Genomic DNA, 113,469 nt, shown 5'->3' with positions numbered 1-113,469 from the left:
CGCAGAGCGTTAAAATCGACCTTCCGCCGTTTACGCTGGTGGGCGCGACCACGCGAGCCGGCCTGTTGACTTCGCCGTTGCGTGACCGTTTCGGTCTGGTGCAGCGGTTGGAATTCTACTCCGACGAGGAGTTGATGCAGATTGTGGCGCGTTCGTCCAATATTTTGGGGATGCACGCCGAGGTAAGCGGTGCGATGGAGATTGCCCGCCGTTCGCGCGGCACGCCGCGCATTGCCAACCGCCTGCTGCGTCGTGTGCGCGATTACGCCCAGGTGCGCGGCGACGGCATCATCACCGCCGAGATTGCCGATTTGGCGTTGAATCTGCTGGAGGTTGATCCGCTGGGCCTGGACAAAATGGATAGCCGCTATCTGCAAACCCTGATCGACAAGTTCGACGGCGGCCCGGTCGGCATCGACAGTCTGGCCACTGCGTTGGGCGAAGAGCGCGGCACGATTGAAGACGTCATCGAGCCATTTCTGGTGCAACAGGGTTTTTTGATTCGCAGTCCGCGCGGACGCATGGCGAGCCGCCGAGCCTATGAGCACCTCGGCCGCCTTTATCCGCAGGACGATTAGCGCGGGCATCACCGCCTGCAGCATGCTTTAAAACGACAGTGACATTAACGTGGGGGAAACATGAATACGGAATTGATGGATTTGATTTTGATGGCCAGTCCGGTGGTGCAGGCGGTGATGGTGATTTTGGCGTTAATGTCGATTGCAGCCTGGGCGGTGGCGCTAGCCAAATCCTATCAAGTGACCCAGGCGACCAAACAGGCGCAGCAATTCGAGCAGGTCTTCTGGCAGACGCCCGAATTGACGGGGCTGTTTAATCAGATGACCCAGCAAGCGGCGCAGGGCGGTCTGCCTCAGTCGGGCATGGCGGCGATTTTCGAGGCCGGTTTCCGCGAGTTTGTGCGTCTTAAAAAACAGGGAGTTTCCAACTCGTCCGACCTGATTGCCGGTGCGCAGCGCGCCATGAAAATTACCTTTTCCAAAAATGCCGATCACCTCGAAAACCGTTTGTCGTTGTTGGCAACGGTCGGTTCCTCCGCGCCCTATATCGGTCTGTTCGGCACGGTCTGGGGGGTCATGCACGCCTTTCAATCGCTCGGCAATGTGCAAAACGCCACCTTGGCGGCCGTGGCGCCGGGTATCTCCGAAGCGCTGATTGCAACCGCCATCGGCCTGTTTGCGGCGATTCCGGCGGTCATTGCCTATAACCGTCTGAGCACCCGTGTCGAACGCCTTTTGAGTGAATATGAAAATTTTGCCGAAGGTTTTCTGACGATTCTGCAGCGTCAGGCGCATGCGCTTGAACAAAATAATCCTATTAACGGTCAGTCAAACCAAGGTTGATGCAGATGATGAACAGCGGATTCAGAAGCCAGCGACATAAAAAACGTCTGATGGCGGAGATCAATGTCGTGCCCTATATCGACGTGACCCTGGTATTGTTGATTATTTTCATGGTGACCGCGCCGATTGTGCAGCAGGCAGTTACGGTGCAGTTGCCGCAGACGCCGGAGGTCAAGCAGCAGTCCAAAGCCAAATCGGTTGCCGACGAGTCAGTGCCGTTTGTGATTACCGTGACCGAAGAGGGGGCTTATACCACCTCGGCACAACCGGAGCGGGTGTTGAGCAGCAAGGAGCTGGCCGACTTGGTGGCCGAAGTGGTGGCGCGCGCCCAGTTGAACGCAGCTCAGCCCATCTATATTCAGGGGGACCGAGCTGCACCTTATGGCAAGGTGGTGCATCTGTTTACCGTGCTGAAGGTCAACGGAGTGGAGAACGTCTCTTTGATGACCGAACCGGAAGCGGAGGGGCAGTAGGATGATAGCGTTTATTGTCAGACATCCGCTGGCGGTGCTGTTGGCGGTGGTATTGCATCTGGTGGTCGTGGTGGCCGTGGCTTGGCAGTGGCAGACCCCATCGCAGGTGATTCATTTGAGTGGCGGCCATTCAGACCCCGTTAAAGAGGTTAAAACCATCGAGCCGATGCAGACCTTTACGGTGGACGCGTCTGCGGTGCAGCAGAAATTGGCGATGATCAAGGCCGAAGAGGAAGCCAAAAAGGCCGAGCAGAAGCAACTTCAGGCACAATCCGAGAAAGAAAGAGTCAGATTGGCCGAGCTTAAGCGTCAGCAGGAACTCGAGCGTAAAAAAGCCGAAGAGGCCAAGCAACAGGCGCAACAGCAGCAGCGCAAAGCCGAGGCCGAAAAACGCAAGGCGGAAGAAGCCAAGCGTTTGGCAGATATTGAGAAGCAGCGTGTAGAGGCCGAGAAAAAACGTGCCGAAGCGGAAAAAGCCAAAGCCGAAAAAGCGCGCAAGGAAGCGCAGTTGGCCGAGCAGAAGCAACAGCAGGCCAAAGAACTGATTGCCAAGGCGGAAGCGCAGCGCAAGCAGGAAGAAGAGAAGAAAAAAGCGCTGGAAGCCGAGATAGCGCGTAAAGCGGTCGAGAAGCAGCAGTTGCAGGAAGCGACCTTGCAGGCCATGCTCGAAAAGGAGCAGGCGCAGCAGAAAGCCGATCTGCAACGCCAACTGGCTGCCGAAGAGTCACAGCGCCGCGAAGCGCAAAAACGTCAGCAGCTGCAGTCGCTGAAAGAAACTTATGTGTCGGCGATTGCCGCCAAGGTCAAGGATAACTGGCGTACCCCGGCGCGCATTTCCGAGCAGGCGCAGTGTGAACTGGACATCACCCAGTCGCCGGGCGGACGTGTCACCAGCGTCAAGGTGCTCAACTGCAACCAGTTTGCCAACGACCAGTTCAAGGAGGCGGCCCAGAAAGCGGTTTACCGCTCCGAGCCGCTGCCTGAACCGCCGGTACCGGAACTGTTTGAGCGAAATATCAAGTTTGTCTTCAAACCCTGACGGGAGGCTTGAGATGGCTTTCGGTTATGCGAGAGCCGCTTGAGCCTATGGCAAAGTTTGAGTAGAGTGACATTTACAAAATCAACCAAAGGTTTTATCACCATGCAATTGTTGAAGGCTAAACCCGGCCTGTTCAAAAGTATCATGCTCACCGCCGGTCTGGCGGGAATGTTCGGCATTATGCTGCCGACCCAGGCGCAGGCGCGCCTGACCATCGAAATTAACGAAAGCTACGAAAACGCCCTGCCGATTGCGATTGTGCCGTTTGCGTCCAATAGTGCCGCTATGCCGGAAAATATCGCGCAGATCGTGCGCGACGACCTGCGCCGCAGCGGCAAGTTCAAACCGCTGCCTGTGGGCAGTTTGCCGGCGCAGCCGAGTCTGGCCGAAGAGGTCGATTTTGCGCAGTGGCGTCCGTTGGATATCGACAATATGCTGATCGGCAAGGTGGTTGATATGGGCAACGACCGCTACCAGATCGAGGTGCGTTTTATGGACGTGCTGCGCAAACAGCAGGTGTTCGGCAAGCGCTGGAGCAACATTCCCGGTAGACAACTGCGCCAGATCGGCCACTTGATCAGTGATCTGATATATGAAGAGCTGACCGGCGTACGTGGCGCCTTCAATACGCAGATCGCCTATGTGACCTTGAAGAACGAAAACGGCAAACGCCGCTATACGTTGGAAGTGGCGGATGCCGACGGTTACAACCCGCAGCCGATTCTGCGCTCGCCCAAGCCGATCATGTCGCCTTCCTGGTCGCCGGACGGCAAAAAGCTCGCCTATGTCTCCTTTGAAAAGGGGCGCTCGTACATTATTGTGCAGAGTCTGGACGGCAAGTACCGTGAAACCCTGGCGAGCTTCACCGGCATCAACGGGGCGCCTGCCTGGTCACCGGACGGTCAGAAAATGGCGATGACGCTTTCCAAAGACGGCAGCGCCGACATTTATGTGATGGACTTGCAGACGCGCGCCCTGAAACGCGTGACCCGCGACTGGTCGATCGAAACCGAAGCGGCCTGGGCGCCGGACGGGCGCTCCATCTATTTCAACTCCGACCGCCGCGGCCAGCCGCAAGTCTTCCAGGTGTTACTGGAAACCGGCGAGATCAAACGCATCACCTATGAGGGGCGTTACAACGCCAATCCGGAAGTCTCGCCAGATGGCCGTTATATTGCCGTGGTGCACGGGCAAGGCGGTTTCAACATTGGGTTGCAGGATCTGCAGACCTCGCAGTTCAATGTGCTGACGCATACGTTCCTCGACGAGTCGCCGACCTTTTCGCCCAACGGCGAGATGATCCTGTATGCCATGAACCAGAATGACAAAGGCAAACTGGCGATTGTATCGCCGGACGGCAAAACCTCGCAGGTTCTGAGCGTGCAGGACGGTCAGGTGCGCGAGCCGGCGTGGGGGCCTTTCCTGAACCGTTAAGTGTTACCGTGTGAAAACAAATTATCAGAGCAGTTGCTGCAAATTTATTAAAGAATTAGGGAATAACGCATGACAACATCGTTGAAAAAAACATTTCTGCTGGCGGCGATGATGGCCGCTTTGACAACTTTAAGCGCCTGTAGCACGCCGGGTGGCGGCGCTGAAGGCGGCAGTGATACCGATTTGCAACCGCTGGAACAGCAGATGGATGGCCAGGGAACAGGTGCAAGACCGGGTGAAGATGTCGATTTGGGCGTGGAAATCCACGGCATCGAAATCGGCAATGGTGTGGCGGACGGCAGTGCTTTGGGGCAGGATGCACAAGGCGTGATGACTTATCAGCCGGTTGTCTATTTCGGTTTTGACCAATCGATTTTGAGCGAAGAGAACACGGCGTTGGTCAAGCATTATGCCCAGGTGTTGATGGACAATCCGGACAAAACGGTGAAATTGGAAGGGCATACCGACGAACGCGGTAGTCCGGAATACAACCTGGCACTGGCCGAGAAGCGCGCCAAGGCGGTGGCGCAGGTGATGATGCTGTTTGGCGTCAATGAGAAGCGCATTGAAGTGATCAGTTTTGGTGAAGAGCAACCGGCCGCACTGGAACACACTGAAGAGGCCTGGACCTTGAACCGTCGCGTGGAAATTAAAATCCACTAATGTCCAACGCTACCATCAGGAATGCGAACATGAAAAACACACCACTTAAATGGGCGATGCTTGCGGCTTTGGCGGCAAATCTGACGCTTCAGGCGGCGCAGGCGGCACCGCAGGGTTCGATTGAAGAGCGCTTGCAGCGTTTGGAACGCATGGCGGACAATCCGGTATTGTTGCAGCTCACGCAGCGTCTTGAACAGCAGCAGCGCCAGATTCAGGAGCTGCAGGACAAGATGGATCGGCTACAGCGTGACCAGCAGCGTTTTATCCAGCAGGCCGGCGAGCGTTATACCGAAACCGATCAGCGTATCAGTGTATTGGAGCAACAAACCAAAACTCAGCAGGCCGCACCGGCACCGCAAGCAGGGCTACCGGCTGTGGCCAGTCCGCTAGTCGCCACGCCGGCGGCATCGGCTGCAACGCAACCGACTGCACAAGCTGCGCCGCCGGTTTCCAAAGTCATCAAAACCCGTGCGGCGACCGCCGAGGAAAATACCCTTTACCAGAACGCTTTCGCACTGATGCGTGCGGCGAAATATGAAGAGTCGATTGCCGCCTTTGAAGGCTTTGTTGAAAAATACCCGGACAGCTCTTTGGCGAGTAATGCCAGTTACTGGGCGGGCGAGGGGTATCTGATCCGCAAAGACAATCAAAAGGCCTTGCAGGCGTTTGAGCGTGTGCTGGAGCAGTATCCTGATTCTGCCAAAGCGCCGGACGCCATGTTGCGTGCCGCCGACAGTCTGCAAAATATGCAGAAAACGGCAGAAGCGCAAGCACGCTACCGTAAGGTGGTGGAAGCCTATCCGGAAACGCGTGCCGCACAAAGCGCGCAAAAGCGTCTTGGTAATCAATAACGAATAAGTGAAACAAGTAATGCACGTAAACGCATCTAAAAAAGCGGTTATCTTACTTTCCGGCGGTTTGGATTCCGCCACCGTATTGGCCATTGCCAAAAGCGAAGGCTACGAGTGCCACACCATCAGCTTCGATTACGGTCAGCGCCACCGTGCCGAGCTGGATTTTGCGGCCGCCTTGGCGAAGCAGCAAGGCGCGGCCAGCCATCGTGTGGTGCAGGTGGACATGAGCCAGATCGGCGGCTCGGCGTTGACCGACAGTTCGATTGCCGTGCCGGTGGACGGCGTGGATAAGAACCAGATTCCGGTGACCTATGTGCCGGCGCGCAATACCGTGTTTTTGTCGTATGCCTTGGCGTTGGCAGAGGTGCTGGGCGCCAACGATATCTTTATCGGTGTTAATGCCGTGGATTACTCAGGCTATCCCGACTGCCGTCCGGAATTTATCGAAGCCTTTGAGAAAATGGCCAATCTGGCCACCAAAGTAGGGGTGGAAGGGCAGCATCTGCATATCCGTACGCCATTGATTGCGATGACCAAGGCTGAGATTATCCAGACCGGTTCGCGCCTCGGGGTGGATTACAGTTTGACGGTTTCCTGTTATCAGGCCGACTCTGAAGGACGCGCCTGCGGCGTGTGCGACTCCTGCCGTTTGCGCAAGCAGGGCTTTGCGGATGCCGGCTTGAGTGACCCCACGCGTTATCAAGTGTGAATCTGTTTGAATCGCGTTGATTGGCACGCGGTTGCCCGTCTTTGCGCTAAACAGTAATAAAAACAATCGCTTGTTTTGCGGCGGTTTGGGTGGCCGATGACAACGTGCAATAAGTGGCGCAAAAAAACGCTAAAAAACACAAAAAACGCTTGCACTGCTAGGTCAGCGATGTATAATACGCCCCATTCCAAGAGGGGTCGTTAGCTCAGCCGGTAGAGCAGTTGACTTTTAATCAATTGGTCGGGCGTTCGAATCGCCCACGACCCACCATCCTTACTCAGGACGCTTGGAAACGTAATAGAGTTACCTTAAACATCACGCTTAAGTTAACGCTTTTACAACGTGCAAAACTTACAATATGGGTCGTTAGCTCAGCCGGTAGAGCAGTTGACTTTTAATCAATTGGTCGGGCGTTCGAATCGCCCACGACCCACCATATTTAGAAACCCCGCATGGTTCGCCCTGTGGGGTTTTTTATTATCCGGATTAAATAAGTAGTGCTCATAAAAAAACCGCCATTTGGCGGTTTTAGTTTAGGTCGGCGATCACGTTACAAGTGGGCGTCGGCAATGGCGCGCAATTTGGAAACCGACAGGCCGGCCTCGTTGGCAAAACCTAGCGCACGCTTCAGGCGCGCCGGCGCGGAGCGCCCCATGCAGCCGTGCTGCAGGTCGCCGTTAATGGCCTCATGCAAGCCGTTCATCAAGCGCTCGCGGTCGTTCTCCATACCGGTTAGCCAGTCCTGGATATTGAGTACGTCTTTTGCCACCGCGTTCATGACCGCACTATGCCGGTTCATCAAGGCTTCCACGTTGCCGCCCACTTCCAGGCCGGCGATATTGGTGGTGAGGATATAGAGGTTCTTGCGGACCAGTTCGTAATTCAATTCGTCGGCACTGTCGAGGATGAAACAGGGAATATCGAGACTTGCCAGTGCATCGAACACCAGGCGTGCATGTTGGCCGTAAATAGGGGATGGCAGCACCACCTTGCTGTCCATGCCTTTTTTCTTTTCGAACCAGACCGAGATGACCGTCGGGTCTGCAAAACCAGCGGCTTGCCAATCGCGCGGCAGCAGTTCGTTTTGCAGCAAAATGACCTTGTCTTTCCAGGCTTGCGGGCAGGCAGCAAGTACCGCGTGAATATCCGCTTCGGCCACGGCAATCAACACCGCTTTAGGGGAGGGATAAGTCTGGGCGACCGATTGCATATCCATGTCACGCGTCACCGGCACGACCGGATGACCGCTGCGCAGAAAGCCGCGGGCAAAAACGCTGCCCAGTTCACCGAGGCCGACGACAATAATTGGCTCTTTCATTACGTTGTCCTTTTGTCCTTGTTTTTTGCACCAAAATGGAAACTTTTGGTTTGTATTTACTGCTAAAATATTTTTCATTTGAATCGCACAGGATATTAGCAGTGAATCAACAAAAAGCAAAGTTTACCTGGCACTATTACGGCATGGCTTTGGGCGCGCTTTTGGCGATGCTGGCGGGAACCGTCGGCTCGATCGGCGGCGTGGTCTCGGGCCTGGCATTCGGCATTCTGTGTCACCCTAAATTGCAATTTCGCGGGGTTGGCCGTTTTGTCTTTTTGGTGCTGTTTGCGATTTTATATATATTCGCGTTTCCGGACCCAGAGGTCATCCGCGAAATGATGGCACAGCCGGGTTAAGTATGGTGTCGAAAGCACTCGAAGATTACCTCAAAATCATTTACAAACTCGAAGGTCGGACCCAGCACGACAAGGGCGTGCAAACCTCCGTGATCGCCGAGCGTTTGGGCATCTCCCAGGCATCGGTCTCCAATATGCTCAAAAAGCTCGCCGAACAGGGGTATATCGTTTACGAACGTTATTACGGTGTTAGCCTGACTGACAGCGGGCGCAAAATCGCTTTGAATATGGTGCGCAAGCACCGCATTCTGGAGTTGTATCTGGTGGAGCGTCTCGGCTATTCGTGGGACGAGGTGGATGAAGAGGCCGAGGTGCTGGAACACTCCATTTCCGACAAGCTCGTCAACCGTATGTGGGACGATCTGGGGCAGCCGACGCAGGATCCGCACGGTTCGCCGATTCCTTCGCCTGAGGGTGAATTGGAAACCAATGATTGGCAGCCGTTGACGGAGATGCCGCTGCAGCAGCCGTTGACGGTCAAACGCATCAAAAACCGCAGTCCTGAAGAGCTGCGTTATCTGGCATCGATCGGTTTGACGACGGGGTCGCAAGTGGTGGTCAGAAAAGTCGCACCGCTAAACGGCCCCTTGTTGGTTGAAATTGACGGCAACGAGTTGAATGCCATTGATTACCGTTTGGCAACGGCGCTGATGGTGAGTGTTTAAGACGGGAAACGGACATGAATCAGCGATCATTTGAAGAGTTACTGGAAGGTTTGACGACCGCGGTGGTGTGGATTCGCGGTGACGAAACCATCGGTTACATGAATATTGCCGCCGGCGAGTTGTTTCAGACCAGTACCAGCCGTATTGTCGGCACCCCTTGGCGCGCTATTTTGCCGGGGTTGGTGCCGGATCTGCACAAGGCGGACGAGCAGAAACTGACCATTCACGAATATGCTGTGCAGCTACCGGATTGCAGCAAGGTGCGCGTCAGCTGCACCTTGTCGCCGTATGAGGTGAATCACAAAAGCGGTTGGCTGATGGAGATTTTCAATACCGAGCGTCATCACCGTATTGTCGAAGAGGACGAACGCTGGCATCAGTATGAAGCGGGTAATCTGCTGGTGCGTACGCTGGCGCATGAGGTCAAGAATCCGCTGGCCGGGATTCTGGGGGCGACGCAGCTGTTGCAGAAACGCCATGCACCGGATGACAAGGATCAGGCGTTTCTCGATATTATCGCCAAAGAGGTAGGACGCCTCAAAAACCTGGTGGATCGTATGCTCGGCCCCAAGCAGACCGCCGAGAAAGAGCCGCACAATATCCACGAGCTGATTCGCTACGTCTTGCAGATTATCGAGGGCGAGAAACCCGCGAATGTCTATATCAAACTGGATTACGACCCGAGTATTCCGGAAGTCAGCATCGATTTTGAGGCGATGGTGCAGGCGATTCTGAATCTGCTCAAAAACGCCATTCAGGCGATGGAAAAACACGGCGGCCTGATTACCATCAAAACCCGTGTGGAGCGCAAATTTACGCTGGGGACGCGCACCTTCCCGCTGGTGGCGGTCATCAGTATCACCGATGAGGGCGAGGGCATTCCCGACGAGGTGTTCGACTCGATTTTCTATCCGATGGTGAGCAGCAAAAAAGAGGGCTCGGGGCTCGGTCTGCCGGTGGCGCAGAATGTGTTGCGCCAGCACGGCGGCCTGATTGTGGCGGAAAGCGAGCCGGGCAGGACTGTTTTTAATGTGTATTTACCTTTGAACACTTAACTATTATTTATTGAGGATTGAAACCGTGCAGAACGAAGAAGAGATGCTACCGGTCGTATGGATTGTCGACGATGACGCCTCAATCCGCTGGGTATTGGAAACCGCGTTGGAAGACAAACCCTATGCGCTCAAGGTCTTCGATTCACCTCTGTTGGCGCTGAAATCGTTCGAGCAGGCGCCGCCTACCGTCATTATCAGTGACGTGCGCATGCCGGATATGGATGGCTTGACGTTTATGGAAGCCATCCATGAAAAGGACAAGGCGATTCCGGTCATTATTATGACCGCGCATGCCGACCTGGATACCGCGGTGAAGTCCTACCAGAGCAAGGCGTTTGAGTATCTGCCCAAACCGTTTGATCTGGACGAGGCGATCGGCCTGATCGACCGCGCCATCAAACGTAAGTTGTCGGGCGGTATCAAATCGTCACGCCGCAAAAAACCGCAGGACAAGCAGCCGCTGAATATCATCGGGGTGGCGCCGGCGATGCAAGAAGTGTTCCGCATCCTCGGGCGCGTGTCGCAGCTGGATGTGACGGTGCTGATCAACGGTGAAACCGGTACCGGTAAGGAGTTGGTGGCGCAGGCGCTGCACGAGCTGAGTCCGCGCGCCGAAGGGCCCTTTGTGGCGCTGAACACCGCGGCCATTCCGCGCGAACTGCTTGAGTCGGAACTGTTCGGTCACGAAAAAGGCGCCTTTACCGGAGCGCATTCGCAGCGCATCGGCCGCTTCGAGCAGGCCAACGGCGGCACGCTGTTTCTGGACGAAATCGGTGATATGCCGGTGGATTTGCAGACCCGTCTGCTGCGTGTTTTGAACGACGGCAGTTTCTATCGCGTCGGCGGCAAGAACCCGATCAAAACCGATGTGCGCATTGTCGCTGCGACCCACCAGAATATGGAGCAGTTGGTGCGCGAAGGGCGTTTCCGTGAAGACTTGCTCTACCGCCTGAACATTATCCGCATCAAGGTGCCGGCATTGCGCGAGCGCCGCGAAGATATTCCGCTGCTGTTGCGTTTCTATCTGGAAAAGGAGTCCAAGGCACTGGATTTGGAAGAGAAACAGCTGAGCAAAGAGGTGGAGCGTTTCTTGAGCAGTCTGCCGTGGCCGGGGAACGTGCGCCAGTTGCGCAGCCTGTGTACCTGGCTGACGATTATGGCGCCCGATAAGGTCGTGCAGATGGAGGATTTGCCGCTGGAATTGCGAAATCCGGTGGAAACCCGCGGCGCCGATGAACAGGATGACGACTGGCAGGCGCCGTTGCGTCGTTGGGCCGAGGCTTTTCTGCTTTCCGGCAAGGAAGGTCTGCACACGGCCGCCGAACCGCTGTTTGAAACGGTGCTGATCGAAGAGGCGTTGAAAATGAGTCATAACCATCGCCAGAAAGCGGCGGCTTTGTTGGGCTGGGGACGCAACACCCTGACGCGTAAATCCCAAGCGCTGGGGCTGGATGATTGATTCGGTTTATCCGGGTTTTAAAAACTCAACAGGCCGGGTCAAAAACAAGGCGCGCTAAACCATGATTTGGGAACTGGTACAGTACGCCATCACGCCGGTGCATTTGCCCTATGTGCGGCCGATGGGGTTTCTGAAAGAGGCGATTGCCACCGCGGCACGCAGCAAGCGTTGTCGTACAGCCTGGGCGCCGCATTATGCAAAATGTCGCGACCTTCTGCTGGCGGAGGCGCATGCCTGCGCAAACAAGCGCAAGGCGTTGATTTTCGGTGCCGGTACCCTCAACGATATTCCGTTGGCGGAACTGGCCACCCTGTTTGACGAGGTCTGGCTGGTTGACCTGGTGTTTCTGCCAGCCGCCCGTAAAAGGGCGCGCGGTTTTGCCAATGTGCGCCTGATCGAACACGATGTGACCGAGTCGATGTCCGCTTTTTATCAGGGCGAGCTGCTTGTGGCGATGCCGCAACGTTGGCTGAATGATAAAGACATTGACTGGGTGGTGTCGCTGAATCTGCTTACACAGTTGCCTACTATGCCGCTTGCCTGGTTGCGCAAACGTCGGACACAGGATGAGAACGTGCTTGAAAACATTGCGAAGGGGTTATTGCAGGCGCATATCGCTTATTTACAGGCGTTCCAGGCGCCGGTGGTATTGATTGCCGACCGCGAGGCGCAGCGTTTTGACCGCGAAGGGACGTGCCTGGAAACCTTTGAACTCTGGTGGGGGCTGCCGGTTTTGGCGGCCGAGGAAAGTTGGCACTGGAGCCTGGCCCCTTTGGGGGAAATGGCTCGCGATTTTGCACAAACCCACCGGGTCGGCGTCAATCGCTGGCAGCGTTCAATCTCCTCATGACCCGGCCTGTTCGGTTTTAGATTTTCATTTTCACACGTCTTTTTGTCTTTTAGGTTGAATGCATGCCTCACACATCCCCGAATTCCCACGCTGCCAGATTGCAAACCGATTTTGATGTGGTGATTGTGGGCGCCGGTCCGGGCGGGTTGATGGCTGCCGAGGTGCTCGCCGAAAAAGGCTATCGCATCGCCGTGTTTGATGCCATGCCTTCGGCCGGGCGCAAGCTGCTGCAGGCCGGACGCGGCGGTTTGAATTTGACCCACAGCGAACCCAAGACGGACTTTATGCAGCGCTATGGTGAAGCCTCGGGGTTGATTGCCAGCTGGCTTGCGGAGTTTGACGCCGATGCGCTGCGCCAATGGGCAGCCGGTTTGGGGGTGGAAACCTTTGTCGGTTCTTCCGGACGGGTCTATCCGGTGACGATGCAGGCCGCGCCCTTGTTGCGCCATTGGCTGCAACGCCTTAAAGCCGGCGGGGTGCGTTTTCATATGCGTCACCGCTGGTTGGGTTGGGATGCTAATAACCGTCTGATATTTGAGCAGGCGGGCGGGCGGGTCGTCGTCAGTGCCGCTGCGACGCTGCTGGCGCTGGGCGGTGCCAGTTGGCCGCGTTTGGGTTCCGACGGGCAGTGGCGGACTTTGCTGGAAAATCGCGGGATTCAGGTCAGCCCCTTTCAACCGAGCAATTGCGGGTTTAATGTGCCGTGGAGCCCGGTCTTTCAAGAGCGTTTTGCCGGCGAGCCGCTGAAGAACGCGGTGTTTTCGTTCACTGACCATCACGGCCAGTGCTGGCACAAACAGGGCGAGGCGATGCTGACGCAAAACGGCGTGGAGGGCAGCGCCATTTACGCTTTATCCGCCCCTTTGCGCGAATCGATATCGGCGCAGGGGACGGTGACGCTCGCTGTCGATCTGCTGCCGCACAAAGCGCCGGAAGCGTTGCTGACGAAACTCGCCAAGCCGCGCGGCAAGCAGTCGCTGGCATCGCATTTCAAACGCTGCGGACTGTCCGCACTGCAGGTCGGCTTGTTGCGCGAAGTGCTGACGCCGGAAGCGTTGCAGGACGCGCAGCAGGTCGTCAAAACACTCAAACATTATCCGTTGCCTCTTTCTGCGCCGCGCCCGATCGAGGAGGCCATCAGCACTGCCGGCGGCGTCGCGCTGTCCGAATTGGATGACGCCCTGATGCTGAAAAAATTGCCCGGCGTGTTTGCCGTGGGGGAGATGCTCGATTGGGAGGCGCCGACCGGCGGTTATCTGCTTACGGCGGTGATGGCGAGCGCCAAGGTGGCGGCGGACGGGGTGGACGCCTTGCTAAAATCTGCGCAGGGTCAATAAAGTCCGCAAAAAACCACACTTGTTTGCTACTTGGGTTTGTCTTCGCTGGCAGTTTGGTTAAACTGAACAGGCCGGGTCAAACAGTGGAGTTGCCATGCGTTCAAGTTCTTCCTCTTCCGAATCGTCATCTCAATCGACATCCCAGACGTCATCCCAGACGTCATCCCAGACGTCATCCCAGACGTCGTCTTTACCTGCCTCATTCTATGAAGGCTTGCGCGTGCCGCTTGCCTCGCTCTATCAACGCTGCGACTTGAGCGCGTTGGCGTTCCAAACGACGCAGGAGCTCTCGCCGCTGACGGAGCGGCTCGGGCAGCAACGCGCCATGGAAGCACTGCAGTTCGGCATCGGCATGGCGCATGAAGGCTACAATCTCTATGTGCTCGGTTCGAGCGGTCTGGGCAAGCACACCGCCGTGACGCGTCTGCTGCAGCAACAGGCCAAGCAGGAAAATGAACCGTTTGACTGGTGTTATATCAATAATTTCGAACAGCCGCACAAGCCGATCGTGCTGCGTTTGTCGAAGGGCGCCGGCCATCAGTTGCAGCAGGCAATGCAGCGTTTTGTCAGCGACATTCTGGTGGCGATTCCGGCGGCTTTCGAGAGTGACGAATACCGCAATGCCTTTCAGGCGATCCACGACGAGTACATCAAACGCGAAGACCGCGCGCTGGAGGAGATCGCCGCCAAGGCCGAGAGCAACAATATCTTGATGCTGCGAACCTCAAACGGCTGGAATCTGGGGCCGAAGAAAGAGGATCATGCGATGACGCCGGAGGAGTTTCAGGCGTTGCCGGATGAGGAGAAACAGGTCATCAGCCGGGTGGTGGAAGAGATTCAGGACGAGTTGAAGAACCTGCTGCTGAAAATTCCGGTGTGGCAGAAGGAGTCGCGCGAGCAGGTCAAGCAGCTTAATCGCGAGGTCACGCAGACTACGGTGTCGCACTATGTACTCGATCTACAGGCGGACTACCGACAGCAGGCCGAGGTCATGGCGTTTATCGAGCGCGTTAAACAGGACATGATCGAAAAGGTCGAGGTGCTGCGCAAATATGCCGCCGAGAAAAAACCGACCGCGCAGAGCGCCAGCCAGATTATGGCCGATTTTGTCGAATATCAGGTGAATGTGCTGGTGGATAACGGTGCAACCGAAGGCGCACCGGTGGTGTTCGAGGATAACCCGACCTATCAGAATCTGATTGGGCGGATTGAGCATATAGCCCAGTTTGGGGCTTTGCTGACGGATTTCTCGCTGATCAAGCCGGGCGCGCTGCATCTGGCGAATGGCGGTTATCTGATTCTGGATGCCCAGAAAGTGCTGACCTCCTATTACGCCTGGGAGGGGCTGAAGCGCGCCTTGCGTTCGCGCGAGATCAAAATCGAATCGCTGGAGCAGGTGCTGAGTTTGGCGAGCACCACATCGCTGCAGCCGGAACCGATTCCGATCGATGTCAAAGTGGTGCTCACCGGCGGACGCCTGCTGTATTTTTTGTTGAAGCAGTACGATCCGGAATTTGACCGTCTCTTCAAAGTGGCGGCGGATTTTTCCGAGGATATGGCGCGCGATGCCGATTCCATGCCGTTGTATGCCCGCATGATTGCCGGATTGCAGCAGGAGAATGGCTTGTTGCCGTTGCAGCGCGACGCGGTCGGGCGGGTGATTGAGCAGAGTTCGCGTATGGCCGATGACGGCGAAAAGGTGTCGTTGCATATGGGCGGTCTGGTCGATCTGCTGAAAGAGGCAGACTATTGGGCGCGGCAATCTCAGCAGGCCGTCATCGACAGGGTTGCGGTACAAAAAGCGATAGATATGCGGCTGGAACGTATGGGGCAGATTCGCGAGCGCTATCAGGAAGCGGTTTTGAAGGGCATTTATCTGGTCAAGACCGAGGGCGTTGAGGTGGCGCAGGTTAACGGCTTGAGTGTGATTCAGCTGGATGATTATGCCTTTGGGCGTCCTTCGCGCATTACCGCCACGGCGCGCCTGGGCAGCGGCAAGGTGATTGATATCGAGCGCGAGGTCGAATTGGGCGGTGCCATCCATTCCAAAGGGGTGATGATTTTGTCTTCCTACTTGGCGTATCGTTATGCCAAACAGCGGCCTTTGGCTCTGGCGGCCACGTTGGTGTTTGAACAGTCTTACGGACAGGTGGAAGGCGATAGCGCCTCGGCCGCGGAACTGTGCGCGCTGCTGTCGGCCCTGGCGGACATTCCGTTAAAGCAGAGTCTGGCGGTGACCGGTTCGGTGAACCAGCATGGTGAAATCCAGGCGATTGGCGGCGTCAATGAAAAGATTGAAGGCTTTTTCGATATCTGCCAGGCACGCGGCCTGAATGGTGTTCAGGGGGTGATTATTCCGGCGGCGAACCGGCCGCACCTGATGCTCAAGCAGGCGGTGGTGGAGGCCGTTGAGCGCGGCGAATTTGCCGTCTATGCGGTGACGCATATTGATGAGGTGATGGCGTTATTGACTGGTTTGCCGGCGGCTAAAGACGGACACTATTCGCCGGGCAGTTTTAACGCATTGATTGCGGCGCGCATAACCGAATTGGATCAATTGCGGGTGCAATATGCCCAAGAGGAAAAGCCGTTGGCAGACCCGTCGGGCGCCAAGAAAAAGTCTAAAAAGACGGTTCCAAAAAAATAGCTGAAAAACTCAACAGGCCGGGTGTTGCGGTTATTGGTTGATGCTAGGGGCAAAAAAATACCGCGCAGAAACAGCGTTTCTTGCGCGGTATTTTTATGTTTAAACGAGGTAGTGCGTGTAATTACAGCGCTTCTTCACCTGTTTCGCCGGTACGGATACGGACGGTCTGTTCGATATTGGTCACGAAAATCTTGCCGTCACCGATTTTACCGGTTTGCGCCGCGTTGATAATGGCTTCGACCGCCGCCTCGACGATGCTTGAGGCAACGGCGATTTCCAGTTTCAATTTGGGCAGAAAATCGACTACATATTCAGCTCCGCGGTACATTTCGGTGTGGCCTTTTTGACGGCCATAGCCTTTGACCTCGGTGACCGTCATGCCGTGAATGCCGATGTCATGCAGGGCATCGCGTACATCATCGAGTTTAAAAGGTTTAATAACGGCGGTAATCAGTTTCATTATTGCTCCTCGTTTGAAAAGTTGACCTCGGCAGCCGTCTGGGCATCCGGGTAGCGTGCGATTTTTTGGCCTAGTTTGATCGGGGTGTCATGGTGAATCTGCCCCAACTCGGGTAGTTGACCGCTTGGCGTTAATAATACCACGGTTGAGCCCATATTAAAGCGCCCGATTTCATCGCCTTTTTGATATTCGAGGTTTTGTGCGCTGTAATCCCAATGGGTCAGGGTCGGCTCGTATTCCGGGGTGATTTTGCCTTCCCAGACGGTTTCCATGCTGCCGACGAAAACTGCGCCGACCATCACCAGACAGAAAGGCCCGTGGGCATTTTCAAAACGGATGACAATACGTTCGTTGCGGGCAAACAGCCCTTCAATATTGCGCACTGTGGCCGGGTTGACCGCAAACAGGTCGCCCGGTACGTAGGTCATCGAAATCAGCTTGCCGTTGGTGGGCATATGAATGCGATGGTAGTCTTTAGGAGACAGGTAAATCACCGCCGCATCGCCGTTATGGAACTGTTTGGCGTAGCTGATGTCGCCGCCCACCAGCGCTTCCACCGTGTAATCGTGGTATTTGGCCTGGATGATTTTGTTGTGTTCGATATGGCAGGATTGGCTGATCAGACCGTCTACCGGACTGACCCAGACCTGCGGATCCCAATCGATCGGACGCAGGTGCGGCTTGAGTTCACGCGTGAAGAAAGCATTGAAGTGCGGATAGGACTCGATGTCTTCTTCCAAGGCTTCGCTGACGTCGATTTTATAGAGTTTGGTCAGTAACTTGATGGTGTTGTTTTTGATCCAAGGGGTCTCCACATGCATGAACCAATGCATCCATTCCGAGAGCAGATGTTTGGGGATCAGGTACTGCGGTGTAACCTTGAAAAAGTCCATAAACTTCATGGTAGGCGTTCTTTTTTCTTAATCTAAAGTGGCGATTTTAATGTATAATCCCGCGAATTGATAGAACGTATTGTATTGAATCAATTTGATTTAAGTTTCATTAAGGAAAACCAAAGATGTCAGAAGTTAAAAAGGTCGTTTTGGCTTATTCAGGTGGTTTGGATACCTCGATTATCGCCAAGTGGCTGCAGGAAGAATACAAATGCGAAGTGGTCACGTTTACTGCCGATATCGGGCAGGGCGGTGAAGTCGAACCGGCGCGTGCCAAAGCACAGGCCATGGGCATTAAAGATATTTTTATCGAAGACTTGCGTGAAGAATTTGCGCGCGATTTCGTCTTCCCGATGTTGCGTGCCAATGCAATGTATGAAGGTGAATACCGTTTGGGTACGTCGATTGCACGTCCGTTGATCTCGAAACGTTTGGTGGAAATCGCCAAAGAAGTCGGTGCGGATGCGATTTCTCACGGCGCGACCGGTAAAGGCAACGACCAGGTGCGTTTTGAATTGAACGCCTATGCGTTGATGCCGGATGTGAAGGTCATTGCACCTTGGCGTGAGTGGGATCTGTTGTCGCGTGAGAAGTTGATGGCGTATGCGGAAGAACACAATATTCCGGTTGAGAAAAAACAAGGCAAGAAGTCGCCTTATTCGATGGACGCCAACCTGCTGCATATCTCCTACGAGGGCGGTATTCTGGAACATCCTGAAATGGAACCGGAAGAGGATATGTGGTTGTGGACCGTGTCGCCTGAGAAGGCGCCTGACCAGCCGACTTATCTGGAACTGACGTTCGAAAAAGGCGATATCGTCGCCATCAACGGCGAGAAGATGTCGCCTGCGACGGTCATGGAATATCTGAACAAGGTGGGCGGTGAGAACGGTATCGGCCGTGACGACATCGTAGAAAACCGTTTTGTGGGCATGAAATCGCGCGGCTGTTATGAAACACCGGCGGGCACGATTATGCTGAAAGCGCACCGTGCGATGGAATCTTTGACTCTGGACCGCAATGCGGCGCACCTGAAAGACGAGTTGATGCCGAAATATGCCGAGATGATCTATAACGGTTTCTGGTTCACGCCGGAGCGTGAAATGCTGCAGGCGTTGATCGACAAGTCGCAAGAGAACGTCAGCGGGAACGTACGCGTTAAGTTGTATAAAGGCAATGTGGTCATCGTAGGTCGCTCTTCCGAGAACAGTTTGTTCGACGAAATGATTGCCACTTTCGAGGAAGACGGCGGCGCTTATAACCACAAAGACGCGGAAGGCTTCATTAAGTTGAACGCGCTGCGCCTGCGTACTGCGGCCAAAAGACGCCTAAAAAAATAATACGGGTTACATGAACCGTACAGTCTTTAACCGTCCTAGCTTTAAACAGCTATTGCAAAGCCCAGCCCTGATGCTGGGCTTTGGTTTTGGTTCAGGGCTTGCAAAGAAGGGGCCCGGTACGGCAGGCACATTGTTGGGTCTGCTGTTGTTTGTGCCACTGTTGCAATGGAGCGAAGCGGCGGCCTGGACGGTGTTTATCCTCGGGACTTTGGGCGGCATTTGGATTTGTGGACGCGCATCAGAACTGCTGGGCGTGCATGATCATGGCGGGATTGTCTGGGACGAATTTGCCGGCATCTGGCTGGTGCTGTTGTGTTTGCCGCAGCAGACCTGGCATTACTGGCTACTGGCATTTGTATTGTTCCGCCTGTTTGATATCCTCAAGCCGTGGCCGATCCGTTGGGTGGATGCCCGTGTCGGCGGCGGTTTCGGCATTATGGTCGACGACCTGTTGGCGGCCGCGGCGACGATAGGATTTATTTGGGCAATCACAACCACTTTCAATTTGTCGTTTTAAAAGTCTTGGGTTATATTACGCATCACAAAAAAATAGTTTGGGAGTGGAGATAAAAGATGTTTATTCCATGCGAAGACGCTAAGCGTCTGATTAAAGAGAAAAGTGCACAATTAGTGGACGTTCGCACGCCTGAAGAATTTGCCATGAGCAAGTTGCCAGGTGCAATCAATATTCCACTGCAAGACATTGATCGAGTGGGTGAAAGTATTCTGGATAAGGATCTGCCTGTCATCGTGTTTTGCCGTTCAGGCCAGCGTTCGCATATGGCGATGCAGATTCTGATGTCTCAGGATTTTGACCAGGTGTATAACCTGGGGTCGTTTATGGCTTGGCATCAGTGCCCGGACATTTAAGAAACGGTCAGTTTCTTGCTGAAAAAGAGCGCCTAGGGCGCTTTTTTTTTAAGTGCGACTTTTAGTCGTCCCAAACTTCCGAAAAGGAGCGAAATCGATGAAATTGGCCCTGCATTGGCAAATCTTAATAGCGCTGCTATTGGCGGCGGTGATGGGAAGCTGGAGCGGTACCGAAGCAACCGTTTTCGGTATTCACTGGTTGGCGGTTTATACCTTTATCGGCACCTTGTTTCTGAATGCGCTGAAGATGGTGGTGGTGCCGCTGGTGATGGCGGCGATCATCACCGGCATCGGCAATATCGGCACGCAGGGCGGTTTTGGGCGTTTGGGCTTGAAAACGCTGAGTTATTATGTGGCCACAAGTTTTATCGCGATTATGGTGGGGTTGCTGCTGGTCAACTGGATTCAGCCGGGGGTTTCCGATCAGGCACCGCCGGTGATCGAAAGCAATGCAGCGGTGGCCCAGGCCGTTGCCGGCAAAGGTGTTGGCGATGTGGTGGAGGTGTTCCTTCGCATGATTCCTGCCAATGTGGTGGCCGCTGCGGCCAACGGGCAAATTCTCGGTTTGATTTTCTTTAGTCTGCTGTTTGGCTATTTCATGGCGCAAATCACCGGGCCGGGGCGCGATGCTTTGATGAATTTCTGGCAGGGCGTGTTTGATGTGATGATGCTGATTACCGCCTGGATTATGAAGTTCGCGCCCTTGGGGGTGTTTGGTCTGGTGGCGGCTTCGGTGGCGAAAACGGGCTTTGACCAGTTTGGCAATCTGGCCTTGTTCTTTATGACGGTGGTACTGGCCTTAGCCTTCCATTTTATAGTGGTGATGGCATTAATCCTGCGGTTTGTCGGCGGAGTGAAAAACCCCTGGCGCCATTATCAGGCAATGGCGCCGGCGTTGCTGACCGCCTTTTCAACCAGTTCGTCCTCGGCAACGCTGCCGGTCTCGCTGCGTGCGTTGGAGCACCGGGCGGGCGTTTCCAATCGCGTGACCAGTTTTGTACTGCCATTGGGGGCGACGGTCAATATGGACGGTACGGCACTCTATGAGTGCGTGGCGGCGGTATTTATAGCCCAGCTGTTCGGCGTGCCGCTGGATTGGGGTACGCAGCTGTTGATTGTGGTGATCGCTTTGACCACCTCGATCGGGGTGGCGGGGATTCCGTCGGCCAGCCTGGTGGCCATCAGCATCATCCTGGTGGCGGTCGGCTTGCCGGCTGAGGCGATTGGTTTGCTGTTGGTGGTGGACAGGTTGTTGGATATGTTGCGCACCGCCGTCAATATTTTCAGCGATTCGGTCGGTGCCGTGGTGATTGCCCGTTCCGAAGGCGAAAAAGACGTGCTGACCAACCGGATATTTTAATGTTGTCACTAGTGGGCCGGTATCGACCCGGCCTGTTGAGTTTTTGGGGACGAATTTACAACGATGAAAAAACAGTTTGCTGACATGCCCGTTTTACCGTCAGGCGAGAGCGCCTGCACGCTTCTGAAAAGCCTGATCGATGCGCATATTCAAACCATGCAGGACGATTTTGTGCAGGATTTAAGCCATATCAGCAGCGCTGCGGTGTATGCGGGTAATCTGGCGGTGGATGAGGTAGTGCATCTGCGTGATAACCTGTACCGTTGCGATTACAGTTATGACTGGCATATCGCCTGGACCTGTTCGGGCACGCAGGAGGCCGGACGGGTCAAGGAGAAGGTGCGTTTCAGTGTGGCGGGCGATGAAATCGATTTCAAATTCCTGAAGCTGGATCTTTGAACAAGCTGGAACTTCGAAGTTAGGTCGCGCTCGCTGAAAAAGGCAGCAGGGCGATACCCTCCGCGCTGACTTTCAGAATCCGGCTGTGCGGCGCATCCGCCTGCCAGTCGCCCAAAACCCAGCGATGTCTGGGTTGCTCGTCCACCTTTAAACGGTGATGCGCGGGGCGGTGAGTATGGCCGTGAATCAGGTGTTGGGCGTGCGGATAGCGCGCAAACAGCGCTTCAACAGCCGCCGCATTCACATCCATAATATTTTCCGCTTTATTGGCGCTATAGCGTTTGGATTTTTCGCGCATGTTCTGGCCGATCTGCAGACGCTTGTGCTGCGGCAGTCGCAAAAACAGCCACATCACCAGCGGATGACGCAGAATGCGGCGCATCTTCTGGTATTGTTTGTCATCAGTGCAGAGCGCATCGCCGTGCATCAATAGCAGTTCGTGACCATACAGCGTCAGCGCGTGAGGTTCTTGTAGCGGTTGGATGCCGCTCGCCTGCCAGAAACGTTGGCGCATCAGAAAATCGCGGTTGCCGAATTGCAGATAGAGTTTAACGCCTTGCTCACTCAGGTGCTTGAACGCGGCAATGATTTCGGCGTACTGTGTCAGTCCGACATCGTCACCTACCCACATTTCAAACAGGTCACCCAGAATATAGAGGGCCTCGGCTTTGGGCGCCTCGGTTTTCAGAAAAGCCAAAAACGCCTGATTAAGCGGATGAGAGGCTTCCGGCTGGAGGTGGACATCGGCAATGAACAGGGTGAATTTTTCCATGCCGCCATTTTAGCAGAGCCGCGTGCCGGAAGCGCAGTCCGAAAAACAAAAAACGGGCAATAAAGCCCGTTTTCAGTCGTGAAAATTGTCGGTTGCCGATCAATCTTCAATCAGGGTTGTGCCGGTAATCAGAATGTCTTCTACCGGAACGTCCTGATGGCCGCGGCGGCTGGTGGTTTGCACCTTGGCCATCGCATCGACCACGTCCATGCCGTCGGTGACTTTACCGAACACCGCATAACCCCAGCCTTGCATGTTCTTGCCGCTGTGGTTCAGGAAACTGTTGTCTTTGAGGTTGATAAAGAACTGCGTGGTCGCCGAGTGCGGGTCCATGGTACGTGCGTAAGCGATGGTGCCGCGATCGTTTTTCAGGCCGTTGTCGGCTTCGTTTTCAATCGGCTCGTCGGAAGGTTTGTCTTCCATGCCGGGCAACAGTCCGCCGCCTTGCACCATGAAGTTAGGGATGATGCGGTGGAAAAGCGTGCCTTTATACCAGCCGTCCATAACGTAATGAACAAAGTTTTCAGTGCCGATCGGCGCTTTTTCAGCATCTAGCTCAACAGTGATGTCACCCATAGTGGTATGGATAATGACCTTAGGCATGTTGGTTCCTTTTTGTTAGAGAGTAAAATAACGATTTAATTATTTGATTTGACGTACTTTTTCGATAATGACCGGCTCAAGCGGAACATCGCCGTAACCGTTTTTAAAACCGGTACGCACGTTGCGGATTTGGTTAACGGTTTTCATGCCCTGGATAACCTTACCGAAAACGGCGTAACCATAAGCGCGCGGGGTTTTTTCGCGGAAGTCCAAAAAGCTGTTCTGGGCGACGTTAATAAAGAACTGTGCGGTAGCAGAGTGCGGGTCGTTGGTGCGGGCCATCGCCACCGTGCCGATCTGGTTGCGCAAGCCGTTATCGGCTTCGTTCTGGATCGGCGCGCGGGTGATTTTTTTGCCCATGTCCGGGGTGAAGCCGCCGCCCTGAACCATAAAGTCGGCGATTACGCGGTGGAAAATGGTGCCGTCGTAAAAACCTTCATGCACATAGGCCAAAAAGTTTTCCACGGTCTTGGGGGCTTTTTCGGGATAGAGTTCGATCAGAATCGTGCCGTAATTGGTTTCCATCAACACCTGCGGATGGCCCTCTTTACCAGCGGTATCGCTATCGGATTGCGCGTGGGTTAGCGGGCTGGCAGTCAGGGTTAGCAGGGCAAGCGGCAAACTCAAAAATAGACGTCTCAACATGGTGATTCACTCCGAATACAGTCACAATTAGGTTACAATAGGCGCCATTCTAACACTTGGTTTTGCTGACCCCAATACTGTTTGCCAGAGTTTGAACGCTTTTAGGTCTATTTCAAGCATTTTGACAGGATTTGTTGAGCGTTTTGCGCTGCGGTTTTGAGCGACGAAAAAACTCAGCAGGCCGGGTGTTCGGCACATATTCCACGCACCGCATAAGGCGCGTTTTACTGACACAGATAGGCGAATAAGCATGACAGCACTGCATATTTACAATACCGAAACCCGTCAAAAAGAACTTTTTACCCCGATTCATCCCGGCAAAGTGGGCATGTATGTGTGCGGGGTGACGGTGTACGACCTGTGTCATATCGGCCATGCGCGTGTCATGGTGGTGTTTGATACGGTGGTGCGCCATCTGCGCGCATTGGGTTATGACGTGACCTATGTGCGCAACATCACCGACATCGACGACAAAATCATCAAACGCGCCCTGGAAAACGGCGAGTCGATCCAGTCGCTGACGACGCGCATGATCGACGAAATGCATACCGATGAAAAGGCGATGAACGTGTTGCGTCCGGATATGGAGCCGAAAGCCACCGAGCATATCCATGAAATCCAGCACATGATCCAAACGCTGATCGACAAAGGCTTTGCTTATGCGGCGAACAACGGCGACGTTTACTTCAAGGTCAAGGCCTTTAACGAGTACGGTCGTTTGTCCGGCAAGCATCTCGACGAACTGGAATCGGGCGCGCGTGTCGAAGTGAACGAAATCAAACAGGATCCGCTGGATTTCGTGTTGTGGAAGGCGTCCAAAGAAAACGAACCCTCCTGGGATTCCAACTGGGGCGGCGGGCGTCCGGGGTGGCATATTGAATGTTCGGCGATGTCCACCAAGTGTCTGGGCAATCATTTCGACATCCACGGCGGCGGTATGGATTTGTCGTTCCCGCACCACGAAAACGAAATCGCCCAATCCGAGTGTGCGACCGGCGAGCATTATGTGAACACCTGGATGCACTGCGGTTTCGTGCGGGTCGACAACGAAAAGATGTCCAAGTCGTTGAACAACTTCTTTACGATCCGCGAAGTGTTGAAACTTTACCATCCGGAAGTCATCCGTTATTTCCTGTTGGCGAGCCACTACCGTTCGCCGGTGAACTACTCCGAAGAGAACCTGAACAATGCCAAGACCAGTGTCGGGCGTCTGTATTCGGCGTTGGAAGGCGTGGAAATCGGGGAAGCCGCACAGAACACCGATTTTGAAAAAGAGTTTATGGACGTGATGAACGACGACTTCAATACCCCCAAAGCGATGGCGGTGCTGTTTGAGTTGGCTAAAGAGGTCAATAAGCAGAAAGATGCGGCGTTGGCGGGATTGTTGTTGAAGTTGGCAAACCAGATCGGTTTGTTGATGGAGCCGGCGGAGCAGTTCTTTAAATCGCAGCCTTCATCCTCGGATATGGATGACGCGCAGATCGAAGCCCTGATTGAAGAACGCAAGCAGGCGCGCGCCGCGAAAAACTTTGCCCGTTCCGACGAGATTCGCGACGCTTTGGCAGCGCAAGGCATTGAGTTGTTGGATTCGCCACAGGGCACTACCTGGCGCAGAAGTTAAGCTGAAAAGGCGCTGTGAAAGCGGTGGGACGGTTTGATTTCCGAGCGAAAACACAATCCCTTACTTATTGTAAGTATTTGATTGTTATATTGAATTATGGGGTAATAAAATTTACTCATGAGGTATAAAAAAATTAAAAAATAATGATATTAGCCGTTGACTAAATTAGGAAACGCTAATACAATTTGCCTTAATCATGTTTCTTCATGAGTATCCTCCTCTGATTATTTCTATATGAGATAATATTTAAACCCCCGGTTGTCCACTGGGGTTTTTTTTATTCTTTTTTTATGTTTTCTGTTTCGCCGAGGTTAGCGCTTGCATAGCTCTGTCGCGGCTGCGTGATGCTGTCTTTGTTTGCGGCTGTTTATTGGGAAGGCTCTTGTACTGAGCCGATGGCGGGCATGATGTCGCTCAGGCGGTCATAGTGCTTATTGAGAAGGGATTTGAAGATCGTCGAGTATTCCAACACGGCTTTGACGTAGGCACGGGTTTCGCTGAATGGGATCGAATCAATCCATTGGTCAGCCGGCAGGGCGCCGTCTTTGGGAATCCAGCTGTCGACGCGTTGCGGGCCGGCATTATAGGCGGCGGTTGCCAGTACGCGGTTGCCGTCGTATTTTTTATAAAGATAACTCAAATAGGCGCTGCCCAGTTCGATATTGGAATTGGGTTCGGTCAGTTCCGTATAGCGGTTTTTCTTGAAGCCTAGTTTTTGACCGATGTATCTGGCGGTTTGCGGCATCAGCTGCATCAGGCCGATGGCGCCGGCAGAGGAGCGTACATCGGCTGCAAAGGCGCTTTCACGGCGGATAACGCCATACACCCAGGCAGGGTCAACCCCGTGTTTTTCCGCGCTCTGCATGACCGGTTCTTTATGCGGTGTGGGAAAGCGAATCGCCAGGTCGTCCCATTTCTGCGCTTTGGCGGCGGTGGTAATGGCCATGGAGTGTTGTTGCCATTGGCTGGTCAAAATGGAAACGGCATGCAGTTCTTCGGCCCCCAGGCGATCCAGCAGGCTGTACCATTCGCGTTTGGCGCTGGTCAGCCAATCAATCGCCAGCAGTTCCTGCATACGCCGCAGTTGCGGGTATTTTTTGATGAGCGCTGCGCTGTCGATCTGCATGACCGGATCGGGATTGAACTGGTAATCGGTTTTGAGAATGTCGGCGGCCATAAAGGCATAGAAGTGGCGCTGCTTGGCCAGTTCACGGTAGATGGTTTGGGCGGGTTTTTCCTGGCTGGTGGCCGCCAGCGCGCGCGCTTTCCAATACTGCCACTGGCTTTCCTGCTGCTGTTCGTGATCCATCAGCTCGATGGTTTCAAGCAACAGCCGCCAGTTGGATTGTTTGAGTGCCAGCTGTGCCTGCCAGCGCAGACTTTCCTCGGTGGCGCTGCCGTTCTCGTTCACTTCCTGCAGGAATTCGTCGGCGTTCGGGTTGTCCTTATAGGCGCTGCGAAGCGCAATGGCGCGCTGTAATTGCTGGAACTGCGCCTTGCTCAAGCCATATTGTTCGTAGAATTTTTCCAAAGCCTGAAGCGCTTTTTCGGGCTCTTTGGAAGACAGTCTTTTTACCGCCTGCATAAAAATCGGTTTGCGGATCACCGGATCAATGGAGGCGGGCAGCGGAGTGAGAATCTTGTCGGGCGATTGATAGACTTTGAGCCAGTGTTGAAACATGGCGCGTTCCCCGGAGGAGAGGTTTTTTGCGAGCGTTTGCGCCAAGCTGACGCGGCGTTTGCTCATGGCCAGTTCAATGCGCTGCCAGATCATGGAGCCGGTTAAACGGTTGTGTTGGCGCAGCAAGCCGTCCAGCGGTTGGCAGGCCTCGCTCAACGGGCGTTCACTGATCCATAGTTCGGCGGCTTGCTGCAGGGCCGGTTCCATTTGGTTTTGGTTGGCCAGGGCTTGGACGTGGTAGCACTGCAGGTCACGCGAGGCCTGCGGTTGATAATGCGTCAGGAAGGTTTTCCACTGTTTCTGCTCGCCCAGATACTCCAGCCACTTGCTTTGGAGGCGCTCGCCAAGATAGTTGTTGCTGTTGTCGTCAATGAATTGGGTAATCAGCGCATTGGGCGTGCTTTTGAGGTGCAGGCGGTAATCGTGGTAAAGCACATAAGGGTAAAGCGGATAGTCTTTGAGTTTGGCCTTGTAGTTGGCGATGGATTGGCGGTCATTGCTTTTGATCGCCTGATAGGCATCCAGAAATAGCTGCTGGTTTTCCGACAGGTTCGGCTTGGCATGCGCTGAATGCCAGACTGGCAGTAGCGCGGTTGCAATGAAAAGCAAGCTTTTCAATATGACATTGAACGGCATTGAACGATGGCATTCAGGTTTCATTGTCATACGGAATCTTCAATACCTGTCCGGGTTTGAGATAGGTTTTTTCGTTGAGTTGATTGTGCACAAGCAGTTGCTGGGTGGTCACTTTATTGGCCTTGGCGATATCCCACAGACTATCGCCCGACTTGACCACGTATTGTTTGAACTTGTTCGATTTATCGGCTTTGGCGGCCACAGCGGTTCTAGCCGCTTTTTTAGGTTGCCAGAGCGTCAGGCGCTGACCGGGTTGCAGCACGGCGTTCGATTTGAGGCCGTTCCAGTTGGCGATTTCCTGTGTGGAGACATTGAATTTCTGCGCCACGGTCCACAAACTGTCGCCGGGTTTGAGGGTGTAGTGGGTTTGATAACCGTACTGATTGGAACGGATTTCCAGTTGCTGGCCGATGCTCAAGGGCGTGCGCACGCCGATATTGTTCCAGTTGCACAAGGTCTTGGTGTCGATGTTGTAGTAGCGTGCGATGGTCCACAAGGATTCGCCGCTTTTGACCTTATGGTAAAACTTAGGACCTTTGTACGATGACGCCTTTTTAGGTTGCGAGGCGAGTGCCTGCGCATAATGCTGCGGAACCGGAATCAGCAGGGTTTTGCCGACTCTTAGGCGATTGTTTTTCATGTTATTGAGTTTTTGAATCGCTTTGCTGGTGGTTTTATAACGCGCGGCGATTTCGCTCAAGGTGTCGCCCGCTTTGATTTTGTGCTCGGTCCACTGGATCTCGAACAGCGAGGCGTCTTTTTGCAACTGCTCGGCAAACTGCGCCTGGTTTTCCAGCGGCAGAACAATATGGTAAGGCCCGTTCGGCGGGGTCACCGCCTGCAGATAGCCGGGGTTTAGCATCGCCAGCAGGTCTTGCGGTGTATCGGAAAGCAAGGCGACCATGCCCAGGTCAATCTGTTTGTCGAGGGTGACGACATCGAAAAACGGGCGGTTGTCGATCGGTTCGAGCTCTATGTTGAGAGCCTGCCGATTTTTGACAATATGCGCCACCGCCAGCAGTTGCGGCACGTAATGCTGGGTTTCTTTGGGCAGGTAGTGGCGAATCTGCCAGAAATCGGCCTTCTCGGACCCGGCCTGTTGAGTTTTCTGGCGGAATTTTTTGACCGCTTTCCAGACATTGCCGATGCCGCCATTATAGGAGGCCAGCGCCAAAAGCCAGTCGTTGTCGTTCAGTTCATAGAGTTTTTGCAGATAGTCCAGCGCGGCGTTGGTGCTTTGAATGACGTCCTGCCGGCCGTCAAACCACCAGTTTCTCTGCAAACCATACAGATGGGCGGTTTCCGGAATGAACTGCCATAATCCCACGGCGCTCTGGTGGGAGCGCGCCTGTGCCTGAAAGCCGCTTTCGATCACCGGAAGCAGCGCAATTTCCAGCGGCATATTGCGCTTTTTGACCTGCTGCACGATATAGTGCAGATACGGTTTGGCACGGTCGGAAACGCGGGCCAGGTGTTTGGGATTGCGCAGGTAAAAATTCTGATAGTTTTCGAAGGCATCCAGATGCTCGTCGCCCAAGGTGAGTTGCGCGGCGATCTCGTCCCACAGATTGTCGTGCTGTTCGACAATCAGTTGGGTGGCTTTGGCCAGATCGGTCGGTTCGGTAACGCTGACGGCAGGATGCGGCTTCTCAGTGGATTGTTTTGCCGGAGAAAGAGGGGCCTCGGCCAGCGCTGGTGCAGTGTGTACCAGCACAAGTTTGGGGGCGTCGCCGGCGGGTTGCGGCGGATTCAGTTGGCTACAGCCGGTCAAGCCGCTTAAGCCGCTGGCAAGTGCGAGGCTAAGCAGGCTAAGGCGAAAATCAACGGGCTGCTTCACTGTACTTCCTCCTGTAGATTCACGTGATCCAGCGCGCCGGATTGGTCAAGGTCGTCTTTCCATTCACGCAGCGTTTTAAACAAACTCTCCGTCGTATCCTGTGCGCCGCGTTGCAGCAGCTGCGCCTTGATCTGCGGGGTGTCGAAACGCAAAAACGGGTTGGTGGCTTTTTCCAATCCCAGGGTCGATTGCGGCCCTTCAAGCGGTTCGGGATAGAGAATACGGCTCTCCAGAATGCGTTGACGCAAGGCGGCGTTGCCGGGTTCTACCAGATAGGCGAATTTAAGGTTGCTCAGGGTGTATTCATGCGCGCTGTAAAAGCCGAGTTGGTCGGGCAGGGCGCGCAGTTTCAGAATCGAGTCGGCAAACTGGGCAAAAGTGCCGGTGAATTTGCGCCCGCAGCCGCCGCTGAACAGCGTGTCGCCGCAAAACAGCACGGTATCGTTGTAGTAACTGACGTGGTCTTCGGTATGGCCGGGGGTAAACAGTACGTTCAGCGCAAAATCATCCGTCAGCGCGACGCGGTCGCCTTCTTTTACGCGGATTTCGATCAGCGGATTGGGGGTGAGTTCCGGGCCATAGACCGTGGCGTGCGGATAGGCGGCTTTAAGCGCGCCGATGCCGTTGACGTGGTCATGGTGAAAATGGGTGACAAGCACGCCTTGAAGCTGCAAACCCTGTTGTTGAAGAAAGGCCAGAACCTGTTCGGATTCCCCCGGGTCAACCACCCAGGCCTGTTGATTTTGATACAGCACCCAAATGTAGTTGTCGTAGCTGCCAACCAGTGCGGGAAGTCCGGTGATCTTCATATGCGCTTTTCTGTAATTCTTGTTGGAGTTGTTATAATGCCCAGTATTCTAACAAAATTGGCGTCTCAATAGGGGCAAAAATCCGTGGAGGTTTGAGTGAATCAAGGATTCCAGCGCTTTTTGAAACAGTGGTACGACACTCAGCAAGGCAGGCTGTTTTGGGAGCAGGAACGCCCTTTGTTGCAGCAGGCGCTGAATACCTTGTTCGGCTATTTTCTGGTGCAGCTGGGACAGACCTCAACGGATAGCTGGCTTGAAGCCAGCCGGGTTTCGCATAAATTACTGCTGGATGAAAACTTTGATCGCAGCGCGCCGATTTCGGCGTCGGAAGGGTCGCAAACTCCATCACAAAGTCAGGTGCATCGCATACGGGCCGACTTGGACTATTTGCCGCTGGCCAAAGAGTCGGTGGATGTGATGGTGCTGCCGCACACCCTGGAAACCGTGACCGACCCGCATTACCTGTTGCGTCAGGTGGATGCCTTGCTGGAGCCGGAAGGGCATCTGGTGATTACCGGATTCAATCCGTTGGCCTGCGGTGTCCTCAAAAACCGCTTGAAAAAGCACAACCGGCCTTTGCGTGAGGCGCATCTGGTGAGCGGGGCGCAGCTTGGCGAATGGTTGGAGGTGCTCGGCTACGAGGTCGAACAGGTGCGCTTTAGCACCATCTCCTGTTATGAGGGGACGACTTCGAGCGATTCGTTGCTTGGCTGGCGTCTGCTTGAAAAAGTTGAAAACCTGTTGAACGGTTTGGGATGGCAGTTTGGTAATGTCTATTGCGTGGTGGCCCGCAAGCGGGTGGATGCGCCGCGTCTGGTGGGTCTGGCCAAACGGCGCTTTGCGTGGCCGGTGCGGCGTCCCTTGCAAGTTGCGGCGCGCGGCAGTTCGAGAACGTTTAAACAGGGCATGAAGCGGTAACAATCCAAAAAAAGAATGCCGAAAGGAAGATGACATTGCAGAAAATCGAAATTTTTACCGATGGCGGGTGCCGCGGTAACCCCGGGCCGGGCGGCTGGGGAGCCTTGTTGCGTTATAACGGACATATTAAAGAGTTGAAGGGAGCCGAAGCGCATACCACCAATAATCAAATGGAATTGATGGCGGCCATTCAGGCGTTTGAGGCGCTCAAGCGCCCGTGCAAAGTCAAAATCACCACCGATTCGCAATATGTCAAAAACGGCATTACCCAATGGATGGCCGGTTGGAAGAAGAAGGGCTGGAAAACGGCTGCCAATCAGCCGGTTAAGAACCAGGAGCTGTGGCAGCGCCTGGATGCGGCGATTGCTCAACATGACGTGGAGTGGCACTGGGTGAAGGGGCATTCGGGCCATCCGGAGAATGAACGCGTCGACACCTTGGCCAATCAAGCAATTGATGAGTTGCTGGGCAAGTAGATTAGGTAGTAGATTAGGTAGTTAAGGCGCGCAAGTCACTGCGTTGCATCCATGCTTTCAAACAGAGGGTATTTTTCGCAGCGGTTGCGGCCTTGCGATTTGGCGAGGTAGAGTGCCTTGTCTGCCGCCGAGATCAGCGTCTGGTAGTGTTCGTCGGTAGAGAATTCGGACTGGGCGACTCCGATGGAAATCGTCACCACCTTGCTGATTTCCGAATAGGCGTGCGGAATCTGCAGGTTCTCAATTGCCGTACGGATGGATTCGGCAACCTCATAAGCCTTATCGAGCGTATCGTCCGGCAAAATGATCACAAACTCTTCGCCGCCGTAGCGTGCGGCATAGTCATTTTGGCGGCGCGCGGCTTTTTGGAGTTGTCGCGCGATTTTCTTCAAACATTCGTCGCCGGCGAGATGACCGTAACCGTCGTTGTAGTTTTTGAAAAAGTCGATGTCGATCATTAGCACACTGAAAGGTGTCGAGGTGCGTTTCCAGCGCTGCCACTCTTCCTGCATACGCTGTTCAAAAGCGCGGCGGTTGTGCAGTCTTGTCAGGCCGTCGGTCACCGAGAGCTGTTTGAGTTGTCGATTGACGTGTTCCAGGTTCTCGGTTTTGGTTTGCAGTTCGGATTCGATGCGCTTCAATGCGGTGATGTCGCTGTGGGTGCCGCTGAAACGGATCGGCTCGCCTTGTGCATCGCGCTCCACGACTTTTCCGCGGTCGAGGATGTAAATCCAGTGGCCATCCTTATGCAGCATGCGGTGAATATTGCTGTAAAACTCGGTTTTACCCTCTATGTGTGTCTGTATGTCCTGATAGCATTGTTGCAGATCGTCCGGATGCACCCGGCTTTCCCATGTATGCAGCGATTGCTCGATTTCATCCGGTTGATAGCCCAGCATCTCTGCCCAGCGGGCATCGTAGACCACCTGATTGGTCTTGGGATACCAATCCCAAAAACCCAGACCGGTGGCTTGCAACACCAGTTCGAGGCGCTGGTTTTTCTCTTCCAGATGCTTTTGATAGATTTTATTTTTATGAAACAGGTGGTATGAAATTAAGCCCGTGAACCCGCCGATTAAGGAGGGGATAATGAATCCGCTAGGTTTAAAGACTCCCAGAACCAGCCAAAACTGCAGCGCGGCAACCGTTGAGAGGAGTAGCGCGCCAAACAGAAAAGCAAGCAGGTGAGGGCGGGTGAGCGGTTTCAAGCTGGCTTGACTCCATAGAGTGATGTGAGTTCAGTTTAGATTAGGTTGTTGTGCTTTAAGAATACTGATAATTACTTAATTCCGATTTGTTTTTTGATGGAGCGATAAGTTTTTTGAGCTTACCAGCTGATGGTCTGGCCCGACTTTTTGCTGATTTCTTCGAGTTTGCTTTGGTGACGCGTGAGTTCGCCATCCGTTGCGTAGAGCACCTTCAACGGCAAACGGTCTCGGCTGATTTTTTGTTGGCCGGTTTGCAGCTCGTTGGCGGCTTCGTCGCCACTTAGTATTAGTTTGGTCTGCCCGCCAGTCATCGCCAGGTAAACGTCGGCAAGGATTTCCGAGTCGATCAAAGCGCTGTGTAGCGTACGGTTGGAGTTGTCCACCATCAGGCGTTTGCACAGCGCGTCCAGCGAGTTGCGCTGGCCGGGGTAGGTTTTGCGCGCCATTTTCAAGGTGTCGGTGATGGTGCAGTGGTCTTCGATTTTGCCCCAGCGGTTGTGCTTGAGGCGCGCCAGTTCCATATTGATGAAACCCACGTCAAACGGCGCGTTATGGATAATCAGTTCAGCGCCGCTAACATACGCCATGAAGGCTTCAACCACATCGGCAAAGAGGGGTTTGTCCACCAAAAACTCATTGGTGATGCCGTGAACCGCAATCGCATCGGCAGGCACTTCGCGCTCGGGCTGAATATATTGGTGATAATTGTGGTGCGTCAGGCGGCGTTTAATCAGCTCCACCGCACCGATTTCAATGATGCGGTCGCCGTTTTGCGGGTCAACCCCGGTGGTCTCGGTATCCAATATAATCTGGCGCATTTGAACTCTCTTTACGGTAAAATGACCGGGTTATTTTAATGCAAAATTTAAGAAAGATTTCAGCGAAAAGGGTGTTTATGAAAATTAAAAAGGGCAGTCGCGTCGCCTTTCATTACGAATTGCGTGACGAATCAGGCGAGTTGATCGATTCCACTTTCGGCAGTGAGCCGGTGATTTACATTCAGGGCGAAGGCGAAATCATTCCTGGCTTGGAAGAGCTGATGGAAGGCGAAGAAGCCGGCTTTGAAGCCAAAGTAACGTTGTCGCCAGAAAAAGCCTACGGCGAAGTGATGGACGATTTAATCGTGTTCGCTGGGCCGGAAAACTTTGAAGACGACGTGGAAATAGAAGTCGGTTCAACCGTAGAAACCGAAGATCCGGACGGCACCATTGTCGCCTTCCGCATTATCGAAGTGACCGAAGACAAAGTCTATCTGGACGGCAACCACCCGTTGGCCGGTCAAACGCTGGACTACAAAGTGGAAGTGATTTCGGTCGATTAATTCGTTCGTTAAAAATCATCGCCAAAATTCTCAACAGGCCGGGTAGAAAGCATTTCTACCCGGCCTGTTGGGTTTTTACACGCCGGAAAACTCAGGTTTTCAAGATGTGATGCTGTCTTATCATTCTGCGAACTCGCGATTCAAATAGTTGCAAAATATTCAGAAAAGATATATTTTTTACTCATGCAGACCTTTGAATTCGATCAAAATAAAAGTGATATTAATTTGGCAAAGCATGGCATTGACTTTGTAGAGGCACAAATGCTGTGGCAAGATTCTGATCTTCTTGAAATTCCTGCCATAACAACCGATGAGCCGCGGCACCTAATCATTGCTCAATATAATGGCAAACACTGGTCTGCAGTCATTACGTATCGAGAAAAAAATATCCGTATTATCTCGGTGAGGCGGGCGAGAAAAAATGAGGTTGAGTTATATGAAAACTTCTGAATTTGATGAAAAGTTTGATGAAGGCGTCGATATTTTAGAGCACTTGGATTTGTCCAAAGCAAAGCGTTCTATGCAAGAAACAAAACGCGTTAACGTTGATTTCCCCGCTTGGATGTTAGATTCTCTTGACCGTGAAGCTAGTCGTATAGGCGTCACAAGACAGTCTATTATTAAAGTGTGGCTGGCGGATAAGCTGGAAAGTATTCATTTTTCTGCAGAAAAACACAGCTAACGCTTGCAAACGGTGTAGTCAGAAGTTTTACGTCCGCTAAAAATCATCGCCAAAATTCTCAACAGGCCGGGTAGAAGCTCTTTCTACCCGGCCTGTTGGGTTTTTAAGAACCGGAAAGTACCGTATGGTTTAACAAAGCGGTTATCTTGTCACAAGAATCGCTTTTACGGGGAAACGATTTATTCTTTCTTACAGTTTTCTACGTATTTTTTCTAGCTAAAAAGATTTTCTTGACGTATATTTATTGCGCGATTTCCAGTCTTGTTTGTCAGCTTATATGGTTGATATTCAACCCCCTTACAACAAGTGAAATAAGGAGGGGCGGTCAACATACATGGGCGTAAATCAGTTTTGGATTTCATAGTGAAAGCGCCCTTATATAAATCATAATTGGTCATTATTGAGGGAATAATCAATAAAGGAAAAAAATATGTTGTCAAAATTGGTGGTAAGCCTGTACTCGGTTCTTTTAGAAGTAGCCTTGTGGCTAATTCTTTTAGGCGGTTTTATTACAGGTTGGCAGTCTGGAGGTTTCTTTGGCGCAATCGGTGGTTTAATTGGTGCGGCTATTTTCGGTGCGGTAATATTTGGAGCCTTCTTGGTTCTGAATGATATTCGTCAGAAAGTGGATTCCATAGCAAGTAAAAAGCAATAAAGCCTCCTGAATTGCTCAAGCGGACTGCGCTAACGCGCAGCCGATTAGTTCAATCGTTAGACGGTCAAACGGGCTATACAATGGAAATTGTCACAAACAGATTCTTGCTTCGCGACTTCGCCGATAGTGACATCCTTGAGTTCGAGAAATATCACATCTACCCGCGTTCTCTAGAATTTTATGGTACTGAGGAAGCCAAGCCAGGGCACGCTCGTGGATTGATCGCGCTCTTCCAATCTTGGGCAGCGGAACAACCGCGTCTTAATTATCAGCTTGCCATCATTCAACGGAAAGCGCCGCATGCTCTTATTGGGTGCGGTGGAGTTCGATGTGCAGGCATGGAGCCAGGCACAGCAGAACTGGGTATTGAGTTAGCTCCAAAGTATTGGGGCCGTTACGGGTATGCCGCCGAGATATTGCACGCCTTAATCGACTACGGTTTTGGTACGCTTGGGCTTCAAACGATCCATGGTCTCATTGTAAGCGCAAATTCACGCGTGGCACGTTTGGTGAGTGCGTTTGGAGCGACGGCGGCAACTTTGCCAACTCCGGCTTGGATGTCCGCCAAGGGGTGGACTCAAGTCGAATGGACGGTCACCAGACAGCAATGGGAGAGTGGTTGTCTAACATTGCGTTCGAGAGGGACGCGCCAAAAAGCGGCGCGCCCCTCAATTTAACGTTATGTTTTAAAAGAAGGTTTTAATGGCAATAAAAATAATTGACTGCCACATTGAAAATTGTGGAACTGGAATTAGTTCGTCTAGTGATGTTGAGCTGGATATTTCTGGTACTAAAATAATTGCTTGTAAAAAAGCTATTGAGTTGAGAGACCCTCCTAGTGTTTTGGATTCTTTAGGTTTACCGGCTGACACCCCAACAGAGCTTTTAAAAGAAGTTCTAGAAACATTATTGAAAACTGAAAGCAAAACGCCTGTGCAATCGGCGGAAATAATTTCAAAAGCATCGTTGTTTGAATGGCTTGGAGGCATTGCTAATTCTTCATCGATTTTATCTAATTTGATTGCATTGCAACAAAATGGATTGGTTCAGCAAGTACTTAACTTACTACCAAAATAAAAAACATAACAAGTCGCTCAAGCGGACTGTGCTAAAGCTCAGCTCGCTTAGCTTAGTCGTTAGAGCGCATAGCACAGCAATTTGGCACACATACAGTTAACTACAGGATAAAGGTTAAATTATGCCGAGAGATATTAATCAGGGATTTAATGACTTCCATAACAAACTCAAAACTTCTGCTGTCGAAACGGAAGCCGCCAAGTCTCATAGAAGCTCAATAGAAGCCTGCCTAAAGAACAACTTTGGGCTGAACCGCTTTACACGAATTGGCTCTTTTGGGAATGGAACCAACATTAACTCGTATAGCGATGTGGACTACTTGGCATGCCTACCAACCAGTGCGCTAACAGAAACATCAACAGCATCACTTGTAAAAGTTAAAAATGCACTGGATGCCCGTTTCCCCAATACTGGTGTAAAAGTGAGCACACCAGCTGTGGTTTGCCCGTTTGGAACTTACAAGTCTGAAGATACGGAAGTTGTTGTTGCTGACTATAGAAGGGAAGAAAGCGGGTTCAAGGTCTATGAAATTGCGGACGGCAATAATAGCTGGATGGAGGTGAGCCCTGATGCCCACAACCACTATGTATCAACGGTTGATAAAAAGCATGGCGGAAAAGTCAAGCCACTTATCCGCTTTATAAAGGCTTGGAAGTATTACAGAGACGTTCCCATTAAATCTTTCTATTTGGAAATGAGGGTGGCTAAGTATGCTGATGACGAGTCCAGTATCGTCTACGACATAGATGTGAAAAACATTCTGGCAATGCTGAGGGACAACGAACTAGCCGCCATGCAAGACCCTATGGGCGTGGCAGGATATGTTTATCCATGTAAGTCAGACACCCTTAAACAGGATGCGCTATCCAAACTAAAAACTGCTGCTACTCGTGCAGAAAAAGCACGAGAGTCAGAAGCGAACGGAGATACTAAGACGGCTTTTGATTGGTGGCGCCTACTCTATAACGATAATTTCCCTACGTACTACCTATGAGCATCGTTCAAAGACAAGAAATGCCTCAGAACATTGAGCTTCTGGCTGCACAGAGAAATATTTATTCAAGGGCAAAGAACATCATTGGGTTTCAAATGATGCTCAGTGTTCCTATCGCTATTTTTGCTGCGATCGTAACGATAGTGAAGCCGGAACTAAAGGGTTACGTGGCGCTCTGGGGTATCTTGGTTGTTGTGTTTGATCTGTTTGTCTTCACACCTTGGGTAAAAAAGTTGCGGGACAACGCAGCTAGGATTCAAGAGGTTTTTGATACCAAGGTTTTAGGGCTCGATTGGAATGAAATTTCCGTTGGCAAGAGGCCAGACCCTGAGCTAGTCCATGAAGAAGCGGAAAAGCACGGTATGAATGAGGCGAAAATTGCTGGTTTAAAAAAGTGGTATCCGACGATCATAGATACTGTTCCCGAAATCTACGGAATCATCATTAGTCAGAGATCCAATGTTTGGTGGGATGCAAGAATGAGAAGGACGTACGCTCTCTTTATCCGTGTCATCCTCGTTTCTATTGCGCTTGGATTAGTTGGCTATGGGCTTTATGAAAAAAAGGATATGTTTGAATTCTTAGCCTACATTGTTGCACCGCTGGCGGCAACCTATGTCTTCGGCTATCGCCAAATGATGGAACACGGTGATGCTGCAGATAGGCTAGATAAGCTGAAAGAGCTTTCCGAGAAAATTTGGTCCGATGCAATAGCAGGCAAAGACACTGTCACGCTGAAGTCAAAATGCAGGACACTGCAAGATCAGATTTTTGAGCATAGGAGGAAAAATCCTCCTATCTTTGATTTTCTGTTTAGGTGGTTCAGGGATGGAAATGAAGTACTAATGAACAAAGGGGCAGAAGCTCTGGTGAATGAGTATGCTCAGCGTTCTTAGAAGTTGTTCGATATGCTCTAACAATCACATGCACTCGGACAGCAAAAAGCGCCGCTCGTTCCTCGCTCTGCTTTTTGCTTCCGGTGATGTGAGGCGTTATGCATAGGTATCAATTTGAATAACAAAGATTTCTTTCAAGTTTTATATGGTAGTGAAGACTTTTGTTCTGAATTGGGCCGTGTTGTTTTAGCAGCGGGTAAACTCGAAGCATTATTAATTCAGGCAATCCGTTCAGAAGGTAAAGTCATTAATCAAAAATACGCCACACTTGGTAGCCTAATTAAGCAACTTGAGAAACATGAAAGGTTAAAAGCCTTAAAACCGCATTTAGAAATGCTCACGAAACAAAGAAATTATCTAACTCACAATATTTATTCACTTGTATTCGGGCATATAGATGAAACTATTCTCGAGGCAAATAATTTGATTGAATCAGAAGTCCTTACTTATAAAGAAAGGGCATATATATTGTGTGAAAACTTAAACTTTATGGCTCAATTAATTGAGAAAGTTCAGCAAAATCATGTATGAAGAGTTGTTTTCAATTTGGGTGCCTTGGCATGAGCGTAATTCACTGGATGGCGCTAAGTACCCTGGGATATATATCGCTGCAATCTCAAATGAGAATATCGCGGGTGAGTCATTTGGGTGGATACCGGAGATAATTTATATCGGAATGACCAATTCAGTTTCTGGGTTAAAAGGCAGGCTGAAACAATTTGATAATACAATTGCTGGGAAATCAGGGCATGGTGGAGCTGATAGGGTTCTATATAAGTACCAAGATTACGAAGAATTAACATTAAAATTATACATTTCAGTTAGGTCGTTTTCATGTGATGTGAAATCAAATCATCCTACTGATTTACGGATAATGGGCATGGTCGCAAAGTTTGAGTATGACTGCTTTGCGTATTTTGTTGAGAAATTCGGTGAACTACCAGAATTCAACAATAAGAAGAAATCGCCAAAATACAGTTTAGCTTTCGGTCGGAGCAATGGCGGCTAACGAGCCGCTGAGCATTGGTGTTATGTCCCGAAAGCAATAAGTGCAGCAATCGTGAAAGGTAAAGCATGATTCACCGAATTCTGGACCAATCAAAACAAAAAGAGGTGGGAGAGCTATTCACTTCTGTATTCACCTCATCAGAGGGCGAAATGGAAGGAAGGCTGATTGGTAACCTTTCTTCGCAGTTGGCATCAAACATTGATGATAATGAAATAATCTGTTTCGGCGTGTATGAGAAAGAAACCCTTATTGGCTCTATATTCTTCACTCGCCTTCGGTTTAGTCAGCCTATTAAGGTTTACATGCTTGCCCCGGTTGCAATAAGCGCTGAACATCAGGGCAAAGGCATCGGGCAGGCGCTAATCAATTATGGTCTTAATGAACTCAAAAAACGTTCTGTTAATGTGGCTGTCACCTATGGTGATCCGGCCTTTTATTCAAAGGTGGGATTTCAGCCGTTGTCGGAAAATCTCATTCAGGCTCCGCTGAAGCTTTCAATGCCTTTTGGCTGGCTTGGTCAATCTTTAACGGGCGAACCCATTCCAACTATTAAAGAACGTCCAGGCTGTGTTGCAGAATTCAATGACCCGGTGTATTGGTAAACAAAAGAACATAACAATTACATGCATTCGGACAGAAAAAAAGCGCCTTGGTTTAACCTCGGCGCTTTTTTATTGGGCAAGTTTTGAACGCTTTTTGATCAGTCGTCCAAATTACCGCACTTGAGGTTGCCCGGAACCGAAATATCGATGCGTTTCGGGTTGGGCAGGTTCAGGTTATCCATAATCGTGCAGAAATCCTGATAAGGTTTGTTTTTGCCGACACGCGTATTGAACTGCTTCTCTTCACCGATGGTGGACTGGGTAAAACCTTTGTAGTCGTGCGCCGGGAACACCATGGTGTCTTCCGGCAAGCTGAACAGTTTGTTTGTCAGCGAGTCGTACATGCTTTCGTTGCTGCCCAATTGGAAGTCGGTACGGCCGCAATCGCGCACCAACAGGGTGTCGCCGGTAAAAGCCGCGCCGTCGATCAAATAGGTGATGTCTGTATTGGTGTGGCCGGGCGTGTGCAATACGCGGATTTCCTGTTCGCCCAGTTTGAAGACATCGCCTTCAACCGCCAGAATGTCGGCGCACTCCGAACCGGAGTTCTTATGCACGACGATTTGCGCGCCGGTGCGCTTGCGCAGCGGGCCGGCAGCGGTGATGTGGTCGGCGTGGATGTGGGTTTCCAGCAGGTATTTGACTTTCAGTCCCAGTTCTTCGATGTGCTGCATATCACGTTCCACCTGTTCCAGCACGGTGTCGATGATAGCGGCTTCTTTGGTGGCTTCGTCCCAAAGCAGGTAGGTGTAAGTCCAAGTGTCGTAATCGAAGAGTTGACGGATTTTCATAAGCAAAGACCTTTGGCGTTGTTTGTTATAATAGGCTCAGCTTATAAAGCATAAGATTGGTTTATAAGCATATAAGCAATTTCTAATGCTTTCCATTATCCAGTTTTAGTGTGTGACGTCAAGACGCGGTATTAATGAAATTTCCCAATGATAATAATCAATTACTCCTATTGCTGGAGCAGTGTGCGCTAAAAGACCGTTTTCGTCTGCAGCGCGATTACCCGCGTTTGCGTGGCTTGCTTGCCGCGGAAAATGAGAATGCGTCAAACCAGGCAGAGCAATGGCTGCAACGCGTTGCAGCCTCTCAGGCGTTGGTCGAGGCGAATCGTCAGGCGGTTCCCAAGCGTATTGAATACGATGCCGCCTTGCCGGTGGCGGCCAAAAAAGACGAACTGCTGGAATTGATCAAGCACCATCAGGTGGTGGTGATTGCCGGTGAAACCGGTTCTGGCAAAACCACGCAGATTCCCAAAATCTGTCTGGAAGCCGGGCAGGGTGTGTTCGGGCGCATCGGTTGCACGCAGCCGCGGCGTTTGGCGGCGCGCAGTGTAGCCGAGCGTCTGGCGGAGGAGCTGGGTTCGAGTCTGGGGCAGTTGGTGGGTTATCAGGTGCGTTTTCAGGATCAGGTGCACGAGCAGAGTCTGATCAAGGTGATGACCGATGGGATTCTGCTGGCCGAAGTGCAGAACGACCGCTACTTGAATCAGTACGACACGATTATTATCGACGAGGCGCACGAGCGCAGCATCAATATCGATTTTCTGCTCGGCATTCTCAAACAGTTGCTGCCCAAGCGTCCCGATCTCAAAGTCATTATTACCTCGGCGACCATCGACACGCAGCGTTTTGCCGACCATTTCACCCTTAACGGCGTGCGTCCGCCGGTGGTGGAGGTCTCGGGGCGCACCTATCCGGTGGAGGTGCGCTATCGTCCGTTGGCGAGTTACGAGGACGATGCCGGCAATGAAATCGAGCAGGATATTCCCACCGCCATTGCCGATGCGCTGGAGGAGCTGTCGCACGAAGACCCGTTTGGCGATGTGCTGGTGTTTCAGGTGGGCGAGCGCGATATCAAGGAAACCGCCGAGGTATTGCGCAAACGCAACCTTAAAAACACCGAAATCGTGCCGCTCTACGCGCGTTTGTCGCTGGCAGAGCAGAACAAGGTGTTTCAAACTTCGCAGAAGCGCCGCATTATTCTGAGCACCAACGTCGCCGAAACCTCGCTGACGGTGCCGGGCATCAAATATGTGATCGACCCCGGTCAGGTGCGCATCAGCCGTTACAGCGTCAGAAGCAAGGTGCAGCGCCTGCCGGTCGAGAAGATTTCGCAGGCCTCGGCTAATCAGCGTAAAGGGCGCTGCGGGCGCGTGTCCGAAGGGATTTGCATCCGCCTCTATTCCGAGGAGGATTTCAACGCCCGTCCTGCATTTACCGATCCGGAAATCCACCGTACCTCGTTGGCGTCGATTATTCTGACAATGACGCAGTTGAAGTTGGGCGAGGTCAAGCGCTTTCCGTTTATCGAGGCACCGACCGACAAGGCGGTCAACGACGGTTTCCGCCAGCTGCACGAACTGGGGGCGCTGGACGAGAAGCGCCGTTTGACCGAGGAGGGGCGGCAGATCGCCAAGCTGCCGGTCGATCCGAGCATCGCCAAGATGATTCTGGAGGCGCAGAAAAACAATGTGCTGGCCGAAGTCTTGGTGATTGCCGCGGTGTTGAGCATTCAGGACCCGCGCGATGTCAACGAATCGACCCTGCAGGCGGCGCGCAACGCGCATAAGCAGTTTGAGGACGAGCGTTCCGATTTTCTGTTTTTCCTCAATCTGTGGCACTTCTACGAGCACCAGCGTCGTCATTTGAGCCAGAGCAAGCTGCGCAAGCTCTGCAAGACCAACTATCTTTCTTATATGCGCATGAAAGAGTGGCACGAGCTGTTTATGCAGCTGGAAGTGAGTTTGAAACGCAGCGGCATCCCCATTCCGGTATTGCATCTGTTCGAGGAGGTCAAGCAGGGCAAAGAGGTCAAGGAGCGTTTGAGCGACTTGCACAGCATCAATGTGCACCGCTCTTTGCTGGCCGGCCTGTTGGGAAATATCGCCATGCGCGACGACGATAAAGGCTATCTGGGCGCGCGCAATACCAAGCTGTTTATCCACCCAAGTTCCACGCTCTTCAAACAGAAACCCAAATGGCTGCTGTCGGCCGAGCTGGTGGAAACCACCAAACTCTATGCGCGCACCAATGCGGCCATCGATGTGCTGTGGGTGGAACCGCTGGCCAAACATCTGATCAAACACAGTTACCAGGATCCGCACTGGCAGCGCAAGAGCGGGCAGGTGGGGGCGTTTGAGTCGGTCACGCTGTTCGGTTTGCCGATTGTGAACCGCCGCCGCTGCAACTACGGGCCGATCAACCCCGAAGAGTCGCGCAAGCTATTCATCCGCCACGCGCTGGTGGAAGGCGAGATGAATTCGCACGCCAAGTTTTTCAAGCACAACCGTCAGCTGATCGACGAGATTGAAACGCTCGAGAACAAACTGCGCAGGCCGGATTATCTGGTGGACGAGCAGGTGCTTTACGATTTTTACGACGCGCGCATTCCGGCCGCTATTTACAACCAACCGGCGCTGGAGCGTTGGCTGAAAAAATGTGATGCGGCCGAGGAAAAGGCGCTGTATCTAACGCGCGAGCAGTTATTGAAGCAGAGTGTCGGCGCGGATATTTCGCAGGCTTTTCCCGATCAGATCAAAATCGCCAACGGCCTGCCGCTCAAGCTGGACTATGTTTTTGAGCCGGGCAAGGCGCGCGACGGAGTGATTTTTCAGATTCCGCTGCACAGCCTGAACCGCATGCAGGAAAAGTCCTTTGAATGGCTCACGCCCGGTTTTTTGAAAGAGAAGATTGCTTTTTATATCAAAGCGTTGCCAAAACAACTTAGAAAACAGTTTGTGCCCACGCCGCCCGTGGTGGAGAAGGTTTCGCAATGGATGCAAGCGCAGAATACGGATGGCAAAGGCGATTTTATGGTCTTGCTGGTGCAGGGGTTGAACCGTTTGGCGGGCCAGAAAATCAGCAGCGACGATTTTGGCGAGGTGGCGCTGCCGAGTTATCTGCGCCCGTATTTTATCCTGCAGGACGAGAAGGGACAGCAGATTGCCGAGCATGATTCGTTGGCGGCTTTGAAGGCGCAATATCAACATCTGGTGGACGAAAAAATCCAGCAGCAGAGCCAGCGCGACGAGCGTTTTGAACAGCGTGAAGTGACCGCGTGGGATTTTGGCGATCTGCCCGACAAACAGCGTCTTAAAGGCAAAGGGCATGAGCTGGTCGCCTATCCCGGGTTGCAGCTGCAGGACGGTGCCATTGTGCTGACCCTGTCGGCGGATATTGAGCAGGCACAACAGGATCATGCGGCCGGGGTGTTGGCGCTGTTGCAACTGACGTTGCACGACAAGATCAAGTATCTGAAAAAGCAGTTGCCGCTGCAGAAGGCCTGTTTGGTGTATGCGCCTTACGGCACTTGCGAGAGTTTGACGATGCAGGTGATTGAACGTGCCTTGAGGCAGCTGGTGCCTGAACCGCAAGCCATCCGCACGCAGGCGCAGTTTGAACAGGTCTGTGAGCTGTTGCGCGGCGAATGGGTCAATCAGGCGCAGCAGATTGCCAAACTGGTCAATGAGGTACTGGTGGAGTTTCAAAAGGTCAATAAACAGACCTCGGGGCGCGTCAATCCGCGCTGGTTGGCGTCGATGGGTGATATTAAGGCACAGTTGGCCGCTCTGATTACGCCGAACTTTGTCGCCCAGACGCCCGACCCGTGGCTGGCGCAGTTGCCGCGTTATCTGGCGGCGCTGCAGAAACGCCTGGAGAAAATCGACCAGGATCCGAACAAGGATCAGGTCGCCATCCGCCAGATTCAGCCGCTATTGGATGCCTATATCGAGGTGGCGGAGAATGCAGCCTACCGTGACCACTCCGGCCTGTTGGAAATCCGCTGGTTGATCGAAGAGTTGCGTATTTCACTGTTTGCCCAACCGCTCAAAACCCTGCAGCCGGTATCCTTGCAACGTCTGCAAAAACAGTTGAAAGCCTTATGAACTGGATGTTAACCACAGAGGCACAGAGACACTGAGAGGATTAGAAGGTAGATTTGTAATGTATAAAATTTTTATAAATTCTCTGTGCCTCGGTGTCTCTGTGGTGAATAAAACATGATGACCAGTTTGCCGATTACACCTTTATTACCGCAGGTTTTGGAGGCCGTGGACGCGCATCCCAATGTGGTGTTGCAGGCCGAGCCGGGGGCGGGTAAATCGACCGCCGTGCCCTTGGCGTTGCTGTTGTCTGACTGGTTCAACGCACCGCAAAACGCGGGCAAAAAGATCGTCATGCTGGAGCCGCGGCGTTTGGCGGTGCGCAGTCTGGCGAACTATCTGGCCAAACAGTTGAATGAGCCGGTCGGTGAGCGCGTCGGTTATCAGGTGCGTAACGAGCGTAAAGTCTCCGCCAAAACGCGCTTGGAAATCGTCACCGAAGGGATTCTGACGCGCCGCTTGCAAGCCGATCCGGAACTTTCGGATACCGCGCTGGTGATTTTTGACGAATTTCACGAACGCGCCCTGCAGGCCGATTTGGGGCTGGCTTTGTGTCTGGATAGTCAGGCGGCGTTGCGTGACGACCTCAAGCTGCTGGTGATGTCGGCCACCATTGACACGCAGGCGGTCAGCACGTTTTTGGACGGGGCGCCGGTGTTGTCATCGCAAGGGCGCAGTTTCCCGGTGGAAACGGTTTATGCGAGCCAGCCGCTAAATGTTACGGCACACTTTAAATTCGATCTGTTGCCGCGTTTGACGCAGATGATTCGCAGCGCTTTTGCCAATACCCAAAACGATATGCTGGTGTTTCTGCCGGGACAACGCGAGATTCTGCAGACGCAGGAGGCCCTAACGGAGTGGGCGGCCGCAAACCGGATGGTGGTGACACCGCTGTATGGCGGGCTGAAGCCCGACGAGCAGGATCGTGCGATTCTGCCGGATGCAAACGGCAAACGTAAAATCGTGCTCACCACCAATATCGCCGAAACCAGTTTGACCATTGAAGGCATCGACTGTGTGGTCGACAGTGGTTTGAGCCGCAAAGCGCTGTTTGATGTGAATAGTGGCATGACGCGGTTGGAAACCGTGCGTATTTCCGCCGCCTCGGCCGAGCAGCGCAAAGGCCGTGCGGGGCGTTTGCAGGCCGGGCAGTGTTACCGTTTGTGGACGGAAACCCAGCAAGGTCAGTTGCAGCCGTTTGACCCGGAAGAGATTCGCATTGCCGATCTTTCCGGGCTGTGTCTGGAATTGGCGCTATGGGGCGTGCAGAACCCGGACGACCTGCGTTGGCTGACACCGCCCCCGGTTGCCCATTTTGAGCAGTCGCGCAGTCTGTTGCAGAGTTTGACATTGCTGGATGATAAAGGGCGTTTGACGGCGTTGGGCCAGCAGGCGGTCAGTTTTGGCAGCGAGCCGCGTCTGGCGCGTTTGCTGTTGGCGGCGGTTGAACAATCCGATGAAATTAAGGTCTTGGCTTGCGATATCGCCGCGTTGTTAAGCGAACGCGAACTGTTGCGTCAGGAGCGCGTGCAGGACGTCGGTGCTGATCTAAGCGCACGGCTATTGGCGCTGCAAAGTTACCGCCGCAACCGTAAACAGGGACAGCAGGAGGGCGTGATGGCGCCGGTGGCGGAACAGGTTTTGATGAATAGCCGCAACTGGCAGCAACGCTTGCTCAAAGCGGCAGGTACCCGGCCTGTTGAGTTTTCATTGGACTTTTTGCAGCAGCACGTCGGACTTTTGCTGGCGCAGGCGTTTCCCGACCGTATCGCCCTGCGGCGTGCCCATACCGACGGCGGCGAGCGTTATCAGTTGACTAACGGCAGGGGCGCGCTGTTGAAAGAGGGCGATGTGCTCGGGCGCGAAGCCTGCCTGGTGGTGGCGAATATTGACGGGCAGGCGCGCGAAGGGCGGATTTTTCTGGCCGCACCTTTGGAGAAGTCGCAACTGGACGGGCTCTTTGCCGAACGCATGACGACACGCGCCTATTACCGTTATGACGAGAAACGCCGGGAGATTGTCGGCAGCGAGCAGCGCCGTTTGATGGCATTGGTGCTGGACGAAAAACCGTTGGACAAACCCGATATGGCGGCATTGCAAGCCTGTCTGCTGGATTACATTAAGACCCAAAAAGGCGCGGTTTTGCCGTGGACGGAAACTCAACAGGCCGGGTTGCAGCGGATGCGCTGGTTGGCGGGTTACGCGCCCGAGGATGCACGTTGGCCGGATGTGAGCGAAGCGTGGTTGCTGACTAATCTGGAGATTTGGCTGGCGCCGTTTATGGCGGGTGTTGCCAGTATCAAGGCGTTAAAAAACATAGACTTGAAGTCGGCTTTGAATCATCTGTTGAGTTATGGGCAGTTGCAGGTTCTGGAGCGCGAAGCGCCCGAATTTTATGTGGCGCCTTCCGGCAAACGGGTCAAAATCCGTTATGCCGAGGGGCAGAACCCGACGGTGTCGGTGCCATTGCAGGAGTTGTTTGGCGAGCTGACCTCGCCGCGTTTGGCGTGGGGCAAAGTGCCGCTGACGTTTGAGTTGCTGTCGCCGGCGCAGCGGCCGATTCAGGTGACTGCCGATCTGGCGAATTTCTGGCGGACCTCCTATTTTGACGTGGCCAAGGAGATGCGCGGCCGTTATCCGAAACACCGCTGGCCGGATAAGCCGCTGGAAGAGAAGGCCGGGCGTTCGATTAAACCGCGTGGCTGATGGGATAAGTGTAAGGAGACAAAATGCAAAGACACAGTAGCCTATTGTTGTTGCTGGCTTGGGGGATGAGAGCCATTGGGCTGTTCGCCGGGCTGGTATGGGAGCCATTATGGTTTGCGCGTTTTGGCAGCATGGTGGTGCTGTTTGGGGTCATGAGCGAATATGTGCTGATGCACGGCGAATTCGATCTGCTCTATCGGCGTTTGGATAAGCTCGATGTGGGGGAGGATATTCCCGATCTTTCACCCTCCAAGTGGTATCGCAAAAAAGTCTGGCTGTCGCACTTTACCGTGATTGGCGGTACCTTGATCTGGGGATTTGGCGACCTGATGATTTAAATGCGTTAAAACTTTTACCTTAAGTCGTTATTTTTGCATAATGAAAGTAAGCCATACGGCTTAATTAAAAGGAAGAGGGTAGGAAACATGAATAACGTAATGAAATCCGGGCTGAAATTGAGTTTAGCCTCGCTGTTTGCAGTAGGGATGCTGGGTGGTTGCTCCAGTGATGAAGATTCGCAGGCGCCGCAGGGATCGCAAAGCAGCAGTGGCGTGACGGCGCCCGCGCCGAGCCAGCCGAAAGTGGCGGACGTAAAACCGGCTGAACCGGTGGCGATGCCTAAGATGGAAGAGGCTGAAAAGGCCGTGGCCGATAAGGTCGAAGAGGTCAAGCAGCAGGCCGAAAGCGAAGCGGCCAAAGCGGTGGCGTCGGCTAAAACCGGTTCGATGGTGTATAACACTTGCGTGGGGTGTCACGGCGCCGGCGGTGAAGGCGGGGTTGGACCTAAGTTGGCAGGTCAGGCCAAAGACGATATTGTCATGAAACTGGGCAAATACAAAGCCGGCGAGCAGGTCGGGCCTATGACGGCCATGATGCAACCGATCGCGTCAGGCATGAGTGATGAGGATATCACGCTGGTGGCGGATTACATTGCCACGACCTTCAAATAATTGATTCGATTTCTTCTTGGTGAAAACCGTCGGTGGGGAGTGATCCACCGGCGGTTTTTTTATTGGTGCGGTTTTTTTCTGTTGTGGAAACAGGTATTTACAGGCTGTTTTTCAGACGGTTTTTCGCTTCGATCCACTGCCCCATATACTGCGTGCTTTTGTGATGGTGATGGTTGAGCATCAGTCCAGTAAAGTAGCTTTTTCTATGCGTGGGCAGGTTTTCCAGTAACGCCTGAATACGCCGCAGCAGGTTTTCGCCACTGTCTATTCGGCAATATTGTTCGGTGCCCTGTTGCCGTGCAGATTGACTCGCGCGTTGCCAATCGCTGGCATTTTCATAGAGCGTGACGGCCTGTTGGACAAAGCTTTCGACGGTGCTGGCCACCGCGCCTGGCCATTCCTTGTGTTCAGGTTGCATCGCCTCGGCGCCGATTGGCGTGGTAATACTCGGCGTACCGCAGAGCATCGCTTCGGCCAGTTTGCCTTTAATGCCGGCGCCGAAACGCAGAGGGGCGAGCAGCAGGCGGGCGTCACCGATGACCTGCATGGCGTCTTTGGCCCAGCCTTTAACGATAAACCCCTGTTTGGGATTATGCAGGTCGGTGACTTTTTGTGACGGGTAAGCACCGTAAATATGCAGTTCGGCTTGCGGCAGGCGGGTGCGGATTTTGGGCCAGAGTTCGGTTTTGAGCCATAAGACCGCATCCCAGTTGGGGGCGTGGCGGAAATTGCCGATAAACACCATTTGCTGGCGTTCTTCAAATTTTTTGGGGGCCGCAGCGGGCTGATTGTACAGAAACGGCAAGGTAAACAGGTGGCCTGTCGGGATTTGGAAGGCCGTTTGCAAAAGCTGGCTTTCAAACCCCGAAATCATCAGCGTCAAATCGCAACGGGCGATAGCGGCGACTTCACGCTGGGTGTTTTCGGTCGTGGCCATCAGATCATAGAGGGTTGTGGCGTCTGACTGCCAAAGTTCGGCCAGGTCGAAACCGGGCTGTTTCAAACGCTGTTTAAGACGGTTTTCGCGCGCCTGACGCAGGCTATGCAGGTCTTCGGTATTGAGAATGCGCAGTGCATCCGGGCAAGCCTTGGCAACGCGCCAGCCGAATTGTTCTTCCATCATAAAACGGTCAAAGATCACCGCCTGCGGATTGAGTTCGCTGACAAACTGGTCAAAACTGGCGTGGTTGAGTTGAATCTGACACTCTTTGACTCCCAGGCCGTGCAAGTCGTAGCGGTGTTCGCTCAGGGCGGCGGGTGAGGCGAATACCACCTGCCAGGCATGGCGGTGGAAGAGTTCAATCAGCTGCAACATGCGTACGCCGGCGGCGGAGGAGTTGGGTTCCGGCCACACATAGCCGATGAGGAGGAGAGTCTTGTTCATGGAATCTTGCGGTTAATAATGTCGCTATAGTATAAAGCCTTGGGGCGTCCAGGCGTGATAAACTGGCGCACTTGAGTTTGGCAACGGCGTTCTTATATAAGGTAAGTGCGCTTTGGAGGAATAGAGATGCAAAAACAATGTTTAGCTTGGTTGAAAGCAGGTGCCTTGATGACGGTGCTGTTGGTGCCAGCGGTTTCACAGGCTGGTATGTGGGCGGATATTAAGGAAGACGCCGCCAACGCGTGGGAAGGAACCAAGGAAACCGCTCGCGATATCAAGGAAGAGGCCAAAGAAAGCCTTGAGGAAGGCAAGGAGAAAACAGAGCCTTTGACCGAAAAACAGACCTATAAGGATGCCTGGGAAAGCACCAAAGAGGGTGCCAAAGAGGTGTGGTCCGATACCAAGGCCGGCGCTAAAGAAGTCTGGCATAACATTGTGGGTGAAGAGAAGGAGTGAGCCGGATGCGTCTAGGTGTTTTGTGGGGTGTGTTGCTGGCGGCCGTGCTGGCGGGGTCAGGTTGCGAAAAAGTGACCAACAGTGCCAAGAACTTGCAGTCTGACTGGATCGGGCTGGACCGCACCGTTGAAATCTACAGTTGCCAGACCGGCAAACTGCTGAAAGTCTACAAGGGCGATATCCGCCTCAATCCCGAAGACAATTACGGTGCTTCCTTGTTGGTGAACGGTAAAAAGCTGCACACCAATCTGTGTTATATTATTGCCGAAAAAGGGGTCAAGGAAGAGCCGATTGCCCAGCCTCCGGTAGATTTGAATCGATAAGTGTGGTGTATGGCATTGTCTGCCGTCGCACCTGTAATGGTAAAGTTGCTATGAAAACAGTTGTAATGAAATTAAGTGGCGCGGTGCTTTTGGGTGTTGCCGCCGTTGCTTTGAGCGGATGCTCGACCGCCCAGATTAAAGAGGTGGATAAAGAGACCTTTTATCTGACCGAATACTACAGCGAGCCGGTGAGCGGTTTTGACAGCTGGTCGCTGCGCCGTCAGGCCAAGGAAGTCTGTCCGACCGGTTACCGTTATTTGCTGCGCACCGCCGGCAAACCGTCGGAATTTGCCAAGCAGCATTTTGAATGCGTGAGCGGCAAGGATTGTAGTTATGCTTTGGAGTGGCGCATTCAATGCTCCGATCAGCCGCAAGAGAAGTTTTCGATTTTCGGTAAGAGCTAAGTGTTGCGCACGCAAAATCGTTTTTGAAAATGAACAGGCCGGGTAGGTGGCAGCTTACCCGGCCTGTTCGCTTTTAAAATGGCGCTCTTTGTTTTCAGGCATAAAAAACCCGAGTCCTATTCGGCTCGGGTCTGTTACAAAGAGGGTTGCCTAGCTAGGGATTAGTTCAGCAAATCTTTCTTAACAACATAAAGCGTATTTTGGTCAATCGTGCCGTTGGAATCCAATACTTTTTGCTCAAGCTGGTTGCTAGACGCCCAAGTAGCGAAGTCATCATCGTTAATCACACCGAGCGTGTTGTTATCAATAATCCACAGTCCTTCCATCTTGTCATGTGGATACTGCACTTCCGCAACCATATCGACCACTTCCGTTTTGGTCACTGGCACAATGCCTTCTGTAGCCAAAGCATCCCAGTCAGAAATTTCTTCCAACGCTTTACCGTTTACGGTTAAACCAATCGTTGCGTCTTGGGCAAGATTGCCGCCGTCTGCTACCGTTTCAAGATTGGTCGCATCGGTTATATCAATACGATAAACTTTTTTCATTGCAGTAGGTTGTGCGGCACCATTGTCCGGACCACCGTTCAGGAATAGCCCGTCACGTTCGATGACCAAGAATTGGTGATCATTTAGAGCGGCAATTTCAGAGTTGGCGTTTTTGGCGATTTCTTGTCTGTAAAGATATTGACCAATCTCTTGGGTATCCAGATTGATGGTCACGATACGTATCAGGTTGAAATTGGTCACCGCTGCTTTGCTTGGGTTATATAGCGTCGACTGCATCATGCCGACCAGCGTTTTTCCGTCAGGCGTTACCGTCAAACCTTCCATGCCGCGGTTGGCCCAGCGGTTAGCAAATTCAGCCGGAAGATTGATTGATACGCGCGTATCAGCAGTAAATGGGTTGATACGGTCAATTTCTTTACCGTCAGCGTCAAAATGTACGATATGCGGGCCGTATTCATCACTCACCCAGAAAGTGCCGTCAGCTATAGCGACCAGCCCTTCCGAGTCCAAACCGTAATCGTCGGTTTTTGTCGGGTTAGTTGCGGCATCGTAAGCTTGAGTCGGGTCTTGGAGGATAGGGCTGCCAGACGCGTCATAAGGAATTTCATTTGTGCCGCCCAAAGTGCTGCTGTTAGGCAAGCCGGTAATTGGTGTTCCGTCAGGTTGCTTCATCAGAACTTTTTTAACCAGGCTGATTTCACCGTCAGTACCTACCTCAAACAAACCGATAGTCGGGGTATAGTCTGGCGTTGGAAACATTTTCCCCTTACCTAAAGATCCGGTGTAGTCAGCGTTAGGGCCGCGGTCAGTCATTGCATAAAACTGGTTTTTATTGGTTGGATGCGGCGCCATTGATGAACCATAACCGCCATTACGGATTTCAAAAGGCATTTGAGTGTTAAAGTCTGTAATATCTGCGCGCAGGATAGAATAGGGCAAAGTGGCTCCTGATGGTGAGATTTGATCGATCGGATCAATTGCAGTGGTTGTGTCATCACATCCAGCCAACAAAGTGGTTGCTAAAATCGAAGCGAGTATCGCGGTACGTTTAAACATCTTCTTTCCTTATAAGTAAATGACAGTAAAAAAAATTGGAAAAGGTATTTAAATGCTGAATACTGCGTATATGTATGAAACATTTTTTAATTAAATATGACACGTACTCTAGCTATGCGTTGTCGATCGGCTCTTATCCGCCACAAGACTGGTAAACCCGCTTATGTAAATCTCAACAGGTTGGGTAACGGTTGATTCCTACCCGGCCTGTTCAGTTTTGGAAGCGCGATTTCTGAAAATTCTAAAAAGTCGCTAAATCTGCACTTTGGCGCTTCACCCGTGGAGTGCTAGATGGTAAAGTTTGGGTTTTCAAACAGGCGCAAGGATTCGATTTGTTTATCCATACACTTTGGTTACTGGCACTGAGTGGTTTGGCATGGTGGCAATCCGAACAGATTTTACATTGGCCTGCCGCTTGGCTGAGTCTGCTCGATTATGCGCCTTACGGCATCGTTGCCGTCGGTCTGTTTGTCGGCGTTTTCCTGAATCGCATCCGCCCTGTGGCGATTCTGCTGGTGCTGGCGCTCAGTACCTTCGCCTTCAACTATTACGCGGCGATTCAACCGCGCACGCCTGACATCCCCTTTTTCTTTGTGTTGCTCGGTTTGGCTTTGCCGTTAAATCTGTTTTTGTGGCTGTTCTGGCCGGAACGCGGCGTGCGCCATTGGGGATTTAATCTGCTGACACTGGCGGTTTTGGTGCTGCAGATGCCGTTGTTGCAGAGCTTGGTGTATGATTTGCCGCCGCACTGGGTTGAGCAGCTGAGTGCGCCGATCAGCCAGGATCCGCTGTTTGTCATCCACATGCCGATGGTGACCACGGTGGTGGCGATTGTGCTGCTCAACCTGATGGTGGTGCGCATGGCGATGATGCGCAAGCCCAAGGTGTTGGATCAGGTGGTGCTGTTTGTACTGGTGTTGATGGCCTATGCCCTGAATAATCTCGCCATCCCCGAGTTGTGGAACTGGATGGCGACGATCGCCGCCCTGATGGTGGTGCTCTCTTTGGTATTTGATGTGCATCAAATGGCCTATACCGACGAACTCACGGGCATGGCCGGGCGCCGTGCGCTGTTTGAGTCCTTTATGGGGTTGGGGCGCAGCTATACGGTGGCGATGGTGGATGTGGACCATTTCAAGAAGTTCAACGATACTTACGGCCACGACATTGGAGATTTGGTGCTGCAAACGGTGAGCCGCGTGTTGAGCGGTGTGGGCGGTGGCGGTAAGGCGTACCGTTTTGGCGGCGAAGAGTTCAGCGTGGTGTTTGCCGGAAAAACCCCGGAACAGGCCAAGCCGGTTCTGGAGGTGCTGCGTAAACAGTTGGAAACGACCGAACTCAAGTTCAAACATCACGGCAAGGATACCACGACCAAAGTCACCGTCAGTATTGGTGTGGCGGAGCGCAACGCCAGTTTTAAAACGCCCGAAGAGGTTATAAAGGCAGCCGACCAGGCGCTCTATCAGGCCAAGGAGGCCGGACGAAACCGTGTGGTCGTATTTGGTGAAGTTAAAGAAGTAGCAAAAGGACAGAAAAGTGCCAGAATCCGTAAACGCAAAGCCTAATTCAATTACAAACATTCCGCCGCTGGTGGGTGAGCATAGCGACGTGGAGATCCGTTTCAGTTTGAAATTGCTGGACGGTACTTTGGTCGAAGAAACCGAAGGCGACGAAACCTTTCGTTTCACGATCGGCGACGGCACCTTTTTGAATAAGCTGGACGAGCTGTTGATCGGTCTGGAGGTGGAAACCACCGGTACGTTTACGCTGCCGCCGGAACAGGCCTTTGGTCAGCCCGATCCGGCCAATCTGCAAACCATGCCGCGCAGTGATTTTCCGGCGGATATGGAGTTGCAGGAAGGCTATGTAATCGGTTTCCATACGCCGGTCGGCGAAGAGATCCCGGGCAAGGTGCATGCGTTGACTGAGGATGAAGTGGTGATTGATTTCAACCATCCGCTAGCCGGGCATACGGTGGTGTTTCAGGCCACGATTGTGGCCATTCACTCATAAGCCTGAATGGGAAGAGTCGCGAGTTATTGCTGGCTTTGCTGCTGTTGATGATATTCGCGCATATGGCCTTCACTGCAAAAGGTGTGTTGGCCGTCAAAAAACGCTTCGGACTGCGGCAGGTGAATGCCGCATAGCGCGCAGCGCACCATCGGTTCTTCGGCGGCGGGTTCTTCTTGCTGCTTTGCGGCTTTGATTGCTGCCTCGCGGTTCTTGGCGCGAATTTCAATAATGCGGTTCAGGGTGAAACGCACCAGCAGAAATACCAGAATCACAAACAGTAAAAACGTGATGGCTCTCATCAGGGCGTCCATTTCTATGAATTGTTGATGCAATCATTGTCCAAAAAACATAAAATAAAAGCAATTTTTATCTCAGTTAAAGCGTTTTTTATTCCCGCCTGTTTGTGTAGATTTTGGCGGCGAAAATCGGAGACTTTTTGTGAATTTACATGAATATCAATCAAAGGCGTTGTTCCGCGATTACGGCATCGGTGTGCCCAAAGGACAACTCATTACCCAATTAAGTGAATTGGATGCGGCGTTGGACAGCGTGGGCGGCGATGCCTGGGTAGTCAAAGCGCAGATTCATGCCGGCGCGCGCGGCAAGGCGGGCGGTGTCAAACTGGTCAAGAGCCGTGCCGAGGCGCATGAGGTCTCAGCGGCGCTTTTGGGCAGTTCGTTGGCGACGATCCAGACGGCGGGTAAAAAGCTGCCGATTAACAGCCTGTTGATCGAAGAAACCCTGGCGATTGAAGAAGAGTTGTATCTGAGCCTGGTGGTGGATCGCGTCAGCCGTACCCATACCTTTATCATCTCCGCTGCCGGCGGCATGGATATTGAAGAGGTCGCCGAACACACGCCTGAAAAGATTCTGACGGTGCATATCGACCCGACGGTCGGCGTGATGCCGTACCAGTGCCGTGAAGTCGGCTTTGCGTTGGGCTTGACCGGCACGGCGTTCAAGCAGATCGGGCAGTTGATGCAGCAGTTCTATCAGCTGGCGTTGGACAAGGATGTCTCTCAGGTGGAGATCAATCCGTTGATCCGCACGGCCGATAACGCGTTGATCGCGCTGGATGCCAAGGTCAATATCGATGCCAACGCGCTGTATCGTCAGCCGGCGTTGGTGGAGATGCGCGACTATTCGCAGGAAGACGAGCGCGAAGCCAAAGCCTCGCAGCATCAGTTGAACTATATCGCGCTGGACGGTGACATCGGCTGTATGGTCAACGGCGCCGGTCTGGCGATGGCGACCATGGATTTGATCAAGTTGAACGGCGGCGAGCCGGCCAACTTCCTCGATGTAGGCGGCGGTGCCACGCCGGAGCGAGTGGCGGAGGCGTTCAAGCTGATTTTGTCCTCTTCCGAAGTGAAGTCGATTCTGGTGAATATTTTCGGCGGTATCGTGCGTTGCGACCTGATTGCCGACGGCATTATCCAGGCGGTGCAGGAAGTCGGTCTGACCATTCCGGTGGTGGTGCGTCTGGAAGGCACCAATGTCGAGTTGGGCAAGGAAAAACTGGCACAGAGCGGTTTGAGCATTATCACCGCAGACGGCCTGGCGGACGCGGCGAAACGCGTGGTGGAAGTGGCAAAAGCGGGAGCGGCAGCGTAATGAGTATTTTGATCAACAAAGACACGAAAGTAATCTGCCAGGGCTTTACCGGTAAGCAAGGGACTTTCCATTCGGAACAGGCGTTGGCCTACGGCACCAAAATGGTCGGCGGCGTGACGCCGGGCAAAGGCGGCCAGACGCATCTGGGCTTGCCGGTGTTCAACACGGTGCGCGAAGCGGTTCAGCAGACCGGTGCGGAAGCCTCGATGATTTATGTGCCACCGGCGTTTGCAGCGGATTCGATTATCGAAGCGATTGACGCCGGCATCAAGGTGATTACCTGTATCACCGAGGGGATTCCGGTGGCGGATATGCTGAAAGTGCGTGCCGTGCTGGAAAAATCCGATGCCTATCTGATCGGCCCGAACTGCCCGGGTTTGATTACCCCCGGTTTGAACGGTGAAGGCTGCAAAATCGGCATTATGCCGGGGCATATCCATCTGCCGGGCAAAGTGGGCGTGGTGTCGCGTTCCGGTACTTTGACCTATGAAGCGGTGCATCAGACCACACAAAACGGATTGGGGCAGTCGACCTGCGTGGGTATCGGCGGCGACCCGATTCAGGGCATGAACTTTATCGATTGCTTGCGTCTGTTCCAGGACGATCCGCAGACCGAAGGGATTATTATGGTCGGTGAGATCGGCGGTCAGGCCGAAGAAGACGCGGCGGCGTTTATCAAGGCGAATGTCACCAAGCCGGTGGTCGCATATATTGCCGGCGTGACGGCTCCGGCCGGCAAACGTATGGGGCACGCCGGTGCGATTGTCTCCGGCGGTAAGGGTACGGCGGAAGCCAAGTTCGCCGCGCTGGAAGAGGCGGGCGTCACTGTGGTGCGCTCGCCTGCCGATTTGGGTTCCGCCATGGCGAAGCTGCTGGCTTAAGTCGCTCAGAATCCTTTCCTACCCGGCCTGTTGAGTTTTTTAGCGAATGCTTCAGGCCGATCTTAAACGCAATAAACGGGTAAACACTATGTCTGAAAATGTCGTTGTGGTGATGGCGCAAATCAATCCGGTGGTAGGCGATATCAGCGGAAACGTGCAGTTGGTGATTGACGCTTCCAAGCAAGCCAGAACGCAACAGCAGGCGGATATCGTGGTATTTCCGGAGTTGACGCTGACGGGTTATCCGCCCGAGGATTTGCTGTTGCGCGAAGGGCTCTACCCGCAGATTAATGCGGCTTTGACGCGGATTTGCGAAAGCGTGCGGGATGTCGTCGTTGTAGTCGGTTATCCGATGATGGACGAGCTTGGCGAGCGTTTCAATATGGCGGCGTGGATCGAAAACGGCCAGATTCAGGCGAGTTATATCAAGCAGCATCTCCCCAATTACAGCGTGTTTGACGAGCAGCGCTATTTTGCACCGGGCAAGCAACCTTGCGTGGTGGAACATAAGGGCATCCGTTTTGGGGTGTTGATTTGCGAGGACATCTGGAAAGTGTCGCCGGCGGTGCAGGCCAAAGAGGCCGGAGCCGAGGTGATTCTGAACCTGAACGCTTCGCCGTTTTCGCAGGAGAAACATCAGGACCGTCTGGACGTCGTCAAGCACCGTGTTGATGAGGCCGGTTGCGCGGTGATTTATGTGAATCAGGTCGGCGGTCAGGATGAACTGGTGTTTGACGGCGGTTCTTTTGTGATGGACTGTCACGGACAGGTTCAGGTGCAGGCGCCGGAGTTTAGCGATGCCTTGACGCCGGTGGTGTTGCATAAAACGGCAGACGGCGTGACGGTTCAGGCCGGGCAGCAAGCTAACCTGTTTGAAGCCGAAGCGCGCGTTTATGAAGCCCTGAAAACCGGGTTGCGCGATTATGTGCAGAAAAACGGTTTTCCGGGGGTGATACTGGGGCTTTCCGGCGGGATTGACTCTGCGCTGACGCTGGCGATTGCCGCCGATGCATTGGGCGCGGACAAGGTCGAGGCGGTGATGATGCCGTTCCGTTATACCGCCGCCATCAGTCAGGAAGATGCGGCCGAGCAGGCAAAATGCATGGGCGTTAAATACAGCGTGATGCCGATCGAGCCGATGTATGCCGCCTTTGAAGCCGCGCTGGCGGCGGCGTTTGCCGGGAGGGAAGCCGATCTGACCGAAGAGAATCTGCAGGCGCGGATTCGCGGTACGCTGTTGATGGCGTTGTCCAACAAGACCGGCAAAATGGTGGTGGCGACCAGCAACAAAAGTGAAGTGGCCGTCGGCTACTCCACTCTGTACGGTGACATGGTCGGCGGCTTCTCGCCGTTGAAGGATGTGCCGAAAACGCTGGTGTACCGTCTGGCCAACTATCGCAATAGTTTGGGAGCGGTGATTCCGGAGCGTGTCATTACCCGTCCGCCGTCGGCGGAGTTGCGTCCCGATCAGGTGGATCAGGACTCTTTGCCGGAATACGATGTACTGGATGCGATTATCAAGGCGTATGTCAAAGACGACAAAACGCCGCAGCAGATCGCCGCGATGGGGATCGACGAGACAGAAGTGCGCCGGGTGATCCGCATGATCGACCGCAGCGAATACAAGCGTCGTCAGGCCGCGCCGGGCATCAAAATCACGCACCGCGCGTTCGGGCGTGACCGTCGTTATCCGATTACCAGTCGCTACAGCGAATAAGCGGGTTTGTGAAAATAGCGTCTGATAACAGTATCTGATAACAAAAAGGCCGGAAAAATTTCCGGCCTTTTTAATGGGTGCTGTTGAGAGATTGGCCTTGAATAAATAGCCAGTTGCCCTTAATCAAACATCGACTAATCAAACATCGAAGTCAGGCTGGTCCACCAGCTCTGCTCTTTCTGTTGGGTTGGCGCTTTGATTTTTGCCGCTTCTTCGGCACGTGCCTGTTCCCGTACTGCTTGCTCTTCTGCTTGGATTTGGCTGTTCAATTCCAACACCTTGAGGGTGTCGAGGTAGTTCTGTTCCATGCCCAAAGCACCATAGCTGTCTTTCATCAGCTTTAGTGCGTCCAGGTTGATGACGGCGCGCGGATAGTCTTCAATCAGTTTGCGGCAGCGGTTGGCCGCCGCCAGATAGGCTTTGCGGTCAAAGTAGAACTTGGCCACCTGCAACTCATGGCGCGCCATGCGGTTGCGGATAATGACCAGACGTTCTTTGGCGGCCGCAGCATAATCGGTTTCCGGGAAACGCTGAATCAGCGCCTCATAGAAGCCGAAAGCGCGTTGACTGGTGACCATGTCGCGCTGCGCCGGGTCGGTAATCCACTTGTCGAGCCAGCTTTTGGTAATGGAATCAGCCGCCACGGCACGCAGATAATAGGCGTAAGGCAAAGAAGGGTGCTTGGGATAGAGTTTGATGAACTCTTCGGTTTCGCGAATCGCCGACTCCGGTTCGTCGTAACGGTAATAGGCGTAAGCCAGTTCCAAGTAGGTCTGCTCGGCATATTTTCCGTAAGGGAAATAGGCTTTGAGTTTTTCGTAGTTTTCAATCGCCGTATCCCAGTTTTCCTCGGAAAAGGCTTCGGTGGCGGTGCTGTAGAATTCCTCTACCGTTCTTTCGGAGTCGGATTTGTTCAATAGGGACGAACAGCCATGCAGCGAAATAGTGGCTGCGAGTACAGCGGATAACAGCGATTTTTTCATGTGAGTTCGGTACAATAGGCATTTTTAATAAGACCAAAATTGTATCACAATTTATGGGTTGCACAGATTTTTAAGGGCGTTTAAAACGACGTTTAAGGGGCTCAATTGAGTACACAAACTTTACAGGCATTTATTCCTATCTCCAGCCTGGGGCAGCGTTTTGATGTGGTGGTTTCGGAGCTGTTTCCGCAATACTCGCGCAGCCGTATCCAGCAGTGGATCAAAGAGGGCAAAGTCACCGTCAACGGTCAGGCATGGACCAAGCCGCGCCAGAGTGTGCTGGGTGGCGAAAAGGTGGTGATGGAAGCCGAACTGAACGACGAGGTCGATCTGGTCGCCCAGGAGATTCCGCTGGATATCGTCTATGAAGACGAGGCGATTTTGGTGATTAACAAGCCCGCCGGTCTGGTGGTGCATCCGGGGGCGGGTAATCCCGACCAGACGTTGATGAACGCGCTGCTGTTCCATGATCCTAAGTTGCGCGAAGTGCCGCGTGCCGGGATTGTGCACCGTTTGGACAAGGAAACCTCCGGTTTGATGGTGGTCGCCAAAACCGTTCCGGCGCAGACCCATCTGGTGGATCAGTTGCAGCGTCATGCGGTGGAGCGTATCTATGATGCGGTGGTCGTCGGTCACGTGCTGGCCGGCGGTACGGTCGATAAACCCATCGGCCGCAGTATTCAGGATCGCAAGAAAATGGCGGTGCGTTTGCTCGGCGGCGGCAAGCCGGCGGTGAGTCACTACCGTGTGATGGAGCATTTCCGTGCGCACACGCGGATTCGCGTCAAATTGGAGACCGGGCGTACCCACCAGATTCGCGTGCATATGTCGTCTATCGGCTTTCCGCTGATTGGCGATCCGGTTTACGGCGAACGTTTGCGTATTCCGCGCGGCATGATGGACGGGTTTGTCGATGTTCTGCGCGAATTCAAACGTCAGGCATTGCATGCCGGGGCGCTTAGTCTGACCCATCCGCTAACCGGCAAGACCATGAAGTGGAAAGCCGATATGCCGGACGACATGCTGGCGCTGATTGACACCTTGCGTGATGATCTGGAAGCGTTTGAATCGCAGTTTGAATCCGACTACGACGAGTTTGATTACGATTACGGCGTGGAAGTCGAATGGGTCACGGATGACGATATTCCGGAATGATGCCAATTTGATCATACCTCAATGGAGCGCACCGACTAAGGTGCGTGCCTATTGCACCACTCGCCGCGCGCCGGAGGTTTGTAAAAACTCAACAGGCCGGGTGGCGAGCGAGTGTGGTGCTTCACAACCACCTTTCGATAGTTTTAATCTTGCCACCCATGTGGGCGATGATCCGGCTGCGGTGCAGGCTAACCGCGACTGCCTGCGCGATGCGTTGGGATTGCCGGGCGAGCCTTTTTGGCTGGAGCAGCAGCATACGGTGGACTGTGTTGACTTAAATGCGGCGGCGGCTTCGACATGGCAGGCGCCCGTTGCCGATGCGGCATGGACGCAGAGCTCCAATCAGGTGGCGGTGGTGATGACCGCCGACTGCATTCCGATTCTGGTGACCAACAAAACGGGCACTCTTGCGGCGGCGATCCACGCCGGCTGGCGCGGTTTGGCGGACGGCATTGTCACGCAGACGTTGCAGCGCTTGCCGGACGAGGCCGAAAACCTCTTGGTATGGATTGGCCCTTGTATCCGCCAGCCGCACTTTGAGGTGGGGCAGGATGTGTTTGACAGATTTGCGGGGCAGGCAGCGCACAATGCGCGGTTTTTTGAAGCGTTGCCGGCTGCGACCGGCAAATATCTGGCCGATCTACCCGGCCTGTTGAAATCCGAATTGACGCAATTGGGCGTGCAGCAGATCAGTGATAGCGGTCTGTGTTCCTATGCGGATAGCGCGCGTTTTTACTCCTACCGGCGTGACGGCCAAACCGGACGCATGGCGTCGCTGATTTGGCTGGAGTCATAAGTCTCATTATTTCGTGATGGATTCACATATCGATAATTTAAACCACGAAGAACACGAAGTTACGTTTGCCTCTAGGCACATTTAATTAAGTTAACTTTTTGATATAAAAGGTTTTAATTGCCATGAAAATAGGTGACAGCTCCGATAAACAGGATCAAGTTACAAAATCTTCATGGCCTTCGTGCTCTTCGTGGTTCAAGAAAAATACGCGTCAATGAAAATGTAAGCCAACCTTTTACTCTTTACCGGTTTTCAGATAACGGTCGGCGCGTTCCACATCTTCCAAGGTGCCGGAAATGACCACTTTGTCGAGTGCGCGGATGACCGTTTCCGAATCGGGATTCTCGCCGCGCACATGGCCGCGGGTAATGGCTTCCACATCCACTTTCATGTCGCTGAACGGAATTTCCTTAAGTGCTCTGCCGACGGCATAGGCCTTTTCATCAATCACCACGCTGTGAATGACGCCGCTGAGAGCGCCGTGTTCGTCAAGCATGCTGTCGTCCTGACCGGGATAGAATTTTTCCAGCAGTTTGTAGCGGTCCTGGCGGGCGGCGCGGGTTTCACGCAACACTTTGCTCGGCGGCTGACCGATCATCAGCAGCAGGTGGGACGACAACATAATGCTCGATTCAAAGGTGTCCGGCACGACTTCGGTGGCGCCGGCGGCGATGAGTTCGTTCAGATGGCTGTCGTCCAGCGTGCGCACCAGCACCGGGATGTCGGGATGATGCTGGCGGATGGCGGTGAGGATTTTCATCGACGCGTGGAAATCGCTGAAGGTGATGATAATCGCCTTGGCTTTTTCGATGCCGGCGGCATGCAGAATGCGCTCTTTGGCGGCATCGCCGTAATAGACGCGTTCGCCGGCATTGTGCGCCTCGGTGACGCGTTTGATGTCCATATCCAAGGCGACGAAATTCTCGTTGGCTTTATTGAGGAAGCGGCTGACCGTCTGGCCGACACGGCCGAAACCGCACAGAATGACGTGGTTGTTCAGATAGACGTTATCGGCGGCAATGGTGCTTTCAATATTGCTGAAACTTTGGTTATAGGTGCCGCTGTGCAGCCAGCGGGTGATTTTGCCGTTGTATTTGACCATCAGCGGCGCAACCGCCATGCTTAACACGGCCGCGGTGAGCAGCAGGTTGCCCTGTTCGTGCGGCAGCAGTTTGTAGGTAAAGGCCAGAGTCATCAACACCAGACCGAATTCACCCACCTGCGCCAGACTCAAGGAGGTGCGGCTGGCGACGCCGGGTTCTTTGTTGAAGAGGCGGGCAATGCCGTAAATAATCACGCCCTTGACGACGATAATGCCGATGGTCAGTGCCAGAATCGTCCAGAAGTGTTCGGTGAGGCGTTCCAGCGAAATGAGCATGCCCACGGTGACGAAGAACAGACCCAGCAGGATGTCCTGGAAGGGACGGATGTCGGATTCGATCTGGTGGCGGTATTCGGTTTCACCGAGCATCATGCCGGCGAGGAAGGCGCCGAGCGTCATCGAAAGCCCCATCTCTTCGGTGAGGGCGGCGGAACTCAGTGCCACCAACAGCACCGTGAGGGTAAACAGTTCGGCCGATTTGGCCGAGGCGACCTCGTGGAACAGCGGACGCAGCAGATAACGGCCGATGGCGTGCATAATCACCACGATCAGCATCCCTTTGATAAAGGCGTAGAGCAGTGACTCGGTCAGGCTGGTTTCGCCGCCGTCGGCGCTCATTGCCAGAGCGGGAATCAGAATCAATAGCGGAATCGCCATAATGTCCTGAAAAATGAGGATGCCGACTGCGGAGCGGCCGTGACGCGACTGGATCTCGCTCTGTTCGGTGAGCTGTTTGATGACGATGGCGGTGGAGGAGAGGGCAAAGGCGCTGGCCACGACGATATTGGTATTGGTGTCGAGTCCGGCGAGCCAGCCGATGCCGTAAAACGCCGCGCCGGTGCCAAGCACCTGCGCGCTGCCCAGGCCAAAGACCTGCTTGCGCATGGCGACCATTTGCGTTAGCGAGAACTCCAGACCGATTGAGAAAAGCAGAAAGACAATGCCCAGCTCGGCGAGATAGGCGATATTTTCTTCCTCTTCAATCCAGCCGAAGCCGTGCGGCCCGACGATGATGCCGACGATGATGTAGCTGAGGATGGGCGGGAATTGCAAGCGTCGGGAAATCGATACCGTGACCACGGCGATCGCCAGCAATAAAACAATATGAAGCAACAAGTGGTCTTGCACGTTGATCCTTAGTGAAAAAATGCGTTTTTACGCGGTTACTTTGGGTTTATAGGGTTTGGCAATCGGGTTGTATAAACCCTTGCCAAACTCGGCAGGCCGGGTAGGCCGGTCTGCGTCGATTAAATTACTGTATAGCATTTTGTTGTCCCAAAACAGGGGGTGTCAATGGTTTGCAAAACGCATCGAGAGGTCAATCGCGCGGATATGCTTGGTGATTGCCCCGCTGGAAATAAAATCCACGCCGGTTTTGGCCAGTTGCGGCAGTTGCTCGATTTCGACATTGCCGGAGACCTCCAGTTTGGCGCGGCCGTTGACCAGTTGCACGGCGTTGTGCATCATCTCCAGCGTAAAGTTGTCGAGCATGATGATGTCGGCGCCGGCTTGCAGCGCCTGCTGCACTTCGTCTAGGTTTTCGGTTTCCACTTCCACCGTGGTGTGGGGGTGGCGGCGTTTGGCCGTGCCGACCGCCTGCGCGATACCGCCGGCCGCCATAATATGGTTTTCTTTAATCAGAATCGCATCATACAGACCGATGCGGTGGTTTTTGCCGCCGCCGCAGGCGACCGCGTATTTTTGCGCCATGCGCAGGCCGGGCAGGGTTTTGCGCGTGTCGAGCAGTTGGGTGCGGCTGCCTTTGAGCTGCGCAACATAGCGGGCCGTGGTAGTCGCCGTGGCCGATAGGGTTTGCAAAAAATTCAAGGCGGTGCGTTCCGCCGTCAGAATGCTGCGCGCTGAACCCTGGATGACGCAAAGCAGCTGATTTTCGACGACGCTTTCGCCTTCTTTGATATGCCATTCGATGGCGATGTCTTCGTCGACCTGTTGAAAGACCTCGTCAAACCACGGGCGTCCGCAAATAACCGCCGCTTCGCGGCTGATAATCCGCGCGGTCGCCTGCGCATCGGCCGGAATCAAATCGGCGGTGAGGTCGCCATCGCCAATGTCTTCTTGCAAAGCGATAATGACGGTTTGTTCAAGATGTTCAAAATAGTCGATGTTTTGCATAGCGGCCATCCAAAACTAGAGAAATGACATAAAATCGGCGTAGTAACGCCACTAATTTGGGTATTATACCCAATGAACCGGCCTTATGGCGGGGTGATTAAGCGGAGTTTGAAGTGTTACAAGTGGATAGCCAGACCGGCTTGTGTTTACAGGCAACTTATATCCCAAGCCCCAATCAGGACGAACGCCCGGACGGCATGCAGCCCGAGCTGATTGTGGTGCACGGCATCAGCCTGCCGCCCAACCAGTTCGGCGGCGAGGCGATTACGCAGCTGTTTACCAATGCGCTTAACCCGCAGGACGATCCCTATTTTGCGACGATTTGCGGCTTGAAGGTGTCGGCTCACATGTTGATCCGCCGCGATGGCAGTTTGCTTCAGTATGTGCCGTTCCAGCAGCGCGCCTGGCACGCAGGTTTGTCGGCGTATCAGGGGCGGAACCGCTGCAATGATTTTTCGATTGGTATTGAACTGGAAGGTACGGACTGCGGCGCCTATTCCGCCACGCAATACCGCTTGCTGGCGGAGCTGATTAAGGCGTTATGGCGCGCTTATCCCTCTTTATCGCACGAAGCGGTGGTGGGACACAGCGATATTGCGCCCGGTCGCAAAACCGATCCGGGGCCTTATTTTCAGTGGCAGGCCTTGTGGCGTTTGCTCGAAAATCCGCAGCGCGCCTAGAGTTGAGAGCGCTATTTACGCAATCCAGCCGCCGCGTGACGAGTTGCCAGAAGACGGGTTGTCGGGTTTGGGCGAGAACTTCATGCAGGGTTCGCCGGAAGCTTCAAAAACCACGTCGCTCGGCAGGCGCCTGGTTTTAAAACCGAATGCCTTGCAGCCGCGTGGATTGTTGGCATCCCAGGTGACGTAAAAAAATCGGCATTTGAAGCAGTCGATAGAATTAGTTTTTTTCATAAACCAGTATAAAAATTAGTGAATTTACGGCAAAAAACCCTGTGCTATGATGCGCATCATTGATTGGTTGGCACTTTAGCCGCCTTTGCAAACTGGTGCAAACTTAAGGGTGGCCGGGATAATTTGCTTGAAAGCGTTGCAGCCCCTGTGCTAGCCTTGGATTCATCCCGTTTATTTTGCAATTCATTTTACTGTCATTTTGATTTAAAGGATATAAACCATGAGTAAAATCGGCCTATTCTATGGAACGGATACAGGTAATACCGAGCGTGTTGCGGACATGATCAAAGACAAGTTCGGTGCAGGTGCGGTGGATGTGTATGACATCGCAGCGGCCAAGGCAGCGGATTTTGCCAAGTACGACAAAATTATTCTAGGCCAGCCAACCTGGTACTACGGCGAGTTGCAAAGCAGCTGGGACGACTTCTGGGAAGAGTTCAAGGGTATCGATTTCAGCGGTAAAACCGTTGCCTGTTTCGGGCTGGGTGACCAGGCGGACTATTCGGAGTATTTCTTGGATGCCATGGGCATGATGCACGATGTGGCGGTGGAAAACGGCGCGACGCCTGCGGGCTATACGTCAACCGACGGTTTTGAATTCGACGAGTCGAAAGCGGTGACCGAAGACGGCGAATTCTTTGTCGGATTGGGAATCGACGAAGATCAGCAGCCTGAATTGACCGAAGGCCGCGTGTCTGACTGGGTTGAGCAGGTGCGTGAAGAGTTTGGAATGTAAGTTGGCATTCAACGACACAAAAAAACCGCTTTTAAGCGGTTTTTTTGTGTCTGCCAATCGGCTGGAAATGTTTGCAAAAATACCGGCAAAAAAACTCAACAGGCCGGGTATGCAATCCGCTATCAGCGCAGGCTGATGGCCGGCCATTTTTTACGTTGTGCGATCTTCAGCAAAGTTTCATCCGCATCGACCACAACGGGATTGTCGACCAGCTCCAGCAGCGGTTGGTCATTGTGCGAGTCGGAATAGAAAAAACTGCCTTCGAGAGTGAACTGTCTATCCTCCAGCCAGCTTTTCAGGCGCGTTACTTTCCCGCCCTGGAAGGAGGGCACGCCATCGACTTCACCGGTAAAACGTCCATCCAGCATTTCGGGGTCGGTGCCAATCAAGTTGGTAATGCCGTACATCTGACCGATAGGGCGGGTGACAAAACTGTTGGTGGCGGTGATGATCAACAGTTCGTCGCCTTTGTCGCGGTGCTCATCCACCAGAGCCTGCGCTTTTGGCAGATAGATCGGCTCGATCACCGTCTGCATGAACTCGTCGTGCCAGGCGATCAGCGTGTCCATGTCATATTGCGTCAGCGGTTTCAGTGAGAAATGCTGATATTCCATGATGTCCAGTGTGCCGGCCTTGTACATGGCGTAAAAACGCTCGTTTTCCGATTCGAAAAACTCGGCTTCCACCGCTCCCTTCTTAATCAGGAACTTGCCCCAAAGGTAGTCGCTGTCGCCGGCGATCAGAGTGTTGTCGAGGTCAAAAATTGCCAATGCCATTTTCGCAGAATCCCTTTAATCTCAATTTGGCGACAATCCTATCTGATTGAAGTGGCTATCACAAGGCTGGCGGTTAAATTCCATTTGAAAAAAACCAATGTGACCATTAATGAATTTAAGATTGAAAAAAGGCCGAAATTTGGGCAATAATACCGACAATTTGTATTAAAAGATTTAAGGTTTTGTGTGATAGATCAAGACGGGTACCGGCCGAATGTCGGTATTATCATCGTAAACAAGGAAGGCAAGCTATTCTGGGGTAAACGTATTCAACAAGACGCCTGGCAGTTTCCGCAAGGGGGGATTCGTGAAAACGAAACGCCCCAGCAGGCCGTTTTTCGTGAACTTAAGGAAGAGGTTGGCTTGGAGCCTTCGGATGTGCGGGTGTTGGGACGTACCAGGGATTGGTTGAGTTATGACTTGCCCAAGCATCTGATTCGCCATTACAGTCAGCCGGTTTGCGTCGGCCAAAAGCAGATCTGGTTTATGCTGGGTTTGGAGGGGGATATCAGCCGCATCAATCTGGCGCATCATGAGTCGCCGGAGTTTGAGGATTGGATGTGGGTCGATTACTGGCGCCCCGTGCAGGAAGTGGTCTGTTTCAAGCAGGCCGTCTATCATCAGGCACTCACCGAGCTGGAAGAGGTGTTACACAAGTTCTGGCTGCCGAAGTAGCTGTGCTTATATAGTGTATGCTTTCGACAAAGCCCCGCGAGGGGCTTTGTCGTTTGTACGGTAAGTTTTAAGCTTACCGGAGGTTAGGAACACTCATCGTTTGAGCTTGCTGGCTCCTGTTGATTGTCAAAAAACAAATCAGGACGAATGTGCTGAAGTAGTGAGGGATTCATGCCCTCCACATTCAACAGATCTTCCGGTTTCATGCATTTTTTCAATGCGCAATACACCGAAATCCTGTTTGCCATCGGCAAATCCACACCTTCAAGCGCCTTGGCAATGTCATCTGGCGTGGATAGGTTAACATTCACAGGAGACGCGTGGCTAAGCGCGCCTACAGACAGTAAGCTCAGAATCAGCAGAGCCGCTGAGCTTCGCATTTTGTAGACTCCTTGACGTAACGCTGAAAAGCGCATCTGGATGTCACTTTTCGGGGGTGAGGAAAAGCCTTTTATCAATGCGGCTCCAGGTTGAGCCGCATTCTGGTGAGACTGACATTTGCCTGGCTTTTACAGTGTCGTATCGCCGTTAATTACACATATTTTTCACCCTTAATGTTTATATTACGCTTCTAAAATAGCGTTGCCTACGCGTCATTTTGCTTAATTTTAAAAGCCTTGCTGAGAAAGGCTTTGTATTTTGTTTCAATAGGTTAGCTGCCGTTAGGGTGAATAACGCGTCAGTTGAGTGCCGTTTGAATGAAAAAACGCCAAAAAAGTGTTATGATGCTCCGACTTTAAATGAACCTAGTGATTCGGTAAATTTGCCTATTTATCAGCTTTCTAGCCTTGAAAGCCGGAAGAGTCGAAACGCGAGTGTATGCGTTTGCATACCCGTCCATCCCTAAGTTCACGTCTTGGAATACTAAGTAGCTGGAACCCTAGACGTTTAAAAAATTATGTTGGCGGTGCCGATATGACCTATCCGTACTGACTTTGCTTCAGGCCCACCCAGCTCCTGAAGGACTCAACCAACCCATGAGGAAATCTTATGAGCGAACAGTTTATTGACCAAGATCCACAAGGCACTCAAGAGTGGATCGATGCGTTAGAAGCAGTCGTCGAATTTGAAGGCTCAGACAAAGCCAAGCACCTAATTGCCCACCTGATCGAGAAAGCCCGTGTTCACGGCATCGACATCCCTTACGCGGCAAATACCCCTTACATCAATACCATCGCCCCTGAGAATCAGGTGAACTACCCAGGTGATTTGAGCATGGAGCAGAAAATCCGTGCGGTTCTGCGCTGGAACGCCATGGCGATGGTGGTGCGCGCCAACAAAACAACCAGTGTTGGCGGTCACATCGCTTCTTACGCGTCAAGCTGTACGCTTTATGAAGTGGGGATGAACCACTTCTTTAAAGGCCCGAACCACGAGCAGGGTCAGGACATGGTGTTCTTCCAAGGCCACACAGCACCGGGTATGTACGCACGTGCCTTCGTAGAAGGCCGTTTGACTGAAGACCAGTTGAAGAATTTCCGTCAGGAAGTCAACGGCAACGGTTTGTCTTCTTATCCTCACCCTTGGTTGATGCCTGATTTCTGGCAGTTCCCGACAGTTTCGATGGGCTTGGGCCCGTTGATGGCGATCTACCAGGCGCGTTTTATGAAGTATATGGATGCACGCGGTCTTGCCAAAACAGAAGGCCGTAAGGTTTGGGCTTTCCTGGGCGACGGTGAGATGGACGAACCGGAATCTCGCGGTGCGATCCAGTTGGCCAAACGTGAAAAGCTGGATAACCTGATTTACGTCGTCAACTGTAACCTGCAACGTCTGGACGGTCCGGTGCGCGGCAACGACAAGATCGTGCAAGAGTTGGAAGGCGTCTTCCGCGGTGCCGGCTGGAACGTCATTAAAGTGCTATGGGGTTCAGGTTGGGATGCGCTGTTGGCAAAAGATACCAGCGGCAAACTGATTGAACGCATGGGCGAAGTGGTTGACGGCGAATACCAGGCCTATAAAGCCAAAAACGGCGCCTATGTGCGCGAGCATTTCTTCGGTAAATATCCTGAAACCGCGGCGCTGGTTGCCGACATGACAGACGATGAAATTTTCCGTCTGACACGTGGCGGTCACTCTCCACGCAAAGTGTATAACGCCTATAAAGCGGCCACTGAAACCAAAGGCCAGCCGACTGTTATCCTAGCCAAAACCGTTAAGGGTTACGGTATGGGTGAATACGGTGAAGCGGCGATGACGGCTCACCAGCAGAAGAAACTGGACATCAAGGGTCTGAAATATTTCCGCGACCGTTTCTCGATTCCGATTTCCGACGAACAGTTGGAAAAAGAGGTGCCATTCTACCGCCCTGAATCCGATGCGGCGATGATGGACTACATCAAAGAGAAGCGTGCCGCGTTGGGTGGCGATATGCCAAGCCGACAGGATAATGCAGAACCGTTACCGGTTCCTGATCTGGACGCGTTCAAAATGTTGACCGAAGGTACCGGCGACCGTGAAATGTCGACGACGATGGCATTTGTTCGCTTGTTGTCGATTCTGTTGCGCGACAAGACGTTGGGACCACGCTGCGTGCCGATCATCCCTGACGAAGCGCGTACGTTCGGTATGGAAGGTCTGTTCCGTCAAGTCGGCATCTATGATCCGGCCGGTCAGCTTTACCAGCCGATGGATAGCGAACAGTTGATGTGGTACAAGGAATCGGCCAACGGTCAGGTTCTGGAAGAGGGTATCAACGAAGCCGGCGCCATGTCTTCATGGGTCTCGGCGGCAACGGCTTATGCCAACTACGGCGTATCCATGATTCCGTTCTACATCTACTACTCGATGTTCGGTTTCCAACGTATCGGTGACTTGGCGTGGGCAGCGGGTGACTCGCGTGCACGTGGCTTCCTGTTGGGGGCGACTGCCGGTCGTACCACGCTGGAAGGCGAAGGTCTGCAGCACCAGGACGGTCATAACCTGATCATGTTCGATGCAGTTCCAAACTGTTTGAGCTATGACCCGACGTTCGCCTACGAAATGGCCGTGATCATCCGCGACGGTATCAAGCGCATGATGCACGACAAGGAAGATGTGTACTACTACATCACCGCCATGAACGAAAACTACAGCCACCCAGCAATGCCTGAAGGCGTTGAAGAGGGCATTATCAAAGGGATTTACCCGTTCAAAAAATCCGACAACAAAGCTAAAGCACGCGTGCAGCTGATGGGCTCCGGTACGATCTTTACCGAAGTCATCAAAGCGGCAGAGATGTTGGAATCTGAATGGAACGTCGCTGCCGATATCTGGGCAGCCCCGAGCTTTAACCTACTAAGACGTGACGGTATCGAAGTGACGCGTTGGAACATGTTGAATCCAACCGCAACGCCAAAAGTACCTTATGTCACCCAAGTGCTTTCTCAAGTAGAAGGTCCTTTTGTTGCAGCAACTGACTATATTCGCGATTACCCTAACCGTATCCGCGAATATGTGCCTGGTGCGTTCCATGTATTGGGAACTGACGGTTTCGGCCGTTCCGATACACGTGCGCAACTGCGTAACTTCTTTGAAGTGGATAGCGTTCACATTGTGGTCGCCTCACTTAAGGCGTTGGCAGATGAAGGTAAAGTTGATGTATCAGTGGTAACGGAAGCCATGAAAAAGTATGGCATCACGGGCGATCGCGCCTTCCCGTTACACGTGTAACCCTAAAACCGCCGCGGCTCTCCCGGCGGTTTTTTATTAACGCGTTTGGCACAGCATAGCCAATACTGATCAGCACGTAAGTGCGTTAATTGAAGGAATTTTTACTATGGCAATCATGCAATTTCATATCCCTGATATCGGGGATTTTGATTCGGTTGATGTAATCGAAATTTTGGTAGGCGAAGGCGATACGGTAAACGTCGACGATTCCATGATCACATTGGAATCGGACAAGGCGACCATGGAAATCCCGGCGCCGGTCAGCGGCAAGATCGTTAAAATGGCGATTTCGGTAGGCGATAAGGTGTCTGAAGGCACTTATGTTTGCGACATCGAAGTGGCTGGTGATGCAGCGGCGCCTGCGCCGAAGGAAGCGGCAAAACCAGCTGCGCCTGAAGCCCCTAAAGCAGAAAAAACGGTTGAAGCGCCAAAAGCCGCGCCGGCGCCTGCTGCGGCTCCTGCACCTGTTGCAGCGGCAGAGCAAAAGCCGGTTAATAAACAGCCTATGGGCGCTGCTTCTCACGCGTCACCATCGGTGCGTGCCTTTGCACGTAAACTGGGCGCGGATTTGACTGAGGTTAAAGGAACAGGGCCTAAAGGACGTGTTCAACTAGCTGACGTTGAAAGCTATATCAAATCCATCCTCACTGGCGCCAAAGCGGCTCCGGCTGCGGCTGGTGGTCAGGGCGGCATGGGTATTCCGCCGGTTCCGCAGATTGATTTCAGCCAGTTCGGCGCGACTGAAACGGTTGAATTGGGTCGTATCAAGAAAATTTCCGGTAAGTTCCTGCACACCAGCTGGCTGAACGTTCCGCACGTGACTCAGTTTGATGAGTGCGACATTACCGAGATGGATCAATTCCGTCAGGACATGAAAGGCGCGGCTGAGAAGCAGGGCGTTAAATTGACGCCGCTGGTCTTTGTGATGAAAGCGGTGGTTAAAGCCCTGCAGGACTTCCCGAATTTCAACGCTTCATTGTCTCCAGACGGCCAGTCGTTGATCAAAAAATCTTATTACAACATCGGTATCGCCGTCGATACGCCTAACGGTTTGGTTGTGCCGGTGGTACGCAATGTCGATCAAAAAGGCATCTATGAGTTGTCTCGTGAATTGATGGTGATTTCCGCCAAGGCGCGTGACGGCAAATTGACGCCTGCGGATATGTCGGGCGGCAGCTTCACCATCTCCAGCTTGGGCGGTATCGGCGGCACGCAATTTACGCCGATCGTCAATGCCCCTGAAGTGGCCATTATGGGCTTGTCCAAAGCCAAGATGCAGCCTGTTTGGAACGGTAAAGAGTTTGAACCTCGCCTGATGATGCCTTTCAGCGTGTCTTATGACCACCGCGTGGTGGACGGTGCAGAGGGCGTGCGTTTCACGACGACAGTGGGTCAATACCTGACTGATCTGCGTCAGTTGTTGCTGTAATCGGGAGAAGGACAGAAGATGAGTACGATTGTAGAAATTCGCGTTCCTGATATCGGTGATTTTGCAGCGGTTGAGGTGATCGAACTTTTAGTTGCCGAGGGTGATGAAGTCATTCAGGACGATTCCATGCTGACATTGGAATCCGACAAGGCGACCATGGAAATCCCAGCGCCGCACGCCGGCCGCATTGTGGAATTGAATATCGCTGTGGGCGACAAGGTTTCTGAAGGCAGCCTGATCGGCAAAATGGAAATCGCCAATGCCGATTCCGTGGCGGCCAATGTCGAAGCCAGTGTTGCCGCTACAGCGGCACCGGCCGAAGAAGCTCCGAAAGCCGAAGCGCCAAAAGCCGTGTCCGCCGAAGGCATTAATGCCGACATGCACTGCGAAGTATTGGTACTGGGTTCAGGTCCAGGCGGTTACACGGCCGCTTTCCGCGCGGCGGATTTGGGCAAAAAAGTTATTATGGTTGAGCGTTTCGCCAATATTGGCGGTGTTTGCTTGAACGTCGGCTGTATTCCGTCCAAAGCGCTGCTGCACATGTCTGTGGTGTTGAATGAAACCCGCGAAATGGGTGCGCACGGCATTACCTTTGCCGAGCCGCAAATCGACATCAACAAAATCCGCGACTACAAAAACAGCGTCATCGGCAAGCTGACAGGCGGCCTGTCCGGTTTGGCGAAAGCGCGTAAAGTGGAAGTAGTGCAGGGTTACGGTAAATTCAGCTCGTCGCACACGGTAACGGTAGAACTGGCAGAAGGCGGCACGAAAACGATCTCTTTCGATAACGCCATTATCGCCGCCGGTTCGCGCGTGATTAAACTGCCGTTTATTCCGCATGACGATCCGCGTGTCATGGATTCCACCGATGCGCTGGAATTGCAGGAAATTCCAAACCGCATGTTGGTCATCGGCGGCGGAATTATCGGTCTGGAAATGGCGCAGGTTTACGACTCATTAGGTGCCAAAATCACCGTGGTTGAACTGGGCGACACCATTATTCCGGGTGCGGATAAAGACATCACCAAGCCATTGCTGAAAAAGATCAAAGGCCAATACGAAAACGTTTACCTGAAATCTAAAGTCACCAATGTGGAAGCCAAACCGGAAGGTTTGGTCGTCACCTTTGAAGGCAAGGATTGCCCTGCAACCGATACGTTTGACCGTATTTTGGTGGCAGTCGGCCGTGCGCCGAACGGCAAACTAATCGATGCCGACAAAGCCGGCGTTGCGGTTAACGATTGGGGCTTTATCGAAGTCGATGAACGCCAAAAAACCAATGTGGACCACATCTATGCGATCGGTGACATCGTCGGTCAGCCGATGCTGGCGCACAAAGCGGTTCACGAAGGTAAAGTGGCGGCGGAAGTGATTTCCGGTATGCCATCAGCGTTCACGCCAATGGGCATTCCATCGGTGGCCTATACCGATCCCGAAGTGGCCTGGGCAGGTAAAACCGAAGACCAGCTTAAAGCCGAAGGCATCGAGTACGAGAAGGGCGCTTTCCCGTGGGCCGCTTCCGGACGCAGCCTGAGCTTGGGGCGTGACGAAGGCATGACTAAAGCCTTGTTCTGTGCACAGACTCATCGTCTGCTGGGTTGCGGTATCGTTGGCCCTAACGCCGGTGAACTGATTGCCGAAGCGATGCTGGCCATCGAAATGGGCGCGGATATGCAGGACATCGGTCTGACCATCCACCCACACCCAACCCTCTCGGAAACCCTCTGCTTTGCCGCAGAGATGGCGGAAGGAACAATCACCGACCTGATGCCGCCGAAAAAGAAAAAATAGTAATTACTAGTTGTTTTTGCTTAAATAAAACCCGCGCTAAGTGTGACTTAGAACGCGGGTTTTTTTATGGTTTTTCAGCGGCGCCATGATTTCAGCTTGTGTTCACGGCGTTCAACAGGCCGGTCAAACGGCCACAACAGGAGGCAAGTATGAAAGATTTTCCGGCTCATTATCAGGAATTGAATACATGGATGGAAAAATTGGGGGCTGCCATTCCGGGTGCGATGCAGGGATTTGGCGCTTTGCACCAGGCGAGCACCCAGTCGGGCGCGTTGGATGCCAAAACCAAGGAACTGATTGCGTTGGGTATCGCCATTACGGTGCGTTGCGACGGCTGCATCTCGTTTCACGTGCATGACGCTATCAAGGCCGGTGCCAGCGAACAGGAAATCGCCGAGACCATTTCCGTCGCCATTCTCATGGGGGGCGGGCCGTCCGTGGTTTATGGCATTGAGGCGTTGCAGGCCTTCAAGCAGTATCAGGAGCAGGGGATTTAATTCTCTATGAATTCAATCGGATTCAGACCCGATTGAGTTAAAACCCAACAGGCCGGGTAAATATCGTTCTACCCGGCCTGTTGGGTTTTTAGGGACGCATCTAATCGGCAGGCAATCGGGGTCTGAGTGGAATTGTATTGGCAGGTTGGACTTATCTTGATTCAGGCAGTAAAAAGAAAAAATAGTATTACCTTATTATTTTTGCTTAAATAAAACCCGCGCTAAGTGTAGGCTTAGAACGCGGGTTTTTTTATGGTTGTTGTATGAGGGTATGGTTGCCGAGGCCTCTCGCTATTCTGAAGGAAGAAGGATGTACGATTCCAGACATTTTGGTGTTTGCAGGACAGGGATGTTCATCGTCTTGTTGTTCAGTATTGTTTTTTCGAGCGCTGCTTATGCGCAGGTCGAAAATACGGATTGGCAGCTGTATAGCATGGCTGACAGCCATGCGTTCGATCCTGAACGACCGGAATCGCAAGCCAACCTGCAAAAAGTGGAGGGCATCTCTCTTGTCGGCGGTCGTTATCTTTATTCCGGCGCGTTTAGTATCGGCAAAGACGGCCATTACGTAGTCGATTTTAAGAACACGTCGACAATAGACCGTTTTTCATTTTATCTTTACGATCAACAAAACCGTCTGATTGCCAGTGCTGCCGGCGGCATTGGCAGTCGTGAGGCCAATCCGTTTTTTCTGCGCCACGGGCGCACCGTTGATTTGCAGGCCGGGCACTATCGGCTGCTTGCGGAGGTGTCGTCTCCCTATTTTATTGCCCAGCCGGTTCCTTATATCAATACGCTTGCCGATTATCAGCAGGAGATCCGTTACGGTAATGCGATTGTTCTGATCGGCATCGGCATTTTCCTCTCCATGGGGATTTATTACGGCGCACTCTCGTTTGCGCGCTCGCGTAATACGGAGATTCTGTACGCGCTTTTCATCTTTTCAAATCTGCTGTTCAATGCCGGCGCACATCAGATTCTGTCGCAGCTATTTAACCTGCATAACTTTTATCTGATCTCTTTTCCCATCCTCATTTCCAATTTCATCTATGTGCTGTTTGTGATGCGATTGCTGGAGATCCATCCGGCCAGGAACCAAAAACTGCATACCATGGGCATTATCTCTCTGGTGGTATTGGCGGTATTTGCGCTGTTCGCGGTGATGTCGCCAAACTGGATCAATGAAATGGCGCGTTTCGGCGTGTGGGTTTTTCTATTGTATGGGTTGGTCGCGGGCGTTATCCGCTCGCTGCAGGGCAGTATGGAGGCGCGCCTGTATCTGATTGCGCTGTTGACGTTTATCGGCCTGGCCAGCATGGCGACGCTGCCGACGCAATTAAGTTCTAACACCATCTATGTTGAACATTACGGATTGGCATCGATTGCCATGGAGGTCATTCTGCTCGCGCTGGTACTGACCTATCAGTACGGCAAATTGTATCGTGAGCGCGTCAAAATCCTGCTCAGTCTCGATCACAACAAGAAACTGGCGCATACCGATGCGGTCACGCAAATTCCGAACCGCTATGCGCTTGAAATCGAGCTGGCTTCCTTTCCGCCTGACGCGGCTTTGACCTATATTGACATGGATAACCTCAAGCATTACAACGACCGCTTTGGTCATGCCAAGGGCGACGAGATGCTGACGCTGTTTGCCAAGCTGATGAAACAGGGGCTGGGAGACAAGGGCTGCATTTACCGGGTGGGCGGTGATGAATTTGCGGTGACTTGCCCGGACGGCAATACCTACAGAGTGGAGAAACTCATCGCCGGTGTGATTGCTGAAATGCATCGGGCCGGTTTTAAGCAGGCCGGTGTCAGTGCCGGTAGCGCCTTTATGCATGAGGCCGCCAACACCTACGACCTGAAACACTTGGCCGATATTCGCATGTATGAAAACAAGCAGCGGCGCAAAACGCAAGCCAATCATAAGGTTAACAGGGAGGGGAAATGATGCATTCGTCTAAAAAGGGTTTGATCTTACCGATCTTGATTTTGACCATTATTCCGCTGATTGCCTCCTGGTTTGCGTATGCCGAGCACTTGCCGCCGGGCTTTGGCGTCTTTCCGCCTTTGCAGGTTTTAGAACCGGCCACCCCCGGTTTTAATCTATGGGTTTTTGTGGTGTTGCTGGCGATAGAGTTAGTGTTGACGTTTTTTCTGTTGTTTCCGCAAAAGTTCGGCTTTAAACCGGTTGAAGCACCATTGCCCTACGCGCGAAAACCTTTGCCCTGGTGGTTCTGGCTGGGCGGTGCGATGACACTGGTGTTTTGGTATCTTATGTGGGCCCGCCCGGCCCCCTTGATGGAACTGGTTTATGTTGCCTTTACGCCGCTGTGGTGGGGCTTTATTACCCTGCTTGACGGACTGGTCTACGCCAGAAGCGGCGGTTATTCGCTCATGAGCAAGAAACCCAAGCTTTTTGGGATTACGATCGTGGTTTCGCTGTTTGCCTGGTACTACTTTGAGTATTTCGACTATTTTGCACTGGGCAACTGGTACTACCCCAATTCGGTGTTGATACCGGAGTTATCGCACACCACCATCGTCGTGCTCTATCTGCTTGCTTATACCACCGTCTGGCCGGCGGTGTTCGAATGGTACACGTTGTTGCACACGTTTCCCAAGCTGGCGGTTAAATACGCCGACGGCCCCAAGATCAAACTGCCGGGCACGGCACTGCTCGTTATCGGCCTGGGGTTGATGACGCTGATGGTGTTCTATCCTTATCCGCTCTTCTGGGCGCTTTGGATCGGGATTATGCTGGTTTTTGCCGGTGTGCTGGTTAGGATGGATATTCCTTCTCCCATCAGTGAACTGGCCAAGGGGAACTGGAGCCCGATGATTCTGATTGCGCTGTCCGCCTTGTTTAACGGCCTGTTCTGGGAGATGTGGAACTACGGCAGCGCGCATCCCGTGGAGCCCATCGCCAACCCCAATTATTGGGTGTACGACGTACCCTATGTGAATGTGATTCATCTCTTCTCGGAAATGCCGTTGCTGGGCTATTTCGGCTATCTGGCGTTCGGGTTGATTGTCTGGTTGATGTTTATCTGGGCGGGCAAGCTGTTTGGTTTTAATACCTATCTGCTCAAAGAGGATGAGCGCAAATACAATAGTGAAGTCTGAATCCGAAAAGCGTCAGGTTATTCGGGCGCCAGGTTATTATCTGAATTCAAAGGGCGTTAAAATTGCCGCGAAAATTCTCAACAGGCCGGGTGGCGGCTATGCTACCCGGCCTGTTGAGTTTTTAAATGGCGTAAGTTGCTATCCCAACAAAGCTTCGCACTTATAATATCGGCTTTACCATAGACCAAAAACCGGGTGGATTCCGTTGCTGCAAACCCTCTCCATTTTATTGCCTGTTTTTGCTTTGATCGCCGCCGGTTTTGCCAGTCGCAAGGCTGGCGTGTTGGGGCCGAATGCGGCATCCGAACTGAGCCGTTTTGTCATCTGGCTGGCGCTGCCGGCCTTGCTGTTTGACATTATGGCGCATACCCCTTGGGAAGTTTTCTGGCAGGGGACATTTATCAGCGTCTATCTCTTGGGCACGCTGGGCGTTTTCTTTGTGATTCTGCTGTGGCGGCGTTGGCAGGGTGCGCCTTTGGCCTGCGCCAGTGTGGACGGCGTGGCGGGCGCTTATTCCAATACCGGTTATGTCGGCTTTCCGCTACTGCTGTTGGTGTTTGGCGAAAGCAGCCTGTTGCCGACCACCATCGCCAGCATTATCGTGGTATGCGTTTTGTTTGCGCTGGCGATTGTGTTGATTGAAAGCGAATTGCATGCGCATAAAGCCTTGCCGCAGCGCATTGGCCAGGCGCTGCTGTCGGTGTTTAAAAACCCGTTGGTGTTTGCGCCGCTTGCCGGTCTGTCGTTCTCGTTAAGCGGCTGGGCTTTGCCGCACGGCATCGAAACCTTTTTGGATTTACTGGGCGCGGCGGCCAGCCCGGCAGCCTTGATCAGTTTGGGATTGTTTCTGGCGGACGCCCTGCAAAAAAGTGAACAGGCCGGGGTGGGAGCACGCCGCACCGCCTGGCAATTAACCACCTTGAAGCTGATTGGCCAGCCGTTGCTGGTCGCCTGGTTGGCGCTGTGGGTGTTTGAGATGGATCGGCAGTGGGCCATGATGGCGATTCTGCTGGCGGCCTTGCCCACCGGCACCGGTCCTTATATGTTGGCGGAATTCTATAAACGCGATGCCGTCGTCACCGCACAAACCATTTTGTTTTCGACGGTGTTGTCGTTGTTTAGTCTGACGCTGATTTTGCAGTTGATGACATGAGTGCTCCTTGTCATAGGTGATAGGTGTCTGTTGCCAATTATTTTTCAGGGCCATGTTAATACGGTAAGATAGCGGGATTTGCTACGCTTTTTGGGTAACTGCTTGATGGAGCATCAATAATGGACTTTTCACGTTTACTGGAACCCGCCTTGCAACAGGCTCAGATGGGATTTGATGAAGGCGGCGTGCCGGTGGGTGCGGCCTTATTTGATGCCGAGGGTAAGCTGTTGAGCGTGGGCCGTAACCGGCGCGTACAGGAAGACGACCCATCCATTCATGGTGAAACGGATGCCTTTCGCAAGGCCGGTCGTCAAAAGAGTTACCGCGATAAGATTCTGGTGACAACCCTGGCGCCTTGCTGGTATTGCTCCGGTTTGATTCGTCAGTTCAATATCGGTACCGTGGTGATCGGTGAATCGACCAATTTTGCCGGCCATTTGCAGTGGTTGCGCGATGCGGGGGTCAAGGTGATTGAACTCAATGATTCGTGCTGCATCGACTTGATGGCGCGTTTCATCGCACAGCGCCCGGATATTTGGAATGAAGATATTGGTGAATGTGACGAAACGTGCCGACAGGAGGGGGCAGAGGGGTGCGGTTGTCATGGGACGCGTTAAACGGTGGGTTCTATTCATAGGCTGCTTGCTGGGTAGTTACGCATCCGCGGCATCGGCCGAGTTGACCCCCGTCAAGCTACAGCTCAAATGGCATCATCAATTTCAGTTTGCCGGGTACTATGCGGCGCTGGAACAGGGGTATTATCGTGATGCCGGACTGGATGTGACCTTGCTCGAAGCGCAGGCCGGCAAGGATCCGATTCGGACGGTATTGTCAGGCGAAGCGCAGTTCGGGGTGGGTACCAGCGAATTGATGCTCAATGCCTATCACGGCGATCCGGTTGTGGTACTGGCTGCCATTATGCAGCATTCGCCGTTGGCGTTGGCCGTTCTGAAGACTTCCGGCATTTCTAATATCCACCAACTTGCCAGTCAGGCGTTGATGATCGAACCGAACTCCTCCGAGCTGTTTGCCTACTTTAAAAACGAGGGAATCCAGACAGAACGTCTCAAGCTGGTGCCGCATAGTCTGCAAACGCAGGACTTGCTGGAGGGCCGGGTGAAAGGCATGTCGGTCTACAGTACCGACGAGACTTTTGGTTTTGACAGCAACGGCATTGAGTATACGCTGTTCAGCCCGAGCATGAGCGGCATCGACTTTTATGGTGATAATCTGTTTACCACCCAGACTCTGTTCGATCGCAATCCTGAACTGGTGGCACGTTTCCGCCAGGCCTCCCTTGATGGCTGGAAATACGCGATGCGGCATCCCGACGAGATGGTCGAACTCATCCTGTCCAAGTATACCCAACGCAAAAGCCCCGCGCATTTACGTTATGAAGCACAAAAAATGTACGAGCTGATGAGGCCGGAACTGGTTGAAATCGGTTACATCAACCCGGGACGCTGGCAGCATATCGCCTACACTTACCATCAACTCGGATTGCTGCCGGAGCAGTTTGATGCGCAGGGGATGCTTTATCAGCCCGATAACAAGTACGCCTATGAGAAGTTGCAGCAGCAATTTTATTGGGCACTTGGGATTTTGCTGCTGGTCATGTTGCTGGCGGCCATCTTTTACCGTCAGTATCATCTCGCCAATGTTCGCAGAAAGCAGTTTGAAACGCTTTTTTTAAATGCCCCCATCAGTCTCTTGGAAATCGATCAGAACGGTCGGATTCATAACTGGAACAAAGAGGCTGAAAACATCTTTCAATACGCTTCGGATGACGTCCTGGGGCGCAATGTGTTTGATCTTCTGGTGCCCAGCGAGCATTCCAAAGATATTGACGATTTGGTGTCGTCCGCCTGGAAAGGCAAAAAAATCACCCATTCAGAAAATATCAATGTTCGCAAAGACGGACAGACGCTGTTGTGTAAATGGGCCAATATGCCGATTGAAACCGTGGATAAAGACGCCACGCATGTTATTTGCATGGCGCGCGATATTACCCATGAAAAAGCCATGGAAGAGCAGCTTTACCAGGCGGCAAATTTTGATGAACTGACCGGCCTGCCCAATCGTGCTCTGGTGATGAGTTTACTGAAGGAGGCGCTGGCCGATGCGAAACGTCATCACACACAATTGGCCGTTTTGTTTATCGACTTGAATGAGTTTAAGCCCATCAATGATACTTACGGGCATTTGGTTGGCGATGAAGTGCTCAGACAGAGCGCCGCAAGAATCCGTCAGACCTTGAGGGAAAACGATTTGGTGGGACGCTTGTCAGGCGACGAATTTTTGGTGGTGATCAAGGATTTGGATGATGCCGACACCCTGCCGAGTGTGATTGACAAACTTCAACAGGCGATACAAATGCCGATTGAGATTGAAAAGCGCCTGCTACATATTTCCGCCAGTATCGGCACTAGCTTCTATCCACAACACGCGGATGAAGTACAAAAATTGATCCGCATTGCCGACCAGGCGATGTATAAAGTGAAAAGCGCTTTAAAACAACGCAAATAAACCTGTTTTAGTATTCAAGGCGGCGCTTAAATAACGCCGATATCAATCAAGACTGATAAAGGATGGATGTGTGAACCTCACCGAAATTGCCAAAAGCCGTTATGCCACCAAGAAATTTGATGCTAGCAAACGCATTCCAGACGAAACATTTGAGCAGATCAAGGCGTTATTGCGTTTGAGTCCATCAAGCGTGAATTCTCAGCCCTGGCATTTTATTATCGCCGATACAGCGGCAGGCAAACAGCGTTTGGCCAAAGGTGCGCAGGGGAATTACAGTGCCAATGAAGCGAAAATTCTGAATGCGTCGCATGTGATTCTGTTTTGTGTCAAAACCGAGATGAGCGACGTTTATCTGCAACATCTGCTCGATAACGAGGACAAGGATGGGCGTTTTCCCGCCTCCGAAAACAAACTTATGGCCGGCAAAGTACGCGCCTTTTATGCGGATTTGCACCGCAAGCAGTGGAACGATACGCCGTCGTGGATGGAAAAGCAGGTGTATCTGAATATGGGCACCCTCCTGCTGGGAGCGGGCGCTTTAGGCATCGATGCGGTGCCGATTGAAGGCATTGACAAGCAGGTTCTCAATACAGAATTTGGGCTGACGGCGCAAGGTTATGCGGCCGTGGCCATCGTCGCGCTGGGCTATCGCGCCGAAGATGACTTCAATGCGGCTTTACCGAAGTCACGATTGCCGCAAGAAGAGATCTTTACGTTTTTGAAATAGGCTGCCTTCAGCGTGCGAGCAGACCCGATATGCTCAGGTCTGCAAGGCTCATGGCCGGCTCTTACGCCTTATTTGGAGTGTTGTGATGTCCGCCACGTGGTTTGCGCGCTGGTCTGCGGGCAGGTTGTGTGGCAGCGTCTTTTGTAGCCTTTTGAGAAGGTTTGGGATGAGCCTGACGCGCGGATTGAGGTTTATCGCCGTGGCTGCGAGCAGGCTTTTTGCCGGCCGGCTGCACGTTATTGTCAGGCGCGGCGTTGAATTCTTTCGGCTTTTTCGGCTTTTTGGGTTTTTTCGGTTTAATACCCAATTTTGATGCCGGTACCGGTGTACTCGGTTCAAAACCGCCAACGGTTTGTCGTGGCAGGAGTTGGTTAATCAAGTTTTCAATGCCCACCAGTTCGGCGTGCTCTTCGGCACACACCAATGAAATCGCCTCGCCGTTGGCGCCGGCACGGCCGGTACGGCCGATACGGTGAACGTAATCCTCCGATACATTCGGCAGCTCAAAGTTGATAACGTGCGGCAGTTGGTCGATGTCGATACCGCGCGCGGCGATATCGGTGGCGACCAGCACTTGCAACTTGTTGGCTTTAAAGTCGGTTAGGGCGCGAATCCGCGCATTTTGACTTTTATTGCCGTGGATCGCGGCCGCGCTGATGCCTTGTTTGGCAAGCTGTTCCGCCAGACGGTTGGCGCCGTGTTTGGTGCGGGTGAAAACCAATACCTGATACCAGTTATGGGTTTTGATAAGGTGAATCAGCAGCTTGGTTTTGGCACTTTTATCGACTTCGTAAATCGACTGTTTGATGGTATCGGCAGTGGAGTTCTTGGGCGTGACCGAAATCTCCACCGGATTGTGCACCAGCCCTTTGGCAAGCGTGCGGATTTCGTCGGTGAAGGTCGCCGAAAACAGCAGATTCTGACGTTTTTGCGGCAGCAGTGTCAGAATCTTTTTGATATCGCGGATAAATCCCATGTCGAGCATACGGTCGGCTTCATCAAGCACCAGTAGCTCCAGATGGTCGAAACGGATCGCATTCTGCTGGTAGAGATCAAGCAGGCGACCCGGTGTGGCGACCAGGATATCGACCCCGCCGCGCAGGCGCATCATTTGCGGGTTGATTTTAACCCCGCCGAACACCACGGTCGATTTCAACGGCAGATGTTTGCCGTAGGTTTCCACACTTTCGCTGACCTGCAGCGCCAGTTCGCGGGTGGGGGTCAGTACCAACGCCCTGGCCTGATTGGCTTGCGGTTTGCGCCCTTGCGAGAGTCTTTCGAGCATGGGCAGGGTGAAGCCGGCGGTTTTACCGGTGCCGGTCTGTGCGGCGGCCATGATGTCGTGGCCTTCCAGAATGGCAGGGATAGCTTGGGCTTGAATCGGGGTGGGGGTGGTGTAACCGGCGGCGGTCACCGCATCAACAATTTTGGCGTTCAGGCCAAGTTTGGCAAAATTCATAATGTGTTTGTATCTCTTTTTAGCGTTAAGACGAGCGGACTCGAAGAGGTGCGCCCGTGATTTCCAAGGCTAAGAGCACAAAAAGAAAACAAGCGCGGAACCGGGTGTTGCAGTTTAAATGGCAGTGCACACGGAAAAGGGAAGCAAGCATACCGCAAATTCAACTTTTATGTTGATGAAAATATCAAAAGCGGGCGGCAAGATAAGAATCAAGACTGGGATAAGGACGAAAGGAAGGAGAGGCAGCGTTGTTGCAACGCTGCCTGCGATTTTTCTCAGGAAACGATGTCCAGCAGTTCTACGTCGAAAATCAGCGCGGAATAAGGCGCGATTTTTCCGCCCGAACCTTGCGGGCCGTAAGCCAGATGGTGCGGAATATACAAGCGCCATTTGGAGCCGGTCGGCATCATTTGCAGCGCTTCCGTCCAGCCGCCGATCACGCGGTTGACCGGAAATTGCGCCGGTTGGCCACGCTGTACCGAGCTGTCGAACACGGTGCCGTCAATCAAGGTGCCGTGGTAGTGGGTGGAAACTACCGAATCGACTTGCGGTTTTTCGCCAGTGCCTTCCACCAGAATTTCGTATTGCAGACCGGACTCAGTCACGATAATGCCTTCTTTTTTAGCGTTCTCGGCTAAAAACGCTTCCCCTTCTTCAGCGGCTTTTTTGGCTTTTTCGGCTTCTTTGGCCTGCATGATGTCGTTGATTTCCTGGAAGGCCTTTTGCAAAGCGTCCTGGCTGATCGGGCTGGGTTTGCCGGCCAGTGCGTCTATGACGCCGGCGGCAATGGCATCGGCATTAATGCCGTCAAACGGGTCAGAGGCAAATTGATCGCCCACCTGACGGCCCAGGCTGTAGCTGACGATTTCGGCTGCAGTGGTAAAGTTCTGAGACATGACTGTCGTCCTTTTGAGTGAAAAACGGCATCTTAACATAAATACAACCAACATAAGGGCACCTCGAATACCCCGGCCTGTTGAGTTACGGGCCAAATCAGCTGGTGACAAACGCGCTTTTTGCTATGATAGGCGGATTGTTTCAGGTGAAGGGTTGCGGTGGGCAATGACGTGGTTGGTATTGTTTTTAGCGGGGTTGTTTGAGGTGGCGTGGGCGATCGGGCTCAAGTATACCGACGGCTTTTCCAAATTGTGGCCGAGCGTGTTCACGGTGATCGGCATGGTGTTGAGCGTGGTGCTGCTGGGCTGGGCGATGAAATATCTGCCGGTGGGCACGGCCTATGCGGTGTGGGTGGGCATCGGCGTGGTCGGCACGGTGATTTTGGGGATTGTACTGTTTTCCGAACCGGCCGATGCGGTGCGTCTGACCAGTGTGGCCTTGATTATAATCGGCATTATCGGCGTCAAGCTGAGCCATGTGGATTAGAGGGCGATATTGATGAAAATCTGGGTGGATGCCGATGCCTGTCCGGCGGTGATTAAGGAGATTCTGTTCAAGGCCGCGGTGCGTACAAAAACCCCGCTGACGCTGGTGGCGAATCACGCCATGCGCGTGCCGCCGTCGCCGCTGATCGATTTCAGGCAGGTGGGCGGCGGCTTTGACGTGGCCGACGACTTCATTGCGACGCATTGCGATCTGACCGATCTGGTGGTCACCGCCGATATTCCGTTGGCGGCGCAAATCATCGCCAAAGGAGCCTTGGCCTTGAATCCGCGCGGCGAACTGTATACCGAAAGCAATGTGCGGGCGCGGTTGAATATGCGCGATTTCATGGAGAGTTTGCGCAGCAGCGGCATTCAGACGGGCGGGCCGGATGCCTTGAATCAGAAAGACCGCCAGGCGTTTGCCAACCAGCTCGACAAGTGGTTGACCAAAAATAAACGCTAACCATCATTATCTGGGGAAAGTACCATGGAGTCGTTGTTGCAGCCGCAAGTGCTCGGTTATATCGCCGGCACCTTAACCACCTTTTCATTTTTGCCGCAGGCGATCAAGACCCTGAAAACCCGCGATACCCAATCGATTTCGCTGCTGATGTACGCGCTGTTCGTCACCGGTGTCGGTTTTTGGCTGCTGTACGGCTGGACGATCGGCGATAACACGCTCATTGTTGCCAATACCGTGACCTTGTTGTTCGCCAGCCCGATTTTGCTGATGAAGTTGCAACATGTCTGGCGTGTTGCCAAGGTGTCTTGAGAATTTTTTAAAGGAGGAAAATCATGGAAGCAAAACAGACCTATAAACTGATTACCGGTCCGGATGACGAGACCTTTTGCCAGCGCATCACCAAATTGTTGAACGAGGGCTATGAACTGCACGGCTCGCCGGCGGTGACCTTTAACGGCAAAGAGGTGATTGCCGCACAAGCAGTGATTCTAAAAACCGGGCTTAAACCCGCATCTTGATCTCTCTCGAAGAGAGGGGTGGTAGCGTGTTCAGACGCTGCAAAGGTAAAACCAATGGATACCTTAAGTCATGCGCTATGGGGCGGTGGACTGTTTGGGCGACGCAGGACCTTCTGGTTCGCCGTGCTGTTTGGCGCCTTGCCCGATTTGGTCTCTTTCGGTTTATGGCTGCCGGCGCATGTGTTGGCCAACGGTTTTCATTTCGGTAAGCCGGAATTAGCCGTTATTCCTGAATGGGTCAGCATCAACTACACGGTTTCTCACAGCCTGCTAGTGGCATTAATTGTGATTGGCGGTGTGGCACTTTGGCGCAAATCGTGGGCGGTGCCGATGCTGGCATGGCCGTTTCATATTTTGTTGGACATGCCGTTCCATACGGCGGAATTTTTCCCTACGCAGATTTTCTGGCCTTTATCCGATTGGTTTTACGATGGCGTTGCCTGGAGCAATCCGTGGGTGTGGTATTCCAATCTTGCCGGTTTATTGGTGCTTTATGGCTGGCGCTGGAAGCGTGGGGATTTTAGGCGAACCACCAAACCACTTTATGACAAGACCACTTAATGAGAAACCCTTAGCGATTGTCGGTTTTCGATTTGCAGGTACGACCTAGAAGGAGAATACGCATGAATGTTAATCCCGAAATCCCTTCTCGTTTATATGCAAGAGTCGCCGGACTTTTGTACTTGCTGATTATCGTCTGCGGCATCGGCAGCGAAGTATTTATCCGTTCCCATCTTATTGTCAGCGGCGATGCCGCTATGACGGCGAGCAATATTCTTGCTGAACCATCCTTGTTTCGATTGGGTTTTGCTGCCGATGTGGTCATGTTGTTATGTGATGTGGCCATTGCGGTTTTGTTTTATATTTTGTTTAAACCGGTAAGCGCCACTTTGTCACTGATGGCGGCGATGTTCAGGTTAATGCAGGCGGCGATATTAGGGGTCAACCTGCTCAATTATTATGCTGCAAGTTTGATTTTGAATGCCGGTGGTACCTTGGGCGGATTTGACGACGCACATCTGAATCAATTAGCCTCATTGTTCTTGCAGTTACATAGCCACGGCTATGATTTAGGTTTGTTCTTCTTCGGCATTTCCTGTTTGATTCTCGGGTATTTGGTCGTCAGGTCCGGCTGTTTCCCTCCGCTTTTGGGGTATGGTCTGGCAGCGGCGGGGTTGGTTTATCTAACGGGCAGTTTGGTGCGTTTTGTGCAGCCGGAGTGGACGGATATGATTGCACCTTTGTATGTTGTGCCTTTACTGGCAGAGTTGGCGTTTTGTTTGTATCTGCTTGTTATCGGCGTAAGAAAAGAGGGTATGTAAATTTTGTGATTGTTTTGACCACATTTTATATTTTTCTCAAGCAGTCAAAAGCATCCAAAATAGAAATTGTGAATACCTTGAGATGCCCCTTTTCTTTGCTTGCCCAAAGAAAAGAGGCGAAAAGAAAGGGCACCCCTACTCGTTTCGTGAAGCCAGACTAAGCCTTAGGCTCTGGCGATTTCGAACTCGCAACCAAAGGTTGCTCAGACAACTCATCGCTTTCAGAGCCTTTCGCCAAGTCTGGCTAACACTCAACTCAAAGGGGCCGAACTTACCCATCCTCAAGAATATTTATTGGGCGTAAAGTCTATTTATAACAATCACAAAATTTACATACCCAGAAAAGACTCTGTGACGTTATCACAGGCGAGCTGATAGTCCTACTTTATTGTACGCCCTATATTTTTTATCTTATTGGCTAAGGTAATTGACTAAAATGGCCTCTCCATCATGCGGGGTTATCCCCCTAGAGAGTCAATGACGTGAAATATGAATTAGTGGTGTTAGGCAGTGGCGCGGGCGGTTCGGCCGTATATGACAATCTGCCGAGCAGCAGTTTTATGCTGCTGACCGATCATAAGCCGTTCTGTCTGGTCGATTTGGGACTGGGCGTCGGCAAACAGGTCATCGAAATCTTCGGCCATTTTCCCAAGCAGGTGATTATCACCCACAACCACAGCGACCACGCAGGTGAGCTGCCGGTGGTGTTGCGGGTGGAACAGGCCAAAGGGCATAAAATGACGGTGTTTGCCGACGCCAAGGTGGGCGGTATTCTACGGGAAGCCCGCCTGGCGGAGCACCATCAGGTGATGGATTCTGATGCCATTGCCAACTGGCAACTGCCTGCCGCCGGCGAGTGCATTGAACTCAGCCACGGTTTGCAGATCACTTTCTATCCCGGCATTCATTCCGACTATTCCTGCGGGTTTATCCTCACGCACAACGGCGCGCCGCGTTTGTCCTATACCGGCGACAGCACGCTCGATAAAGCTTTCTATACGCTGCTCGATCAAGCGCCGGTGTTTATTATGGATGCGCGCCCCAAGACCAATGCCTGGCACGCCAGTTTTAAAGAGGTCAAGCCCTGGCTGAAAGAGGGGCGTTATATCATCGGCCACGGCCTGGACATGGCGCATACCCGCATGGAAAGAAAACAGGGCTGGCCGCTGTTGTGGCAGGGCGATCGCATAGCGTTTTAAAGGAAGAGTACTTTGCAGATAAATATTGCCGCGTTGGTCAAACAGCTGATTCGCTGGATTTATGCGCTTTCGCCGTACTTTTGGCTGGACCGTTTTTTCAAGCACAAAGAGTCCGAATTCGAACCCGAATCTGCTAGCTGGCAGCGTTACCGCGACAAACGCCTGTTTCTGTCGGAATTCTATATCGTCGGTTGGCTGGTGCTTGCCGTGTTGCTCTATGCCGCCAGTACCCAAGTGAGCTTGCCGCTGTGGCTGAGTATTTTGCTGATGCTGCGGATTGTCGGCATTCTCAATAAAGAGCTGGGGGTGATTCTGTTCGGTATTTGCAAAATCACCGAGGGCACTGCGGTTTCCGCTACCGGGCGGGTGATTGTCTTGGCGATGGTCAACTACACCACGGCGATGTTTCTGTTTGCCAGCGTTTATCAATTGGTTGGGCATTTCAGCGATGTGCCAGACTATCTTGCCGTTTGGGCGCCGCTGATTCAATCACTGCAAACCCAATTCACCCTTGGCGCACCGTTTGAAGCGGCTGATGCGCAAACCTGGTGGTTGATCACGAGTCACGGCATTTTCTGTTTTACCTTCGGCACCATCGTGATCTCGCTGTTTGTATCCTTGCTGAATGTCAAACCGCTGCGTGCTTAAAACGCAATTTTGCCGTTTTAAAAAACTCAACAGGCCGGGTACTCAAGAGACTGGCTTAGACTGGCTTTGCAGCAGTCGCGGCAAAGCCGCAATTGAATCAATCAGCTTGGCCTGTTCAGGCAAATCTGTCAGATCGGCCGGCTTGAACTTGCCGGTTTTCACCAGACAGGCCTGCAAACCGGCCTGCAAAGCGCCTTGAATATCGCCGATGACATCATCGCCCACCATCAGACACGCGTTCGGCTGACAGCCGGTGGAGACGACCACGTCAGCAAAAAAGCGCGCGTCGGGTTTGCCCATAATCATCGCCTGCGTGCCGCTGGCCCATTCCAAGGCGTGGATAAACGCGCCGGCATCGAGTTGCAGACCGGCATAGTCCCTAAAATATCGGTTTTTGCCAATGCCGATCAGCGGAAAGCCCTGTTCCAGCAGTTGAAACGCCCGGTTGAGGTTGGCGTAGTTCAATCCCTCCTGCGCATCGCCGAGCAGAACGCAGTTGGGCGAATCGCTCTGCAAATCGGTAAATTCGGGCAGCAGATTGGGATGCAGTATGCAAAACGGTTTTAAATTATTCGCCAGCAGATAGTGTCTGGCGGCTTGCGGGGCAGTAAACAGTTCCGTCTCACTCAGTTCAAATCCCATAGCACGCAGCATCTCGTAGATTTGATGATGCGATTTGGTCGCCGTATTGGTGACAAAACGCACCACATAACCTTGGCTGTGCAGCCATCGCAGCGTCTCTACGGCTCCCGCAATGACGCGCTCGCCTTCGTGCAAGACTCCGCTCAAATCGAGCAGTACGGCTTTGATTGGCAGGGCGGAAAAGTCGGGCATACAGTGTTTACCTAGAGGGATAAGACTCGATTTTAAGGGATATTGCCGGGCTAGCAAACGGGCAAGGCACAATTTTTGTGGAAAGTGCTTTTTATCCGGGATGGGGAGTGTTATGTTTGAGCCTAGCATCCCAGGAGGAGGACGAAGCCGTGCAACCGATCAGAATCGCTTTTTTCAGCGCCACCAAAACCGACAAACGGGTTTTTCAGGCACATCTTCAGTCGTTGCCGATAGAGCTGACCTTCTTTGACGAACATCTCTCAGAGCGCACCGTGCCGCTGGCGCAAGGCTTTGACGGCGTGTGTGTGTTTGTCAACGACCTGCTCTCCGGCGGCGTACTTGAGCAGCTGGCGGAATACGGCATTCATTTGATCGCCCTGCGCTGTGCCGGTTTCAATAACGTGGATATGCAGATGGCTCAGCGCTTGAAGATGACGGTGTTGCGCGTGCCGGCCTATTCGCCGATGGCCGTGGCGGAACACGCCGTGGCGCTGATGTTGACTCTCAACCGCAAAACCCATAAAGCCTACAACCGCGTGCGCGACGGCAATTTCACGCTGGAGGGGCTGCTGGGGTTTGATCTATGCCACAAAACCGTCGGCATTATCGGCACCGGCCGGATCGGCCAGCAGTTGGTGCCGATCCTCAAAGGTTTCGGCATGCATATTCTGGCGTATGATCCCTATCCGAACAATCTGCTGGAACAGGCGGGCGTGCAGTATGTCGAACTGGACGAACTCTATGCCAAAGCCGACATCATCAGTCTGCATGTGCCGCTGACATCCTCCAGCAAACACATGATCGACGCCGAGGCACTCGATAAAATGAAAGACGGCGTGATGCTGATCAACACCAGCCGCGGCGGCCTGTTGGATACCGAAGCGGTGATTGCCGCCTTGAAATCGCGCAAACTCGGCTATCTGGGGATTGATGTTTACGAACAGGAAGACAATCTGTTTTTCGAGGACCACTCCGAAGAGATTATCGAAGACGATATTTTCGAGCGTTTGGTGACCTTTCCGAACGTGTTGGTCACGGCGCACCAGGCGTTTTTTACCCAGGAGGCGCTGAGCAATATCGCCGAAACCACCTTGGCCAATATCATGGATTTTGTGGAAGACAATATCAAAACCTGCAATCAGGTGGTATGCGAGTGATTGTGCCCGCAAACGCTCTGAAAAAACTCAACAGGCCGGGTTTGGACTTATTCCGGCAGCGATTCGGCAAACAGCGATAAAACCACAATCCGCTCGGCTTCCAGCTGCCATTGCACGTCAAATTCGTAAAGCTTGATGCCAAAGTGTTCGCGCTTGTCGATACTGCCGAAATAGGCCGGGCGCGGATTGTGCGTCAGGCAGGTTTCAATCAGGCGGCGCAGCTGCGGATAACGCTGTTGGGCCGGTTGTAATTGCGCTTGTGCCAGTTCGCTAAACACCACCTTAAGGGGGTCGCTTTGCGGCGCTTCGGCCGCAAATCCGCCGCTCGCCTGCGGCAAACTGTCGGCGTAGGGCAGATAGGGTTTGATGTCGATGACCGGCGTTTGATCGAGCAGGTCCAGCCCGGAAACCTCCAACAGCAGTTTGCCGTTTTCTTTGCGCCAGCCGTGGTAACCCAAAACCGATAGGCCGATGGCATTGGGGCGGTAGGGCGAGCGTGTGGCAAACACCCCCTGTCGTTTCGCCCCCAAGCGCGGCGGACGCACGGTGGGGCGCCAGGCTTCAACCGGTTTGAGCGCTTCGTGAAAGATAAACACTACCCAGATATGGCTGAAACCGTCCAGGCCTTGTAACGCCTCCTGCCGATCCCACGGCGGCAGGAGTTCAATTTGGCCGATATTGCCCTCGATGAGTCCGCTCTGGCGCGGGATGCCGAATTTTTCCTTGAACGGGCTGTGTACCGTGCCGATGCGGTGCAAATGAAAAGCGTTGAGGTCGGATGTGTTCATACGAGGTATTTGTTGGCCGTGAGCGGTAATTTACAAAGAGTTTTGCTATTCTAACAAAATCATTGCAAAACCCTGTATTCAATGGAGAAGGAACGATTATGAAACAGATGTGGCGTGTTGGCGCGGCCGTATTGTTGGCATTGGGGCTGTCGGCCTGCAGTTTTATCGAGGTCAGCGAAAGCGCCGAGGCGGTTAAGTTGGCAAGCTATGACGACGTGACCCACTGCAAGAAACTGGGTTTCACGCGTACCCAAGTGTTGTCCAAAATCGGCTTTATTGAGCGTAATGCGGAGACCATGACCGCGGAACTGGCCGATTTGGCGCGTAACGAGGCGGTGGCGATGGGCGGCGATACCATTGTGCCGCAGGCCCCCGTTGAGGATGGCAAAATGGTGTTTGATATTTACCGTTGCCGTTGAGTTTTAAGGCGTTTTAAAACTCAACAGGCCGGGTAGGGTTATAGGGTTAAGATTCAAGGAGTGAATAGCATGCGTATATTGCGAAGAACCATATTAACCGCCTTGTTGGTTGTGCAAGGCACGGCATGGGCCGAAGATGTGGTGGATGAGAAAAACATCGGCATGGAGCTGGCGCGGGATCTGGCGTCCGAAGCGATTTTGGCGTGCCGTGAAAACGGTTATTCGGTCAGTGCCGTGGTGGTCGACAAGCATGGCAATCAGCGGGTGGCGCTGCGCGATGATTTTGCCAGCAAATTTACGCTGCAAATCGCCGAGGAAAAAGCCAATGCCACCATTATGTCCGGGCTGAAGTCGGGCGATTTCCGTGCGCAGCGCGGCGATATCCGTCCGGAGTTGAATCACGTTGACGGCATTTTGATGATGGTCGGCGGCGTGCCGATTGTCAGCGGCGGGTCGCGTATCGGTGCCATCGGTGTGAGCGGTGCGCCGGGCGGCGAAAAGGACGAGGCCTGTGCGCTGAAAGCGCTGGGCAAGCTGGAAGAGCGCATGGCGTTTTGAAGTAGTATTGTTAAAAGCAAAAGCCCTCGAAAGAGGGCTTTTTTATGGGTTCTGCCGGTATGGTGTTCTGCCGGGCAGGATTATTTAGCCGGGCCGTTATAGGTGAGCTGCACCAGTACGCCGAATTGGGGGTGGTCGATATAGTGCAGCTGTCCCGGACGGATTTTGCGCGATTCTTCCAGTTTAAAACGCCAGGTATTGGGAATCACCCCCGTCGGATCCAGTTTTTCGTGGGCGATAAACTCGTCCCGGATGCGGTCGGGAATGCGGCGTTCCAGCTCCAGATCGAAATCGACATGCGCGTAACGGCTCTTATAGAGTTTGACGGTGCCGGTCAGGATCGAGCCGCTGTTATTGCTGGCGCTGTTGTCGATCCACAGTTTCGGCATTTGCACATCGTCCACCGTATTTTGCGTCCACGCCTGGTGGAACAGAATGCGGTAACCGCGCTGCGGGGTGAGTTTGGCGGCCTCGTTGTTGAGCGCCAGCGCAACGTTTTTCACCGCCATGCTTTTGTTGCCGACAACGGGACTTTTGAGTGTGCCGTTGAGCAGGTCTTGCAGGTTCAAGGTGTTTTCACTGTCCGGCGCCGCCACGTCTTCCGGCCAGTATTCCTCTGTCCAGCTTTTTAGCGCAAAGGTTTCAAAAACAATTACTTCCAGCGTATAGTTCGGCACTTCTTCATCTGTTTGCGCCTGTGCGGGCAGCGTGGCGCTCAGCAAAAAAGCGAGTGCCACGTGTTTAAAAAAACTCAACAGGCCGGGTGTTTTTGAGGCGGTGTGCTGCATGAAAAAGCGTTCCCTACAAATGGTTGTTACGAATGGCTCGCAATCGAGCGGATCATCAATTCGATGGCCGCAATACGCGCTTGCATGGTTGGCATTGTATCGAAAAACTTCAACTCGGTCTGGCCTTTTAACACGTAGTTTTTGGGGTAGGCCTGGATGAGCTGGATGAGTTTCAGCGGGTCGATATTGGGCTGCGAATTGAACTGCACGCGGATCATCGCCTCACTGGCGTCGAGCTTGGTAATGCCGATCGGCTCGATCAGCAGTTTCACCTGTGTCACCGCAAACAGATTCTTGACCTGATCGGGCAGCAGGCCAAAGCGGTCGATCATCTCCACTTCCAGTTCGTGCAATGCCGTGTCATCCGCCGCGCCGGCAATGCGTTTGTAGAATACCAGGCGTGTATGGATGTCGGGCAGATAGTCTTCCGGAATCAGGGCGGGCACGCCCAAATCGACTTCCGAACCGGTATGCAGCGACACATTGAGCTCAGGCTGTTTGCCCGATTTCAAGGCTTTGACGGCGCGTTCCAGCAGTTCGCTGTACAGGCCGAAACCGATCTCCTGAATCTGGCCGGACTGGCCGTCGCCGAGCAGTTCGCCGGCACCGCGGATTTCCAAATCGTGGCTCGCCAGCATAAAGCCCGCCCCCAAGGTGTCGTGTTTGGCAATCGCCGCCAGACGTTTTTCGGCATCGGCCGTCAGCAGCGATTTGCCGCCGTGGAACAAATAGGCGTAGGCGCGGTGGTGCGACCGGCCAACACGGCCGCGCAACTGATGCAGCTGCGCCAAGCCGAACTTGTCGGCCCGGTGGATCAGAATGGTGTTGGCGGTTGGAATGTCGATGCCGGTTTCGATAATCGTGGTACACACCAGGATATTGAAACGGCGGTGGTAGAAGTTCTCCATCACCGTTTCCAGCTCGCGCTCGTTCATCTGGCCGTGGGCGAAATCGACCTTGGCCTCGGGAATGAGGGCTTGCATCTCCTCGACCATCTGCTCGATCTTGTCGACATTGTTGTACAGCAGATAAATCTGTCCGCCGCGACGGATTTCACGCAGACAGGCTTCGCGCACCGTTTCCTCGTTCCACTCCTGCACAAAGGTCTGCACCGCCAGACGCTTGGCGGGTGGCGTGGCGATAATCGAGAGATCGCGCAGGTCGTTCATGGCCATGTTCAAGGTACGCGGAATCGGCGTGGCCGTCATGGTGAGCACGTCGACTTCGGCACGCAGTTTCTTCAACTGCTCTTTTTGGCGCACGCCGAAACGGTGCTCCTCGTCGATGATAATCAGACCGATATTGCGGTATTCGACATCTTTTTGAATCAGCTTGTGGGTGCCGATGACGATATCGACCTTGCCTTCCTTCAAGTCGGCGAGGATCTCTTTCTGTTCTTTGGCGGACTGGAAGCGCGACAGGGCTTCGATGCGCACCGGCCAGTCGGCAAAGCGGTTGCGGAAGTTTTCCAGATGCTGCTGTGCCAACAGGGTGGTGGGCACCAATACCGCCACCTGTTTGCCGTCATAGGCGGCAATAAAGGCGGCGCGCATCGCCACTTCGGTCTTGCCGAAACCGACGTCACCGCACACCAGTCGATCCATCGGGCGTTTATTGTGCATATCGGCCAATACGGCTTCAATCGCGGCCTGCTGGTCGGGCGTTTCCTCGAACGGAAAACTCGCGGCAAAACGCTGGTAGGCCTCTTCGGGCGTATTGAAAGCATAGCCCGGCCGCGCTTCGCGTTGCGCGTAGATGTCCAGCAATTCGGCGGCGACATCGTGGACTTTTTCGGCGGCCTTGCGTTTGGCTTTTTCCCACTTGTCGCTGCCGAGTTTGTGTAGCGGCGCGGTTTCCGGCGTGGCGCCGGTATAGCGGCTGATCAGGTGCAGTGAGGTGACCGGCACGTAGAGTTTGGCCTCGCCGGCGTATTCGATCATCAGAAATTCGCGTGCCTCGCCCTGAATTTCGAGGGTTTGCAGACCTTGGTAGCGTCCTACGCCGTGGTCGATATGCACAATCGGACTGCCGATATCGAGTTCGATGAGGTTGCTGATGGCGCTGTCGAAATCGCTGTGTTTGCGTTTGCGACGGCGCTTCTGCACCACCGTTTGGCCGAAAATCTGGCTTTCGCTGATGACGCAGAGTTTGGCGGTATAAACCGATTCTTCGAGCGGACTGACGACGATGCTGTAACGCGCATCGCTTTGCAGGGCGGCTTGCCAGTCGGTAACGATTTGCGGATGCTGTTTGTGTTTGCCCAGCAACGTCAGCAAGGTTTCGCGGCGGCCGGTGGTTTCGGCGCTGTAGATAATGCGCCCTTTGTATTGGTCGCAGAAGGCGTTGAGGCGCGCCAGCGGATAGTCGCTTTGCGGCTGTACGCTCAAATCCGGCAGTGTCAGGGTGTCGAACAGATGGGTGGTCTTGTCGGTCTGTGCGCTTTGCAGGGTAATGCGGTGGTGCTGCTTGAGTTCGCTGAAGAATTCGCTCGCCGTCAGAATCAGGTCGTTGGGGCGCAAAATCGGATAGTCGGGGTTGTGCTGGCCGATCTGATAGCGTTCTTCATAAGCGTGGCGCACGCCTTCAACCGCGGCTTCGAGGTCGTCGAATTCAAAAAACAGCGTCTGTTCGGGAAAGTAGTCGAACAGGGTGGCGAGCTCTTCATGGAACAGCGGCAGGTAGTATTCCAGACCGCCGACCGCCTGCGCTTCGCTGACCTGCTGGTAGAGCTGGCAGGTGCGGCGCTCGTCGCCAAAGGCGAGTTTGAACTGTTGGCGGAAGCGTTCAATGCCGTCGGTGGTAAAATCGTATTCCTTGGCCGGCAGCAGCTGAATGCGTTCTATCTGGCCGATGGAGCGTTGGGTTTCCACGTCGAAACTGCGGATGGTTTCGATCTCGTCGTCAAACAAGTCCAGTCGGAACGGCTGTTTGCTGCCCATCGGGAAGAGGTCGATAATCGAACCGCGAATCGCGAATTCGCCATGTTCCATGACCTGGCCGACACGCTGGTAGCCGCCGGATTCGAGTTTTTTGGCAAAGGCTTCCACATCCAGCGTGTCGCCTTTTTCGAGCATAAAGGTGAATTTTTGAATATAGTGGTGCGGCACAACGCGCTGCAACAGCGTCGCGACCGGCAGAATCAGAATGCCTTTCTGTGTGTCTGGCAGCTGATAAAGGGTTTTCAAGCGCTCGGAAATCAGGTCCTGGTGCGGCGAAAAACGGTCGTATGGCAGGGTTTCCCATTCGGGAAAAGAGAGGATCGTCTGACCGTTCAGGAAAAAGCGCAACTCTTCCTGCAAACGACTGGCACTCTGGCTGTCGGCGGTCATAATCACCGTGAGGCCGTCGGTATGCTGCGCCTGACGGGCAATGACCAACGACTGTTCGGCCGAGTTGAGTTTGCCCCAGTAGGAGCGGTGGCCTTGAAGCGGAAGCGGTGAGTGAGCCAAAAGCGGGAGTGTGGATTTCATGCGCAAAAACTAATCTGATTGAATTGGGAAACAATGACAAGAGCGCTTATTTTAAACTAGCGCATTTTGTCGATGGCAAGGAATTGTCGCATTTGGCGCTTAAATTGTGTGTTAAAAATCGGTTTTAAAACTCAACAGGCCGGGTAGTTTGCGGTTTGTTGGGAGGACGAAAGGAAGGATATGTACGGAAATTGGGCGTTTAGCTGGGTGCAGATGGTGGCACACAACAAGTGGCCGTTGTCGCTTGCGTTGGGCGTGACGGGGGCGGTATTGGCAAGCGGTATTTTCAGCTTGCAGAGCGAGGTGGCGGCAAAGGATTGGCTGCTGCTGGCGGCTAGCGTTGGTGTAATGAGTCTGGCGTTGATCTATTTGCTGGACTCGTTTAAAACGGCGCTGTTGCAGTTGGGTTTGAATGCGACCGTGTTGCTGCTGACGTTCGGTACTTTGGGTTGGCTGGGCATCACCCTGGATGCCAACAGTCTGCTCGGCTTGGTGGTGTTGATGACGCTCATCACCAGCAATCTGATCCATATTCTCACCTCCGTATTACGCGAGATGGCGCGCGGCCTGTTTCAGTTCGATGCCTTGGCCGAGGCCCTGAAGCTCAATAACAGTCCTATTTTTCTATCCAATTTCACTACGCTGTTGGGGTTTGCTTTGGCTGCCTGGTATGAGCCGCAGTTTGCGCAGCTGGCGTGGGTGGTGATTGTGGGGGCGGTATTGAGTTATCTGATAACGCTCACCTTGCTGCCGTTGATTTTGCTGAGTTGGTTGCTGGAGTTTCGGGTTGGCCATAGTGCGGATCGCCACGGTTATGCGTTTGTTGTGGGCTGGTTGCAGCGTTATCCGCGGGTGATTTTTTGGGGAACAGGTATGGCTCTTTCGGGTCTGGCGGTATTGTTGCTGCAATCCGGTGAACTGCTGACGTTACTGCTCGATTTTTCGTGGATGCTGCTTGTGATTGGTGCGCTGTTATGGCTGTTTTGGCGGAGCTTTTCGGTTGCCTTGCTAAATACCTTGGTCAATGCGGCCGCGTTGATGGTTACCTTGCTATTGTTCACCGTGTTGTTCAGCCAGGGAGTGAGTTCCCTATTGTTGCTGATGGTTCCAATGGGGCTGATTGTGGATGACGGCATCCATTTTTTTGCGAGATATGTTCGGGCGCGGCGCGGCGTATTTTCGGATCGGGAGCAGGCGGTGCGTTATGCAATGGCCAGCGTTGCCAGACCGATCTGGTTGAGCAGTTGGACTACTTTGTTAGGCTTGGTTGTATTGTTAGCAAGCGATCAGCAGCTGATCCAGCAGGCCAGTGTCGTCACCATGCTGGCGCTTGGCGTGGCGACCTTGACGGTGTTGTTGTGGGTTCCGGCCTTGTTGATTCATCGTTCTCATAAAATATAGAAATGGGTTGAAATAAACGCAATCTATTACGCGTTTCTTCATAAGTGAAAATTTTAGTCATTAATAAATTTGGTTGATGAGTGATATGTAAATTTTATTTTTAATTTGGCTTTCTTTGGTTCATTATGGGCCGACGTTTGACGTTAGTAGGGCTTATTAATAAATAAGTCTGATTAATTATCATTAAAAAAATAAATAGGTTGCATAACAAGCAACTAGGCAGATTTTAGATAAGGAAGGTTAGCGACATGGCAACAGTTGTTGTGGTTGGATCAAGTACAGGTGGTTTACCGATGTCTTACGATATTCGTAAGCATTTGGATAAAGGGCACACGATTAAAGTAGTTAACGCGGTTGATGAGTTTAACTTTGTACCGTCTAACCCGTGGGTTGCTGTGGGCTGGCGTAAAGCGGAAGACATTTCCTTCAAGTTGGAGCCCTACCTAACGCGCAAAGGCATCGAGTTCTACAACAACACTTGCGTGGCTCTGGATCCTGAAAACAACAAAATCACGTTGGATAACGGTTCTGAAATGGCCTATGACTATCTGATTCTGGCAACCGGCCCGGCGTTGGCGTTTGAAGAAATTCCAGGTTTTGGTCCAAAGAGCCACGGCGGCAACACGGTTTCTGTGTGTACAACACCTCACGCGGTAGAAGCCCATGAACAGTGGGAAGAGTTCTGCCAGAATCCTGGTCCGATTATCATTGGCGCGGTTCAAGGTGCGTCCTGCTTTGGTCCGGCTTACGAGTTTGCGATGATCATGGAAACCGATCTGCGTAAGCGTAAAATCCGTAACCAAGTGCCAATGACATTTGTCACGGCTGAACCTTATATCGGTCATTTGGGTCTGGATGGGGTTGGCGACTCCAAGGGCTTGATGGAATCGGAAATGCGTAACCGCCATATCAACTGGATCTGTAACGCCAAGACCACCAAAATCGAAGACGGCGTGATGTACGTTGAAGAGTACAACAACCGTGGTGATGTGATTAATACACACGAATTGCCGTTCAAATACGCCATGATGTTGCCGGCGTTTAAAGGTTCTAAGTTCCTGCAAGAGATGGTGGATGCCGATCCTGCGAAAATGGGCGGTCCGTTGGTTAACCCGCGCGGTTTCGTTAAAGTTGACAAGTTCAGCCGCAACCCGACTTACCATAACATCTATGCGTTGGGTGTGGGGATTGCCATTCCTCCGGTGGATACCAAGTGTCCGGTGCCTTGCGGTACCCCAAAAACCGGTTTGATGATCGAGTCGATGGTAACGGCAATCTGCCATAACATCGAAGCCAACATTCAAGGTTTGGAACCACACGAAGAGCCTACATGGAACACAGTCTGTCTGGCGGACATGGGGGACTCTGGTGCGGCATTCGTTGCTCTGCCTCAGATCCCGCCACGTAACCTGACGTGGGCGAAGAAAGGCAAGTGGGTGCATTTGGCGAAAATTGCGTTTGAAAAATACTTCATCCGTAACATGAAAGCCGGTAACTCTGAGCCGATTTACCAGAAATACATTATGAAAATGTTGGGTATCAACCGTTTGAAGTCTGACAGTAAATAAGACGTTTAATCGGTTCAAACCTGCCAAAACGCCCTCTATTATGAGGGCGTTTTTGTTTTTGGCGCGAATGGCATGGATTGATTGCGGAAATTGCAGATTACTGTTTTCTTCTTTTATCCATCCTATATAATGCGCCTATGGCTCTAGCTCAGATACTTCATTACTTGGATTTGATCGGCACGGTGGTGTTTGCTATCACCGGGTTGTTGGCTGCACGCCGCAAACAGCTGGACCTGTTTGGCGCGATTGTCATTGCGATGGTCACGGCGATTGGCGGCGGCACGATGCGCGATCTGATTATCGATGTGCCCGTCTTCTGGACGCAGAACGACCTCTATATCTATGTGGTGGTCATTTCCGCTCTACTGCTGTTCTTTTTTGCGCGTTATAAACGTCTGCCGGTCAAGATGCTACTGTTTCTGGATGCCCTCGGATTGGCGGTGTTTACCGTGATTGGCACGCAGAAAGCGATGGCGTTGGGTTTTTCCGATCCGATTGCGATTATGACCGGTATTATGACCGGCGTGGTCGGCGGGGTGATTCGTGACGTGCTGGTCGGCGAAGTACCGCTGGTTTTCCGCAAAGAGATTTATGCCACCGCCTCGTTTGTGGGAGCGAGTTTGCTGCTGCTGTTGATTCAGTGGGGAGTGGCAACGGACTGGGCGGTAGTGGTATCGATTATTGTGACCTTGTCGATGCGTGTTTTTGCAATTATGTTTAATATCGAATTACCGGTATTTATCTCCTACAAGGCGCCTGAACCGCCAGGCGCTGCCCTTTCTACTCACGATGACGCTTCTTCCAGCAAGCCTGATTCGACCCAACGCTGATTTTGGATTTTATGTTTAGAGCCCCATTCGAACTGTTGCTAGGTTTTCGCTACACCCGCGCCAAGCGCCGCAACGGTTTTATCTCTTTCATCACCTTTTCGTCGATGATCGGTATTGCTCTCGGTGTGACCGCGCTGATTACCGTGATGTCGATTATGAATGGTTTTCAGCAGGAGTTGCGCGACCGCATTCTGGGAATGACGGCGCATATGACGCTGACGCAGCGTGATGACCGTCTGTATGACTGGCAGGATTTGTATGAGCGCGTCAAGCAGCAGCCGAATGTCTTGGGCGCGGCACCAAATATCATGGAGCAGGGGATGTTGACCCGTGGCGAGGATGTCAAGGGCGTCGCGGTGCGTGGCATTTTGCCGGATTATGAAAATCAGGTGGCGGATATCGAAAGCAAAATGGTGATGGGCAGTTTGCAAAATCTCAAGCCTAAAGAGTACGGCATTATCCTGGGCGGTGAATTAGCCGCCAGCATGGGGGTGGCAATGGGCGACAAGGTCACTTTGATTGCGCCACAGGGCAGTTTCTCGCCGGTCGGGATCGTGCCGCGCATCAAACGGTTGACGGTGGTGGGGATTTTTGAAGCCGGTATGCACGAGTATGACAGCGGGTTGGCGATTGTGCACCTGGAAGATGCGCAGAAAATCTTCAAGTACGACGACGCGGTCGGCGGTCTGCAATTAAAGATCGCCGATATGTTCAAAGTCCATGAGGTGCGTCATCAGTTGGCGGAGTCGCTGAATCAGGTGCTTTATGTGCGCGATTGGACGCAACAGCACGCCAATTTCTTCAAAGCCATCGAGATGGAAAAGCGCATGATGTTTATTGTGCTGGCGCTGATTATTATGGTGGCGGCGTTTAATATTGTTTCCACCATGGTGATGGTGGTGACCGATAAGCAGGGCGACATCGCGGTGCTGCGTACGTTGGGTGCATCACCAATGAGCGTGCAGTGGATGTTTATTATTCAGGGATTGATTATCGGTTTCAGCGGAGCCGTCTTGGGACTGCTTGGCGGCGTCAGTCTGTCGTTGAATATTGATGTGATTGTGCCTTTTATCGAAAACCTGCTGGGCTTTAAATTCTTCCCGGCCGATGTGTATTACATCAGTCAGGTGCCTTCAAAACTAGAGTGGAGCGATGTCTGGGCGGTCAGCGGGGTGGCGTTTTTGTTGACGTTGCTGGCGACGCTGTATCCGGCCAGAAAGGCCTCCAAAGTCCATCCTGCGGAGGCGTTGCGTTATGAGTAATGAGATGACGGACATGGTGCTTCACGCGCAGGGATTAAAAAAGGTTTACCAGGAAGGGCAGATCACCACGCAGGTGTTGAGCCATGTCGATCTGGAGGTGCTGGCCGGCGAAAAACTGGCGATTGTCGGCGCTTCCGGTTCCGGTAAAAGTACTCTGCTGCATCTGTTGGCTGGATTGGATCAGCCGAGCAGCGGTCATGTGGCTTTAATGGGGCAGTCGTTTTCCAGGCTCAATGACGTCAAACGCGGCCGGTTGCGCAATCTGCATATGGGGTTTGTCTATCAATTCCATCATCTGCTGCCCGAGTTGACCGCATTGGAAAATGTCATGTTGCCGTTGCGGATTCGCCGCGTTTCGGCGGCGCAAGCGCAGCAGCAGGCGACCGTGCTATTGGAGCGTGTCGGTTTAGGCCAACGCCTACAGCATAAACCTTCCGAACTTTCCGGTGGAGAACGTCAACGGGTATCGATTGCCCGAGCCTTGATTACCCGGCCTGCTGTGATTTTAGCCGATGAACCGACTGGTAATCTTGACCATGAGACGGCCGAACAGGTGTTTCAATTAATGTTGGAACTGAATCAGGAATTCAATACCGCCTTGTTGGTCGTTACCCATGATCTGCAATTGGCTGCGCGCATGGATCGTCAAGTGACATTGGTCGACGGTCAGTTGCAGCCGCTCTCTTTATCTTTCTGAGTTTTTCATGTTAGCTATTCAAAACGTCGCGATTCGTGCCGGGCTTAAGCCTTTGTTCGAAAATGCCAGTCTGACGATCCACCCCGGTCAGAAAATCGGTCTGATCGGTCAAAACGGCGTGGGCAAGACCACTCTGTTTAAGGCCATTATGGGCGAGGTGCCGCTTGAGGCCGGACAGATTGCTGTGCCCGCCAATTGGTTGATTGGATATGTTGAACAGGAGGTCGGGCATACCGAATTAAGTGCATTGGATTATGTCTGCTTTGGTGATACGCAGTACGCGCAGATGGTGGCGAGCATTCAGCGCGCCGAGACTGAGCAGAACGAGTCGGCACTGGTGGCGGCCTATGATGGCATGGATCGCATTGCCGGTTATGAAGTGCCTTTAAAGGCCGAGCAGCTGCTTGCCGGTTTGGGGTTTAGCGTCGCCGATTTGCACAAACCGATGAGTGCCTTTTCGGGTGGTTGGCAGGTGCGCCTGAAGTTAGGGCGGGCGCTGATGCAGCGTTCGGATCTGTTGTTGCTGGATGAGCCGACCAATCACTTGGATATCGAAGCGGTGGCTTGGCTGGTACAGTGGCTGAAGGCTTATCAAGGTGCGGTACTGATTATCTCCCACGACCGTGATTTTCTCGATGAAGTGGTGCAGGGCATTGCGCATATTTTGAATCAGAAAATCACCTATTATGCCGGTAACTTTGCCGCGTTTGAGCGTCAGCGCAACGAACAGTTGATGCAGCAGCAGGCGTTGCACGATAAACAGAAACAGCAGATGCAGCATCTCAAATCGTTTATCGAACGCTTCAAGGCCAAAGCTTCCAAGGCCAAGCAGGCGCAAAGTCGCGTCAAGGCGTTGGAGCGTATCGAACAGGTGGCGGCGGTTCAGGCGACCAACCCCTTTCAGTTTGAATTTTTGCCTCCCAAACATCAGCCTGATCCGATGATGAAGGTTGAACAGGTCGATTTTGGTTATGGCGACGAGTTACTTTTCGAGCAAGTCAGTCTGGTGTTGCGTGCCGGCGATCGCATCGGTTTGGTCGGGGTCAATGGTTCTGGTAAGACCAGTTTGATCAAACTGTTGGTGGGTGATTTGCCACCGACGGCCGGCAAGGTAGTCTTCAGCAAAGGTGTGTCTATCGGTTACTTCGCCCAGCATCAGCTGGAGGCGTTGCATTTGGATAAGAGTCCGCTGCAGCACTTGCTGGGGTTGAGTGAGGAGGTCACGGATCAGCAGGCCAGGGATTTTCTCGGGCGATTCGGGTTTTCCAACGAGATGAGTCTGACGCCGGTGGCGAGTTTTTCGGGCGGCGAAAAAGCGCGTCTGGCGTTGGCGATGATTATTCTGCAGCGTCCCAATTTGGTGATTCTGGACGAACCGACCAACCACTTGGATATGGAAACGCGCGATGCGTTGGATATGGCGTTGCAGGAGTTTGGCGGCGCTTTGATATTGGTGACGCACGACAAGCACCTGTTGACCAGTATCGCCGACCAGTTCTGGTGGGTGCATGACAAACAGGTCAGTCTGTATCATGGGGACCTGGAAAGCTACTTGCAGACCCGTCTGAAGGTGTTGAAGCAGGCGCAGGAAGAAGCCAAAAATAAACTCAACAGGCCGGGTAGCGAGCCGGCCAAGAACAAGAAACAGCAGCGTCAGGAAAACGCGCAGCGCCGCAAGCAGCTTGAGATTAAGCTGAAACCTTACACGCAGAAACTGACCAAGGTTGAAAAGCGCCTGGAGCAGGCGCAGGCCGAACTGGCCAAACTGCATGCCTTAATGGAAGATGCCACGATTTATGAAACGGCAAACAAGGATAAATTAACCGAAGCGCTTAAGCAGCAGGCGGTTTATGAGAGTGAAATCGAAGAGATCGAGCTGGAGTGGTTGGAGTTGCAGGAAACCGTGGAGATGCTCACGCAGGAGTTTGAAGCGGAGTAGTGGTTTAGTAATGCTCTGATTGTTCTAAAAAATAAAAAGGCCTGATTATCAGGCCTTTTTATTGGATGCGCTTTGCTGGTTTCTTATTTGAAAGCCAGGCCGTGCTTGAAGCCGAACTTGCGCAGGATTTTAACCATTGGACAGAAGCCGGTGAAGCCAGCGAACAGCAGGTTGGCGCCGACGAAACCGGTCAGGTAAAGCCAATTTGGCGAGTGGTAAACTGCCAGAACGGTGCTTAGCAATACCATGGTGCCGGCTACAAGAAGAATGATTTTTTCGATTGTCAGCGTTTTCATGTTGAGTTCCTTTTGATTGATTTGGTCGGTGCTGTCTCGTAGGGTGAGAATAGCCCCTTATCCATGCATAAATTTTTTGAATATTTTAGCATTTTCTGCGATTTGAACAAGCGAAATCCGGAAGGCTTTGATTGTTTTTCTTGGTTTTTCTTTAATTTAAATCAATAAAAAAGTATAATTTTGTGCCTTATTTATAGCTACTGTGTGCGAGCGCATGATAGCGTCCAATTTAACCAACTTTGAGAAATGAACATGCAAGTAACTGTACAAAAGCCAGAACAAGGTCTTGAGCATAAAATTACTGTCACATTCCCATCTGATGAATTAAACGGTCAAATCGAGAAGCGTTTGAACGAAATCCGTCGCAATGTCAGAATGGATGGTTTTCGTCCTGGCAAAGTGCCATTGAATGTTGTTAAAAAACGTCATGGCGAACAAGTTAAGCAGGAAGTGATGGGTGAAAACATCCAGCGCAAATTCTATGACGCGGTCATGCAAGAGTCATTGAATGTAGCCGGTTACCCGATGTTTGACGAGTTGGAAGATAAAGACGGTCAAATCACGTTCACAGCGCGTTTCGAAACTTACCCAGAAATCACGGTTCCGGAATTTTCTGGCGTAACGGTTGAAAAAGTGGCGGCAGAAGTCACTGATGAAGATGTCGAGAAAATGATCACGCGTCTGCGTGAGCAGCGCATGGCTTGGAAACCTTCCAAGAGCGCGGCGAAAAAAGCCAAAAAAGGTGAGCAGGTCATTATCGATTTCGTTGGTAAGCTTGACGGTGAAGCGTTTGAAGGCGGTTCAGCCGAGAACGTACCGCTTGAGTTGGGTAGCGGCCGCATGATTCCAGGTTTTGAAGACGGTATCGAAGGCATGAAAAAAGGCGAAGAGAAGACAATCGAAGTCACCTTCCCTGAAAACTACCATGCAGAAAGCCTGAAAGGTAAAACTGCGACCTTTGATATCACGGTTCACTCGATCCAAACTAAAGAGTTGCCAGAAATCGACGAAGAGTTCGTGAAGTCTTTCGGTATCGAAGCCGGTACGGAAGAAGCGTTGCGTGCGGAAATCAAAGAAAACATGGAAAAAGAGCTGGCGCGTGCCGTACAAAGCAAAAACCGTACAGCGGTGTTGAATGCATTGAACGAGATCGTGGATGTTCAATTGCCAAAATCGTTGGTTGAGCAAGAAGCGCAGCAGTTGATGAACAATATGGTTCAGAACATGCAGCGTCAAGGTGTTAAAGCGTCTGATGTCAACATCACGGCTGAGCAGTACGAAGACGATGCCAAAAAGCGTGTGAAGCTTGGTTTGGTCATGGGTGATATCATCCGTGCCAACAAAATCGAAGCGACTGATGACGAAGTGAATGCTTACATCGCTGAACAAGCTGCATCTTATGAAGAGCCTGCTGAAGTGATCGACTGGTACCAGAAGAACCCACAGGCATTGAACGAAATCCGTGCGATTCTGGTAGAAAACAAAGTGGCTGAAAAGATTATGTCTGAAGCCAAGGTTTCTGAAGTCAAAAAATCTTTTGATGAAGTAATCGGCGCTTTCGCTTAATCCCGACAAGATAACATCTTGTTTTTGCGCGCAATGTTGTGCGCGCAAAACTTCTAAAAACTTAACCTACCAAGGGAAATGCAGAATTTGTCTTGGGGTTAAGTTTTTTTTTGCCTTGTAACAGGCTAAGATAGCCTATAAAAATACGTGATAATTCAAAATAAATGAGGAAGTAAGGTCAGAATGGACAGCAATTTGATTCAAAACGCACTTGTGCCGATGGTTATTGAACAGACCAGTCGTGGTGAACGTTCCTATGATATTTATTCCCGTTTATTGAAAGAGCGTGTGATTTTTATGGTTGGACAAGTTGAAGATCACATGGCCAATTTGATTGTGGCGCAAATGCTGTTTCTGGAGTCTGAAAACCCGGATAAGGATATTCATCTTTATATCAACTCTCCAGGCGGCAGCGTCACGGCCGGCATGGCGATTTACGATACCATGAATTTCATTAAGCCGGATGTGAGCACCATGTGCATCGGCCAGGCGGCGAGCATGGGGTCTTTCCTGTTGTCTGCCGGTGCCAAGGGCAAGCGCTTTGCGCTGCCTAATTCACGCGTGATGATTCACCAGCCATTAGGCGGCTTTCAGGGGCAGGCGAGCGATATTCAGATCCACGCTCAGGAAATCCTGAAAATCAGAGATAATTTGAACCGCGCTTTGGCCGAGCATACCGGGCAGGATCTGGCGACAATCGAGCGCGATACGGATCGTGATAATTTCATGAGTGCCCAACAAGCCTGTGATTACGGTTTGGTCGATAAAGTACTGACAAAACGATAAGGTAAGAATAATGAGTCATGATAAGACACTTTACTGCTCGTTCTGCGGCAAAGGACAGGATGAAGTACGCAAGCTCATTGCAGGTCCATCCGTGTATATTTGTGACGAGTGTGTGGAACTTTGCAATGATATTCTGCAGGAAGAGTTTGGTGCGGAAGCTTTGTCGACTTTTGAGCTGGAAAACCTGCCAACCCCGCACGAGATCAGCAAGATTCTGGACGACTATGTCATTGGCCAGCATCAGGCGAAAAAAGTTCTGGCGGTGGCGGTTTATAACCATTACAAGCGTCTGCAAAATTCACACAAGAAAGACGATGTTGAGCTCACCAAAAGTAATATTTTGCTGATTGGCCCAACGGGTTCGGGTAAGACGCTGCTGGCACAGACCTTGGCGCGCCTGCTGGATGTGCCTTTTGCGATTGCCGACGCCACCACCCTGACCGAAGCCGGTTATGTGGGTGAGGATGTCGAGAGCATCATTCTGAAGCTGTTGCAGCGTTGTGATAACGATCCTGAAAAAGCGGAGCGCGGCATTATCTATATCGATGAGATCGATAAGATTACGCGCAAGTCCGAGAACCCGTCGATTACACGAGATGTTTCCGGTGAAGGGGTGCAGCAGGCCTTGTTGAAACTGATCGAGGGAACCATCGCTTCCGTGCCGCCGCAAGGCGGGCGTAAGCACCCTAATCAGGACATGATTCAGGTCGATACCTCAAAGATTCTGTTTATCGTCGGCGGCGCCTTCGAGGGCTTGGACAAGATCATTGATCAGCGCACGGAAACGAACTTGGGGATAGGCTTCTCTGCCGAGGTGAAGTCGGCGGATAAGAAGCGAACATTATCTGAAAAATTCCGCAGTATCGAACCGGAAGATTTGATCAAATTCGGCTTGATTCCGGAGTTTGTCGGGCGTTTGCCGATGATTTCCGTACTGGAAGAGTTGGATGAAGAGGCCCTGGTTAAAATCCTGACCGAGCCGAAAAACGCTCTGGTGAAACAGTTCCAGAAAATGTTTGAGTTGGAAGGGGCTGAGTTGCAGTTCCGCAAAGACGCTTTGATCGAAGTGGCCCATATGGCCATTGAGCGCAAAACAGGCGCGCGTGGTCTACGCTCGATTATGGAACAGCTTTTGCTGGATACAATGTATGACCTCCCCAGCTTGAAAAATATTGAGAAAGTCGTTATTAATAAAGCCGTAGTACAAGGTAAAAAGCCGCCGATGATGGTGTATCAAGAAGATGAACCGAAGAAAGCTTCCAGCGAGTAAACTCGATTGAAGTAAAGGTTATCTCTAAAGTACCCAGCCTTGCTGGGTATTTTTTTGCGCTTACCGCCATAAAGAAAGGAAAAATATGGAACTCGACCAAGTCACAATGAAAATGAATGTATTAGTGCTGCCATTAAGGGATGTAGTGGTTTTCCCCGGCAATGTCATGCCACTGTTTGTGGGTCGCGAAAAGTCCATACAGGCATTGAACGAGGCCATGGAAGGCGATAAACAGATCTTCCTGGTCACCCAAAAAAGCGCTGAGCAGGATATCCCTACATTGGAAGACCTCTATTCTGTAGGTACTATGGCCAATATTCTGCAGCTATTGAAGTTGCCGGACGGTACGGTCAAAGTGTTGGTGGAAGGGGTGCAGCGTTTCCATCTGCTGAGCTTGAATAATGAAACGAATGTGTTGCTGGGTGATATCAGCGAGTTTGTTTCGATGGAAGATAATCCGACCGATACCATTGTTCTGTTGCGCGCTTTAAAAGAAAGTTTTGTGCAATATGCCGACCTCAAAAAGAAAATCCCTTCGGAGGTGATTGCCTCCGTCAAAAAAGAGGAGTCAGCCGACCGTTTGGTGGATTTGGTTTCGGCCAATGTTAATCTGAAAGTGGCCGATAAACAGGCGTTACTGGAGTTGTCGGCGGTCAATGAGCGCCTTGAACAGATGTTGTCGATCGTGGAAACGGAACGTGAGCTGCTGGAGTCCGAAAAACGCATCACGACGCGCATCAAGAAGCAGATGGATAAAACCCAGCGCGAGTACTATCTGAACGAGAAGATTAAGGCGATTCATACCGAATTAGCCGGTGGGGATGAAGGGGTCGTCAGCGAATACGATCAGCTGGCTGAGAAAATTGAACAGGCCGGTATGAGCGAAGAAGCGCTTGCAAAAGCCAAAGCCGAATTGAAAAAACTCAAAATGATGCCGTCGCAGTCTTCGGAAGCGACCGTTGTTCGCAACTATCTTGAATGGCTGCTGGCAGTGCCGTGGAAAAAACGCTCGCGCGTTTCCAAAGATCTGCAACATGCAGAGCAGGTGCTGGATAGCCAGCATTATGGTCTTGAGAAGGTCAAGGAGCGTATTGTCGAGTTTTTGGCGGTACAGAAGCGCGTACGCAAGATTAAAGGGCCTATTTTGTGTTTGGTTGGACCGCCGGGCGTGGGTAAAACCTCTTTGGCGCGTTCTATCGCCGAAGCAACCAACCGCAAATACGTGCGTATGGCGTTGGGTGGCGTGCGTGACGAAGCGGAAATCCGCGGTCACCGTAAAACCTATATTGGCGCCTTGCCGGGTAAAATCATTCAAAAAATGAGTAGTGCCGGCACGCGTAACCCGCTTTTCTTGCTGGATGAGATCGACAAGATGAGCAGCGATATGCGCGGCGATCCCGCCAGTGCTTTGCTGGAGGTGTTGGATCCCGAGCAAAACAGCACCTTTAACGATCATTACCTGGAAGTCGATTACGACTTGTCTGATGTGCTGTTTGTGGCCACCTCCAACTCGATGGATATTCCGGAGGCTTTGCTCGACCGTATGGAAGTGATCGAACTGTCGGGATACACCGAGCCGGAAAAATTGAATATCGCGCGTGAGCACCTGCTGCCGAAGGCGGCGAGCGATCACGGTTTGAAAGTGGATGAGTTGGAAATCACCGATGAGGCGTTGAAGGCGATTATCCAGACCTACACGCGAGAAGCCGGCGTGCGCCATTTGGCTCGTGAGCTGGCCAAGATTTGCCGCAAGGCGGTCAAAAAGCTGGTGACGGGCGAGGCGCAAGGCAAAATTGTCATTACCCCTGAAACGCTGGAAGGTTATCTTGGCGTGGCGCGTTATCGTATCGGTCTGGCGGATGCGCAGAATCGTATCGGTCAGGTTGCCGGCTTGGCTTGGACGCGTGTGGGCGGCGATTTGTTGCGGATTGAGGCGACGGCGATGCCGGGCAAAGGCAAGCATTCCAGTACCGGGCAGCTTGGCAGCGTTATGAAAGAGTCTGTGGATACCGCCATGAGTGTGATTCGCAGTCGCTCTGCCGAGCTTGGACTGGCCGATGATTTCTATGAAAATCTGGATTTGCATCTGCACTTTCCGGAAGGGGCGATCAAGAAGGATGGTCCGAGTGCCGGTATTGCCATTTGTACGGCGATCACGTCTGTGCTGACCAAAACACCGGTTAGGGCGGATGTGGCCATGACGGGCGAAATCACGCTGCGCGGTGAGGTGTTGCCGATCGGCGGTTTGAAAGAGAAATTGCTGGCCGCGCTGCGAGGTGGCATCAAAACGGTACTGATTCCGTTTGACAACGTGCGTGACCTGGCAGATGTGCCTCAAGAGGTTAAAGAACAGTTGGATATCCGCCCGGTCAAATGGGTGGATGAGGTGTTGAATGTGGCATTAGAGCAAATGCCTACCCCTATAAAAGAAAATGATGGAATCGCCGTGTTTTCAGGGGCTGAAGAGGTAAAAGACGGTGAAACTGACGCTAATCGACACTAAGTACGGATTTTAGCGGTTTTTTTGCTTGACACCTTTGACGAAGGGTTGCTATAAATGGTCTAGCCGTCGAATGGCGCTAGAATTAAACAAAAAATGGTACTCATGGAGATTAAATAATGAATAAATCTGAATTAGTAAGTGCAATTGCAGAACAAGCTGGTTTGACTAAAGCGGACGCTGCGCGTGCGTTGGATGCAACGGTTGCGGCGATCACTGGCGCGTTGGGTAAAGGTGATTCTGTTGCGATCATCGGTTTTGGTACTTTCAAGGTTGGTGAGCGTGCTGCACGTACTGGTCGTAACCCTCAAACTGGCGCAGAGATGAACATTCCTGCTGCAAAAGTGCCTAAGTTTACTGCTGGTAAAGCGCTAAAAGACGCTGTTAACTAAAAATTGTCAAAAATTTGCAAAAAAAACGACAAATTTAATTGACAACTTCTCCCAAGCCCCTATAATACGCCACATCAATTAAGCGCAGACGCGAAGCCTAGCAAAGCCGCTAGGCAAGCGGCCTGCAGAAGATTTGAAGAAGTTAATCCGATTCAGAAATTAGTGCTTAATTGGGTGGTTAGCTCAGCTGGGAGAGCATCGCCCTTACAAGGCGAGGGTCACAGGTTCGAACCCTGTACCACCCACCACGGAGCGGTAGTTCAGTTGGTTAGAATACCTGCCTGTCACGCAGGGGGTCGCGGGTTCGAGCCCCGTCCGCTCCGCCATTAAATTCAAAAGGTAGTGAAAGTTACCTTTGATATTGCAGATGATGTGACAAGTCTGTAATACGCAAGCCAAGTGCATTGTAAGACATTTGGCAAGCCCGGGTGGTTAGCTCAGCTGGGAGAGCATCGCCCTTACAAGGCGAGGGTCACAGGTTCGAACCCTGTACCACCCACCATACAACTAGGAGCGGTAGTTCAGTTGGTTAGAATACCTGCCTGTCACGCAGGGGGTCGCGGGTTCGAGCCCCGTCCGCTCCGCCATTACAATAAGAAGCCGTTAACGAATTTTCGTTAACGGCTTTTTTATTGCCTGCCGTTTTTAATTTCTCCTTTTTATACCCGGCCTGTTGAGTTTTTTAAGCGTGTTTTTTATCGCTATAAAAAAACCGCAACAAGTGAAGTGACCCCCAAATGTTGGACACCAACTTTGGGGGTTTTTCATTTCCAAATACAGTCGCAATACAAAAGTCACCATAGCAAAGCGCTATCTTCAGGGCGAAAATTCTACCGCTCTCTCAACACTCACCGGCATACCCAGTCGTCAAATACGTTATTGGGGGCAAGTCTATC

General features: G+C 52.6%; 111 protein-coding genes and 6 tRNA genes (1 of these 117 only partly in view). 89 read left to right on the top strand and 28 right to left on the bottom strand.

Annotation, left to right across the window (positions count from 1 at the left end):
• The 10 genes from ruvB to HZ297_RS03660 form a co-directional block, all read left to right on the top strand.
• Window positions 1-578, top strand: the 3' portion of a protein-coding gene (ruvB, locus tag HZ297_RS03705) for a Holliday junction branch migration DNA helicase RuvB (protein ID WP_178861644.1). The gene continues 433 nt to the left of window position 1, outside the view; 578 of the gene's 1,011 nt are visible here — the last part of the coding sequence; its start codon lies beyond the left edge, outside the window; its stop codon occupies window positions 576-578.
• A gap of 60 nt (window positions 579-638) precedes the next feature.
• Window positions 639-1,361, top strand: coding sequence for a protein TolQ (gene tolQ, locus HZ297_RS03700; protein WP_178861643.1), 723 nt, complete (start codon window positions 639-641; stop codon window positions 1,359-1,361).
• Window positions 1,362-1,366: 5 nt separating this feature from the next.
• Window positions 1,367-1,834, top strand: a complete 468-nt coding sequence (locus tag HZ297_RS03695) for an ExbD/TolR family protein (RefSeq protein WP_246261611.1) — start codon at window positions 1,367-1,369, stop codon at window positions 1,832-1,834.
• Window position 1,835: 1 nt separating this feature from the next.
• Window positions 1,836-2,873 (top strand): cell envelope integrity protein TolA, encoded by a 1,038-nt coding sequence (gene tolA / locus HZ297_RS03690; protein WP_178861642.1) that lies wholly within the window; start codon window positions 1,836-1,838, stop codon window positions 2,871-2,873.
• Between the two features lie 102 nt (window positions 2,874-2,975).
• Window positions 2,976-4,307 carry a Tol-Pal system beta propeller repeat protein TolB gene (gene tolB, locus HZ297_RS03685; RefSeq protein ID WP_246261610.1) on the top strand — a complete coding sequence of 444 codons (1,332 nt, stop codon included), beginning with the start codon at window positions 2,976-2,978 and terminating at the stop codon, window positions 4,305-4,307.
• A gap of 69 nt (window positions 4,308-4,376) precedes the next feature.
• A complete protein-coding gene (gene pal / locus HZ297_RS03680; protein ID WP_218644533.1) occupies window positions 4,377-4,970 on the top strand; it encodes a peptidoglycan-associated lipoprotein Pal in 594 nt (197 codons plus the stop codon).
• A 29-nt stretch (window positions 4,971-4,999) separates the two neighbouring features.
• A complete protein-coding gene (gene ybgF, locus HZ297_RS03675; protein WP_178861641.1) occupies window positions 5,000-5,821 on the top strand; it encodes a tol-pal system protein YbgF in 822 nt (273 codons plus the stop codon).
• A gap of 19 nt (window positions 5,822-5,840) precedes the next feature.
• Window positions 5,841-6,533 (top strand): 7-cyano-7-deazaguanine synthase QueC, encoded by a 693-nt coding sequence (gene queC, locus HZ297_RS03670; protein WP_178861640.1) that lies wholly within the window; start codon window positions 5,841-5,843, stop codon window positions 6,531-6,533.
• A gap of 194 nt (window positions 6,534-6,727) precedes the next feature.
• Window positions 6,728-6,803: transfer RNA gene (locus tag HZ297_RS03665), tRNA-Lys, on the top strand.
• A 90-nt stretch (window positions 6,804-6,893) separates the two neighbouring features.
• A tRNA-Lys gene (locus HZ297_RS03660) sits at window positions 6,894-6,969 on the top strand.
• A 114-nt stretch (window positions 6,970-7,083) separates the two neighbouring features.
• Here HZ297_RS03660 and HZ297_RS03655 read toward each other — a convergent pair.
• The gene (locus HZ297_RS03655; RefSeq protein ID WP_178861639.1) at window positions 7,084-7,851 is read right to left on the bottom strand and encodes a hypothetical protein; all 768 of its coding nucleotides are present in this window, start codon (window positions 7,849-7,851) and stop codon (window positions 7,084-7,086) included.
• 101 nt (window positions 7,852-7,952) lie between these two features.
• On the opposite strand from HZ297_RS03655, the gene HZ297_RS03650 reads away from it, so the two are divergent.
• The 7 genes from HZ297_RS03650 (at window position 7,953) to HZ297_RS03620 (ending at window position 16,220) form a co-directional block, all read left to right on the top strand.
• A complete protein-coding gene (locus HZ297_RS03650) occupies window positions 7,953-8,207 on the top strand; it encodes a hypothetical protein (RefSeq protein WP_178861638.1) in 255 nt (84 codons plus the stop codon).
• Between the two features lie 2 nt (window positions 8,208-8,209).
• Entirely contained in the window at window positions 8,210-8,872 is a 663-nt protein-coding gene (locus HZ297_RS03645; RefSeq protein ID WP_178861637.1) for a metal-dependent transcriptional regulator, read from the top strand.
• A 14-nt stretch (window positions 8,873-8,886) separates the two neighbouring features.
• Window positions 8,887-9,927, top strand: coding sequence for a nitrogen regulation protein NR(II) (gene glnL, locus HZ297_RS03640; protein ID WP_178861636.1), 1,041 nt, complete (start codon window positions 8,887-8,889; stop codon window positions 9,925-9,927).
• 43 nt (window positions 9,928-9,970) lie between these two features.
• A complete protein-coding gene (gene ntrC / locus HZ297_RS03635) occupies window positions 9,971-11,386 on the top strand; it encodes a nitrogen regulation protein NR(I) (RefSeq protein WP_178861798.1) in 1,416 nt (471 codons plus the stop codon).
• A gap of 61 nt (window positions 11,387-11,447) precedes the next feature.
• A complete protein-coding gene (locus tag HZ297_RS03630; protein WP_178861635.1) occupies window positions 11,448-12,236 on the top strand; it encodes a hypothetical protein in 789 nt (262 codons plus the stop codon).
• Window positions 12,237-12,298: 62 nt separating this feature from the next.
• Window positions 12,299-13,573: a BaiN/RdsA family NAD(P)/FAD-dependent oxidoreductase gene (locus tag HZ297_RS03625; RefSeq protein WP_178861634.1), complete on the top strand. Its 1,275-nt coding sequence runs from the start codon at window positions 12,299-12,301 to the stop codon at window positions 13,571-13,573.
• A gap of 94 nt (window positions 13,574-13,667) precedes the next feature.
• Window positions 13,668-16,220, top strand: a complete 2,553-nt coding sequence (locus HZ297_RS03620) for a Lon protease family protein (RefSeq protein WP_178861633.1) — start codon at window positions 13,668-13,670, stop codon at window positions 16,218-16,220.
• A 121-nt stretch (window positions 16,221-16,341) separates the two neighbouring features.
• Here the strand turns inward: HZ297_RS03620 and HZ297_RS03615 are convergent, their stop codons facing one another.
• On the bottom strand, window positions 16,342-16,680 hold the full coding sequence (locus HZ297_RS03615) for a P-II family nitrogen regulator (protein ID WP_178861632.1): 339 nt from the start codon (window positions 16,678-16,680) through the stop codon (window positions 16,342-16,344).
• Window positions 16,680-17,582 carry an archaetidylserine decarboxylase gene (gene asd, locus HZ297_RS03610; RefSeq protein WP_178861631.1) on the bottom strand — a complete coding sequence of 301 codons (903 nt, stop codon included), beginning with the start codon at window positions 17,580-17,582 and terminating at the stop codon, window positions 16,680-16,682. The genes HZ297_RS03615 and asd overlap by 1 nt, the downstream gene beginning before the upstream one ends.
• Window positions 17,583-17,698: 116 nt before the next feature.
• Between asd and HZ297_RS03605 the strand changes: the two genes are divergently transcribed.
• From HZ297_RS03605 to HZ297_RS03585, 5 genes are all read left to right on the top strand, one after another.
• Window positions 17,699-18,913, top strand: a complete 1,215-nt coding sequence (locus HZ297_RS03605) for an argininosuccinate synthase (protein WP_178861630.1) — start codon at window positions 17,699-17,701, stop codon at window positions 18,911-18,913.
• 10 nt (window positions 18,914-18,923) lie between these two features.
• Window positions 18,924-19,430 (top strand): phosphatidylglycerophosphatase A family protein, encoded by a 507-nt coding sequence (locus tag HZ297_RS03600; RefSeq protein WP_178861629.1) that lies wholly within the window; start codon window positions 18,924-18,926, stop codon window positions 19,428-19,430.
• Window positions 19,431-19,486: 56 nt separating this feature from the next.
• Window positions 19,487-19,783: a rhodanese-like domain-containing protein gene (locus HZ297_RS03595; RefSeq protein ID WP_178861628.1), complete on the top strand. Its 297-nt coding sequence runs from the start codon at window positions 19,487-19,489 to the stop codon at window positions 19,781-19,783.
• Between the two features lie 97 nt (window positions 19,784-19,880).
• Window positions 19,881-21,143, top strand: coding sequence for a dicarboxylate/amino acid:cation symporter (locus HZ297_RS03590; protein WP_178861627.1), 1,263 nt, complete (start codon window positions 19,881-19,883; stop codon window positions 21,141-21,143).
• Between the two features lie 63 nt (window positions 21,144-21,206).
• On the top strand, window positions 21,207-21,542 hold the full coding sequence (locus HZ297_RS03585; protein WP_178861626.1) for a hypothetical protein: 336 nt from the start codon (window positions 21,207-21,209) through the stop codon (window positions 21,540-21,542).
• Window positions 21,543-21,561: 19 nt separating this feature from the next.
• Here the strand turns inward: HZ297_RS03585 and HZ297_RS03580 are convergent, their stop codons facing one another.
• The 3 genes from HZ297_RS03580 to HZ297_RS03570 form a co-directional block, all read right to left on the bottom strand.
• Window positions 21,562-22,314 carry a UDP-2,3-diacylglucosamine diphosphatase gene (locus tag HZ297_RS03580; RefSeq protein ID WP_178861625.1) on the bottom strand — a complete coding sequence of 251 codons (753 nt, stop codon included), beginning with the start codon at window positions 22,312-22,314 and terminating at the stop codon, window positions 21,562-21,564.
• Between the two features lie 99 nt (window positions 22,315-22,413).
• Window positions 22,414-22,917 carry a peptidylprolyl isomerase gene (locus HZ297_RS03575; RefSeq protein ID WP_178861624.1) on the bottom strand — a complete coding sequence of 168 codons (504 nt, stop codon included), beginning with the start codon at window positions 22,915-22,917 and terminating at the stop codon, window positions 22,414-22,416.
• 39 nt (window positions 22,918-22,956) lie between these two features.
• Window positions 22,957-23,562, bottom strand: coding sequence for a peptidylprolyl isomerase (locus HZ297_RS03570; protein WP_178861623.1), 606 nt, complete (start codon window positions 23,560-23,562; stop codon window positions 22,957-22,959).
• Window positions 23,563-23,812: 250 nt separating this feature from the next.
• On the opposite strand from HZ297_RS03570, the gene cysS reads away from it, so the two are divergent.
• The gene (gene cysS / locus HZ297_RS03565) at window positions 23,813-25,183 is read left to right on the top strand and encodes a cysteine--tRNA ligase (RefSeq protein WP_178861622.1); all 1,371 of its coding nucleotides are present in this window, start codon (window positions 23,813-23,815) and stop codon (window positions 25,181-25,183) included.
• Window positions 25,184-25,550: 367 nt separating this feature from the next.
• Here the strand turns inward: cysS and HZ297_RS03560 are convergent, their stop codons facing one another.
• Genes HZ297_RS03560 through gloB form a run of 3 tightly spaced genes read right to left on the bottom strand, consistent with a single transcriptional unit; the run spans window position 25,551 to window position 30,146 of the window.
• The gene (locus HZ297_RS03560; protein WP_178861621.1) at window positions 25,551-27,530 is read right to left on the bottom strand and encodes a transglycosylase SLT domain-containing protein; all 1,980 of its coding nucleotides are present in this window, start codon (window positions 27,528-27,530) and stop codon (window positions 25,551-25,553) included.
• The gene (locus HZ297_RS03555) at window positions 27,514-29,337 is read right to left on the bottom strand and encodes a LysM peptidoglycan-binding domain-containing protein (protein ID WP_178861620.1); all 1,824 of its coding nucleotides are present in this window, start codon (window positions 29,335-29,337) and stop codon (window positions 27,514-27,516) included. Before HZ297_RS03555 ends, HZ297_RS03560 begins: the two co-directional genes overlap by 17 nt.
• Window positions 29,334-30,146 (bottom strand): hydroxyacylglutathione hydrolase, encoded by an 813-nt coding sequence (gloB, locus tag HZ297_RS03550; RefSeq protein WP_178861619.1) that lies wholly within the window; start codon window positions 30,144-30,146, stop codon window positions 29,334-29,336. Before gloB ends, HZ297_RS03555 begins: the two co-directional genes overlap by 4 nt.
• A gap of 96 nt (window positions 30,147-30,242) precedes the next feature.
• On the opposite strand from gloB, the gene HZ297_RS12020 reads away from it, so the two are divergent.
• Together HZ297_RS12020 and rnhA are read left to right on the top strand one after the other, a co-directional pair.
• Complete coding sequence (locus tag HZ297_RS12020) at window positions 30,243-31,064, top strand: methyltransferase domain-containing protein (RefSeq protein ID WP_178861618.1); 822 nt, start codon at window positions 30,243-30,245, stop codon at window positions 31,062-31,064.
• 29 nt (window positions 31,065-31,093) lie between these two features.
• A complete protein-coding gene (gene rnhA / locus HZ297_RS03540) occupies window positions 31,094-31,540 on the top strand; it encodes a ribonuclease HI (protein ID WP_178861617.1) in 447 nt (148 codons plus the stop codon).
• Between the two features lie 35 nt (window positions 31,541-31,575).
• Here rnhA and HZ297_RS03535 read toward each other — a convergent pair whose 3' ends face one another.
• Window positions 31,576-32,748, bottom strand: a complete 1,173-nt coding sequence (locus tag HZ297_RS03535) for a sensor domain-containing diguanylate cyclase (RefSeq protein WP_178861616.1) — start codon at window positions 32,746-32,748, stop codon at window positions 31,576-31,578.
• A 119-nt stretch (window positions 32,749-32,867) separates the two neighbouring features.
• On the bottom strand, window positions 32,868-33,566 hold the full coding sequence (gene dnaQ, locus HZ297_RS03530) for a DNA polymerase III subunit epsilon (protein ID WP_178861615.1): 699 nt from the start codon (window positions 33,564-33,566) through the stop codon (window positions 32,868-32,870).
• A gap of 77 nt (window positions 33,567-33,643) precedes the next feature.
• Here dnaQ and HZ297_RS03525 point away from each other — a divergent pair, with 77 nt between their 5' ends.
• The 11 genes from HZ297_RS03525 (at window position 33,644) to HZ297_RS03475 (ending at window position 39,984) form a co-directional block, all read left to right on the top strand.
• Window positions 33,644-34,069, top strand: coding sequence for an FKBP-type peptidyl-prolyl cis-trans isomerase (locus tag HZ297_RS03525; protein ID WP_178861614.1), 426 nt, complete (start codon window positions 33,644-33,646; stop codon window positions 34,067-34,069).
• A 183-nt stretch (window positions 34,070-34,252) separates the two neighbouring features.
• The gene (locus HZ297_RS03520) at window positions 34,253-34,519 is read left to right on the top strand and encodes a BrnT family toxin (RefSeq protein ID WP_178861613.1); all 267 of its coding nucleotides are present in this window, start codon (window positions 34,253-34,255) and stop codon (window positions 34,517-34,519) included.
• Entirely contained in the window at window positions 34,506-34,751 is a 246-nt protein-coding gene (brnA, locus tag HZ297_RS03515; RefSeq protein WP_178861612.1) for a type II toxin-antitoxin system BrnA family antitoxin, read from the top strand. Before HZ297_RS03520 ends, brnA begins: the two co-directional genes overlap by 14 nt.
• A gap of 430 nt (window positions 34,752-35,181) precedes the next feature.
• A complete protein-coding gene (locus HZ297_RS03510; RefSeq protein WP_178861611.1) occupies window positions 35,182-35,406 on the top strand; it encodes a hypothetical protein in 225 nt (74 codons plus the stop codon).
• An 80-nt stretch (window positions 35,407-35,486) separates the two neighbouring features.
• Window positions 35,487-36,083 (top strand): GNAT family N-acetyltransferase, encoded by a 597-nt coding sequence (locus HZ297_RS03505; RefSeq protein WP_178861610.1) that lies wholly within the window; start codon window positions 35,487-35,489, stop codon window positions 36,081-36,083.
• Between the two features lie 25 nt (window positions 36,084-36,108).
• Window positions 36,109-36,483: a hypothetical protein gene (locus tag HZ297_RS03500; protein ID WP_178861609.1), complete on the top strand. Its 375-nt coding sequence runs from the start codon at window positions 36,109-36,111 to the stop codon at window positions 36,481-36,483.
• A 121-nt stretch (window positions 36,484-36,604) separates the two neighbouring features.
• On the top strand, window positions 36,605-37,477 hold the full coding sequence (locus HZ297_RS03495) for an SMODS domain-containing nucleotidyltransferase (RefSeq protein ID WP_178861608.1): 873 nt from the start codon (window positions 36,605-36,607) through the stop codon (window positions 37,475-37,477).
• Window positions 37,474-38,373 carry an S-4TM family putative pore-forming effector gene (locus HZ297_RS03490; RefSeq protein ID WP_178861607.1) on the top strand — a complete coding sequence of 300 codons (900 nt, stop codon included), beginning with the start codon at window positions 37,474-37,476 and terminating at the stop codon, window positions 38,371-38,373. The genes HZ297_RS03495 and HZ297_RS03490 overlap by 4 nt, the downstream gene beginning before the upstream one ends.
• A 114-nt stretch (window positions 38,374-38,487) precedes the next feature.
• Window positions 38,488-38,904: a hypothetical protein gene (locus tag HZ297_RS03485; protein ID WP_178861606.1), complete on the top strand. Its 417-nt coding sequence runs from the start codon at window positions 38,488-38,490 to the stop codon at window positions 38,902-38,904.
• Window positions 38,897-39,382 (top strand): hypothetical protein, encoded by a 486-nt coding sequence (locus HZ297_RS03480; protein WP_178861605.1) that lies wholly within the window; start codon window positions 38,897-38,899, stop codon window positions 39,380-39,382. Before HZ297_RS03485 ends, HZ297_RS03480 begins: the two co-directional genes overlap by 8 nt.
• Before the next feature lie 65 nt (window positions 39,383-39,447).
• Window positions 39,448-39,984 (top strand): GNAT family N-acetyltransferase, encoded by a 537-nt coding sequence (locus HZ297_RS03475; protein ID WP_178861604.1) that lies wholly within the window; start codon window positions 39,448-39,450, stop codon window positions 39,982-39,984.
• 98 nt (window positions 39,985-40,082) lie between these two features.
• On the opposite strand, the gene HZ297_RS03470 is transcribed toward HZ297_RS03475, so the two are convergent.
• Complete coding sequence (locus HZ297_RS03470; protein WP_178861603.1) at window positions 40,083-40,775, bottom strand: MBL fold metallo-hydrolase; 693 nt, start codon at window positions 40,773-40,775, stop codon at window positions 40,083-40,085.
• A gap of 134 nt (window positions 40,776-40,909) precedes the next feature.
• On the opposite strand from HZ297_RS03470, the gene hrpA reads away from it, so the two are divergent.
• The 4 genes from hrpA to HZ297_RS12015 all read left to right on the top strand — a co-directional run bounded on the left by hrpA (window position 40,910) and on the right by HZ297_RS12015 (window position 48,531).
• Entirely contained in the window at window positions 40,910-44,878 is a 3,969-nt protein-coding gene (gene hrpA, locus HZ297_RS03465; protein ID WP_178861602.1) for an ATP-dependent RNA helicase HrpA, read from the top strand.
• Between the two features lie 114 nt (window positions 44,879-44,992).
• Complete coding sequence (gene hrpB, locus HZ297_RS03460) at window positions 44,993-47,581, top strand: ATP-dependent helicase HrpB (protein WP_246261609.1); 2,589 nt, start codon at window positions 44,993-44,995, stop codon at window positions 47,579-47,581.
• Between the two features lie 23 nt (window positions 47,582-47,604).
• Complete coding sequence (locus tag HZ297_RS03455; RefSeq protein WP_178861601.1) at window positions 47,605-47,919, top strand: hypothetical protein; 315 nt, start codon at window positions 47,605-47,607, stop codon at window positions 47,917-47,919.
• Between the two features lie 87 nt (window positions 47,920-48,006).
• A complete protein-coding gene (locus tag HZ297_RS12015) occupies window positions 48,007-48,531 on the top strand; it encodes a c-type cytochrome (RefSeq protein WP_246261608.1) in 525 nt (174 codons plus the stop codon).
• A gap of 97 nt (window positions 48,532-48,628) precedes the next feature.
• Here HZ297_RS12015 and HZ297_RS03445 read toward each other — a convergent pair whose 3' ends face one another.
• The gene (locus HZ297_RS03445) at window positions 48,629-49,915 is read right to left on the bottom strand and encodes a glycosyltransferase (protein WP_178861600.1); all 1,287 of its coding nucleotides are present in this window, start codon (window positions 49,913-49,915) and stop codon (window positions 48,629-48,631) included.
• Between the two features lie 126 nt (window positions 49,916-50,041).
• Between HZ297_RS03445 and HZ297_RS03440 the strand changes: the two genes are divergently transcribed.
• The 3 genes from HZ297_RS03440 to HZ297_RS03430 are packed head-to-tail and all read left to right on the top strand — an operon-like array spanning window position 50,042 to window position 51,098.
• Window positions 50,042-50,371, top strand: a complete 330-nt coding sequence (locus HZ297_RS03440) for a hypothetical protein (RefSeq protein ID WP_178861599.1) — start codon at window positions 50,042-50,044, stop codon at window positions 50,369-50,371.
• A 5-nt stretch (window positions 50,372-50,376) separates the two neighbouring features.
• Window positions 50,377-50,694 (top strand): hypothetical protein, encoded by a 318-nt coding sequence (locus HZ297_RS03435; RefSeq protein ID WP_178861598.1) that lies wholly within the window; start codon window positions 50,377-50,379, stop codon window positions 50,692-50,694.
• 50 nt (window positions 50,695-50,744) lie between these two features.
• Window positions 50,745-51,098, top strand: a complete 354-nt coding sequence (locus HZ297_RS03430) for a hypothetical protein (protein WP_178861597.1) — start codon at window positions 50,745-50,747, stop codon at window positions 51,096-51,098.
• A 161-nt stretch (window positions 51,099-51,259) separates the two neighbouring features.
• On the opposite strand, the gene HZ297_RS03425 is transcribed toward HZ297_RS03430, so the two are convergent.
• Window positions 51,260-52,663 (bottom strand): esterase-like activity of phytase family protein, encoded by a 1,404-nt coding sequence (locus HZ297_RS03425; RefSeq protein WP_178861596.1) that lies wholly within the window; start codon window positions 52,661-52,663, stop codon window positions 51,260-51,262.
• Between the two features lie 332 nt (window positions 52,664-52,995).
• Here HZ297_RS03425 and HZ297_RS03420 point away from each other — a divergent pair, with 332 nt between their 5' ends.
• Entirely contained in the window at window positions 52,996-54,228 is a 1,233-nt protein-coding gene (locus HZ297_RS03420; RefSeq protein ID WP_178861595.1) for a GGDEF domain-containing protein, read from the top strand.
• Window positions 54,200-54,676: an FKBP-type peptidyl-prolyl cis-trans isomerase gene (locus tag HZ297_RS03415; RefSeq protein WP_343034759.1), complete on the top strand. Its 477-nt coding sequence runs from the start codon at window positions 54,200-54,202 to the stop codon at window positions 54,674-54,676. Before HZ297_RS03420 ends, HZ297_RS03415 begins: the two co-directional genes overlap by 29 nt.
• A gap of 23 nt (window positions 54,677-54,699) precedes the next feature.
• Here HZ297_RS03415 and HZ297_RS03410 read toward each other — a convergent pair whose 3' ends face one another.
• Complete coding sequence (locus HZ297_RS03410; RefSeq protein WP_178861594.1) at window positions 54,700-54,975, bottom strand: PP0621 family protein; 276 nt, start codon at window positions 54,973-54,975, stop codon at window positions 54,700-54,702.
• Window positions 54,976-55,114: 139 nt separating this feature from the next.
• Between HZ297_RS03410 and sucC the strand changes: the two genes are divergently transcribed.
• The 3 genes from sucC (at window position 55,115) to HZ297_RS03395 (ending at window position 58,888) form a co-directional block, all read left to right on the top strand.
• A complete protein-coding gene (gene sucC / locus HZ297_RS03405) occupies window positions 55,115-56,290 on the top strand; it encodes an ADP-forming succinate--CoA ligase subunit beta (protein WP_178861593.1) in 1,176 nt (391 codons plus the stop codon).
• Window positions 56,290-57,171: a succinate--CoA ligase subunit alpha gene (gene sucD / locus HZ297_RS03400; RefSeq protein WP_178861592.1), complete on the top strand. Its 882-nt coding sequence runs from the start codon at window positions 56,290-56,292 to the stop codon at window positions 57,169-57,171. Before sucC ends, sucD begins: the two co-directional genes overlap by 1 nt.
• A gap of 88 nt (window positions 57,172-57,259) precedes the next feature.
• A complete protein-coding gene (locus tag HZ297_RS03395; RefSeq protein WP_178861591.1) occupies window positions 57,260-58,888 on the top strand; it encodes an NAD+ synthase in 1,629 nt (542 codons plus the stop codon).
• A gap of 134 nt (window positions 58,889-59,022) precedes the next feature.
• Here the strand turns inward: HZ297_RS03395 and HZ297_RS03390 are convergent, their stop codons facing one another.
• Window positions 59,023-59,871, bottom strand: a complete 849-nt coding sequence (locus tag HZ297_RS03390) for an outer membrane protein assembly factor BamD (protein WP_178861590.1) — start codon at window positions 59,869-59,871, stop codon at window positions 59,023-59,025.
• 105 nt (window positions 59,872-59,976) lie between these two features.
• Between HZ297_RS03390 and rluD the strand changes: the two genes are divergently transcribed.
• Window positions 59,977-61,026, top strand: a complete 1,050-nt coding sequence (rluD, locus tag HZ297_RS03385) for a 23S rRNA pseudouridine(1911/1915/1917) synthase RluD (protein WP_178861589.1) — start codon at window positions 59,977-59,979, stop codon at window positions 61,024-61,026.
• 40 nt (window positions 61,027-61,066) lie between these two features.
• A complete protein-coding gene (pgeF, locus tag HZ297_RS03380) occupies window positions 61,067-61,822 on the top strand; it encodes a peptidoglycan editing factor PgeF (RefSeq protein WP_178861588.1) in 756 nt (251 codons plus the stop codon).
• Window positions 61,823-62,057: 235 nt separating this feature from the next.
• Here pgeF and HZ297_RS03375 read toward each other — a convergent pair whose 3' ends face one another.
• Window positions 62,058-64,052 carry a monovalent cation:proton antiporter-2 (CPA2) family protein gene (locus tag HZ297_RS03375; protein WP_178861587.1) on the bottom strand — a complete coding sequence of 665 codons (1,995 nt, stop codon included), beginning with the start codon at window positions 64,050-64,052 and terminating at the stop codon, window positions 62,058-62,060.
• 162 nt (window positions 64,053-64,214) lie between these two features.
• Complete coding sequence (nadC, locus tag HZ297_RS03370) at window positions 64,215-65,057, bottom strand: carboxylating nicotinate-nucleotide diphosphorylase (RefSeq protein ID WP_178861586.1); 843 nt, start codon at window positions 65,055-65,057, stop codon at window positions 64,215-64,217.
• A 113-nt stretch (window positions 65,058-65,170) separates the two neighbouring features.
• Here nadC and ampD point away from each other — a divergent pair, with 113 nt between their 5' ends.
• Window positions 65,171-65,737: a 1,6-anhydro-N-acetylmuramyl-L-alanine amidase AmpD gene (gene ampD, locus HZ297_RS03365; protein ID WP_178861585.1), complete on the top strand. Its 567-nt coding sequence runs from the start codon at window positions 65,171-65,173 to the stop codon at window positions 65,735-65,737.
• A 15-nt stretch (window positions 65,738-65,752) separates the two neighbouring features.
• On the opposite strand, the gene HZ297_RS03360 is transcribed toward ampD, so the two are convergent.
• Window positions 65,753-65,971, bottom strand: coding sequence for a uracil-DNA glycosylase (locus HZ297_RS03360; RefSeq protein WP_178861584.1), 219 nt, complete (start codon window positions 65,969-65,971; stop codon window positions 65,753-65,755).
• Between the two features lie 220 nt (window positions 65,972-66,191).
• On the opposite strand from HZ297_RS03360, the gene HZ297_RS03355 reads away from it, so the two are divergent.
• Window positions 66,192-66,707 carry a flavodoxin gene (locus HZ297_RS03355; RefSeq protein WP_178861583.1) on the top strand — a complete coding sequence of 172 codons (516 nt, stop codon included), beginning with the start codon at window positions 66,192-66,194 and terminating at the stop codon, window positions 66,705-66,707.
• Between the two features lie 122 nt (window positions 66,708-66,829).
• On the opposite strand, the gene HZ297_RS03350 is transcribed toward HZ297_RS03355, so the two are convergent.
• Window positions 66,830-67,483: a histidinol-phosphatase gene (locus HZ297_RS03350; RefSeq protein WP_178861582.1), complete on the bottom strand. Its 654-nt coding sequence runs from the start codon at window positions 67,481-67,483 to the stop codon at window positions 66,830-66,832.
• A 186-nt stretch (window positions 67,484-67,669) separates the two neighbouring features.
• Between HZ297_RS03350 and HZ297_RS03345 the strand changes: the two genes are divergently transcribed.
• Window positions 67,670-68,158, top strand: a complete 489-nt coding sequence (locus HZ297_RS03345; RefSeq protein WP_178861581.1) for an RNA pyrophosphohydrolase — start codon at window positions 67,670-67,672, stop codon at window positions 68,156-68,158.
• An 83-nt stretch (window positions 68,159-68,241) separates the two neighbouring features.
• Here the strand turns inward: HZ297_RS03345 and HZ297_RS03340 are convergent, their stop codons facing one another.
• Window positions 68,242-68,538, bottom strand: a complete 297-nt coding sequence (locus HZ297_RS03340) for a ComEA family DNA-binding protein (RefSeq protein ID WP_178861580.1) — start codon at window positions 68,536-68,538, stop codon at window positions 68,242-68,244.
• Between the two features lie 610 nt (window positions 68,539-69,148).
• Between HZ297_RS03340 and aceE the strand changes: the two genes are divergently transcribed.
• From aceE to nfsB, 10 genes are all read left to right on the top strand, one after another.
• A complete protein-coding gene (aceE, locus tag HZ297_RS03335) occupies window positions 69,149-71,809 on the top strand; it encodes a pyruvate dehydrogenase (acetyl-transferring), homodimeric type (RefSeq protein ID WP_178861579.1) in 2,661 nt (886 codons plus the stop codon).
• A 106-nt stretch (window positions 71,810-71,915) separates the two neighbouring features.
• Complete coding sequence (gene aceF, locus HZ297_RS03330) at window positions 71,916-73,238, top strand: dihydrolipoyllysine-residue acetyltransferase (protein ID WP_178861578.1); 1,323 nt, start codon at window positions 71,916-71,918, stop codon at window positions 73,236-73,238.
• 18 nt (window positions 73,239-73,256) lie between these two features.
• Window positions 73,257-75,029, top strand: coding sequence for a dihydrolipoyl dehydrogenase (lpdA, locus tag HZ297_RS03325; RefSeq protein WP_178861577.1), 1,773 nt, complete (start codon window positions 73,257-73,259; stop codon window positions 75,027-75,029).
• A gap of 149 nt (window positions 75,030-75,178) precedes the next feature.
• Entirely contained in the window at window positions 75,179-75,526 is a 348-nt protein-coding gene (locus HZ297_RS03320) for a carboxymuconolactone decarboxylase family protein (protein WP_178861576.1), read from the top strand.
• A 310-nt stretch (window positions 75,527-75,836) separates the two neighbouring features.
• Window positions 75,837-77,480 (top strand): sensor domain-containing diguanylate cyclase, encoded by a 1,644-nt coding sequence (locus tag HZ297_RS03315; protein ID WP_178861575.1) that lies wholly within the window; start codon window positions 75,837-75,839, stop codon window positions 77,478-77,480.
• Entirely contained in the window at window positions 77,477-78,655 is a 1,179-nt protein-coding gene (locus HZ297_RS03310; protein WP_218644532.1) for a hypothetical protein, read from the top strand. Before HZ297_RS03315 ends, HZ297_RS03310 begins: the two co-directional genes overlap by 4 nt.
• Before the next feature lie 205 nt (window positions 78,656-78,860).
• Window positions 78,861-79,808 carry an AEC family transporter gene (locus tag HZ297_RS03305; protein ID WP_178861574.1) on the top strand — a complete coding sequence of 316 codons (948 nt, stop codon included), beginning with the start codon at window positions 78,861-78,863 and terminating at the stop codon, window positions 79,806-79,808.
• Window positions 79,809-79,927: 119 nt separating this feature from the next.
• The gene (locus HZ297_RS03300; RefSeq protein ID WP_178861573.1) at window positions 79,928-80,425 is read left to right on the top strand and encodes a nucleoside deaminase; all 498 of its coding nucleotides are present in this window, start codon (window positions 79,928-79,930) and stop codon (window positions 80,423-80,425) included.
• A gap of 25 nt (window positions 80,426-80,450) precedes the next feature.
• Complete coding sequence (locus HZ297_RS03295; RefSeq protein ID WP_178861572.1) at window positions 80,451-82,334, top strand: diguanylate cyclase domain-containing protein; 1,884 nt, start codon at window positions 80,451-80,453, stop codon at window positions 82,332-82,334.
• 70 nt (window positions 82,335-82,404) lie between these two features.
• On the top strand, window positions 82,405-83,061 hold the full coding sequence (gene nfsB, locus HZ297_RS03290; RefSeq protein ID WP_178861571.1) for an oxygen-insensitive NAD(P)H nitroreductase: 657 nt from the start codon (window positions 82,405-82,407) through the stop codon (window positions 83,059-83,061).
• A gap of 61 nt (window positions 83,062-83,122) precedes the next feature.
• Here the strand turns inward: nfsB and HZ297_RS03285 are convergent, their stop codons facing one another.
• Complete coding sequence (locus tag HZ297_RS03285) at window positions 83,123-84,520, bottom strand: DEAD/DEAH box helicase (RefSeq protein WP_178861570.1); 1,398 nt, start codon at window positions 84,518-84,520, stop codon at window positions 83,123-83,125.
• A gap of 275 nt (window positions 84,521-84,795) precedes the next feature.
• The gene (gene bamJ / locus HZ297_RS03280) at window positions 84,796-85,416 is read right to left on the bottom strand and encodes a BamJ family beta-barrel-assembly machinery protein (RefSeq protein ID WP_178861569.1); all 621 of its coding nucleotides are present in this window, start codon (window positions 85,414-85,416) and stop codon (window positions 84,796-84,798) included.
• A gap of 166 nt (window positions 85,417-85,582) precedes the next feature.
• Between bamJ and sugE the strand changes: the two genes are divergently transcribed.
• From sugE to HZ297_RS03240, 8 genes are all read left to right on the top strand, one after another.
• Window positions 85,583-85,903 carry a quaternary ammonium compound efflux SMR transporter SugE gene (gene sugE, locus HZ297_RS03275; RefSeq protein ID WP_178861568.1) on the top strand — a complete coding sequence of 107 codons (321 nt, stop codon included), beginning with the start codon at window positions 85,583-85,585 and terminating at the stop codon, window positions 85,901-85,903.
• A gap of 12 nt (window positions 85,904-85,915) precedes the next feature.
• On the top strand, window positions 85,916-86,365 hold the full coding sequence (locus HZ297_RS03270; protein ID WP_178861567.1) for a YaiI/YqxD family protein: 450 nt from the start codon (window positions 85,916-85,918) through the stop codon (window positions 86,363-86,365).
• 24 nt (window positions 86,366-86,389) lie between these two features.
• On the top strand, window positions 86,390-86,674 hold the full coding sequence (locus tag HZ297_RS03265; protein ID WP_178861566.1) for a SemiSWEET transporter: 285 nt from the start codon (window positions 86,390-86,392) through the stop codon (window positions 86,672-86,674).
• A gap of 23 nt (window positions 86,675-86,697) precedes the next feature.
• A complete protein-coding gene (locus HZ297_RS03260) occupies window positions 86,698-86,883 on the top strand; it encodes a DUF1737 domain-containing protein (RefSeq protein ID WP_178861565.1) in 186 nt (61 codons plus the stop codon).
• 54 nt (window positions 86,884-86,937) lie between these two features.
• Entirely contained in the window at window positions 86,938-87,444 is a 507-nt protein-coding gene (locus HZ297_RS03255; protein ID WP_178861564.1) for a hypothetical protein, read from the top strand.
• 62 nt (window positions 87,445-87,506) lie between these two features.
• Window positions 87,507-88,205: a DUF4386 domain-containing protein gene (locus HZ297_RS03250; RefSeq protein WP_178861563.1), complete on the top strand. Its 699-nt coding sequence runs from the start codon at window positions 87,507-87,509 to the stop codon at window positions 88,203-88,205.
• Window positions 88,206-88,687: 482 nt separating this feature from the next.
• The gene (locus HZ297_RS03245; RefSeq protein WP_178861562.1) at window positions 88,688-89,404 is read left to right on the top strand and encodes an MBL fold metallo-hydrolase; all 717 of its coding nucleotides are present in this window, start codon (window positions 88,688-88,690) and stop codon (window positions 89,402-89,404) included.
• A 12-nt stretch (window positions 89,405-89,416) separates the two neighbouring features.
• Window positions 89,417-90,052 (top strand): hypothetical protein, encoded by a 636-nt coding sequence (locus HZ297_RS03240; RefSeq protein WP_218644531.1) that lies wholly within the window; start codon window positions 89,417-89,419, stop codon window positions 90,050-90,052.
• Window positions 90,053-90,094: 42 nt separating this feature from the next.
• Here HZ297_RS03240 and HZ297_RS03235 read toward each other — a convergent pair whose 3' ends face one another.
• Window positions 90,095-90,886: a TIGR01458 family HAD-type hydrolase gene (locus HZ297_RS03235; protein ID WP_178861561.1), complete on the bottom strand. Its 792-nt coding sequence runs from the start codon at window positions 90,884-90,886 to the stop codon at window positions 90,095-90,097.
• Between the two features lie 158 nt (window positions 90,887-91,044).
• On the opposite strand from HZ297_RS03235, the gene HZ297_RS03230 reads away from it, so the two are divergent.
• Window positions 91,045-92,043, top strand: coding sequence for a 2-hydroxyacid dehydrogenase (locus HZ297_RS03230; protein ID WP_178861792.1), 999 nt, complete (start codon window positions 91,045-91,047; stop codon window positions 92,041-92,043).
• A gap of 47 nt (window positions 92,044-92,090) precedes the next feature.
• Here the strand turns inward: HZ297_RS03230 and tsaA are convergent, their stop codons facing one another.
• Entirely contained in the window at window positions 92,091-92,831 is a 741-nt protein-coding gene (gene tsaA, locus HZ297_RS03225) for a tRNA (N6-threonylcarbamoyladenosine(37)-N6)-methyltransferase TrmO (RefSeq protein WP_178861560.1), read from the bottom strand.
• Window positions 92,832-92,929: 98 nt separating this feature from the next.
• On the opposite strand from tsaA, the gene HZ297_RS03220 reads away from it, so the two are divergent.
• Window positions 92,930-93,250, top strand: coding sequence for a DUF4156 domain-containing protein (locus tag HZ297_RS03220; RefSeq protein ID WP_178861559.1), 321 nt, complete (start codon window positions 92,930-92,932; stop codon window positions 93,248-93,250).
• Window positions 93,251-93,319: 69 nt separating this feature from the next.
• Entirely contained in the window at window positions 93,320-93,808 is a 489-nt protein-coding gene (locus tag HZ297_RS03215) for a GlcG/HbpS family heme-binding protein (protein WP_178861558.1), read from the top strand.
• An 80-nt stretch (window positions 93,809-93,888) separates the two neighbouring features.
• Here the strand turns inward: HZ297_RS03215 and HZ297_RS03210 are convergent, their stop codons facing one another.
• Window positions 93,889-94,596, bottom strand: coding sequence for a CsiV family protein (locus HZ297_RS03210; protein ID WP_178861557.1), 708 nt, complete (start codon window positions 94,594-94,596; stop codon window positions 93,889-93,891).
• Between the two features lie 26 nt (window positions 94,597-94,622).
• A complete protein-coding gene (mfd, locus tag HZ297_RS03205) occupies window positions 94,623-98,066 on the bottom strand; it encodes a transcription-repair coupling factor (protein ID WP_178861556.1) in 3,444 nt (1,147 codons plus the stop codon).
• Between the two features lie 180 nt (window positions 98,067-98,246).
• Here mfd and HZ297_RS03200 point away from each other — a divergent pair, with 180 nt between their 5' ends.
• From HZ297_RS03200 to abc-f, 6 genes are all read left to right on the top strand, one after another.
• Window positions 98,247-99,467: an RND transporter family protein gene (locus tag HZ297_RS03200; protein WP_178861555.1), complete on the top strand. Its 1,221-nt coding sequence runs from the start codon at window positions 98,247-98,249 to the stop codon at window positions 99,465-99,467.
• Between the two features lie 248 nt (window positions 99,468-99,715).
• Window positions 99,716-101,035 (top strand): NAD(P)/FAD-dependent oxidoreductase, encoded by a 1,320-nt coding sequence (locus tag HZ297_RS03195; RefSeq protein WP_178861554.1) that lies wholly within the window; start codon window positions 99,716-99,718, stop codon window positions 101,033-101,035.
• Between the two features lie 137 nt (window positions 101,036-101,172).
• Window positions 101,173-101,865, top strand: coding sequence for a trimeric intracellular cation channel family protein (locus HZ297_RS03190; RefSeq protein ID WP_178861553.1), 693 nt, complete (start codon window positions 101,173-101,175; stop codon window positions 101,863-101,865).
• A gap of 11 nt (window positions 101,866-101,876) precedes the next feature.
• The gene (locus HZ297_RS03185) at window positions 101,877-103,127 is read left to right on the top strand and encodes a lipoprotein-releasing ABC transporter permease subunit (protein WP_178861552.1); all 1,251 of its coding nucleotides are present in this window, start codon (window positions 101,877-101,879) and stop codon (window positions 103,125-103,127) included.
• Window positions 103,120-103,824, top strand: a complete 705-nt coding sequence (gene lolD, locus HZ297_RS03180; RefSeq protein WP_343034758.1) for a lipoprotein-releasing ABC transporter ATP-binding protein LolD — start codon at window positions 103,120-103,122, stop codon at window positions 103,822-103,824. Before HZ297_RS03185 ends, lolD begins: the two co-directional genes overlap by 8 nt.
• Before the next feature lie 7 nt (window positions 103,825-103,831).
• Entirely contained in the window at window positions 103,832-105,763 is a 1,932-nt protein-coding gene (gene abc-f / locus HZ297_RS03175) for a ribosomal protection-like ABC-F family protein (protein WP_178861551.1), read from the top strand.
• A gap of 83 nt (window positions 105,764-105,846) precedes the next feature.
• Here abc-f and HZ297_RS03170 read toward each other — a convergent pair whose 3' ends face one another.
• A complete protein-coding gene (locus tag HZ297_RS03170) occupies window positions 105,847-106,059 on the bottom strand; it encodes a YgaP family membrane protein (RefSeq protein ID WP_439333568.1) in 213 nt (70 codons plus the stop codon).
• Between the two features lie 252 nt (window positions 106,060-106,311).
• Here HZ297_RS03170 and tig point away from each other — a divergent pair, with 252 nt between their 5' ends.
• From tig to HZ297_RS03125, 9 genes are all read left to right on the top strand, one after another.
• Window positions 106,312-107,625 (top strand): trigger factor, encoded by a 1,314-nt coding sequence (gene tig, locus HZ297_RS03165; RefSeq protein WP_178861550.1) that lies wholly within the window; start codon window positions 106,312-106,314, stop codon window positions 107,623-107,625.
• A gap of 183 nt (window positions 107,626-107,808) precedes the next feature.
• Window positions 107,809-108,411, top strand: coding sequence for an ATP-dependent Clp endopeptidase proteolytic subunit ClpP (clpP, locus tag HZ297_RS03160; RefSeq protein WP_178861549.1), 603 nt, complete (start codon window positions 107,809-107,811; stop codon window positions 108,409-108,411).
• 10 nt (window positions 108,412-108,421) lie between these two features.
• On the top strand, window positions 108,422-109,681 hold the full coding sequence (clpX, locus tag HZ297_RS03155) for an ATP-dependent Clp protease ATP-binding subunit ClpX (protein WP_178861548.1): 1,260 nt from the start codon (window positions 108,422-108,424) through the stop codon (window positions 109,679-109,681).
• Window positions 109,682-109,766: 85 nt separating this feature from the next.
• Complete coding sequence (gene lon / locus HZ297_RS03150) at window positions 109,767-112,184, top strand: endopeptidase La (protein ID WP_178861547.1); 2,418 nt, start codon at window positions 109,767-109,769, stop codon at window positions 112,182-112,184.
• Window positions 112,185-112,300: 116 nt separating this feature from the next.
• Window positions 112,301-112,573, top strand: coding sequence for an HU family DNA-binding protein (locus tag HZ297_RS03145; protein ID WP_178861546.1), 273 nt, complete (start codon window positions 112,301-112,303; stop codon window positions 112,571-112,573).
• 172 nt (window positions 112,574-112,745) lie between these two features.
• A tRNA-Val gene (locus HZ297_RS03140) sits at window positions 112,746-112,821 on the top strand.
• Between the two features lies 1 nt (window position 112,822).
• A tRNA-Asp gene (locus HZ297_RS03135) sits at window positions 112,823-112,899 on the top strand.
• A 100-nt stretch (window positions 112,900-112,999) separates the two neighbouring features.
• A tRNA-Val gene (locus tag HZ297_RS03130) sits at window positions 113,000-113,075 on the top strand.
• A gap of 8 nt (window positions 113,076-113,083) precedes the next feature.
• Window positions 113,084-113,160: transfer RNA gene (locus HZ297_RS03125), tRNA-Asp, on the top strand.
• Window positions 113,161-113,469 lie beyond the last annotated feature (309 nt).

The sequence above is a fragment of the Thiomicrorhabdus cannonii genome (assembly GCF_013391695.1).
Taxonomy (GTDB): domain Bacteria; phylum Pseudomonadota; class Gammaproteobacteria; order Thiomicrospirales; family Thiomicrospiraceae; genus Thiomicrorhabdus; species Thiomicrorhabdus cannonii.
This window is presented reverse-complemented; position numbering and strand designations above follow the sequence as displayed.

Coding starts and splice junctions, on each gene's coding strand:
- HZ297_RS03250 (WP_178861563.1), top strand. CDS start 87,507: ATGAATGTTAATCCCGAAATCCCTTCTCGTTTATATGCAAGAGTCGCC.
- HZ297_RS03560 (WP_178861621.1), bottom strand. CDS start 27,530: ATGACAATGAAACCTGAATGCCATCGTTCAATGCCGTTCAATGTCATA.
- mfd (WP_178861556.1), bottom strand. CDS start 98,066: ATGAAATCCACACTCCCGCTTTTGGCTCACTCACCGCTTCCGCTTCAA.
- HZ297_RS03520 (WP_178861613.1), top strand. CDS start 34,253: ATGCAGACCTTTGAATTCGATCAAAATAAAAGTGATATTAATTTGGCA.
- HZ297_RS03430 (WP_178861597.1), top strand. CDS start 50,745: ATGAAAACAGTTGTAATGAAATTAAGTGGCGCGGTGCTTTTGGGTGTT.
- HZ297_RS03265 (WP_178861566.1), top strand. CDS start 86,390: ATGGAGTCGTTGTTGCAGCCGCAAGTGCTCGGTTATATCGCCGGCACC.
- HZ297_RS03695 (WP_246261611.1), top strand. CDS start 1,367: ATGATGAACAGCGGATTCAGAAGCCAGCGACATAAAAAACGTCTGATG.
- sugE (WP_178861568.1), top strand. CDS start 85,583: ATGACGTGGTTGGTATTGTTTTTAGCGGGGTTGTTTGAGGTGGCGTGG.
- HZ297_RS03200 (WP_178861555.1), top strand. CDS start 98,247: ATGTACGGAAATTGGGCGTTTAGCTGGGTGCAGATGGTGGCACACAAC.
- HZ297_RS03510 (WP_178861611.1), top strand. CDS start 35,182: ATGTTGTCAAAATTGGTGGTAAGCCTGTACTCGGTTCTTTTAGAAGTA.
- HZ297_RS03340 (WP_178861580.1), bottom strand. CDS start 68,538: ATGCGAAGCTCAGCGGCTCTGCTGATTCTGAGCTTACTGTCTGTAGGC.
- hrpB (WP_246261609.1), top strand. CDS start 44,993: ATGATGACCAGTTTGCCGATTACACCTTTATTACCGCAGGTTTTGGAG.
- tolB (WP_246261610.1), top strand. CDS start 2,976: ATGCAATTGTTGAAGGCTAAACCCGGCCTGTTCAAAAGTATCATGCTC.
- HZ297_RS03630 (WP_178861635.1), top strand. CDS start 11,448: ATGATTTGGGAACTGGTACAGTACGCCATCACGCCGGTGCATTTGCCC.
- HZ297_RS03390 (WP_178861590.1), bottom strand. CDS start 59,871: ATGAAAAAATCGCTGTTATCCGCTGTACTCGCAGCCACTATTTCGCTG.
- lolD (WP_343034758.1), top strand. CDS start 103,120: ATGAGTAATGAGATGACGGACATGGTGCTTCACGCGCAGGGATTAAAA.
- HZ297_RS03500 (WP_178861609.1), top strand. CDS start 36,109: ATGGCAATAAAAATAATTGACTGCCACATTGAAAATTGTGGAACTGGA.
- ntrC (WP_178861798.1), top strand. CDS start 9,971: ATGCTACCGGTCGTATGGATTGTCGACGATGACGCCTCAATCCGCTGG.
- HZ297_RS03595 (WP_178861628.1), top strand. CDS start 19,487: ATGTTTATTCCATGCGAAGACGCTAAGCGTCTGATTAAAGAGAAAAGT.
- dnaQ (WP_178861615.1), bottom strand. CDS start 33,566: ATGCGCCAGATTATATTGGATACCGAGACCACCGGGGTTGACCCGCAA.
- HZ297_RS03490 (WP_178861607.1), top strand. CDS start 37,474: ATGAGCATCGTTCAAAGACAAGAAATGCCTCAGAACATTGAGCTTCTG.
- tolQ (WP_178861643.1), top strand. CDS start 639: ATGAATACGGAATTGATGGATTTGATTTTGATGGCCAGTCCGGTGGTG.
- HZ297_RS03360 (WP_178861584.1), bottom strand. CDS start 65,971: ATGAAAAAAACTAATTCTATCGACTGCTTCAAATGCCGATTTTTTTAC.
- HZ297_RS03270 (WP_178861567.1), top strand. CDS start 85,916: ATGAAAATCTGGGTGGATGCCGATGCCTGTCCGGCGGTGATTAAGGAG.
- HZ297_RS03475 (WP_178861604.1), top strand. CDS start 39,448: ATGATTCACCGAATTCTGGACCAATCAAAACAAAAAGAGGTGGGAGAG.
- nadC (WP_178861586.1), bottom strand. CDS start 65,057: ATGCAAAACATCGACTATTTTGAACATCTTGAACAAACCGTCATTATC.
- HZ297_RS03655 (WP_178861639.1), bottom strand. CDS start 7,851: ATGAAAGAGCCAATTATTGTCGTCGGCCTCGGTGAACTGGGCAGCGTT.
- clpX (WP_178861548.1), top strand. CDS start 108,422: ATGAGTCATGATAAGACACTTTACTGCTCGTTCTGCGGCAAAGGACAG.
- HZ297_RS03215 (WP_178861558.1), top strand. CDS start 93,320: ATGCGTATATTGCGAAGAACCATATTAACCGCCTTGTTGGTTGTGCAA.
- HZ297_RS03235 (WP_178861561.1), bottom strand. CDS start 90,886: ATGCCCGACTTTTCCGCCCTGCCAATCAAAGCCGTACTGCTCGATTTG.
- HZ297_RS03300 (WP_178861573.1), top strand. CDS start 79,928: ATGGACTTTTCACGTTTACTGGAACCCGCCTTGCAACAGGCTCAGATG.
- HZ297_RS03285 (WP_178861570.1), bottom strand. CDS start 84,520: ATGAATTTTGCCAAACTTGGCCTGAACGCCAAAATTGTTGATGCGGTG.
- HZ297_RS03185 (WP_178861552.1), top strand. CDS start 101,877: ATGTTTAGAGCCCCATTCGAACTGTTGCTAGGTTTTCGCTACACCCGC.
- asd (WP_178861631.1), bottom strand. CDS start 17,582: ATGAAGTTTATGGACTTTTTCAAGGTTACACCGCAGTACCTGATCCCC.
- HZ297_RS03210 (WP_178861557.1), bottom strand. CDS start 94,596: ATGCAGCACACCGCCTCAAAAACACCCGGCCTGTTGAGTTTTTTTAAA.
- tig (WP_178861550.1), top strand. CDS start 106,312: ATGCAAGTAACTGTACAAAAGCCAGAACAAGGTCTTGAGCATAAAATT.
- sucD (WP_178861592.1), top strand. CDS start 56,290: ATGAGTATTTTGATCAACAAAGACACGAAAGTAATCTGCCAGGGCTTT.
- glnL (WP_178861636.1), top strand. CDS start 8,887: ATGAATCAGCGATCATTTGAAGAGTTACTGGAAGGTTTGACGACCGCG.
- HZ297_RS03220 (WP_178861559.1), top strand. CDS start 92,930: ATGAAACAGATGTGGCGTGTTGGCGCGGCCGTATTGTTGGCATTGGGG.
- HZ297_RS03625 (WP_178861634.1), top strand. CDS start 12,299: ATGCCTCACACATCCCCGAATTCCCACGCTGCCAGATTGCAAACCGAT.
- cysS (WP_178861622.1), top strand. CDS start 23,813: ATGACAGCACTGCATATTTACAATACCGAAACCCGTCAAAAAGAACTT.
- HZ297_RS03395 (WP_178861591.1), top strand. CDS start 57,260: ATGTCTGAAAATGTCGTTGTGGTGATGGCGCAAATCAATCCGGTGGTA.
- hrpA (WP_178861602.1), top strand. CDS start 40,910: ATGAAATTTCCCAATGATAATAATCAATTACTCCTATTGCTGGAGCAG.
- HZ297_RS03645 (WP_178861637.1), top strand. CDS start 8,210: ATGGTGTCGAAAGCACTCGAAGATTACCTCAAAATCATTTACAAACTC.
- abc-f (WP_178861551.1), top strand. CDS start 103,832: ATGTTAGCTATTCAAAACGTCGCGATTCGTGCCGGGCTTAAGCCTTTG.
- HZ297_RS03505 (WP_178861610.1), top strand. CDS start 35,487: ATGGAAATTGTCACAAACAGATTCTTGCTTCGCGACTTCGCCGATAGT.
- pal (WP_218644533.1), top strand. CDS start 4,377: ATGACAACATCGTTGAAAAAAACATTTCTGCTGGCGGCGATGATGGCC.
- brnA (WP_178861612.1), top strand. CDS start 34,506: ATGAAAACTTCTGAATTTGATGAAAAGTTTGATGAAGGCGTCGATATT.
- HZ297_RS03255 (WP_178861564.1), top strand. CDS start 86,938: ATGGATACCTTAAGTCATGCGCTATGGGGCGGTGGACTGTTTGGGCGA.
- HZ297_RS03605 (WP_178861630.1), top strand. CDS start 17,699: ATGTCAGAAGTTAAAAAGGTCGTTTTGGCTTATTCAGGTGGTTTGGAT.
- HZ297_RS03435 (WP_178861598.1), top strand. CDS start 50,377: ATGCGTCTAGGTGTTTTGTGGGGTGTGTTGCTGGCGGCCGTGCTGGCG.
- tolA (WP_178861642.1), top strand. CDS start 1,836: ATGATAGCGTTTATTGTCAGACATCCGCTGGCGGTGCTGTTGGCGGTG.
- HZ297_RS03455 (WP_178861601.1), top strand. CDS start 47,605: ATGCAAAGACACAGTAGCCTATTGTTGTTGCTGGCTTGGGGGATGAGA.
- ybgF (WP_178861641.1), top strand. CDS start 5,000: ATGAAAAACACACCACTTAAATGGGCGATGCTTGCGGCTTTGGCGGCA.
- clpP (WP_178861549.1), top strand. CDS start 107,809: ATGGACAGCAATTTGATTCAAAACGCACTTGTGCCGATGGTTATTGAA.
- HZ297_RS03170 (WP_439333568.1), bottom strand. CDS start 106,059: ATGAAAACGCTGACAATCGAAAAAATCATTCTTCTTGTAGCCGGCACC.
- gloB (WP_178861619.1), bottom strand. CDS start 30,146: ATGAAGATCACCGGACTTCCCGCACTGGTTGGCAGCTACGACAACTAC.
- HZ297_RS03145 (WP_178861546.1), top strand. CDS start 112,301: ATGAATAAATCTGAATTAGTAAGTGCAATTGCAGAACAAGCTGGTTTG.
- lpdA (WP_178861577.1), top strand. CDS start 73,257: ATGAGTACGATTGTAGAAATTCGCGTTCCTGATATCGGTGATTTTGCA.
- aceE (WP_178861579.1), top strand. CDS start 69,149: ATGAGCGAACAGTTTATTGACCAAGATCCACAAGGCACTCAAGAGTGG.
- lon (WP_178861547.1), top strand. CDS start 109,767: ATGGAACTCGACCAAGTCACAATGAAAATGAATGTATTAGTGCTGCCA.
- HZ297_RS03440 (WP_178861599.1), top strand. CDS start 50,042: ATGCAAAAACAATGTTTAGCTTGGTTGAAAGCAGGTGCCTTGATGACG.
- HZ297_RS03320 (WP_178861576.1), top strand. CDS start 75,179: ATGAAAGATTTTCCGGCTCATTATCAGGAATTGAATACATGGATGGAA.
- HZ297_RS03445 (WP_178861600.1), bottom strand. CDS start 49,915: ATGAACAAGACTCTCCTCCTCATCGGCTATGTGTGGCCGGAACCCAAC.
- HZ297_RS03585 (WP_178861626.1), top strand. CDS start 21,207: ATGAAAAAACAGTTTGCTGACATGCCCGTTTTACCGTCAGGCGAGAGC.
- HZ297_RS03355 (WP_178861583.1), top strand. CDS start 66,192: ATGAGTAAAATCGGCCTATTCTATGGAACGGATACAGGTAATACCGAG.
- HZ297_RS03195 (WP_178861554.1), top strand. CDS start 99,716: ATGGCAACAGTTGTTGTGGTTGGATCAAGTACAGGTGGTTTACCGATG.
- HZ297_RS03575 (WP_178861624.1), bottom strand. CDS start 22,917: ATGCCTAAGGTCATTATCCATACCACTATGGGTGACATCACTGTTGAG.
- HZ297_RS03590 (WP_178861627.1), top strand. CDS start 19,881: ATGAAATTGGCCCTGCATTGGCAAATCTTAATAGCGCTGCTATTGGCG.
- aceF (WP_178861578.1), top strand. CDS start 71,916: ATGGCAATCATGCAATTTCATATCCCTGATATCGGGGATTTTGATTCG.
- HZ297_RS03310 (WP_218644532.1), top strand. CDS start 77,477: ATGATGCATTCGTCTAAAAAGGGTTTGATCTTACCGATCTTGATTTTG.
- HZ297_RS03190 (WP_178861553.1), top strand. CDS start 101,173: ATGGCTCTAGCTCAGATACTTCATTACTTGGATTTGATCGGCACGGTG.
- HZ297_RS03425 (WP_178861596.1), bottom strand. CDS start 52,663: ATGTTTAAACGTACCGCGATACTCGCTTCGATTTTAGCAACCACTTTG.
- HZ297_RS03495 (WP_178861608.1), top strand. CDS start 36,605: ATGCCGAGAGATATTAATCAGGGATTTAATGACTTCCATAACAAACTC.
- HZ297_RS03410 (WP_178861594.1), bottom strand. CDS start 54,975: ATGAGAGCCATCACGTTTTTACTGTTTGTGATTCTGGTATTTCTGCTG.
- bamJ (WP_178861569.1), bottom strand. CDS start 85,416: ATGTCTCAGAACTTTACCACTGCAGCCGAAATCGTCAGCTACAGCCTG.
- HZ297_RS03570 (WP_178861623.1), bottom strand. CDS start 23,562: ATGTTGAGACGTCTATTTTTGAGTTTGCCGCTTGCCCTGCTAACCCTG.
- rnhA (WP_178861617.1), top strand. CDS start 31,094: ATGACATTGCAGAAAATCGAAATTTTTACCGATGGCGGGTGCCGCGGT.
- tsaA (WP_178861560.1), bottom strand. CDS start 92,831: ATGAACACATCCGACCTCAACGCTTTTCATTTGCACCGCATCGGCACG.
- HZ297_RS12015 (WP_246261608.1), top strand. CDS start 48,007: ATGAATAACGTAATGAAATCCGGGCTGAAATTGAGTTTAGCCTCGCTG.
- HZ297_RS03600 (WP_178861629.1), top strand. CDS start 18,924: ATGAACCGTACAGTCTTTAACCGTCCTAGCTTTAAACAGCTATTGCAA.
- HZ297_RS03260 (WP_178861565.1), top strand. CDS start 86,698: ATGGAAGCAAAACAGACCTATAAACTGATTACCGGTCCGGATGACGAG.
- HZ297_RS03350 (WP_178861582.1), bottom strand. CDS start 67,483: ATGGCATTGGCAATTTTTGACCTCGACAACACTCTGATCGCCGGCGAC.
- HZ297_RS03620 (WP_178861633.1), top strand. CDS start 13,668: ATGCGTTCAAGTTCTTCCTCTTCCGAATCGTCATCTCAATCGACATCC.
- HZ297_RS03525 (WP_178861614.1), top strand. CDS start 33,644: ATGAAAATTAAAAAGGGCAGTCGCGTCGCCTTTCATTACGAATTGCGT.
- queC (WP_178861640.1), top strand. CDS start 5,841: ATGCACGTAAACGCATCTAAAAAAGCGGTTATCTTACTTTCCGGCGGT.
- HZ297_RS03615 (WP_178861632.1), bottom strand. CDS start 16,680: ATGAAACTGATTACCGCCGTTATTAAACCTTTTAAACTCGATGATGTA.
- HZ297_RS03480 (WP_178861605.1), top strand. CDS start 38,897: ATGTATGAAGAGTTGTTTTCAATTTGGGTGCCTTGGCATGAGCGTAAT.
- HZ297_RS03315 (WP_178861575.1), top strand. CDS start 75,837: ATGTACGATTCCAGACATTTTGGTGTTTGCAGGACAGGGATGTTCATC.
- HZ297_RS03470 (WP_178861603.1), bottom strand. CDS start 40,775: ATGAAAATCCGTCAACTCTTCGATTACGACACTTGGACTTACACCTAC.
- HZ297_RS03580 (WP_178861625.1), bottom strand. CDS start 22,314: ATGGAAAAATTCACCCTGTTCATTGCCGATGTCCACCTCCAGCCGGAA.